Consider the following 113708-nt stretch of genomic DNA (forward strand, 5'->3'; position numbering starts at 1 on the left):
AATCCGTTGAGCGGCGCGGTGGGGGTGCCGGTGTCCGGGCGGACCGAGGCGGCGTTGCGGGAGCTGGCGGCGCGGTGGGCGGACGTGGTGGCGGGCGGTGGTGGGCGGTAGTGGGCGGCGGCGGTGGCGGTGGATGGCCGCGTTCGCACGCTGCGACCGGCACTCGTCATCGCTCGCCGCCGCTGCCCGCCACCGCCGACATCGCCGCCCACCGCTACCGCCGCCATCCGCTTCCCACCACCGCCCGAGCCGCTTCTGGTTTGGCGGCGGTGGCGGTGCCCTGGGTGCTTGTCGGACGATCCTTCGAGCGGCGCCGGCCGGGGTAACGCCACGGGTGGCGGTGGGTCTGGGAGACTGGGCGGGCTATGAGTCTTGATGCCGAGGTTCTTCTCGAGTGGTTCGGTGAGAACGCGCGTGATCTGCCGTGGCGGCGGGATGAGTGCACTGCCTGGGGAGTGCTCGTCTCCGAGATCATGTTGCAGCAGACGCCCGTGGCGCGGGTCGAGCCCGTGTGGCGGGAGTGGTTGGGGCGGTGGCCCGTGCCCTCGGCCATGGCCCGTGCCACGCAGGGGGAAGTGCTGCGGGCCTGGGGGAAGCTCGGCTACCCGCGACGAGCACTCCGGCTGCACGCCGCCGCGATCGCCATCGCCGAGGAGCACGACGACGTCGTGCCGGACGACGTCGACACGCTGCTGGCACTGCCCGGCATCGGGGCGTACACCGCGCGCGCCGTGGCCGCGTTCGCCTACGGGCAGCGGGTTCCCGTCGTGGACACCAACGTGCGGCGCGCCGTCGCCCGCGCGGTGCACGGCGCCGGTGACGCCGGGCCGCCGTCCACCACCAAGGACCTCAAGGACGTCGAGGCGCTGCTGCCCGAAACCGCCGAGGAGGCGCACGTCTACTCCGCCGCGCTGATGGAGCTGGGCGCCCTCGTCTGCACCGCCCGCGCGCCCCGCTGCGTCGACTGCCCCGTGCTCGCCACCTGCGCGTGGCAGCTCAACGGTCGCCCCGCCTACGACGGACCGGCCAAGGCCGTGCAGAAGTTCGCCGGCACCGACCGCCAGGTCCGCGGCCTCCTGCTCGACGTGCTGCGCGGCACCGAGGAACCCGTTCAGAAGACCCGGCTCGACCTGGTCTGGTCCGACGCGGGCCAACGGGACCGCTGCCTGCACTCGCTGCTCGTGGACGGCCTGGTCGAGCAAACACCCACCGGCCTGTTCGCCCTGCCCGGAGAGCACTGATGCACCTCCTGGCGGTCTTCTTCGACGCCGACGCCGACCGCCGGATCCGCGACCTGCGCCGCCGCACTGGCCTGACCGCGGAGTTCCCGCCGCACCTCGTCTACGCCGCCGCCGGCACGATCGGCCCGAAGGTGCGCACCGAGCTCAAGCAGGACCTGGCCCGCCTCTGGCTGCCCGACCTGTGGTTCAACGCCTTGTCCGCCACCGAGAACAGCCTGCACCTGTCCGCCGTGGTGGACGCCGAGCTGCTCGCCGTGCACTCCGCGATCCACGACGTGCTTGCCGGCCGGGTCAAGCACCCCGACGCCTACCACCTGCCGGGCAGCTGGACGCCGCGCACCGCGCTCGCCACCGAACGACTCGCCGGGGCGTTCGCCGAACTGCACCCGGTGGAGCCGATCCGGGCCCGGGTCCGCGAGATGTCCATTGTGGACACCCAGACCGCGGAGGTCGACGTGCTGCGCCGAACGTCGGCACACTGAGGGGCATGACGCACATCGCCACGGCCGCGGGCACATTCGACGCCCTCGTCGCCGGCCCCGAGGACGGACCGGAAGTCCTTCTCCTGCACGGGTTCCCCGAGTTCGCCCTCGAATGGGAGCACCAGCTCCACGCCCTCGCCGACGCGGGCCACCGCGCCGTCGCGTACGACCAGCGGGGCTACTCGCCGGGCGTCCGACCGGACGAGGAGTCCCAGTACCGGTTGGAGCACGCCGTCGGTGACGTGTTCGCCGTCGCGGACTCCCTGGGCTGGCAGCGGTTCCACCTCGTCGGGCACGACTGGGGCGCGGCCGTCGCGTGGATCGCCGCCGCCGAGCGGCCGGACCGGGTCCGCACGCTGAGCGCGGTGTCGGTGCCGCACCCCGCGGCGTTCGGCGCGGCCCTGCGCGACGACCCCGAGCAGCAGCAGGCCTCGCGCTACATGGCGATGTTCCGGCAGCCCGCGCCCGGTCCCGAGCAGGCCATCCTGGCCCGGGGCGCGCTCGACCTGCCCGGCGTGCCGGCCGACCACCTCGCCGAGTACCTCCGCCGGCTGGCCGAGCCGGGCGCGCTCACCGGCGCGCTGAACTGGTACCGCGCCAACGAGTTGAGCGGCGGCTACGACAAGCCGGTGACCGTGCCGACCCTGTACGTCGTCGGCGACCAGGACTCGGCGGTGGCCCGGTCGGGCATCGACGCGACGGCCGACTGGGTCACCGGCCCGTACCGGCTGGAACTGCTGGAGGGCGTCGGCCACTTCACCCCGGAGGAGGTTCCCGACACGGTGTCCGAGCTCATCCTGGCGCACCTCCGGGAGCACCCGGGAGACCGCTGAGGAACGCCTCCACCGCACCGCGGTAGACCTCCGGCGCCTCGTCGTGCACCACGTGCCCCGACTCCGGGACCAGCAGGTGCGAGGCGCCGGTCCGCCGTGCCACCTCGGCCATCTGGCCGGCGCGCATCCCGCCCCGACCGGCCTCGACCACCAGCATCGGGCACCGGACCGCGTCCACCAGGTCCCAGTACGACCGCTCGCCCCACTCGGCCGCGATCGCGTACATGTCCTCGATGTCCGCGACGAGGTGGTACCCGTCGTCGCGCTCCTCGAACAGCTCCTCGACCCGCGGCACGTCCACCACCGACCGGACGTGCGCGAGCGACCGGAACACCGGCCACGAGTCGAAGTACCACCGCCACGCGTCGACGGAACCGCCCGTGTTGTCCGGCACCACGTCCTCGGCCACGACCGCGCGCACCAGGTCCGGCCGGGCCGCCGCCAGCGCCCACGCGTGCAGCCCGCCCATCGAGTGCCCGATCACCACCGCGGGCCCGAGGTCGCGTTCCTCGACCAGCTCCACCAGGTCCGCCACGAAGTCCTCGGTGCGGAACGGCCCGCCGCGCGCGTGCCGACCGTGCCCGCGCGCGTCCGGCGCGACCACCCGCCCGTACGGGGTGAGCCACCGCGCGACCGTCCACCACGTCGACGCCCGGCTCATCAGCCCGTGGAGCAGCACGATCGCCGGACCGGTTCCGCCGTACTCGACCACGCCCATGCGTGCATCATGTCCGCATGGCACTGAGCCCGAAGGCCCGCCCCTACCTGCTGATCACCGCCCTGGTGCTGGTGGTCGCGGGTGTCGTCGTGGCCAGGCTGCCCACCGAGCCGCACGCGGGCACCGCGGTGCCGGCGCCCACGACGGAAACCCCGGCGGTGCGGGGTTCGATCGGCGGTGACGGCGCGGGCGACGCCTACTACCCGCAGGACGGCAACACCGGCTACGACGTGCTGTCCTACGACGTGTCGGTCGACTACGACCCGGCGTCGAAGCACCTCGACGGGGTGACCGCGGTCAAGGCCACCGCGACCGCCGACCTGACCCGGTTCAACCTGGACCTGTACCGGCTCAAGGTGGCGAAGGTGCTCGTCGACGGCGTCGAGCGGACGTTCGCCCAGGAGGGCGACCACGAGCTGGTGATCACCGCGGACCTCAAGCAGGGCAAGGAGTTCACCGCGGTGGTCACGTACGGCGGCGAGCCCGCGCTGTTCGAGGAACGGGCGCTGGGCCGCAGCGGTTGGCAGATCTCGAAGTCCGGCGGCGCGTTCGCGGCGGGCGAGCCGCACTCGGCCACGACCTGGTTCCCGGCCAACGACACCCCGCGCGACAAGGCGCTGTTCTCGCTGACCGCGCGGGTGCCGGACGGCTGGTCGGTGGTGTCCAACGGGGTGGAGAAGGGCAGCGAGAGCCGGGACGGCAAGACCACGTTCCGCTGGGCGGCGGCCGAGCCGATGGCGACGTACCTGACCACGGTGGCCGTCGACCGGTGGACCTTCGAACGGGGCGCGCTGGCCGACGGCACACCCGTCGTGACCGCGTACGCGCCCGGTGTCGCCAAGGGCGAGGACCGGCTGCCCGAGGTGCTGGAGTTCCTGTCCTCGAGGTTCGGCCCGTACCCGTTCACCTCGGCGGGCGGGATCTTCCTGGCCGACGACATCGGGTTCTCGCTGGAAACCCAGGGCCGGCCGATCTACGCCGGGTGGGCCGACCTGGACACGGTCGTGCACGAGAACGCGCACCAGTGGTTCGGCGACTCGGTGTCGTTGAGCAGCTGGGCGGACATCTGCCTGAACGAGTGCTTCGCCAGCTACGCCTCGTGGTTGTGGGACGAGAAGGAGGGCGCGGACCTGGACGACCGCTACCGGTCCGAGGTCGGCAAGCGCGGCGACCAGTCGACCTACTGGAACCGCAAGCTCTACGACATGGGGCGCGGCAACGAGTTCCGCGGCGTGTACGACAAGGGTCAGCTCGCGCTGCACGCGTTGCGCCGGCAGCTGGGCGACGACGTGTTCGACCGGGTGCTCAAGGGCTGGGTCGCGGACCACCGGTTCGGCAACGCGTCGTGGCCGGAGTTCGAGAACTACGTGGAGAAGACGTCCGGCCAGGACCTCGCCGGGTTCTTCGGGGCGTGGTTCCGGGGTGACGAACGACCCTCGGACGAGTACCTGTGGCCGGGCACCCTGCGCCGATAGGCTGGGACGCATGTCGGTAGTGAAGATCAACGCCATCCACGTCCCCGACGGCTCCGGCCCCGAGCTGGAGAAGCGCTTCGCCGCGCGGCTCGGCGCGGTCGACTCCGAGCCCGGTTTCCTCGGCTTCCAGCTGCTGCGGCCGGTGAAGGGCGACGAGCGCTACTTCGTCGTCACGCACTGGGAAACCGAGGAGGCGTTCCAGAACTGGCTCGGCGGCAGCGCGCGCGAGGCGCACTCCGGCGAGCGGGCCAAGCCCGTCGGCACCGGGTCCGACCTGCTGGAGTTCGAGGTCGTGCTGGCCTCGACGCCGAAGGCGTGATCGACCGCGCCGCCGAGCTGATCGCCGGCGCGGAAGCGGTTCTGGTGTGCGCGGGAGCCGGGATGGGCGTCGACTCGGGCCTTCCCGACTTCCGCGGCGACCGCGGGTTCTGGCAGGCCTACCCGCCCTACGAGCGGCTCGGCCTGCGGTTCGCCGAACTCGCCGACCCGGTGCACTTCGTGGAGGATCCCGCGCTGGCGTGGGGTTTCTACGGCCACCGGCTCGACCTCTACCGGTCCACGACGCCGCACGAGGGTTTCGCCGTGCTGCGGGAGTGGGGCGCGCGGGTGTTCACCTCCAACGTGGACGGGCAGTTCCAGCGCGCCGGGTTCGCCGACGTGGCCGAGGTGCACGGGTCGATCCACGCGGTGCAGTGCCTGGAGCCGTGCACGGACGACGTGTGGCCGGCCGACTTCGCGGTCGCGGTGGACCCGGAGTCGATGCGCGCGGTGGGCGAGCTGCCGTCGTGCCGCAACTGCGGTGGGCTCGCGCGGCCGAACATCCTGATGTTCGGCGACTGGTCGTGGGTCGGCGGGCCGTCGCAGGCCGGGTTGGACGCGTTCACCCGGTGGCGGCGGGAGCAGCGGTCGCTGGTGGTGATCGAGATCGGCGCGGGTTCGGCGGTGCCGACCGTGCGTCGGCAGGCCGAGCTGGCCAGCGCCTCCTCCGGCGCGTTGATCCGGATCAACCCGCGCGAGGCCGACGTGCGGCACGGGCGCGGGGTGTCGCTCGCGATGGGCGCGCGGGAGGCGCTCACGGAGCTGGCACGACGAATCGGCTGACGATCGCCCGGTGGTCCGAGCCCGGCACGTCCACCACCTCGAACGTGTCGACGGGGCAGCGGTTGTCGACCAGCACGTGGTCGATCGTCACGCCCGGCGGCCACCACGGCGAGTCGGCGGGCCACGTCGGGGCCAGGCCGTCGCCGACCTGGTCGGCCGCGTCGACGTAGCCGGTGTTCAGCAGTCGGCGCAGGGACGCGTGGTCGAGCGTGGCGTTGAAATCGCCCGCCAGCACCCGGATCGGGCCGGTGAGCGTGCGCGCGGGCAAACCGGCCAGGTCGCGCTGCCACTGCTCCGGGCCCTCCGGCACCACGGGCGGCAGCGGGTGCACGCTGACGATTTCCACGTCGCGACCCGGGAGGTCGACCAGCGCGCCCGCCTGCCGCAGCGTGCTGGGCGGCGTGAGGTCCCGCGCGGTCACCGGATAGCGGGAGGCGATGCCGGACCCGGAACCGCCCGGCTCGTCGCGGAACACCCGGTAGGGCAGTGCCTGCGCGAGCTTCGCCCGGTCCAGGTCGGCGACCATCGCCGGGGTGAGTTCCTGAAGCGCCAACACGTCCACGTCGTGCCGGCGGACCTGCTCGACCAGCGCCTCGGCGTCCGCCTTGCCCACCAACAGGTTCATCGACATGACCTTGAGCGGTCGGCCCACGCCGACGGGCCGCGAGTCGGGGAACGCGCGCGGCGCCACGGCGGCGGTCAGCACGGCCGACAGCAGCAACGTCACCAGCGCGACCGCCCAGCGCTTGACCAGCAGCGCCACCAGGCCGGTCAGCACGCCGAGCACCAGCACGTACGGGGTGAGCGCGGTGGTGGCGAGCATGTAGCGGGTGCCGTCGATCCCGAACAACCGGACCAGTGCCGCGAGGGTGACCGCGAGACCGGTCGTCACCAGCAGGAACGTGACGAAACCGCCACCCGGTCGACTGCGGGGAACATCGGTCACGCATCTAGTCTGCCTGACGTGGACGTGCTGCTGACCGGCTTCGAACCCTTCGGCGGCGAGACGGTGAACCCGTCCTGGGACGCCGTGTCGCTGCTCGCGACCACCGGGCCCGCGGGCTTCGACCTCGCGACGGTCCGCCTGCCCTGCGTGTTCGGCGCGTCGCTGGACGTGCTGCGGGACGCGATCGACCACTACCGCCCGTCGGTGGTGATCTGCGTCGGCCAGGCGGGCGGCCGGTCCGCGATCACCCCGGAGCGGGTGGCGGTGAACCTGGACGACGCGCGAATCCCGGACAACGCGGGCAACCAGCCCGTGGACACGCCGGTCGTACCGGGCGCCCCCACCGCCTACTTCGCCACCCTCCCGGTCAAGGCGTGCACCGCCGCGGTCCTGTCGGCCGACATCCCCGCCGCCGTCTCGCACACCGCGGGCACGTTCGTCTGCAACCACGTCTTCTACGGCCTGATGCACCACCTGGCCGACACCCCCACCACCCGAGCGGGCTTCGTCCACGTCCCGTACACCCCGGCCCAAGCCCTCCCCCACCAGGCACCGAGCCTCCCCCTGGACACGATCGCCCAAGCCCTGACCCTGATCACCACCACCGCCCTGGCCCCACCGGCACACACCACCCTGCTGACCGGCACCCTCCACTAACCCCCTCTATCCCCCTCTCCTGCCGGCCCACCCCCGCTCGTTCCCTCCCCACTCCCGCCACCATCATTCACTTGTCCAACAATGCAAAAGTAGGATCGTAGAACAATCCGACAATCCCCTCATTGAACAACGGCCCCCGCCACCGCCGATCGTCAAACTGTCGGATTGTCAGATTGTCGCTAAGTAGGATTGTTCAACAATCTCATGAGGCAGCGGTTGCACAGCCGACAGCCAGGCAGGCAGGCAGGCAGGCGACATCGGCCGGGCTCTAGATGTCAGCCAGTCGAGAACGCCGCCGCCCGCGCATAACAGGCCAGGCCGAAACGCCTTCGGGCTGCGGGAAGCCGACACTTGGTCGACGTCCTCGACACCTTGCGCGGCCGCGGCGGCCCGGTCGGCGGAGCGGCTCCGTGTCGCTGCCCCCTCGGGCACGGCGACGGCACCCCGGACGCGCGAACGCCCCCCGGCCGGGAGTGGCCGGGGGGCGTTGTGGCGCGGAGTGCGTCAGGCGGACTCGGCGGTGTCCGAGTCGTCGCCTCCGGCGGAGGCCGCCAGGTCGACGGGCGGGGCGTCGGGCACGCTCAGCGGCTTGCTCTCGCCGCGGAACACGAAGTGGGCCTTGTCGTCCACCTCGGACTCGCCGTCCCAACCCTCGACATCGGTGATGATGATCTGGCCCGGCTGGATCTCGCCGAACAGGATCTTCTCCGACAGCTGGTCCTCGATCTCGCGCTGGATCGTGCGACGCAGCGGCCGGGCGCCCAGCACGGGGTCGAACCCGCGCTTGGCCAGCAGCTTCTTCGCGCGATCGGTGAGCTCGATCGCCATGTCCTTGTTCTTCAACTGCGTCTCGACGCGGGCGATCATCAGGTCCACCATCTTGATGATCTCGTCCTGCGTGAGCTGGTGGAAGACGATGATGTCGTCGATGCGGTTGAGGAACTCGGGCCGGAAGTGCTTCTTCAGCTCGTCGTTGACCTTGTTCTTCATGCGCTCGTAGTTGGACGCGGTGTCCTGACCCGAGGTGAAGCCCAGGCCGACGGCCTTGGAGATGTCCGACGTGCCGAGGTTCGAGGTGAAGATGATCACGGTGTTCTTGAAGTCCACCGTGCGGCCCTGACCGTCGGTCAGCCGGCCGTCCTCCAACACCTGGAGCAGCGTGTTGTAGACCTCGTTGTGCGCCTTCTCGATCTCATCGAACAGCACGACCGAGAACGGCTTGCGGCGCACCTTCTCGGTGAGCTGGCCGCCCTCCTCGTAACCCACGTACCCGGGAGGGGCACCGAAGAGGCGCGACGCCGTGTAGCGGTCGTGGAACTCGCCCATGTCGATCTGGATCAGGGCGTCGTCCTCGCCGAACAGGAAGTTCGCCAGCGCCTTCGACAGCTCCGTCTTACCGACACCGGACGGGCCGGCGAAGATGAACGAACCCGACGGGCGCTTCGGGTCCTTCAACCCGGCACGCGTGCGGCGGATCGCCTGCGACACGGCCTTGACCGCGTCGACCTGGCCGATGATCCGCTTGTGCAGCTCGTCCTCCATGCGGAGCAGACGGGTCGTCTCCTCCTCGGTGAGCTTGAACACCGGGATGCCGGTCCAGTTCGCCAGCACCTCGGCGATCTGCTCGTCGTCCACCTCGGCGACGACGTCGAGGTCGCCGTCCTTCCACTGCTTCTCCCGCTCGGCCTTCTGGCCCAGCAGCTGCTTCTCCGCGTCCCGGAGCTTCGCGGCGCGCTCGAAGTCCTGCGCGTCGATCGCGGACTCCTTGTCGCGGCGGACGTCGGCGATCTTCTCATCGAACTCGCGCAGGTCCGGCGGCGCGGTCATCCGGCGGATGCGCATCCGGGCGCCGGCCTCGTCGATCAGGTCGATCGCCTTGTCGGGCAGGAACCGGTCGTTGATGTACCGGTCCGCCAGCGTCGCGGCGGCGACCAGCGCGGAGTCGGTGATCGAGACGCGGTGGTGCGCCTCGTACCGGTCGCGCAGACCCTTGAGGATCTCGATCGTGTGCTCCAGCGACGGCTCGCCGACCTGGATCGGCTGGAACCGGCGCTCGAGCGCGGGGTCCTTCTCGACGTACTTGCGGTACTCGTCCAGCGTCGTCGCGCCGATCGTCTGAAGCTCGCCACGCGCCAGCATGGGCTTGAGGATCGAGGCCGCGTCGATCGCGCCCTCCGCGGCGCCCGCGCCGACGAGGGTGTGGATCTCATCGATGAACAGGATGATGTCGCCGCGGGTGCGGATCTCCTTGAGCACCTTCTTCAGGCGCTCCTCGAAATCGCCGCGGTAGCGCGAACCCGCCACCAGCGAACCGAGGTCGAGGGTGTAGAGCTGCTTGTCCTTGAGCGTCTCGGGCACCTCGCCCTTGACGACCATCTGCGCGAGACCCTCGACCACGGCCGTCTTGCCGACGCCGGGCTCGCCGATGAGGACGGGGTTGTTCTTGGTGCGGCGGGACAGCACCTGCATGACCCGCTCGATCTCCTTGGTGCGCCCGATCACCGGGTCGAGCTTGCCCTCGCGCGCACTGGCGGTCAGGTTGCGCCCGAACTGGTCGAGCACCAGGGACGAGGAGGGGGTGCCCTCACCGCGGCCGCCGGACTCGGCCGGCTCCTTGCCGCCGGAGTAGCCGGACAGCAGCTGGAGGACCTGCTGGCGCACCCGGTTGAGGTCGGCGCCGAGCTTGACCAGCACCTGGGCGGCGACGCCCTCGCCCTCGCGGATCAAGCCGAGCAGGATGTGCTCGGTGCCGATGTAGTTGTGGCCGAGCTGGAGCGCCTCGCGCAACGACAGCTCAAGCACCTTTTTGGCGCGCGGGGTGAAGGGGATGTGACCCGACGGGGCCTGCTGGCCCTGGCCGATGATCTCCTCGACCTGCTGGCGGACGCCCTCCAGCGCGATCCCCAACGACTCCAGCGCCTTGGCGGCGACACCCTCACCCTCGTGGATCAACCCCAGGAGGATGTGCTCGGTGCCGATGTAGTTGTGGTTGAGCATCCTGGCCTCTTCCTGGGCCAGGACAACCACCCGCCTCGCGCGGTCGGTGAACCTCTCGAACATTCGCACTCCCTGACTGCTGCGCCGGCGGTCCTCGGGCTCACCACTGGCTGACCGTGGAGAGCGCGGCACCGTGGGACCACTGTAGTCGGCCGGCCCGACACTCTCAGTTCCCGTTCGCGGGCAGTCGACTTGGTTGATCCCTGACATTGACTCCAACGTGTGATCTGCCAGGCAGATTCCACGGATCCCACGCTGTCCGCTGAACGCGAACATTCAACCGTTCGGCGACGCCGGTGGTGACCGGGGTCACCGCTTCGGGCCGATGTGGGCGATCCTCGGTAAGGTTAGGCATACCTACTTCTCGACCGCGAGGACCTTCTGGAGATGACGGTACCGACGAGGGCGGCGCCGCGCGACGTGCCGCTCGCGGTCTCCACGGGGCGGGCCGCGGGCCTGGCCGGGGGGCTCGACCTGCGCTTCGGGTTGCCGGAGGACGCCACCGGGTGGACGCGGTGCTCGGTGCTGTTCGAGGAGCCCTCCCGGTTCGACGCCTGGCGCGCGGCGCTGGAGACCTGGATGACCGGCGTGTACGGGGTCGCGCCGGAACGGGCCACCGCCGGGTACGTGATGAGCTGGTACACGAGCGTCGTCGGCCTGGTCGGCGGGATGCAGTTCCACCTGGCCCGACGGGTGCCGTCGTTGCGGCCGGCGGACCTGGCGATCCGACTGGCCGACGGCGGGCGGCCGCACGTGGCCGGGGTCGCGGTGCTGTCGGAGGAGTTCGCGTGCCTGCCGGACGACCCGGCGGCCGGGCACCCCTCGGCGACGGCGGTCGCGGACGAGGGCGCGTTGGCGGCGTTGTTGAGGGCGCGGTTCGCGGCGCACGCGGCGGCCTTCGTGGCGGCGTACGGGCCGACGGTGCGGCTGGGCAGGCGGATGCTGTGGGCGGCGGTGACGGACGGGCTGGACAGCGCGGCGTGGACGGCGGGCCGGCTCTCGGGTGACGAGGCCTCGGGCGCGGCCGACGCGGCCCTGCTCCTGCCGGCGAAGATCGCCCCGTTCACCTCGGCCACCACGCTGCGCACCGAGAACGGCACGTGGACCCGCCGCCGCGAGAGCTGCTGCTTCCACTACGTCCTGCCGGGCGCCGAGGCCTGCGGAACCTGCCCCCGACTCTGCTGACCCCGCCCCATGGCCGACCCCGCACCTGCGCCCCCTTGTTGAACAATCCCACAACCCTACAATCCTCAGTGGCGCCTCTCGTAGGATTGTTCAACAATACGACAATACCGGCCGTCGTAGGATCGTTGAACAATCGAACAGTTCCACAATCCTCACGCGCCCTGAGCGGCTCCAGGAGCCGTCGGTGGCCCGGGGTGAGGTTTCGGGCGAGCGAACTGCCGTGAACGCGCCCTGGGGGCAGTGAGCCGTCGGAACGGGCCCGGCGCGAGCGCGCGGGGGACCAAACCGGGCTCGCGCCCCGGATCGCGGGCTTCGCGGTGCGGAACGGGGTGACTCCGTGCGGGAAGGCACGGCGCTTCGCGGTGCGCGGGCTTGGTGGGTCGCCATGTGCGGTGCGGTGGGACGAAGGCGGGCATCGCGTCGCGGCTCTCGGTGCTGCGGGCGCTTCTCGTGCGCCGGACACGGGCGGCTCGCGGTGCCTTGGCGACTTCGGGATGCGCGGCGGGTGCGGGCCGCTCGGTGGGGTGTCGCGGGGGGGGTGGGTGGGAGTCGGTCTCCGGTGGGCGGTCGGCGTCGATCACGAGCTGCGTGCTCGGGTGACCTCGGCGCGCCGAGTTCGAGTTCAGGGGCTCGGGTTCAGGGGGCCGGGTTCAGGGGTGCTGGTGGCTGATCGGGATCACCAGCGGGGTCGCGGTGACCGGGTCGGGGACCACCTTGGCCTTGAGGGCGAAGACGTCGAGGAGGGTTTGTTCGGTCAGCACCGCCTCCGGCTCGCCCTCCGCGACGATCCGGCCGTCGCGCATCGCGACCAGGCGGGTGGCGTAGCGGGCCGCCAGGTTCAGGTCGTGCAGGACCATCACGATCGTCCGGCCGCCGTCCCGGTGCAGGCGGCCGACGAGGTCCAGCACGTCGATCTGGTGGGCGAGGTCCAGGTAGGTGGTCGGCTCGTCCAGCAGCAGCAGGTCGGTGCCCTGGGCCAGCGCCATCGAGATCCACGCCCGCTGCCGCTGACCGCCCGACAGCTCGTTCACCGCCCGCTCGGCCAGGTCCGCCATCCCGGTCATCTCCAACGCGCCCGCGACCGCCGCCTCGTCCTCCTCCGACCACTGCCGGTACCACGACTGGTGCGGGTGCCGGCCGCGCGCGACCAGGTCGGCCACGGTCAGGCCCTCGGGCGCCTGGGGCGACTGCGGCAGCATCGCCAGCACCTTCGCGACCTCGCGGGTCGGGGTCGTGGTGATCGACTTGCCGTCCAGCAGCACGGTGCCCGACCGCGCGGGCAGCAGCCGGCCGAGGGCGCGCAGCAGCGTCGACTTGCCGCAGCCGTTGGGACCGATCACCGCCGTCACGGTGCCCGGCAGCACGGCCAGGTCCAGCCCGTCGACCACCGCCCGGTCGCCGTAACCGACGGTCAGCGACCGCGCCTCGAGCCTCATACCCGCGCCTCCCGACGACCGCGCACCAACAGGAACATCAGGTACGGCGCGCCGAGCACCGCCGTCACCACGCCCACCGGCAGCTCGACCCCGCCGAACAGGGTGCGCGCGAGCAGGTCCGACCCGACCACGAGCACGCCGCCCACCACCGCCGACCCGGCCACCGGCGGCGCCGAGGCGCCGGCCAACCGCACCGCGACCTGCGGCGACGCCAGCGCCACGAACGCGACCGGGCCGGCGGCGGCGGTCGCGACCGAGGCCAGCACCACGGCGATCAGCAGCAGCGCCGTCCGCGCGCCGGACACCCGGACGCCGAGCCCGCGCACCGTGTCCTCGTCCAGTTGCAACACGCCGAGCAGCCGGGTGCCGACCAGCGCCGCGGGCAGCAGCACGACCAGCGCCAGCCCGACCGGGACGACGTGCTCCCAGCCGCGGCCGTTGAGGCTCCCGGTGATCCACACCATCGCGCGCGCCGCGTCCGTCACGTCGCCGACGGTCAGCAGGTACTGGGTGAAGCTGCCCGCCACCGCCGACACGCCGACCCCGACCAGCACCAGCCGGAACCCGTCGATGCCGCGCCGCCACGCCAGCCCGTAGACCAGGACACCCGCCACCAGCCCGCCGACCAGCGCCGCGACCGGCACGCCCACCTTCGACGCCGACCCGCTCACCGCGCCGAACGACCCGGTGAGCGTGATCACCCCGACCGCGCCGGCGCCCGCGCCCCACGTCACGCCGAGCACGTCCGGCGAGGCCAGCGCGTTGCGCGCGATCGACTGGAACACCGCGCCCGCCACGCCCAGCGCCGCGCCGACGAGCGCGCCGGTCAGCGCGCGCGGCAACCGCAGCTCCAGCACCACGAACCGCTGCCCGCGCTGCCCGCCGCCCAGCAGCACGTCGAAGACCTGGCCGAGACGGATCGGGAAGTCGCCGCGCGCCACGCTCAGCGCGACCAGCAGCACCAGCACCGCGAACCCGACCAGCACGAGCACCACCGGCCGCCACCGCAGCGACCCGGACACCGGCCCGATCCGGAACCTCACAGCCGCACCAGCTTCCGCCGCCGGACCAGCACGACGAAGAACGGCGCCCCGATCACGGCCATCACGATCCCCACCGCGAGTTCACCCGGTCGGGCGACCACGCGCCCGATCACGTCCGCGCCCAGCAGCACCGCCGCGCCCAGCAGCCCGGCGCACGGCAGCAGCCAGCGGTAGTCCGGACCGGTCAGCGCGCGCGCCGCGTGCGGCACCACCAGCCCGAGGAACCCGATCGGGCCGCACACCGACACCGCGCCGCCGACCAGCAGCGTGATCGCCGCCACCCCGACGACCCTGGTCCGCGCCACGTCCTGGCCGAGTGACCGGGCCACGTCCTCGCCCAGCGACAGCGCGTTCACGCCGGCCGCGTTCGCCGCCGCCAGCACCAGCCCGACCAGCAGGAACGGCAGCACCTGCCCGAGCACCGCGAGGTCGCGCCCGGCGATCGAGCCGACCTGCCAGAACCGGAACGAGTCGAGCGACTGCCGGTCGAGCAGCACCAGCGCCGACACCAGCCCGTCCATCAGCGCCGAGACGGCCGCGCCGGCCAGCGCCAGCGTCACCGGGGTCGGACCGCCGCGACCGGCCGAGCCGAGCAGGAACACCACCACGCTCGCGACCAGCGCGCCCGCGAACGCGAACCACACGTACTGGTAGAGGCTCGACACGCCGAGCGTGAAGATGGCCAGCACCACCGCGAACGCGGCGCCCTGGGTGACGCCGAGGATGCCCGGGTCGGCCAGCGGGTTGCGGGTGTGGCCCTGCATCAGCGCGCCGCCGACGCCCAGCGCGACGCCCGCGGCGAGCCCGATCAGCGTCCGGGGCACCCGCAGCTCCCACACCACCAGGTCGTCCTCGACGCCGGAGTAGGCGAACAGCGCGTGCCACACGCCGGCGGGCGAGATGGGTTTGGCGCCGACGGCCACGCTCACCAGCACGGCCAGCACCACCGCGGCGGACAACACGAGGACCGCGCGCACCCGCCTGTTCGCCACGACCACCCCAGCTCCCGGATCAGTGAGGCTAGCCTAACCGAACCCACCGACAGTCCAGGGAGGCGTGATGAAGGTCCACTTACTGGTGGCCACCGCGGCACTGCTCGGCCTCGCCGCGTGCGGAACGGCGGAACAACCCCCCGAAAGTGGCACGAACCAGGGCGGGGCGTTCCCCCGAACCATCAGCCATGCGATGGGTTCCACCGAGGTCAGGAGCGCGCCGACGCGGATCGCCGCCCTCGACACCTCGTACGTCGACGCCGCCCTTGCGCTCGACCTCGACGTGGTCGCCTACACCGACTACCCGGCCACCGGCACGTCCTTCCCCGCCTACCTGGGCGACGGCGCGAAAGCGCACACGAAGGACGCCAAAGCCGTCGGGAAGCTCGCGGAGCCGAACCTGGAGACGTTGGCGACCACCGCCCCCGACCTGATCGTCTCGGCGAAGGTCAGGCACGAACCGCTCTACGACAAGCTTTCCGCGATCGCGCCGACGGTGTTCAGCGAGACCACCGGCGCTACGTGGAAGGAAAACATCCGGTTGTTGGCCAGGGCGACCGGTCGGGAGGAACTCGCCGAAGAGAAGATCTCGGCATACGAACAACGCGCGGCGAAGGTCGGCGACTCCATTCGGAGCAAGGTCGGGCACAACCCCACGTTCTCGCTCGTCCGGTTCGTGGCGGGCGAGCAGACCGTTCGGCTCTACACCCCGAACTCGTTCCCGGGGATCGTTCTCTCGGACGTCGGCTTGGCGCGTCCGGAGGGTCAGCCCACGTCCGAGAAGATCTCGGCGAACCTCAGTCTGGAACAGATCGCCTCGGTCGACGCGGAAAAGATCTTCGTGGCCACCTGGGACGACGGCACCGGCGGGTCGGCGAAGGTTCGCGACCAGTTCCGGGCGAACCCGCTGTGGAGCCTGTTGAAGGGTGCGCAGCAGGACGTGAACGATGTCGTGTGGCTCACGTCGGTGAGCCTGCAAGGTGCGCACGGCATGCTGGACGACCTCGCGAAATCATTCGGGGTCGACCCGGCGCGCTGAGACCGCGCCAGTGCGGAAACAACGCGGGGCGCCGGATTTGTTCCGGCGCCCCTTCGTCACTTGACGTAATTGCCGCGTGCCGGGCACGCGGAAAGGTCGTCAGCCCTGCTGGTGGTACGACTCCAGCACCTCGGCCGGGATGCGACCGCGGTCGGACACCTTCATGCCCTGCTTGCGCGCCCACTCCCGAATGGCCTGGTTCTGCTCCCGGTCGGCGGAGGCCGGACGCGCCGCCTTCACCCCGGCGGGACGACCCGGCCCGCGCTTGCGACCGCCTGCCTTGCGGGCGCCCGCCACGAAGTCGGCGAGCGCGTCGCGGAGCTTGGACGCATTGCCCGAAGAAAGGTCGATCTCGTAGGACACCCCGTCCAAACCGAACCCGACCGTCTCCTCTGCCTTCCCACCGTCCAGGTCGTCCACCAGGGTCACGGTGACCTTCTGCGCCATGCGTATCCTCCTGGGACTCGAATGCGCGGTGTTCCCCGACCGCGACCAAAGCATTGGCGAGTGCAGGTTAGCGCACAAGTGCGGGAATCTGCTCCCCGGACGCTGAGAAGTTACTCATTCCGGGCGCACGAGCGGGAAGAGGATCGTCTCCCGGATACCGAGACCGGTGATGGCCATCAGCAGCCGGTCGATGCCCATTCCCACACCACCGGTCGGTGGCATTCCGTACTCCAGCGATCGCAGAAAGTCTTCGTCCACGGGCATGGCCTCGACGTCGCCGGCCGCGCTCAACCGCGCCTGCGCTTCGAGCCGCTCCCGCTGCACCACCGGGTCCACCAGTTCCGAGTATCCCGTGGCCAACTCGAATCCGCGCACGTAGAGGTCCCACTTTTCGGCGACACCCGGTTCGGTGCGGTGCAGCCGGGTGAGCGGCGAGGTCTCGACCGGGAAATCACGGACAAACGTCGGCGCGTGCAGGGTGTGGCACACGCGGTGCTCCCACAGCTCCTCGACCAGCTTGCCGTGCCCGAGCTTCGGGTCCACCTCCAACCCCACCCGGTCCGCGAGCTTGCGGAGGAGTTCGACGGAAGTGGACGGAGTGACCTCTTCACCGACGGATTCGGAGAGCGAGTCGTACATCCGCAGAGTGGTCCACTCGCCGCCGAGGTCGTACTCCGAGCCGTCGGCGAGCGTGACGACGTGCGAACCGGCGACCGCGAGCGCGGCCTCCTGGATCACCTCGCGGGTCATCACCGCGTTCGTGTCGTACGTGGCGTACGCCTCGTAGTACTCGAGCATCGAGAACTCGGGCGAGTGCGACGAGTCCATGCCCTCGTTGCGGAAGTTGCGGTTGATCTCGAAGACCTTCTCGATACCGCCGACCACGCACCTCTTCAGGTACAGCTCCGGCGCGATGCGCAGGAACAGGTCGATGTCCAGCGCGTTCGAGTGCGTCACGAACGGCCTGGCCGACGCGCCGCCCTGCAACGACTGGAGCATCGGGGTCTCGACTTCCACGAAACCGCGCTCGTGGAAGGAGTCCCGCAGCGAGCGCACGACGGCCGCCCGGTTGCGCACCGTGTTGCGCGCCTGTTCGCGCAGGACGAGGTCCACGTACCGCTGCCGAATGCGGGTTTCCTCGGCGAGTTCCTTGTGCGCCACCGGGAGCGGGCGCAACGACTTCGCGGTGAGCCGCCACGAGTCGGCCATCACGGACAGTTCGCCGCGCCGGGAGGTGATGACCTCGCCGCGGACGAATACGTGGTCGCCGAGGTCGACGTCGGACTTCCATTCCGACAGCGACTGCTCGCCCACTCCGTTCAGGCTGAGCATGGCCTGGAGTTCGGTGCCGTCGCCTTCGCGCAGCGTGGCGAAGCACAACTTCCCGGTGTTGCGGATGAACATGACCCGACCGGTGACACCGACGACTTCACCCGTCGCGGTGTCGGGTTCCAGGTCCGGGTGCTCTTCCCGCACCTGGCGCAACGTCCTGGTGCGCGCCACTTCCACCGGATAGGGATCGACACCCCGTTCCAGCAGTCGCGCCCGCTTCTCGCGGCGCACCCGCAGCTGCTCGGGGAGATCGTCGTCGCTGGTCGCGGATGCGGTCGGGGTCTGCTCACTCACGAGGCAGAAGAGTACGGAAAGACCGCCCCTCCGATCGAACCGGATACCGCGTCCACCTCAGTAGGGTGTCGGTGGTGACGAGTGATGACTTGAGTGCTCGCCGGGCCAACTCCTTCGGTGCGCACGCGAAGGCTTACGCAGAACACCGTCCGGACTACCCCGGCTCGGCCGTTCGCTGGGCGCTGGAACCGCTCGGCGAGGGTCGGCACCGGGTGCTCGACCTGGGCGCGGGAACCGGCAAGCTGACCGGGGTGCTGGTGGCGCAGGGCCACCAGGTGACCGCCGTGGAACCGGACGAGGCGATGCTCTCGGAACTGGTCCGCCGGCACGGCGGGGTGCGCGCACTGCCCGGTTCCGCCGAACGCATACCGGTGCCCGACGGCACCGTGGACGCGGTCTTGGTCGGCCAGGCGTTCCACTGGTTCGACCCGGCCCGGGCCTTCCCCGAGATCGCCCGCGTGCTGCGGCCCGGCGGCGTGCTCGCCGCGCTGTGGAACATGAGCGACGAGACGGTGCCGTGGGTCGCCGAGTTCGACAAGGTCGCGGGCACGTCGGTCCGCGAGCAGCACGTGGCGCTGGAGCTGATGCCGGCGCACGAGCTGTTCGTGGAGGCGGCGGACGCGACGTTCTCGCACGTGCAGCGCCGCACGTCGGAAAGCCTGGTGGCAACCGTCGGCACGCACTCCCACACCCTCGTGGTGTCGGCGGAGGAGCGCGCCGAGGTACTCGAGCGCATGCTCACCTGGCTGCGCACCAACCCGGAAACCGCGACCGGCGAGTTCGACTTCCCCCTGCGCACCGCGGTCCACCGCTCCCGCAGGGTCTGACCCCCCGACCTAGCCCTTCCCCCCGCAATCACTCAACCCGCGAGGTCGCGTCGGTCGGCCGTCGCCCATTTCTGCCCGATCACGCGCTTCGATCGGGCAGAAATCGGCGGCGGACGGCCGACTTCCAGGCGACCGGGCCGCCGCGACGAAGTCGCGGCCGTCACACGCGATTGCGCTCGAACACCAGCCGCAGCCCCAGCAGCGTCAAATCAGGCACGTGGCTCTGGATCACCGCCGACTCGGTCACCACCAACGGCGCCAGCCCACCGGTGGCGATGACCGTCACCGGCCCCGGGTCGGTGGTCTGGAGTTCGTCCACGATCCGGCGGACCAGGCCGTCGACCTGGCCGACGAAGCCGTAGACGATGCCGGACTGGAGGCACTCCACGGTGTTCTTGCCGATCACCGAGCGCGGCCGGACCAGTTCGACCTTGCGCAGCTGGGCGGCGCGGGCGGCCAGCGCGTCCACCGAGATCTCGATGCCCGGCGCCAGCGCGCCGCCCAGGAACTCGCCCTTGGCCGAGATCACGTCCAGGTTGGTGGTCGTGCCGAAGTCCACGACCACGCACGCGGTCGAGTGCAGGTGGTGCGCGGCCAGGGTGTTGATCACCCGGTCCGAGCCCACCTCCTTCGGGTTGTCCACCAGCAGCGGCACGCCGGTGCGCACGCCCGGCTCCACCAGCACCTTCGGCACGGCGCCGTAGTAGCGGCCCAGCATCACGCGCAGTTCGCGCAGCACGGCGGGCACCGTGGACAGCGCCGAGATGCCGGTGATCTTGTCCGCGTACTCGCCGAGCAGGCCGCGCATGGTCAGCGCCAGCTCGTCGGCGGTCATCCGCGCGTCGGTGCGCATCCGCCAGTCGCGGACCAGCGCGGCCTGCTCGCCGGTGCCGTCGTACAGGCCGAGCACGATGTTGGTGTTGCCGACGTCGATCGCGAGCAGCACAGCGAACCCCTCTGGTTGTCGGCGCCTGGTTACCGGCGGCGGAGATCTGGGCGGCGAGTGCCGGGCGGCTAGTTCTCGGCGTGGATCAACGCGTCGAGCGCGGCGGCGTCCTCGGTCTCCGACGAGACCACCGCGCCGCTCACCAGGCCGGAGCCCTCGGGCGCGTGCGCCGGGTCCGCGCCCAGCTCGACCACCGCGTTGTCGGCGTCCACGAAGACGACCCGCGGCCGGTAGGTCCGCGCCTCCGCGTCGTCCATCTGCCCGTAGGCGATCAGGATGACCAGGTCGCCGGGCTTGACCAGGTGCGCGGCCGCGCCGTTGATGCCGATGACGCCGGTGCCCCTCGCGCCGGGGATGACGTAGGTCTCCAGCCGCGCGCCGTTGGTCACGTCCACGATCGCGACCTGCTCGCCCGCCAGCAGGTCGGCGGCCTCCATCAGGTCCTCGTCCACCGTCACCGAGCCCACGTAGTGCAGGTCGGCCTGGGTCACGGTGGCCCGGTGGATCTTCGACTTGAGCATGGTGCGGAACATCGCGGTCCCCTTACTCGTCGCCCGCGCCGAGCAGCACGGCGACGTTGTCGATCAGACGGGTGGCGCCCACGCGGGCGGCCACGAGCAGCCGGGCGTCGCCGTTCTCCGGCGCCGGGCCCAGGTCGGGCGCGCGCAGCTCCAGGTAGTCCAGGTCCACGCCCGGCACGGCGGCCAGCGTGTCGCGCGCGGTCCTCAGCACGGTCTCCGCGCCGAGCCCGCTCACGTGCGCTCCGGCGACCAGGGCGGCGGACAGCGCGGTGGCCGTCTGCCGCTCGTCCTCGGAGAGGTTGCGGTTGCGGGAGGACAGCGCGAGGCCGTCGTGCTCGCGAACGGTCGGCACGCCGACGACGTCCAGCGGGAAGTTCAGGTCGCGGGCCATCCGGTGGATCAGCGTGAGCTGCTGGTAGTCCTTCTCGCCGAACACCGCGTAGGTCGGCTGCACGATGTTGAACAGCTTGGCCACCACGGTGAGCACGCCCGCGAAGTGGCCGGGTCGGGACGCGCCCTCCAGCTCGTCGCCGAGCGGACCGGGGTGCACCGTCGCGGTCGCGCCGGGCAGGTACACGTCCTCCGCGGCGGGCGCGAACACCAGGCCCACCCGCTCCTCGCGGCAGACGTCCACATCGGACTCCAGCGTGCGCGGGTAGGTCGTGAAGTCCTCGTTCGGGCCGAACTGCGCGGGGTTCACGAAGATCGAGACCACCACGACGGTGTTCTGCATGACGTGCGCCTCGCGGATCAGCTTGCGGTGACCCTCGTGCAGCGCGCCCATCGTGGGCACCAGCGCGATGTTCCGCCCGGCCGCGCGCAGCGCGCGGACCACCCTGGTGAGCCGGACGGGGTCGCGGTGCACCGTGACGTCGCCCGGCCGGTAGTCGTCCTTGGTCAACGGCTTGGTCATGACTGGTCCTCGAGGGTGGTGCGGACGGCGGACGCCAGGTCGGGTTTGAGCAGCCCGGCGGCCGCCGCGCGGTCCGCCGTGCGCCGGGCCAGGACCCGGTACGCGGGAAGGACTTCCGAGTCGCGCAGCACGTCGAGGTGCTTCGCGACGGTGCCCGCGTCGCCGCGCGCGACGGGGCCGGTGAGCGCGCGGTCGCCGTGCCGCAGCACGTTGTCCAGCGCGGCGGACAGCAGCGGGCCGATCATCCGCTCGGCGTCGGCGACACCGGCGCGGCGGAGCAGATCGGCGCAGTCGGCGACCACGGTGATCAGGTGGTTCGCGCCGTGCGCGAGGGCCGCGTGGTAGAGCGGGCGGGCCGCCTCGGGCACCCGCACGGGCTCGGCGGCCATTTCCACCACCAGCGCCTCGCCGACGTGCCAGGCGACCTCGTCGCCGTCGGCGGCCGTGACACCGACCGTGCTCGCGGTCATCCGCTGCACGTCCTCGGGTCGGCCGGTGAACGTCATCACCGGGTGCAGCGCCACGCACAGCGCGCCCAGCGCGGCGGCCGGTGCGAGCACCCCGACGCCCTGCGCGCCGCTGGTGTGCACCACGATCTGGCCCTGGCGCAGGCTCCCGGTGGCGACGAGGCCGCGCACGAGACCGGCCAGCTCGTCGTCGGGAACGGCCAGCAGCACCAGGTCGGCGGAGGCGGCGACCTCGGGTGGCGAGAGGACCGGCACGTCCGGCAGGAGTTCCTCGGCGCGCCGCAGCGAGTCCCGGGAGACGGCGGCGACCGCGCCGACCACGTGGCCCGCCCTGGCGAGGGCGGCGCCCAGCACCGAGCCGACCCGACCGGCCGAGATCACTCCCACGGCCAGCCGCGCGGGGCGGGGGGTCGCGTCCATGCGACGTACTCCTTCAGGCGGCGTTCCAGTCCCGATGGCCGGGTACCGGACGACGGCCGCGAGCGTAATCCGGTGTGCTGTGCGGGGCTCTCAACTGCGACGAACGCCACCCGCGGCGTGCAGCGCGCCCGGTGCGTCGACCGCGGCCTGCCGGCGGGCGACGAGCGTTCTCAGCAGCACGGCGTGCCGGGTCTCGGCGTTCGCGCCGGCCGTGCCGAGCGCGATCCGGTGCCGCAGGAACGCGAGTTCGGTCGCGGCCACCTGGTAGCCCGCGACGGCCTTGGCGGCCCGGTCGCCGACCTTGCGCTTCACCACCCGCCGCCACGCCCGGCGGCCCTGGAGGCTCGCCAGCAGGGCGACCTCGCTGGCCGCGATCCACCGGTGCTCGGCCATCGCGGGCAGCTGACCCGCGACGATCCGCTGCTCGCGGCGGCGCTGCCAGATCACCATGCACACCATGCCCGCGAAGATCGGGACCATGATCAGGAAGTACAGGTTGATGAACGTCGAGCCGGTGCCGACGGTCGTGGAGAAGTTCCACAGCGAGTGCAGGCCGGCCGCGGCGACGTACCCCAGGATCGGGGCGACGATCCGCACCGTCCGGTTGCCGGTCATCGCCGCGAGCCCGATGCCGATGCCCGTCATGGACGTGAACAGCGGGTGCGCGAACGGGCTCAGCACGCCGCGCAGGATGAACAGCGCGACCACCCCGTTGCCCAGGCCGCCGAAACCGCTGTCCACGAACACCCGGGCGAAGTAGTAGATGTTCTCGGTGAACGCGAAGCCGGCCGCGGTGATGCCCGCGTACACGATGCCGTCGACCACGCCGTCGAACTCGTCGCGGCGCAGCAGGAACAGCACGACCACGAAGACGGCCTTCATGGCCTCCTCCACGATCGGCGCCCCGATCACCGCCGCGAACGTGCGACCGTCGCCGTTGTTGATCAGCTCGCCGAGCACGGTCGCGGTCTGGTTGAACACCAGCGAGGTGATCGTCGCGCCGCACGCGCCCCACACGAACGCCAGCAGCAGGATCCGCGCGGGTTCCGGTTCCCAGCGGTCCACCCAGAGGTAGGCGCTGATCACCAGGGCGACCGGCACGAGCGCGGCCACCGCGCCGACCAGGATCGGCACGAGGCCGATCTTCGTGGTGCCGAGGCCGAGCAGCACCAGGCCGCACACGCCGAGCACGATCAGGGCCGCCACCGGGAGCAGCACGGTCCAGCGGCGTTGTTCGATCCGCTTGCGGGCGGGTGCGTCGGTCACGGGGGAAACCTTAAAGGGACACTTCACGCATGCGGGACTCGGAAGCGGCCTGGCACGAGGCCCTGTACGGCCGGTCGGGGTTCTTCACCGGCGGCGCGCTGCCCGCAGACCACTTCCGCACCGCGCCGCACGTGGGCCCTGAGCTGGCCGAAGCGCTGCTGGAGCTGCTGTCCAGGGTGGACTCGGCGCTCGGTTGCCCCGCACGGGTGGATTTCGTCGACGTAGGGGCGGGCGGCGGCGAGTTGTCCGCCGCGGTGCGGTCCCTGGCGACGGGCTCGCTGGCCGACCGGCTCGTGGTGACCGCCGTCGACCTGGCTCCGCCCCGCCCGCTGCCGGGCGTCCGGTGGCGCACGACCCTGCCTCCGTCGGTGACGGGCCTGCTCGTGGGCCACGAGTGGCTCGACGCCGTGCCGTGCCCGGTCGTGGAGTGGCCGTGCGCCGACCCGTGGCTGACCCGCTGGTGGCCGTTGCGCCCGGGGTGGCGGGCGGAGGTGGGCGCGCCGCGCGACCGGGCGTGGGCCCGCGCGGTGGGCCGGGTGACGCGCGGGGCGGCGTTGGCGGTGGACTACGGGCACGTGCTGGCGGACCGGGCCGCCGGGCGTTATCGGGAGGGGACGTTCGCGGCGTACCGGGGCGGGCGCCGGGTGGAGCCGGTGTTCGACGGCAGCTGCGACCTGACGGCGCACGTGGCGCTGGACGCGTGCGCCGCGGCGGCGGGCGGGGATCGGGTGCTGGTGGCACAGCGCGACGCCCTGAAAGCCCTGGGCCTGACCGAATCCGGCCCTGGCGGCGGGGCGAACGCGGGGTGGGCGGCGAGCACGACGTCGGTAGCGGCGTCGGTGGCGGCGTCGGCGTCGATGGCGGCCTCGATGGCGGTGTCGCGGAGCCTGCGCCCGAGGCCGGTCGGAGGCCCGAACTCCGAACCGGGCACGGGTGCGCCGGCGCCGGGCGTCAGCGACTCCAGGCCGGGCACAGGTGCTCCAGAACCGGACCACCCGACGCCGGGCGTCAGCGGCTCCGGGTCGGGCGCGGGTGCTCCGTGGTCGAGGTCGGGTGCGCTGTCGGCCGGGACGGGTTCCGGGGCGGCGGCGTGGTTGGCGGCGGCGGAGCGGGCTTCGCGGGTGGCGGAGTTGCGCGCGGTGGGTGGGTTGGGCTCGTTCGGGTGGTTGTTGCACGGGGTGGGGATTCCGGTGTCGGCGTTGTTGCCTCCGTTGGCGCCGTGGACCGGGTCGTCGGTGAGTTGATTTCGCTTTTCCGGTGGCTTGTTCCGGCGTTCGCGGTCGGCAAGCCCGGAAAAGGCGATGGCGGAAGACCGCCGGCCGATGCCCTTCCGGGCGGCGAGGCTGGAACCCATGAAGATCCACGCACTGCCGTCCGACGTCCTGACCGCGGCACGCGACCGCGCCGGCACCGACGAGTTCACCGAACTGCGCCCCTCCGAGCCCGGCGCACCCCTGCGCTGCTGCCTGCGCAAGGCCGTCGCCGACGAACCCGTCGTCCTCTTCCGCTACGCCCCCACCGCCGGCCGGGGCCCGTACGCGGAGTCCGGACCGGTGTTCGCGCATTTCGAACCGTGCGCCGGCCCGGACCACACCGACCGGTTTCCCGAGGCGTTCGCCAAGGCACCGCGACTCCTTCGCGCGTACAACACGCTGGGCCGCATCGAGACGGGCACCCTGGCGGCGCCGGAAGCGGTGAACGATACCCTCGTTGAGTTGTTCAACAATCCTACGATCACCGAGGTGCAGATCCGCAGCGCGTCCCACGGCTGCTACCTGTTCTCGATCACGCCGGAGTGAATCGCCCTACAAAGGGATTGCCACACAAGAGGATTGTTCAACAATCCGATCGTTGAACAATTCAATGATTGACACGGGCGGCGGGCGACGACGGGGCGCGGCCTAGCATGGCGCCGTGGAGATGACGGTGGGAGTCGGGGCGGGGGCCCGGTTTCTCGGGGTGGACCGGGTTGTCGACCTCGGGCCGCTGCACCCGTCGGCGCACGGCGCCTACCGGTTGCGGCTGCGGGTGTCCGAGGACCTGGCGATCACCGGGGCCGAGCCGCTGGTGGGGCACCTGCACCGCGGGGCCGAGAAGCTGTTCGAGGTGCGGGACTACCGGCAGGTGCTGACGCTCGCCAACCGGCACGACTGGCTCGCCGCGTTCTGCAACGAACTCGCCGTCGCCCTCGCCGTCGAACTCATGACCGGCATGGACGTACCCGCCCGCGCCCAGGTCCTGCGCGCGATCCTGTGCGAGCTGAACCGGGTCCTCGCGCACGTCGTGTTCCTGCACCCGATCACCGGCGCCACCGGCCGCGAGGCCGTGCAGTCGGTGATGGAGGAGGCCTCCGGCGGCCGCATCCACTTCATGTTCAACCGCGTCGGAGGCCTCCGCGAGGACGTGCCCGCCGGCTGGACCGGCCGGGTGCTCGCCGCACTGTCCACAGTGGACGCAGGGGAACCGTTCCACACCAAGGAGATCGGCGTCCTCACCAGGGACGCCGCCCTCGCCCACGGCGTCACCGGCCCCATCGGCCGAGCGTCCGGAGTGGACTTCGACCTCCGCCGCGACGACCCGCTGCCCGCCTACCGCGACCTCGACTTCACCCCGGTCGTCCGCACCGAGGGCGACGCCCGGGCCCGCGTCGCCACCATGGTGGACGAGGTCGCGCAGTCCGTCCGCCTGGTGCACGCCCTGGTCGCGACCCTGCCGTCGGGCCCGGTGAACGTCCGCCTCCCGAAGGCGATCAAGGCACCGGAGGGCTCGGTCTACACCAGGGTCGAGGCACCGCTGGGCACCTCGGGCGTCCACCTGGCCTCGCGCGGCGAGAAAACCCCGTGGCGGCTGAAGCTGCGCACGCCGTCGTTCAACAACGTGCAGGCGCTCTCCGCCCTGCTGCCCGGCACGACGGTGGACGACCTCCCGGACGTCCTGGGCTCGTTCGCGGTCGTGGTCGGCGACATCGACAAGTAGCCCCGAGCCCGCACGACGACCGCCCGTTTCCCGGCCCCGCAAGCAACTCACGCGCCGACCGCACACGCCCTCGTCCTCAGCACCGAGGTGGTCGGCTGTCGCCGAAAGCAGCCGGCAACCAGCACACCGACCACCCTCCCGACCGGACCAGCCGACCCTCACGCCGGCACGCCCGGACCCGCCGCGCTCAGTCCTCGCGCCGACGCCGCCGACGTGGCGAGTCGCCACCGCCGAACGCGGCGAGCAACTCGCTCACCGACTTGCCGTCCGCGTGCGCGCCCGCCGGTTCCACGGGCTCGGGCGCACCCCGGCGACCCGTCTCCTCGGCACGACGCCGACCACCGGGGTCGACCGGCGCGCGGTAGCCGCTCTGCTCGGACGGGCGGCGGGAGATCTCGGCGGGCGACCGGAAACCGCTGTCCTCGGACGCGGTGCGCTTGGGCTTCTTGCGGTAGCCGCTCTGCTCCGACGCCGTCGGCTCGGCGGTCGGACGGCGGGAGATCTCCACCGGCGACCGGAAACCGCTGTCCTCGGACGCGGTGCGACGCGCGGGCGGCGGCGGCGAAGACGGCGGTTCCTCCGCGAACGCCTCGACCGCGGGCTGCGTCGGGTTCACGACGCCTCGACCCACCCCGACCCGGGGCTTCTCGCCGGGACGCACGGCCTTGCGGTAGCCGCTCTCCTCCGACGCCGACGGCCGACGGGCGGTGAAGCCGCTCTCCTCGGCCGCCGGCGCACGGCGCGCCGTGTACCCGCTCTCCTCGGCCGAGGGCGAACGCCGTGCCACGTAACCACTTTCCTCGGCCGCGACCCGGCGCTGGTCCGGCCCGGGACGGCCGGGTTGCCTCGTCATCCGGCGCGCGGCCTCGGCCGCCTCCGCCGCGCGACGACCGGTGTCCGCCGACACCGGCCGGTACCCGGGGTCGGCGACGGGCTCGGCCAACGCCTCCCGGCTGATCATCTCGGTCCGCTCGGCCGCCCGACCCCGCTTGGCGGAGACGGAGGCGGCGGAGGCCGAAGCGGCGACCGGCGCCGGAGCGGCGGGTGCCGCGGGACGGGCGGGCTCGGCACGGCGGGGCACCTCGGGCGCCAACCGCGCCGCCACGTCCGGCCGGCTCACCCGCTCGGTCGGATCCGGCTTGGCCACGGCGGGCGCGGGCGGGGCGGCGGGACGCGCGACCGGCGCGGACGCACGACCCGCGGCGCGCACCGGCTCCCGACGCACGGGCGCGGCCTGCCGCGTCGGCTCCGGCCGCGTGGGTTCGGGACGCCGAACCGCGTCCTTGCGCCCGGCGTCGTGCGGAACCCGCTCGATCATCTCGGTGCGGTCCGGCTTCTCCACGGGAGCGGCGGACACCGCGGCGCCGGCCGTGATCACCCGCTGGTCGCCCAACCCCACCAGCCGCGACGACTGGTCGGACAGCGACCGCATCCGGGTCGCCTCGGCCCGCAGCGCGACCCGCTCGACCAGGACCTCGCCGCCCAGCAACGCTTCCAGGTTCTCCTTCAACGCGCGCAGCTCACCGCGCAGCGCGTCCAGGTCGTCCTTGGCCTCCTCGCGCACCTTCTTGCGCGTCTCGGCCTCGACCTCCAACTCGTACTCGCGCCTGGCCGCGACCTCGCGCTCCAGTTCGAGCTCGTAGACGGACTGGAGGTCGGCGACCTCGTCCTGCCGGTCGGTCGCCTGCCGGCGGTACCGCGCGGCCAGGAACGCGCCCACCAGGGCGGCCCACAGCGCCGACACCACGGCCAACCGCAGCCAGCGGGCGTTGTCGCTGAGCACCAGCACGGCGGCGGCCACGAGCGCGAGCCCCAGTGCCGCGACGAGCAGCAGACGCCCTGAGCCGCGGCCGCGGTCTTGCTGCTCGCCGTCTTCCGACGCGCCTCGCCCGGTCATGGGCACTACGGTACCGGGCGGTTACCCGATTGAGACCTCCGAGGCCGCATTCACTCCTCTGATCGGGAATCTTCCGGCGTCCGGCAGCAGTGCTCCAGCCACAACCCGGCCCCGATCAGCGCCGCCGCGCACACCAGACCCACGACCGAACTCGTCAAGTCGTTGTCGGCGGCCTCGAAGTCACCCCGCACGGGCAGCACGTAGACGAGCACGCCCGCCCACGCGCCGGCCATGATCGACCCCAGCACGGACGACGCCTTCGCCAGCGCCACGGCCCGCGCGGCGGTCAGCGGCTGCACGGGCGCGCTGCCCGGCTTCCGGTTGATCCGCGCGCGCAGCGAGAACGCCAGCACCAGATCCACCGCCGCGATCACGAGCAGGGTGAACCCGGCGAACGTCGGCAGCGGCGGCAGCGTGTCGTAGGCCAGTCGGAGCAACAGGTGCGCCAACAGGGCGGCGACCAGGCCGACAGCCAGCAGATCACGCGACTTGGTGAACCTCACGAGCCCATCGTCCCCGATCACTCGTCCAACGGGGTGTCGCGCGTGCCGAACAGGTGCAGCACGGGCAGCCAGACGCCCGGGTCCGCCGACCAGTCCAGCGCCCGCGTCTGCTCATCCGACCGCCGCCCGGTGATCACCCGGAGCAGCTCGAACGACGACACCCGCAGCGTCGTGGTCGGCTCGCCCTCGCCCAGGATCCGCTCGCCGTGCTCCAGCACGACCCGCAGCGGCGGCAGACCACCGGCCCGCAGCCGCCGGTCCAACTCCTGCAACGGCCGGGTCAGCGCGGCACGCACGGCCACGTCGTCCCGGTCGCCCGGCCGGCCGAGCGCGGCGCGGATGTCGTGCTCGTGCGACACGACCTCGGCGACCAGCACCGGACCCATCGGGGAGTCGAAAACCCCTTCGGAGGACTGGAAGTTCCGCTCCCACTCCACGAACAGGTCGCGCAGCGCGACGTCCCGCCGGTCGGCCACCTGCCGCTCGCCCCAGGACCCGTCCCGCACGCCCTCGAACCGCCCGGCGGTGAAATCGCCCAACCCGGCCGCCAGGTGCGCCACCACGTCCTTCACGGTCCACCCGGGGCACGCCGCGACCGGCGCGTCCTGGTCGCCGTCCTCGGCCAACCCGGTGATCCGCCGGCGCGCGGCGTCGTACGTGATCGCGTTGCTCATCGCCCACTCCTCGGGCGCGTCACCGCAGCGACAGCGCCGGTTTCCGCTCCACCCCGGTCAGGTCCAGCCCGGCCACCAGGTCCGCCACCCGCCCGTGCCCGGGCAGCACGGCGTCCGGCTCCACGTCGAGCCACGGCACCAGCACCGTGGCCCGCTCGAACGCGCCGGGGTGCGGCAGCAGCAGCCGCGGGTCGGTCGACCGCACGTCGTCCACCGCCACCACGTCCACGTCCAGCGTGCGCGGACCCCAGTGCCGGTCGCGGACCCGACCCGACGCGTCCTCCAGCGCCTGGCCGCGGCGCAGCCAACCCCACTCGTCCACGTCCGGCGCGGACACCACCAGCACGGCGTTGAGGAAGTCGGCCTGGTCCGTCACGCCCCAGGGCGCGGTCTCGTACACCGGCGACACGGCCACCAGCACGTCCGCGAACCCCTCGACGGCCTGCCTCAGGTACCCGAGCCGGTCGCCCAGGTTCGACCCGACGGACAGCACCGCCCGGCTCACCCGCGCTCCCGCCGCAGCGTCACCGACACGTCGGCGAACGTCAGCGGGATCGGCGCGGACGGCTTGTGGATGGTCACCTCGACCGCCCGCACCCGCAGGTCGATCATCACCTCGTCGGCCACCTTCGCCGCCACGGTCTCGATCAGGTCGTACGGCTCGCCCGACACGATCGCCGCGGCCCGCTCGGCCAACTCCCCGTAGTGCAGCGTGTCCCGCAGGTCGTCGGTCGCCGCGGCGCGCGAGAGGTCGAGCCACGCGGTGATGTCGACCAGGAAGTCCTGCCCGTCGCGCTTCTCGTGCTCGAACACGCCGTGGTGCCCGCGCACCCGCAACCCGCGCAACGCGATCCGATCAGCCACGACCCGCCCTCCACGCACCGGCAACGGCAACCGCGTCCAGGGTCCGCTCCACGTCGTGCACCCGCACGCCCCACGCGCCGAGGTACGCCGCCAGGGTGGACACGGCGGCCGTGGCGTCCTCGCGGCCGTCCGGCGCGCGCCCGCCCAGCAGCGAGCCCAGGAACCGCTTGCGGGACGCGCCGACCAGCACCGGGAAGCCCAGCGCCAGCACCTCGTCCAGCCGGTGCAGCAGCTGCCAGTTGTGGTCGGCGTCCTTGGCGAACCCGAGACCCGGGTCCAGCACGACGTTCTCCGCCGCCACCCCGGCCGCCAGCGCGACCTCGACCCGGTCGGACAGCTCGGCGCACACGTCCTTCACCACGTCGTCGTACACCGCGAGCTTGTCCATCCCCCGGCTGTGCCCGCGCCAGTGCATCAGCACGTACGGCACGCCGGCGGCGGCGACCACGGACGCCATCTCCGGGTCGGCCAACCCGCCGGACACGTCGTTCACGATCGACGCGCCGGCCTTGAGCGCCGCGTCGGCCACCTCGGCGCGCATGGTGTCCACGCTGACCACCACACCCTGGGCGACCAGCGCGGAGATCACCGGCGCGACGCGGGCGGCCTCCACCGACGGCGACACCCGCTCGGCGCCGGGTCGGGTGGACTCGCCGCCGACGTCGATCACGTCCGCGCCCAGTCGCGCCATCGCCACGCCGTGCGCCACCGCGTCGAACACGTCGAGGTAGCGACCGCCGTCGGAGAACGAGTCGGGGGTGACGTTGAGGACGCCCACGACCACGCAGTGACCCGGCCTCGGCAGGCTCACCGCAAGCGCCCCCTGATCAGCTCGATGGCCTCGGCACGGGACGAGGCCGAGCTGCGCAACAACCCCCGAACCGCGGACGTCGTGGTGCGCGAACCGGGTTTGCGCACGCCGCGCATGCCCATGCAGAGGTGCTCGGCCTCGACCACGACGATCACGCCGCGCGGTTCGAGCCTGCGCACCAGCGCGTCGGCGATCTGCGAGGTGAGCCGCTCCTGCACCTGGGGCCGCTTGGCGTAGAGGTCGACCAACCGGGCCAGCTTGGACAACCCGGTCACCCGACCCTGCGAGTTCGGGATGTACCCGACGTGCGCGACGCCGTGGAACGGCAGCAGGTGGTGCTCGCAGAACGAGAACATCGGGATGTCGGTGACCAGCACCAACTCCTCGTGGCTCTCGTCGAAGGTTTTCGCGAGCACGTCGTCCGGGTCGGTGTAGAGCCCGGCGAACAGCTCGCGGTAGGCGCGGGCGACCCGCGCCGGGGTGTCCTTGAGGCCCTCGCGCTCGGGGTCCTCGCCGCACGCGATGAGCAGTTCGCGCACGGCCGCCTCGGCCCGCTTCTGGTCGAACGTCCTGCGCAGGCCGCCGGCCTCCCCGTTCGCGGAGAGGCCGGCGTGGGCTGTGTCGCTGGGAGCTGTGTCGGTCACTTGTCCGGATCCGTGTCGAAGTTGCGCTTGTCCGGCTCCACCGGCTCCGGCTGCCACCCGGTCGGCTGACCGCCGCCGGGCACCGTCGCCGGCTGCCACCCGGGAGGAGCGCCGTAGTTCGGCGGACCCGAGGTCGGGTGCTGGGGTTGGGGCTGGTAGCCGTTGCCGCCGTTCGGCGGGACCGCGGTGGGCGGCACGACCGGCGGGGTGGCGGACGGGTCCGGCACCGAGGGAGCCTCGTTGACCTGGTCCTCCACGGTGGGAGGCCACGGCTCGCCGCGCTCCTTGGCCAGTTCGCCCGGCGTCTTGACCGGCGGCTTGGTCGACGGCGTGCGGTTGCCGAAGTCGTTGAACTTCGTGATCCGCGGCCGCTTCTCCACCCGCGCGAAGATCCGCTCCAGGTCCTTCTGGTGGAGCGTCTCCTTGTCGATCAGCTCCAGCGTCAGGTCGTCCAGGACGTCGCGGTAGGTGTTGAGCACCTCGTACGCCTCGGTGTGCGCGGCCTCGATGAGCTCGCGCACCTCCTCGTCGATCTCGTGCGCGACTTCCAGCGAGTAGTCGGCCTGCCGGCCCGCGGTGCGGCCGAGGAACGGCTCGCCCTGCTCCTGGCCGTACTTGACCGCGCCGAGCCGGGCGGACATGCCGTACTCGGTGACCATCGCGCGGGCGATCTTGGTCGCCTGCTCGATGTCGTTGGACGCGCCCGTGGTCGGCTCGTGGAAGACCAGCTCCTCGGCGGAGCGGCCGCCCAGCGCGAACACCAGCCGGGCGATCATCTCGGACCTGGTCATCAGGTCCTTGTCCTCTTCGGGCACGGACAGCGTGTGACCGCCGGTGCGGCCGCGGGCCAGGATCGTCACCTTGTACACCGGGTCGATGTCCGGCATCGCCCACGCGGCCAGGGCGTGCCCGGCCTCGTGGTAGGCGGTGATCTTCTTCTCCTTCTCGGAGATGATCCGGCTCTTGCGCGCCGGGCCGCCGATGACGCGGTCGACCGACTCCTCCAGCGCGGCGCCGCCGATGACGGTGCCGTTCTGGCGCGCGGTGAGCAGCGCGGCCTCGTTGATCACGTTGGCCAGGTCGGCGCCGGAGAACCCGACGGTGCGCTTGGCCAGGCCGTCCAGGTCCGCGTCGGGCGCCAACGGCTTGCCCTTGGCGTGCACCCGGAGGATCTGCTTGCGCCCCTTGAGGTCGGGCGCGGACACCGGGATCTGCCGGTCGAAGCGGCCGGGGCGCAGCAGCGCGGGGTCGAGGATGTCCGGCCGGTTCGTCGCCGCGATCAGGATGATCCCGCCGCGCGAGTCGAAGCCGTCCATTTCCACGAGCAGCTGGTTGAGCGTCTGCTCGCGCTCGTCGTGCCCACCGCCGAGGCCCGCGCCGCGGTGGCGACCCACCGCGTCGATCTCGTCCACGAAGATGATGCACGGCGCGTTCTGCTTGGCCTGCTCGAACAGGTCGCGCACCCGGGAGGCGCCGACGCCGACGAACATCTCCACGAAGTCCGAACCGGAGATCGAGTAGAACGGCACGCCCGCCTCGCCGGCGACGGCGCGCGCGAGCAGCGTCTTGCCCGTTCCGGGCGGCCCGTAGAGGAGCACGCCCTTCGGGATCTTCGCGCCCAGCGCCTGGTAGCGGCCGGGGTTCTGGAGGAAGTCCTTGATCTCCTGGAGCTCCTCGACGGCCTCCTCGGCGCCCGCGACGTCCGCGAAGGTCGTCTTGGGCATGTCCTTGGACAACTGCTTGGCCTTGGACTTGCCGAAGTTCAGGACGCGGTTCCCGCCGCCCTGGGCGTTGTTCATCATCCACATCAGCAGCAGCAACAGCAGGCCGAGCGGGACCAGGTACAGCAGCATCTGCATCAGGAACGAGTCCTGGCTGACCTTGGTCTCGACGGTCGGCTTGTTGCCGGCCTGGTCGAGGATGGTGAAGACCTCGTCGGTGGAGCTCGCCGGGAACTGCGTGATCAACCGGTTGTGGCCTTCGAAGGTCACCCCGTCGTTGAGGGTCAGCTTGAGGCGCTGCTCCTTGTCCTCGATCGTGGCTTCCTTGACTTTGCCGTCCCGGACTTGCTGGAGTGCCTGGGACGTCTTGACCGGTGAGTAACCCCGGGCGTCGTCGAAGAGCACGGTGAAGGCGTAGTAGAGCAGCAACACCGCCACGATCCACAGCAGCGGGTTGCGAAGCAGGCGCTTGCGGTCCATGCACTTACGGCCGGCGGGCGGCCTCGACCCTCCCTGACTTGATGACGGGCGCAGACGGGCACACCCGTCCGGCCAGCCTACCGCCCGGGGCCACCACTGGGCGCCCCACGTCGACGGCCGACCGGCTGTCGCTCTCGAGAGACCAACGGGTGAACCTCGTCCGATGTTCCCGTGACGCCCGGGTGGGCGCGCGACCGGTGGTCCGGGTTCCGCTGTGGGCGTACACAGAGGTGGCGGAAAGGCGGTCGCGGGGGCGTAACCCGACGGCGCGTGTCGCGTTACTCGCAGGTGGCGACGACATGAGGGATGTTCACGTGACGCACGCCACACGGGTCCGGACCGACCGGAGTGACATGTCATCCTCGGCAGTCACTGAGTGTTCTCACCCACCCGAATGGTTGAACACCGATCGAAGGTATGACCGATGTCTGCTCGCCACCACGCCCCAGGCCGGCTCCGGCGCGTCGCGCTCCCGATCGGAGCCCTGGTCGGCGTCGTCGCGGCGGCCGGCGTCACCGTCGTCGCCCTGCGCTCGACCAGTGGCCCCGACTGCGCGGGCACGCTGCCGCTGAAGGTGGCCGTGGCACCGGCGGTCGAGGACGTGGTCAAGGGCGTCGCGGAGGACTACGAGGCGACCCAGCCGATCGTCGCCGGCCGCTGCGTGCAGGTGCAGGTCGAGGCGCGGAGCGCGGCGGACGTGGCCAAGGAGCTGCCGACCGCGCAGATCAACCCGCCGTCGCTGTGGGTGCCCGACTCCTCCATGTGGGCGGCCGAGTCCTCGCGCCAGGCGGGTGAACAGGGCGCGGACGCGCCGCGGCTGGACATCGGCGACTCGCTCGCGTCGTCACCGCTGGTGATCGCGGGCTCCCAGCAGGCACTCGGCGGGCTGGGCTGGCCGGTCACGCCGGTGCCGTGGGCGAAGGTGGTCGACCCGGCGGTGACCGTGTCGCTGACCGACCCGACCACGTCGACCGAGGGCCTGGCGACGCTCGCGGTGGTGCGGGCGCAGCTGGGCAACCCGGACGGCACGCCGAAACCCGAGCTGATCGCCACGCTGCTGCGGATCGGCCGGGACGCGTTGCCGTCCGTGCGCGACGCGTTCGGCAAGGTGACCCAGGGTCAGCAGGACGCACCCGTGTTCACCGCGTCGGAACAGGCCGTGCTGGCCGCGAACCGGCAGGCGGGCAGTCGGCGGGTGGTGGCGTCCTACCCGAAGGAGGGCACGGTCACCTTCGACTACCCCCTGGTGAGGGTCAGCCGGACAGGTGAACAAGCGGGCACCGCGCAGGCCGCCGAGGGCTTCGGCGCCGCGCTGCGGACCGACGGCGCCCACCAGCGCTTCGCCGACGCCGGGTTCCGCACCGCGCAGGGCCGCGCGCCGCAGGGGTGGTCGGTCGAGAAGGACGGCGTGCGCGCCGACGACGTCGCGACCATGAAGACGCCGTCACCCGACCAGGTGTCGGAACTGCTGCGCACGTGGGGCGCGATCTCGCTGGACACCCGGATCCTCACCGTGCTGGACGTGTCCGGCTCGATGGCCGAGAAGATGGGCACCGGGAGCGAAACCCGGATCGAGGCGGCGCGCAACGCGGCGTTGACCGCGCTCGCGATGCTGCCCGACACCTCCGAGATCGGGCTGTGGGCGTTCTCCACGGACAAGAACCCGCCGGACGACTGGGTCGAGCTGATCCCGACGGGCCCGCTGGGCGAGCCGATCGCGGGCGCGGCGCGGCGGGTGCAGCTTCAGAAGGGCGCGGCGACCCTGCCGTCCCTGGTCGGCGGCGGCACGGCGTTGAACGACACGGTGCTGGCCGCGTTCCGGCAGGCGCAGCGGACGTACAACCCGGACAAGATCAACTCGGTGACGCTGCTGACCGACGGCCGCAACGACGACGCGCGGTCGATCGACCTGACGAACCTGGTGGCCACCCTGAAGAAGGAGGCCGACCCGACCCGCCCGGTCCCGATGTTCATGGTGGGCCTCGGCCCGGACGCGGACATGGACGCCCTGAAGGAGATCGCGGCGGCCACCGGCGGCAAGGCCTACCAGGCCATGCAGTCCGACGACATCAAGGGCGTGCTGCTCGACGCGATCTCCCAGCGCCGCTGCCGCCCGAACTGCTGACACCGGCCCCCGGACGGGTGGGTCCGGGAGCCGGGCTTCGGCGTCAGCCCGAGTAGACCTTGGGGTCCAGGGCGCCGATGTAGGGCAGGTCGCGGTAGCGCTCGGCGTAGTCCAGGCCGTAGCCCACGACGAACTCGTTGGGGATCTCGAAGCCCACGTACTTGACCGGGACCTCCACCTTCACCGCGTCCGGCTTGCGCAGCAGCGTGCAGACCTCGAGCGAGCGCGGCCGGCGGGAGGCCAGGTTCTTGAGCAGCCAGGACAGCGTCAGCCCGGAGTCGATGATGTCCTCGACGATCAGCACGTCCCGGTCGGCGATGTCGCGGTCCAGGTCCTTGAGGATGCGCACCACGCCGGACGACGAGGTGGACGAGCCGTAGGAGCTGACCGCCATGAACTCCAGCTGCACGGGCACCGGCAGCGCTCGGGCCAGGTCGGTCATGAACATCACCGCGCCCTTCAGGACGGTGATCAACACGAGGTCGTTGCCGCCGTCGGCCGGGTAGTCGGCCGCGACCTTGTTGGCCAGTTCCGTGACCTTGTCGCCGATCTCCTGCTCGGAGATCAGCACGGAGGCGATGTCGCCGTCGTACACGGACGGTTCCCCTTTTGTCATGACTGCACTGGTTCCACCTTCAGCCTGCCATGCACGCGCCGCGCCACAAAGCCACCGGGCAACCAAACACCGCCCTGACCTCGCCACGAGCCGACGAGCGCGTCCACCCGGCGCAGGTGCGAATCGGACAACTCAGGCACACCTTCGGCCACCAGCCACCGCCGCAGCACCCTGCGCCGCAACGCGACCGGCAACCCCTCGACGTCCGCGACCGCGCACCGGTCGCCGTCGAACGCCTCGGCCAGCGCGTCCAACGCGTCGCAATCCTCGCGCAACTGGGCCGCCGTGCGGGCCAGCGCCGCGCCCACACCGCCCTGCAACACGTCCTCCAGCAGCGGCAACACCTCGTGCCGCAGCCGAACCCTGGTGAACGCGGGGTCGACGTTGTGCGGGTCCTCCCACGGCGTCACCCCGAGTTCGTCACACGCCCCTCGGGTCGCCGATCGGGAGACCTCCAACAGTGGCCTTCCCCACGGTGCGTCGAAAAACCGCATACCCGCCACACTGCGCGGACCGGACCCGCGACCGAGGCCCAGCAACACCGTCTCCGCCTGGTCGTCACGCGTGTGTCCGAGCAGGACGACCCCTTCGGACGGACGCAGAGCGGCATACCTGGCCCGCCGGGCCGCCGCCTCCGGCCCACCCGTTCCGGTGACCTCGATCCGGGTGACTTTCGTCATGAGGCCGAACGACTCGCACGTCCGCGCCGCGCGCGCCGCGACCTCCGCCGAGCCGTCCTGCAACCCGTGGTCCACCACGTGCGCGCACGAACCCGGCACGAGCCGGCCCACGACCGCCGCCAACGCGAGCGAGTCGGCGCCGCCGGACACCGCCACCGTCACCCGACCGGGTGGGTGTTCCGTCAGGAACCGCTTCACCGCACCCCGGACGACCGAGAGCGGACCGTTCACGGCGCGACGCGGCGGAGCCAGGCGTCGGGGTCGGCGATCTCGGCCCTGGTGGGCAGCGCCTCGGGCGCCGACCACACCGCGTTGAACCCGGACATGCCGACCGCGCCCACCACGTGCCCGGTGAACGCGGCGCCCTCGGCGTACTGCCGGACCTTCGCCTCGACGCCCAGCACGGTCCGCAGCACCCGGTCCAGCACGCCACCGCCCTTGCGCCGCACGGTGAACCGCTCGCGGATGGTCGTCACCGACGGCACCACCTCCGGGCCCACGCCGTCCATCACGTGGTCCGCGTGGCCCTCGAGCAGCGTCGACAACGCGATCAACCGGTCCAGGATCGACCGCTGCGCGGGCGACTGGAGCAGGTCCACGATGCCGTCCGCCTCGCGCAGCCGCCGGGGCAGGTCGCGCAGCTTGGGCGCGGTGCTCTCGTCCATCGTGCCGAGCAGGGCCGCCACCAGGCCGGAGAAGTGGTCGGCCAGCCACGGCACGGCGGTGAACTGCAACCGGTGCGTGCACTCGTGCAGGCACACCCACGTGCTGAAGTCGTCGCCCGGCACGTCCAGCGCCCGCTGCGCGCCCACGATGTTCGGCGCGACCAGCAGCAGCCGGCCGCCGTCGGTGAACGGGTCGTACTGGCCGAGCACCCGGGCGCTCAGGAACGCGATCACCACGCCCGCCTGCACGCCGGCCGTGCCCGCCATCACCCCGCCGAACGCGCCCGCCTGCCGCGGCAGCACGCCGTCGGTCAGCGACGCCAACCCCCGCGTCGCCGCGCGCACCCACCCCGGCCGGTCCACGACCTCGCCGGGGAGCAGCGGCAACCCGTGGCCGAGCCCGGTCAGCTCCCGGACGTGCACCTCGGCGTCGACGGCCAGTTCGCGCAACCGCCCGACGGCCGTGTCGGCCTCGGCTCGGGGCACCACCGGTCCCGGTCGGACCAACCTGGTCGCGGTGGCCGCCGCCAGGTCCCAGTCGACCGGGGCGCTGCGGTCCTGCGTGGAGGCGTTCACGGGGCCGACGCTACCGGCGCGGACCGCCTTCGGACAGATCAGCGGCAGCCGCAGCCCCGCAGTGCCGCGGCGAGCGTGTCCAGCGCGCCCCGCACGTCGGTGGCCGACTGGGCGCTCAACGACATGAACGCGAACACCAGCAGCCGCCCGTCGCCGTCGACCACCACGCCCGCCAACGAGTTCACCCCGGTGAGCGTGCCGGTTTTGGCCCGGACCCAGCCGCGGCCGTCGGAATCGGCGTACCGGCCGGCGAGCGTGCCGCTGCCGCCCGCGACCGGCAGCGCGGTCAGCAGCGGGCGCAGCTTCGCGGTCTTCGGGTCGTCCACGTTCGGGCTCGCGGCGGCCGACAGGATCTGCGCGAGCAGCTTCGCGGGCACCTTGTCCGTCGGCGACAACCCGCTGCCGTCCACGATGGCCACCCCGGTCAGGTCGAACCCGTTGGCGGTCAGCACCTTCTCCACCGCCTGCGCGCCGCCCGCGAACGAGACCTCCAGCCCCTGGCTCTTCGCGACCTCGCGCGCCATGGCCTCGGCGAGCACGTTGTCCGAGATCTGCATCAGGTTCTCGACCAGCCGGTCGACGGGCGCGGACTTGACCTCGCCCAGCACCTTCGCGCCCGCCGCGGCCTTGACCTCGCCGCCTGCCGTCGCGCCGAGCCGCTGCGCCACCGCCTTCGCGGTGTCGGCGGCGGGCGTCGCGGTGCGCGGGGTGTCGATCTCCTTCGGGGCGAGCCGCCCGCCGTCCATGATCAACGGCGTGATCGGCGTGACGTAGCCGCCCGCGACGTCGCCCGGGTCCCAGCCGGGCGCGAGCCCGTCACCGGCGTAGCGGGACGTGTCGTAGCCGACCTCGGTGACCGCGCCGGAGGCTTTGACCTGCGCGACCAGGTCGTCCACCGTCGCCGCGCCGGGGTAGACGGTGGTCTGCCCGGCGGGCAGCGACGACAGCGTCGGGTCACCGCCGCCGACGATCACCGCGGTGCCGGGCTTGTCGCCCGCGACGACCTTGGTCGAGAACTGGGCGGTGTGGTCGAGGCTGAGCAGCGCGGCGGCCGAGGTGAGGATCTTGATCGTGGACGCGGGCGTGAAGGGCGTGGTGTCGCCCTGCTGCCACAGCGCCGTGCCGGTGGTCGGGTCGAGCACGATCCCGCTGAGCGGGTTCAGCACCCCGGCCGCGGCCGGGCCCTGGAGCACCGCGGCGACACCGGCGGCGGTCGGCGCGGGCGCGTCGGGGCTCACGCCCTTGAGCGACATCGCGACCGGTGCGGGCGGCGCGGGCGCGGCCGTCGTGGCGGTCGGCGTCAGGTCGAACCAGCCGTAGCGGAAACCCCCGAACGCCGCCGCCCCGCCGAGCGCCAGCACGAGGACCACCACGACCACGAGCACCGTCTTCTTCTTGCGCCGCCGGGGCGCCGGCTCCTCGGGCACCTCGGCCGGCTCGATCCGCGCGGGCGCGGCCTTCGGCGGCAACTCGGCCCGGGTGGGCACCGTGGCGCTCTCCGCCACCCGCCGCTGCCCGGCCGCCTCGCGCGACACGGCGTCCCGCGACACGGCCACCGTCGGCCCGTCACCGACCGGCCCGCGCCGCTCACCGACCGCGGGCTGCGGCCCGGTACCCGGACCACCACGCGACTCGCCGGGCACGGACCGACGCTGCTCCTCCACCGCGGCCTGCGGCCCGGTCGGCGGCCCACCGCGCCACTCACCGGGCTGCCCCGGCCGCCGCTGATCGTCCACAGGCGACTGCACTCCGCCGGGACCACCACCGCGCCACTCACCAGGCCGACGCTCATCCCCGACCACGGGCTGCGGACCGGTGCCAGGACCACCGCGCCAGTCAGCAGGCCGGGCCTCACTCGACCGACGCTCATCCCCGACTACGGGCTGCGGCCCGGTCGCAGGACCACCACGCCAGTCGGCAGGCCGAGCCTCACCAGGCCGACGCTCATCCCCGACCACCGGCTGCGGCCCGGTACCAGGACCACCACGCCACTCACCGGGCCGAGCCTCACCAGGCCGGCGCTCGTCACCGACCACGGGCTGCGGCCCCGTCGCGGGACCACCAGGCCGGCGCTCGTCGCCCACGACGGGCTGCGGACCGGTGCCCGGACCCCCGCGTCGCCCGACCGGCGGCTGCGGACCCGTGGCGGGACCGCCCGGGCGGGGGTTCGCCGGACCGGCGGACACGCTCGGTGACTCCGCCGCGGTTCCGCGCCCGGCCCCACCGTTTCCCGAAAGTTCACCCGATCCGGTAGCCGGCGCGCTGCCCGCCGGTTCCGTCCGCGCGGTCGCCCGCCCACCCGCCGGCGAGCCGCCCGCGCGCGCGTCCCGACCAAGATCGCCCGGAGCGGCCGCGGCCGGGGTGTTCACCACCGTCGCCCGGTCGTCCCGCTTGCTCGATCCAGCATTCGATCCAGAAACGCCCTTCTTCGACGCGGGCAACGGCGCGGGAATCCGCATCGTGGGCGGGTCCGAGGGTTTGACCTGCACCTTTGGCGTTTCGCGGCCGTTGTCGTCGTCATCGACGGTCGGCCACGATGGCTCGTCGGGCACGCAGTCCTCCGCGGTCGAAGTACGGGCAACGTCACACCTGCTCACCCGTACTTCGATGAGGGTTGACGAGACGTCGTGGTCCACACTAGTGGCGTAACGGCTGACAAAGACGAGCGAGGACCGCGCAGTGGAGTTCGACGTCACCATCGAGATCCCCAAGGGTGTCCGCAACAAGTACGAGATGGACCACAAGACGGGCCGCATCCGCTTGGACCGCACCCTCTTCACGGCCACTCAATACCCGGCGGACTACGGGTTCGTCGACGACACACTGGGTGAGGACGGCGACCCGCTCGACGCGTTGGTCATCGTCCAGGAGCCGACCTTCCCCGGCTGCCTGATCCGCGCCCGCGCCATCGGCATGTTCCGCATGACCGACGAGAAGGGCGGCGACGACAAGCTGCTCTGCGTGCCGGCCGTGGACCCGCGCTCCGAGCACCTGCGCGACATCCACCACCTGAGCGAGTTCTACCGCCTGGAGATCCAGCACTTCTTCGAGGTCTACAAGGACCTCGAGCCGGGCAAGAGCGTCGAGGGCGCGACCTGGGTCGGCCGCAACGAGGCCGAGGCCGAGATCGTGCGGTCCTACCAGCGCCTCAAGGACGCCGTCGCCAACGGCGAGGACCACTGAGGACCGAACGCCGAAGAGGCCCACTCCCCCCGACGGGAGTGGGCCTCTTCTCGTTGTGGCGCCCAGGACCTCAGTGCATCGCGACGACCGGCTCGGCGTCGGCCTGGTCCTGCACCCGCTCCAGACCGGACCGGCTGGACAGCGGGATCTCCTTGAGGAACCACACGATCACGAAGCCGACCAGGGTGACCGCACCGCCGACGACGAACACCAGGTCGATCGAGCTGGAGAACCCGTCGAGGAACGGCCGCGCCAACACCGGGTCCAGCTTGTTCAGGAACTCGGTGTTGTTCAGGTCGGTCATGCCGCCGCCCTGCTGGAGCTGCTGCGCGAACTGCGGGTTGGCCGCCAGCGCCTGCTGGAACGCCTGGGTCGGGAACGCCGCCTTCAGCGCGTTGCCGATCTTGTCGCCCACCGTGCTGAACAGGATCGACAGGAAGACCGCGGCACCGATGGTCCCGCCGATCTGCCGGAAGAACGTGGCCGACGAGGTCGCCACACCCATGTCGCGCGGCTCGGCGTCGTTCTGGATGGCCACGAGCAGCGTCTGCATGCACAGACCCAGGCCCGCGCCCATCAGGAACATCAGCACGATCGGCTGCCACGTGGGCGTGTCCGTGCCGACGGTGCCGAACAGGAACAGCGCGGCCGTCATCAGGCCGAAGCCGATGACCGGGAAGACCTTGTAGCGACCGGTCTTCGCGGTGATCTGGCCGCTGGTGCCCGCGGCGGTCATGATGCCGAAGGTCAGCGGGAGCATCATCAGGCCGGCCTCGGTGGCCGTGAAGCCCTTGACGATCTGGAGGTACAGCGGCAGCGAGACCATGCCGCCGAACATGCCGATGCCCAGCACGAAGTTGATCGTGTTGCCCAGCGAGAACGTCTGCCTGCGGAACAACCGCATCGGCAGCAGCGCCTCGTCGCCCATCCGCCGCTCGGCGAACACGAAGCCGACCAGGCCGACCACGCCGATGACGTACATCAGGATCGAGCGGCCGGAGTCCCAGCCCCACTCGCGACCCTGCTCGGCCACGATCAGCAGCGGCACGAGGCCCACGGTGAGCAGCAGCGCGCCCACGTAGTCGATCCGGTGGTTGACCCGCTTGTGCGGGATGTTCAGCACCTTCGCCACCACGACCAGCGCGACGAGCGCGATCGGGACGTTGATCAGGAACACCCAGCGCCAGCCGTCGGTGCCGAGGAACGTGTGCAGACCCGCGAACAGACCGCCCACGACCGGGCCCGCGACGCTCGAGATGCCGAACACGGCCATGAAGTAGCCGGTGTACTTGGAGCGCTCACGCGGCGAGGTGATGTCCGCGAGGATCGCCATCGCGAGCGACATCAGACCACCGGCGCCGAGGCCCTGCACCGCGCGGAACGCGGCCAGTTCGTACATCGAGCCCGCGATGCCGGACAGCAGCGAGCCGGCCAGGAACAGCGAGATCGCGGTGAGGTACATCGGCTTGCGCCCGTAGATGTCGGACAGCTTGCCGTACAACGGGGTCGAGATGGTGGCCGTGATCAGGTACGCGGTGGTCGCCCACGCCTGGAGGGTCTGGCCGTTGAGCTGGTCCGCGATGGTCTTCATCGCGGTCGCCACGATCATCTGGTCCAGCGCGGCGAGGAACATGCCGAGCAGCAGGCCCGACAGGATCGTCAGGATCTGCCGGTGGCTGAGCAGTGCGGCGCCGGGTGGCGGCGCGTCCGCTCGGGTCGTCGTTTCCGACATCACTTCTCTCCTTCTGAGCGCGGCCCCAGTCCGCTCTCAGCGATGAAATTCGGCAGCGCCCGTTCGTAGCTCTCCACGAAGCGCTCGAAGTACTTCAGGAACTCCGACAGGTCCTCCTCGGACCAGTCGGACATCTGTCGCGCGATGGATCGGTTGCGCTGGAGCCGCCGCTCCTCCACCTGGCGATTGCCCGCGTCCGTCGTGGCCAGCACGCTGGCCCGGCCGTCGTCGGGATCCGCCCGGCGCTCGACCAACCCTTCCTTCACGAGGGTCGCGACCTGGCGGCTGACCGTGGAGGGGTCCGAGAAGACCGCCTCCGCCAACGCGCTCGACCGCGACGGTCCCAGGTGGCGCAGGGTGGCCAGCAGGATGAACGACGCCTTGTCGATGCCGGCCTTGCTGAGCTGCGCGGCGACGCAGGCGTGCATCTTGTTCAACCTCGCCAGCGCCGTGCCGACCCGGTCGGCCATCTCCAGGCTGAGCGCCTGCGTCTCGTCACCCACCGGGGTCACCATGGGACTCTCCGTTTGCTTGCATCAACCAACTAGTTGCTGGGTACAAGCATGAACCTGCTGAAGAGTCTTGGCAAACGAAATAAGTGGTGACTCCCGTCTCACGCTCCCAGGTATCTCCCGATTCCACTCCCGACACTCGCCCTGCGCGCCATTTCCGCAGCTCACAGCATGATCGACAACACGCCCGCACCCCGACCCCGCCATCGCCCCCCAAGATGTCACCCGTCGGACACCCCTGAGCGCCACTCAATTTCCCGGCTGCCGTCGTCGTTCACTCGCCCCCTCTTTCACTTGTTCAACAATCGGATCGTCGGCTTGTTGAACAATCCGACGAGTGAACAAGGGGGCAAGTGAACGATTGACCACGGATGTCGACCCGGCTCGCCTCGGGGGTTACCGATGGGTAGCATCGCCGGCATGAGCCAGGAGCACGCGTTCGTCGCCGACGCCATGAAGCAGGCCGTGCCGTGGGTGACCACGTCCGGGGTGGAGTTCGCCGAGGTGTCGGGCGAGCGGGTGGTGGCGACGCTGCCCGACCGCGAGGAGGCGCGCAACCACGTCGGCGGGCCGCACGCGGCGGTGATGTTCGGCGTGGCGGAGACCGCGTCCGGCGCCGTGGTGATGGCCGCGTTCGCGCCGCACCTGGGCAAGGCGACGCCGCTGGTCGCGCGCGCCGAGATCGCCTACCGCAAGCTCGCCCTCGGCCCGCTGACCGCGACGGCCGTGCTGGGCAGGCCGGCGGCGGACGTGGTGGCGGAACTGGAGTCGGGCGTGCGGCCGGAGTTCCCGGTGACCGTCGCGATCACCGACGCCGACGGGGTCACGACCGGCGAGATGACCGTGATCTGGACCCTGCGCCCGAACCGCTAGCGTTGGCCGCCGTGAAGGTCGACCGGTTGGAGATCGCCTACCTCCCCACCACCGTCCGCGCGGCGGCGGTCGAGGCGCGGGACGCGGGGTTGGACGGGTTCTGGCTCGCCGAGACCCGGCACGACCCGTTCGTCGCGCTGGGTCAGGCCACCGGGCTCGACCTGGACCTCGGCACCGCGATCGCGGTCGCGTTCGCCCGCAACCCGATGACCGTGGCGGTGCAGGCGAACGACCTGCAACTGCTGTCCGGCGGCCGGTTCCACCTCGGTCTCGGCTCGCAGGTGGAACCGCACATCACCAAGCGGTTCGGCATGCCGTGGTCGCGGCCGGCGGCGCGGATGCGCGAGTTCGTGCTGGCGCTGCACGCGATCTGGGACTGCTGGGAGACCGGCACCCGCCCGAGGTTCCGCGGCGAGTTCTACACGCACACCCTGATGACGGACTTCTTCGACCCCGGCCCGAACCCGCACGGCAGGCCGAAGGTGTGGCTGGCGGGCGTCGGCGAGCGGATGACCGAGGTCGCGGGCGAGGTCGCCGACGGCTTCCTGTGCCACAACTTCACCACCGCGCGCTACTTCCGCGAGGTGACGCTGCCGGCGTTGGAACGCGGCCGGGCCCGCGCGGGCAAACCGCCGGCGGGACTGGAGATCAGCGGCCCGTCACTGGTGGCGTGCGACGAGCGCGGCCTCGCGGAGGTGAAGCGGCAGATCGCGTTCTACGGCTCGACCCCGGCCTACCGCCCGGTCCTGGCCCTGCACGGCTGGGAGTCGCTCGCCGAGGACCTCCACCACCTCTCCCGCCGCGGCCGCTGGCAGGAGATGTCCGACCTGATCCCGGACGAGGTGCTGCACGCGTTCGCCGTGGTCGGCACCCCGACCGCCGCGGCCGCCGCACTGACCGCCCGCTACGCCGACCACGTCACGAGGATCGCCGCACCGGTCCTCAGGACGAGTTCCGCACCGAGTGGTGGAACAACCCCGGCTCCCGAACCCAGTGCCGCCGCCGCGCCCGCCCCACCCGCGTGACCCCCACGACCACGGGCAACGACAGCACCGTGGACACGACCATGCACACCACGACCGACACCTCCCCCGCTTGGCAACGACACGGTGACTGATCTTTGACGGCAACGGTGCAAACGTCACTCGAATGGCCCAGCGGGATCGCCTTCGTGACTCCGAACAGTCCTATTCGTCGCCTTCGACGGGGACGAGACCGCGGACTGCCACACGAACGGACTCACCACAGCAGACCGCGGGCGACGCTCGAGAGCGGGCAAAGAGAAAGGGCCGGGGTCACTGACCCCGGCCCTTCCATCCCGCTGAGCCGCCTATCGGAATCGAACCGATGACCTGTTCATTACGAGTGAACCGCTCTGGCCGACTGAGCTAAGGCGGCGAGACGCAACAACTATAGCGGACCGGGTGGGCGTCACCGATCAGGGGGGTGGTCGTTATGCCGTTCGTGACGCCGCTCACGTGGCGTGACCCACTGACGTCGTCGTCACCTGGGGGAACCGGATGCGCCTGTTGGCTCTGCCCGCCGTTGCCGTGCTGGTCGCCCTGCTCGGCACGCCCGCGTTCGCCCAGCCCGTGGTGACCACCCCCGTTCCCCGTCCGAGCGACCCGAATCAGCCGCCCGTGTCCACTGGCCCCGAACGGGTGACGCACGCGATCGGGGACGCCGGGACCGGGCTCGCCGTCGTGCGGCTCGCGCCGGGCGCCGCGCAGACCACCACGATCCTGCCCGGGTTCGGCGAGCAGCTGCCCCGGCAGTCGGCCGCCGAGCTGGGCATCGGGCTCGCGAGCGCGCAGGCCAACTCCGAGGCGTTCCTGACCTACGAACGGGCCGTCGCGCAGGCCTCGCCGTTCGGCTTCGCCGTCGAGGGGCGCGCGCCGCAGACGCCCGGCACGCTGCTCCAGACCGCGTCGCCGGACAACCCGCGGGCCACCACCGGCGGGCTCACCCCGCCGAGCACCCCGCTCGACGCGCTGGTCCGGATCGGGCTGCTCACCGGCAGCGCGCACGCCCGGTGGGACGACGAGCTCGGCCCGTGCGTGTCGCCGACCGCGGACGCCTCCACCGAGCTGGCGAGCCTGTCCGTGCTCAACGCGATCCCGACCCTGCCCGCCGCCACCGACCTGACCGGTCAGCTGACGGGCACCAAGCTCGACGCCACCGGCCAGAAGACACTGCTGGACGGGCTGAAGAACCTCAGCGGCCCGCTCAGCCGGCTCGGCGGGCTGCTCTCCGGCACCGCGGACACCGGCGCGACGGGCTCGCTGCTCAGCCTGCCGAACACGATGGCCGCCCACTCCACCGTCGAACTGGTGGACCTGCCCGGCACGCCCAACAAGGCGGTGAAGTCCACCTCCACGCTCCAGGCGTCGAGCATCCGCCTGCTCGCCGGCACGCCGGTGGAGATCCGCGTCGACGTGGTCGCCCAACCCACGCTGACCGTCCTGGCGACCGGTGACGCGGCGACGTCCACGACCAGCTACACCGCGCCCGTGCTGAAGGTCAGCCAGGGCGGGCGGGTGCTCGGGCAGCTCGACGCGGCCTCGCCGAAGCTCGACGTGCCGATCGGCCTGCCGACCGGCGACCTGAAGCTGCCCGTCGTCGGCGACCTGCGACAACGGCTCCTGGACATCGGGGTGCTGCGGTTGCAGATCGGGCAGCTGAACCAGAAGTCCCAACCGGTCGACGGCCCGCTGTCCCAGGACGGCCCCCGCGTCGACGGGTTCATGCTCGGCGCGACCGCGCGCCTGCTCGACCTCCAGCTGCTCCCGACCGACGCGCTCGGTCTGCCGAACCTGCCTTCGGCGTTGGCGCAGGTGTCCCTGGGCGAGCAGATCGTGCGCGCGGTCGCACCGTCCGGTGGCGTGGTGTGCGCGCCGGCCCACCAGGTCACGCCCAACCCGGCCAACCCGGGCGGCGGCGGCACGAAGACCACCCCGCTGGCGTACACGAGCGCCGCGTACAACACCGTGCCGATCTTCTGGACCGGCACCGCGCTGCTGCTGCTCGGCGCGATCGCGGTGGGGGCGGTGCCCGCGGAGCGGCGGCGCGAGGACGCCTAGCCGCGCTGCAACGTCGTCAGCATGGCCTCCACGGCGATGCGCGGCTTCACGTTGGTCTCCAACGCCTCGCGGCACGCCAGCACCGCCTCGAGCCGCTTGAGCGTGGACTCCGCCGTCCACACGCGGGACGCCTCGTGCGCGTCGACCGACCGGTCCGGGTGGTTCAGCACGGCGGTCGCGCCGGTTTTGGTCACCAGCACGTCCCGGTAGAACGCGGCCAGGTCCACCAACGCCTGGTCCAGCGAGTCGCGCTGGGTGCGGGTGGCCCGCGACTTCTGCCGCTTCTCCAGGTCCTTCAACGCGCCCTTCGCGCCTCGGGTCGCGGCGGCGGTGCCCTTGCCCGTGCCGCCCGCGCCCATCGCGGTCTCCAGCGCCGAGCGCTCGGCCTCGTCGCGGTCCTCGTTGGCGGTCAGCGCGTCGGCCTCGGCGGCCTGCACGAGCGAGTCCGCGCAGGTGAAGATGTCGGCGGCGCGCTTGAGCGCCAACGGGATCCGCAGCACGGCGTCCCGGCGCGCGCGCACCTGGTCGTCGGTCGCGAGCCGGCGCGCCCGGCCGACGTGGCCGCCGCACACCGAGGCGGCCCACTCGGCCTGCTCCGCCGGGATCCCCTCGTCCCGCAACGCCTCCGCGATCGCGGCCGTCCGGGGCGTGCCCAGCGACACGACCCGGCACCGCGACCGGATGGTCACCGACACGTCGTCCGGGTGGCTCGACGGCGCGCACAGCAGGAACACGGTCCGCTCCGGCGGTTCCTCCACGGCCTTGAGCAGCGCGTTCGCCGCGCCCTCGGTCAACCGGTCGGCGTCGGCGATGATCACCACCTGCCACTTGCCGGACGTGGGCCGCCGGGCCGAGACCTGCACCAGCGAGCGCATCTCGGCCACCGAGATCGACAGGCCCTCGGGCGCGACCACCCGCACGTCGGCGTGGGTGCCGGCCAGGGTCGTGTGGCACCCCGAGCACTCGCCGCACCCGGGCCGGTCGTCGGTCACCAGGCACTGCAACGCGGCGGCGAACGCCCGAGCGGTGGACGACCGCCCCGACCCGGGCGGGCCGGTGAACAACCACGCGTGCGTCATGGCCCCCGGCGCGGGCGTCCCCCCGCGCACGATCAACCCCGCCGCCTCGGCGGCCGCACCGAGCACCGAGACCGCCTCGGGCTGCCCGACCACCACATCCCACACCCCGCGCCGACTCACCCGACGAACCTACCGGGTCGACCACCGCGCCCCACCGACCGTTCCTCGGGCGGGTGGCGATGACCATGACGCCACGCCGGACGCCCCCGCGGCGGCAACGGCACCGAGGTCGGGCAGGCAGCACGCGCGTCAGCCAGGTGCCGGGAGCCCCGGAGCCCGGCGGGGGGATTGTCCCTGGCACCTCTTGTCCTCACGTAGCCAGGTTCAACCTTAGGATTGTTGAACAACTCTACAATGGGGCAATTCTACATTCGCCTGCCGGATGGCGCCCCACACCGCCGGGCAGTCGGGGCAGCCGGCACCGGGCGGACGTGGCCGATGGTCGGCACCGGGCAGACGCCGCCCGGCGGCAGACACCGGCGGCGCGTACCGATGGCGGCCGGCGCGCGGGCGTGGGTCAGGGGTGCCGGCGGGCGGCGTTCGGGGGAATGGCCGGGAGCTCGGCCGGCAGCGCATACCGACGAGGGACTCCGGCAGCGCGTAGCGGCAGTTCTTCAGTGCGGGACCGGCAGTGTGGGACCGGCCAGTGCGGGACCGGTAGTGCGCAACGGCAACACACACCGCCGACAGCTACCGGCAGCGCGCCTCGACAGCGGACACCGGCAGCGGACACCGGCAGCAGACACCCGGAGCGCGACAGCCGGTGGTGGAGGGTGGGCGGCGGTCAGGGGGTGCCGGAGACCGGTAGGGCGGCGGTCGGGAGGAGGGGGCGGACGGCGGTCAGGACTCGGGAGGCGACCTCGTCCGCCGTGCCGTCGGCGTCGACCACGACGTAGCGGTCGGGGTCGGCGGAGGCCATGTCGGTGAGGAGTTTCTGGACGCGCCAGTGGTGTTCCACGGTTTCCAGCGCGCTCGGGCCGGCCGCCACCGCCGACGGCGTGCGGTCGAGCAGCACCGTCACGTCGGGTCGCAGGCGGCCGGTCGCCCAGTCCACCAGGCCCTCGACCTCGCGCGGCTCGACGCTGCCCGCGGCGGTGAAGTGGGCCAGGGGGCTGTCGACGTAGCGCTCCATGACGACCACGTTGCCCTCGTCCAGCGCGGGTCGGACCTGGCGTTCCACCACGTCCGCCCGCACCGCGGCGGCCACCAGGGCGTGCGCCCGGACACCGGCCAGGTCCGCCGTGGACAGCACGTCGCGCAACCGCCGCTCGTCGAGGTCCGGGTCCGACGCCAGCAGCACCGGGTACCCGGAGTCGCGCAGCGCGTCGGCCAACCGCCTGGCCTGCGCCGACGTGTCCACCCGGGTGTCACCCTCGACCGCGATCAGCACCCCGCCGACCCGCCGCCGCCCGCGCAGCGCGGCCATCAGGTCGGACAGGATCGGCTCGGCGCGCCGGTCGTCCATCTGCCGGTACGCGACCAGCCCCAGCACCATCGCGAGCGCGCCCGCGCCCAGCAGCACCGGACGGCTGCCGTCGACCTGCATCGGGTGGTCGAACAGCACGATGGTCCGCCGCTGCACGAGCGTCACCAGCACCGGCGCCAACGTCGAGGACCCGAACAGCACGACCTTGAGCAGCAGCTGGAGCAGCGCGACCGTGCGACCGCGCATCGAGTCCTCGACCTGCGACCCGACGATGGTCAACCCGGTCAGGAACGCCATGCCCGCGCACGCGCCGACCAGCGCCACCGCGATCAGCGCGATCCACAGGTGCGGCGCCAGCGCGACGATCATCAGCGACACGCCGGCCAGCACGATCGTGGTGCCGAACAGCCGGTTGTAGGTCAGCCGCCTGGCCATCCGCGGCGCGGTGGCCATGCCCAGCGCCAAGCCGACGAACACCGCCACGAACAGCAGCCCGAACGTCGACTCGCCGCCCAGCAGCGACCGGGCGTAGGGGGTCGCCGAGCCGATCACCGCGCCCGCCGCCGCGAACGCGCCGACCATGCCGATCACCAGGCCGCGCACCAGCGGGGTGCGGCCCGCGAACCGGAGACCGTCGCGCAGCATCGCGAAGAAGCCGGTGTGGGCGCCCTCGTCCTCGGGCTTCGGCGCGGAGGCGGTGATGTGGCCGGACAGCTCGGGGATCCGGGTCGCCACCAGGATCGCGGACGTCACGTACAGCGCGCCGTTGATCATCACCGCGATGGTCGCGACGCGGAACTCGACGTCCGAGTTCTGCACGTGGAAGTAGCCGGGGATGCCCGAGATCAGCGAGTACAGGCCGGCCGCGGAGATCACCGAGATGCCGTAGGTCATCACCAGGCCGAGCTGGTTGGCCGTCTCGACCTGGTCCGGCCGGCGCAGCAGGTTCGGCACCGCCGAGTCCTTGGCCGGGATCCACAGCATCGCGCAGCAGCCGACCAGGAAGTTCGCGATGAACAGCCACCACGTCGTGCCGACGAGCGCGATCGAGATGAACAGCCCGCCGCGCAGCAGGTCGCACACCACCATGATCCGGCGGCGGTCGAACCGGTCCGCGAGCACGCCGCCGAGCGGGGCGAACAGGATGCCGGGCAGCAGCTGCGTCAGCACCACGAGGCTGAGCGCGAAGCTCTGCCACTCGTAGCTCTGGGTCAGCTTCGTGACCAGGCCGGTCAGAGCGAGCAGTGACAGCCAGTCACCAACACTGCACAGGTAGGTGACGCCCCAAAGCCTGCGGAAAGGCCGGATCGCCAACACGCTGCGAATCCGGTGATTCGTCGAGACTGCTGTGCCGCTGTCCTGGATGGTGCTCACCCCTGCCGTTCGTGCAGGCAATTAGGGTAGCCGGGGTCGTTCAGGCCGTTGACCACATCCGCCGTACGGGTGGTCTTCGAGCGTCATCTGAAGAGATCGGCAACCGTCGCGATGATCTCACGGATCACCGGGTAGAGCAGGGAGCCGAGCACACCCAGTGCGATCAGACAACCCACCAGCGCCCCGCCGCCGGACTTCTTCGCGGGCTGCCTGGCCGGTGGTGGCGGTCGGAACTGCGGCGGCCGGAACTGCTCCGGACGCGGCGGCTGCGGACGCGGCGGCTGCGGACGCGGCGGCTGCGGCACGCGACCGGGTGGCGGCGCCGCGGGCTGGAACTGGGCGGGCTGCCGGGCCGGCACGTGCGCCTGGGCCAGCGGGATCGGCTGGTAGCTGTGCGGCGCCTGCGGCCGGGCCCGGCGCGGCGGGTTCTGCCGGCGCGGCGCGGGCGGGTCGACGGCGAACGGCTCCGAGGCGACGAACACCGGCGGCGGCGCGACCGGCCGGGGCCGGTAGAGCACCTCGCCGGTCACCAGACCCGCGCACGGGTCGTCGAACAGGCGGGCAGGCGGCGGTGGCTGGGTTCCGTCGAAACCTGGGTCGGACACCGCCGCCTCCCGACTAGCTCTTCGTCTTCGCCGCCGTCTTGGCCGGGGCCTTCTTGCGGACCGGTGCCTTCTTCTTCGGCGCGGGGCCCTTGGCGCGCTTCTCGGCCAGCAACTCGGCCGCGCGCTCGTCGGTCAAGCCTTCCACGCTGTCGGACTTGCGCAAGGACGCATTCGTGTCGCCGTCGGTCACGTAGGGCCCGAACCGGCCCTCTTTGACCACCATGGGCTTGTCCGACACCGGGTCGTTGCCCAGTTCCTTGAGCGGCGGCGCGGCGGCGGCCCGGCCGCGCTTCTTGGGCTCGGCGTAGATCTTGAGCGCCTCGTCCAGGGTGACCGTGAACAGCTGGTCCTCACCGGTCAGCGACCGCGAGTCGGTGCCGCGCTTGAGGTACGGGCCGTAGCGGCCGTTCTGCGCGGTGATCTCGGCGCCCGTCTCCGGGTCCTTGCCCACCACGCGCGGCAGCGAGAGCAGCTTGAGGGCGTCGTCCAGCGTCACCGAGTCCAGCGCCATCGACTTGAACAGCGAGCCGGTGCGCGGCTTCGGCGCCTTCTTGCCCTCCGGCGGGTCGGGCAGCACCTCGGTCACGTACGGGCCGAACCGGCCCTCCTTGGCCACGATCTCGTGCCCGGTGACCGGGTCCGTGCCGAGCGAACGACCCTCCTGCGGGGTCGCGAACAGCTTCTCCGCGACGTCCTGGTTCAGCTCGTCGGGCGGCAGGTCGTCGGGCAGGTTGGCGCGCTGGGACGTGCCGTCGACGTCGCGCTCCAGGTACGGGCCGTAGCGGCCGACGCGGACCACGACCGTGCGGCCCTCGGGGTCGGCGAACAGCGGGATCGAGTTCACCTCGCGGGCGTCGATCTCCTCCACGCTCGACCCGACGAGCTTCTTCAGACCACCCGAACGGCCCACCGACGACTCCGGGCCCACGTTGCCGCCGAAGTAGAAGCCGGACAACCACGTGGTGCGCTCCTGGCGGCCGGCGGCGATGCCGTCCAGCTCGTCCTCCAGCGCGGCGGTGAAGTCGTAGTCCACGAGCCGGCCGAAGTGCTGCTCCAGCAGACCCACCACGGCGAACGCCACCCAGGACGGGACCAGCGCGGAACCCTTCTTCCACACGTAGCCGCGGTCCTGGACGGTGCTGATGATCGACGCGTAGGTGGACGGGCGGCCGATGCCCAACTCCTCCATCGTCTTGATCAGGCTGGCCTCGGTGAAGCGCGGCGGCGGCGAGGTCGAGTGGCCGTCGGCGGACAGCTCGGCCGCGTGCACCACGTGGTCCTTGACCAGCTGCGGCAGCCGCGACTCGGCGTCGTCGGACTCGCCGCCCGCCTCGGAGTCGACCGTCTCGACGTAGGCCTTCAGGAAGCCCGCGAAGGTGATCGTGCGACCGGACGAGGCGAACGTGACCTCTTCGCCGCCGGCCGTGGCGCCCACGATGCGCACGCTGGTCGTGTTGCCGCGCGCGTCGGCCATCTGGGAGGCGATCGTGCGCTGCCAGATCAGCTCGTAGAGCTTGAACTCGTCGGACTCCAGCTCCCTGGCCACCTGGCCGGGCGTGCGGAACACCTCGCCCGCGGGCCTGATCGCCTCGTGGGCCTCCTGGGCGTTCTTGACCTTGCGGGTGTACTGGCGGGGCTGGCTCGCGACGTACTGCGCGCCGTAGAGCTCGGTGGCCTGGGCGCGGGCGGCGTTGATGGCCGTCTCCGACAGCGTGGTGCTGTCGGTGCGCATGTAGGTGATGTAGCCGTTCTCGTAGAGCTTCTGCGCGGTGCGCATGGTGCGGTCGGCGGAGAACCGCAGCTTGCGGCCCGCCTCCTGCTGGAGCGTCGAGGTCATGAACGGCGCGTACGGCTTGCGGGTGTACGGCTTCTCCTCGACCGACGCGACCTTCAGCGAGGCGTCGACCAGGCCCTCGGCGATCGCGCGGGCGTGCTGCTCGTCCAGCACCCGCACGTCGGCGGAGTCCTTGAGGCGGCCGTCCGGGCCGAAGTCGCGACCGGTGGCCAGGCGCGTGCCGTCGACCGCGACCAGCCGTGAGCCGAACTGGCGCGGGGTGGCGTCGGCGCCGGCGTCCATGGTCGCCGAGACGTCCCAGTAGCTCGCCGTGACGAACCGCATGCGCTCGCGTTCCCGTTCGACCACGATCCGGGTCGCCACGGACTGCACGCGGCCCGCCGAGAGCTTCGGCATGACCTTCTTCCACAGCACCGGGCTGACCTCGTAGCCGTAGAGGCGGTCGAGGATGCGGCGGGTCTCCTGCGCGTCGACCAGGTCCTGGTCGAGGTCGCGCGGGTTGGCCGCGGCGGCGAGGATCGCGGGCTCGGTGATCTCGTGGAAGACCATCCGGCGCACCGGCACGGTGGGCTTGAGCGTGTCGAGGAGGTGCCAGGCGATGGCCTCGCCCTCCCGGTCGCCGTCCGTCGCCAGGTAGAGCTCGTCGACGCCCTTGAGCAGTTCCTTCAGCTCGGCGACGGTCGAGCGCTTGTCCGGGGTGACCACGTAGAGCGGCTCGAAGTCGTGGTCGACGTCCACGCCGAGCCGTGCCCAGGGCTGGCCCTTGTACTTGGCCGGCACGTCCGCGGCACCGCGCGGGAGGTCACGGATGTGTCCCTTGGAGGACTCCACGACGAAGCCGTTGCCGAGGTAGGACGCGATCTTGCGCGCCTTCGCGGGCGACTCGACGATCACCAATCGCCGGTTGCCCGTTCCCCCGCTGCTCTTCTTCGTCCGTGTCGTTCCAGCCACGCCGTCCCGCTCTCTTCGAACACTGTGTCCCGATCCGCCAGTGTGCACTGTCCTTTGTCGCCGCTGGGCAGCCCTGGTCGGGACAGGGTGACACAACTGTGCCTGATCGCCCGGCAGGAGTACCGGCTACGCGGCGGGCCACGCGTGCCCGGCGACCCCGCTCGGAGCACGTCCGACCAGCTCGGCGAGCCGTTCGAGGCGTCGGCGGCCGATCACCCGCAGTGCCGGGCCGCCGGCTTTCTCACCCAAGAGTGTCGCGGGCAGCCCCGAGGTCGCCAACGCTTTTCGCAGGGGTTCGTGGGTGTCGGGCGCGTCGGGGTCGAGCCCCAGCAGGTAGCCGCTCTCGACCCACCGGCCGGACGTCAGCGCCCACATCCGGAGCACCCCTCCGTCGAGGTCGAACCCGTCCGGCACGCGCTTGACCTCCCCGTCGAACCACTGCCCGGCCAACCCGGTCAGGTCGGTGCGGAACGCGGTGCTCACCTGCGCCCGCCCGTCCTCGTCGGCGGCGACCCGGGCCTCGACCCCGCGTTCGGCCATGGCGGAGACGAGCCCCCCGCCACGCGCGGCCACGTCCACCCCCACCACCACCCGTGCCGCCCGCCCCTTGGCGAACCCCACCGCCCGACCGGGCCCGCACAGCAGGCCGGCCAGGTCACCGACGCACGGCTGCCGCGCCTCGGCGGAGAAGAAGGACAGTTGCCCCACGGCCACGCAGCGTAGAACACACGTTCGAGGCAAACCAGTCTCCGACCGGGCGAACCCACCCCCGCCACCAAACGTTCAACAATCCCCCGCCAACATCGTTCAACAATCCACACATCCAACAACCGCACAATCCGACAATCCCACAATCCCTTCGGCCACCCCGGGCGCGCCTCCGAGGCAGTGGCGGCAGGACGAGAAGCGCAGTGAGCCAAGCAAGAACGCAAGAAGGAAGGAGAAGGCCACGAGAGGACGCCACCCCGAACGGCGCGGACGTGGCCCTCGACCGCACCGCTCGATGAGCGTTCGGCGGGCTGGTCGGCGGCGCTTGGCGGGCTGGTCGACGGGCGTTCGGCGGGGCCTGGTCGGCGGCGCTTGGCGGGCTGGTCGACGGCGTGCGGCGGGCTGCTCGGCGTACAGCTCGACGGGCGTTCGGCGTCCACCTCGACTCGGTTGCCCGACCGGCAGGGGCGAGGCCGCCGCCGGGCGCACACTCGGCAGTCGAGTCACCGGACCCGCGGCCCGGGCTCGACACTCGACCTCGCCGCCGGCCTCCGCGAGAGGACCTCGTGCCGGGAACCGGCAGCCGGGCTCGCGATCAGGCGGGTCGCGCACCGGATTCCGACAATGCCGAGAGCCGCCCACCCTCCCTGGACAGCCCGCAGCCCCACCCGGCCCGCACCGCGCAAGCCCGCTTCCCCTGCGACCACACCCGCCGACCCCGCCCGGCGACCACGCTCGACCGTCGGGCGGGGCAGCGACCATGACCTGCGGCGATGCCCTGCGGCCGCGCCCGGCAACCACACCCAGGGGTCGGGTGCGGCGATCGTGCTCGGCGGTCGGGCCTGGTGGTCATGCCCTGTGGGTAGGGCTCGGCGGTCATGCCCTGCCGTCATGTCGGACGGTCGGGCGCGGCAGTCAGCCAGGCGGACGGTCGGTCGGGACCCGGTGGTCCTGTCGGGTGGTCGGGCGCGGTGGTCAGCCAGGCGGTCGGAGCCCGGTGGTCATGCCAGGCGGTCAGGCTCGGCCGTCACGCCCAGCGGTCAGGCGCGACGGTCATGCCCGGCAGCCGATCTCTGCGGTCATGCCCGGCGGTCAGGCCCGGCCGTCCACGGCCGGCGGGTGGGCGTTCGGCGGGTGGGCAGGCACTCGGAGTCGAGGCGTCGATCTCCGGCTCGGCCCGCGGTCGGCGGCGCAGGTCGAGGCTGCCGGGGTTGAGCGGCTCGGTGGGTGGGGAATGTTTGATTGTGGGTGGTGGGGATTGTTGAACGATTCTACGTTAGATGCCCGCTGATTCGAGTGCCTTGACCAGGGAGAGGCACTGCGGGGCGGTCTGGAACGCCTGGGTCAGCTTCGGGTCGGCCTTCAGGCGGGTGATCTGGTCCTTCACCTCGGTCGTGTACGTCTGGCCGTCGCCCAGCGCGGACAGCTGGGACTCGAAGTCCGGCGACGTCGGGTCCAGCGCGGCGAGCTTGGTGCGGACCTCGCCCGCCTCCGCGCCGGTCTCCTTCAGCGCCTTCACGACGTCCGCGTGCAGCGACACGGCCTCGGCACTCGGCGGGCCGAGTTTCTCGAGCTTCGTCCCCGCCTCCACCATCGGCCCGGACACCTTGTCGACGTACGTCAGGAAGGCCTGCTTCTGCGCGGCCGGGTCGCCGGCACCCCCGGCGAGCAGCGCCTTCAGCATCTCCAACGCGCCCACGACCGCGGGCCCGGCACCCTCGCAGTACGTCCCGGCCCACACCACCGGGTCCGACGTCGGCACCGAGGCGGACCCGGTGGTGGACCCGGACCCGGAGGCGGCGGAGGTGGAAGTCGGGCCGGCGGACGCGGACGAGCCGCCCGCGGCCGAGCCACCACCGGTGCACGCACCGACCAACAAACCCGCGGCCACCAGCACAGCGGCCATCGCACGACGGTTCTCCACCGGAAATCCCCCTGGATCGACTGACGTCGACCCGGAAAGTACTACGCCGTGGGACGCGCGGACGAGGTGTCGGACGGACTCAGAGTGCGCAAAGCCTGGCAGCTCTTGGCCTTCTCGGCCGCCGTCCGCAACGCCGGCTGTTCCTGCAACTCCTTCAACGGCGTGGTGAACTCGTCCATCCGGGCGATCGCCTCGCCCGCCGCCTGGAGCCCGCCGGTCGGGTCGTTCGCGTCCGCCGCCTCGATCTTCGTCTTGGCGTCGGCGAACGACGCCGCGATGGAGGTGAACGTCGCGGCCATCTTGTCGACCTGCTCGTCACCACCGGCGACCGGCGACGGCCCGATGTCGTTCAACGCCGACGCGGTCTTGGTGAACGCGTCCGCCATCTGACCCATGTACGCGGCCATGTCGGCCTTCAGCTTCACGGGGTCGTTCTGGTCGAGCTTCGGCGGCGTCTTCGGCGCGGACACGAACGCGCCCGCCGCCGAGCACACCTTGTCCATGTACGTCACCGCCGCCGAGTCGTCCGGCTTGGCCGAGGTCGTGGCCGAGGGGGTGCTCCCGCCACCCCCGACGAGTCCGCACCCGGCGAGCACCACCGGGAGAGCGGCGAACAGCACGGCGAGGCGGGGTCTCATGACAACTCCTGGGTCCGGGTGCGACAACCCCTCCAGTGTGCACACAGCACGACGCGGGTGCCCTCCGGAGGGAGGACACCCGCGTCGCGACGACCTACGCCGCGCCGTTGGAGACGGTCGCCTCCGCGGGCTCGTCCGCGATCGCGGTGCCGCGCCGCTTGGACACGACGACCGCGGCCACGATGATCACGACCGCCACGACGGCGATCGCGTACCGGACGCCCGCCGAGGCGGACTCGCCGACGGTGAACGTCACGATGGCCGGCGCGATGAGCACCGACACCAGGTTCATCACCTTGATCAACGGGTTGATCGCCGGGCCGGCGGTGTCCTTGAACGGGTCGCCGACGGTGTCGCCGATGACCGTGGCCGCGTGGGCGTCGGAGCCCTTGCCGCCGTGGTTGCCGTCCTCGACCAGCTTCTTCGCGTTGTCCCAGGCGCCACCGGAGTTGGCCAGGAACACCGCCATCAGCGTGCCGGTCGCGATCGCGCCCGCCAGGTAGCCCGCCAGCGGACCGACGCCGAGGCCGAAGCCCACCGCGATCGGCGCCATCACCGCGAGCAGGCCGGGGGTGGCCAGTTCGCGCAGCGAGTCCTTGGTGCAGATGTCGACGACCTTGCCGTACTCGGGCTTGACCGTCCCGTCCATGATCCCCGGGTTCTCCCGGAACTGGCGGCGCACCTCGAACACGATGGCGCCCGCCGCCCGCGTCACCGCGTTGACCGCGAGACCGGAGAACATGAACACCACGGCAGCGCCGATGATCAGGCCGACGAGCACGTTCGGCACCGACACGGTGTTGGAGAACGACGTCAGGTTGATCGACTGGACGGTCTCGTTGACCGAGGCCAACGAGCGGGTGATCGCGTCCTGGTAGGAGCCGAACAGCGCGGTCGCCGCCAGCACGGCGGTGGCGATCGCGATGCCCTTGGTGATGGCCTTGGTGGTGTTGCCCACCGCGTCCAGCTCGGTGAGGATCTGCGCGCCCTCGCCGTCCACGTCGCCGGACATCTCCGCGATGCCCTGCGCGTTGTCCGACACGGGGCCGAAGGTGTCCATGGCCACGATCACGCCGACCGTGGTCAGCAGGCCGCAGCCGGCCAGTGCCACCGCGAACAGCGCCACGACGACCGAGCCGGACAGCAGGAACGCGCCGTAGACCGCCGCGCCGATGACCAGCGCGGTGTAGACCGCGGACTCGAAGCCCACCGAGATGCCGGACAGGATGACCGTCGCGGCGCCGGTCAGCGAGGTGCGGCCGACCTCCTTGACGGGCTTGTGCTCGGTGCCGGTGTAGTAGCCGGTCAGCTTCAGGATGACGGCGGCCAGCACGATGCCGATGATCACCGCGACGGCGCCGACGACCGCCGGGTTGCCCGAGGTGCCCTTGATGGCGTCCGGAACGCCGTCGAGGCTCGCGAACGAGGTGGGCAGGAAGACGAACGCCGCGACCGTGCACAGCACCGCCGAGATGACCGCCGAGATGTAGAACGACCGGTTGATGGCCGACAGGCCGTTCTCGCCGGAGCGCGCGCTGGTCGTGTAGACGCCGATCACCGCGGTCAGCACACCGATGGCCGGGACGATCAGCGGGAACAGCAGGCCCTTCGAGCCGAACGCGGCGGTGCCCAGGATCAGCGACGCCACCAGGGTGACCGCGTAGGACTCGAACAGGTCGGCCGCCATGCCCGCGCAGTCGCCGACGTTGTCGCCCACGTTGTCCGCGATGGTCGCCGCGTTGCGCGGGTCGTCCTCGGGGATGCCCTGCTCGACCTTGCCGACCAGGTCCGCGCCGACGTCGGCGGCCTTGGTGAAGATGCCGCCGCCGACCCGCATGAACATGGCCAGCAGCGCGGCGCCGAAACCGAAGCCCTCCAGCACCTTCGGTGCCTGGCCCGCGTACACCAGCACGACCAGCGCGGCGCCGAACAGGCCGAGGCCCACGGTCACCATGCCGACCACGCCACCGGTGCGGAACGCGACCCGCATGGCCTTCTCCCGACCACCGGACTCCTTCGCCGCCGCCGCCACGCGCACGTTGGCGCGGGTCGACAACCACATGCCCATGTAGCCGATCGCGGCCGAGAACAACGCGCCCACGATGAAGAACAGCGACCTGCCGATGCGCTCCCCCGTGTCGTCGGCGGGGAGCAGGAACAGCAGCACGAACACCACGACCACGAAGATGCCGAGGGTTCGGAACTGCCGGTTGAGGTAGGCCGCTGCGCCCTCTTGAACCGCCTTGGCGATGTCCTGCATCTTCGGGGTGCCCTGGCCGGCGGCCAGGACCTCCCGCAGCAGCACATACCCGACGGCAAGGGCAGCCAGGGCGACCACGGCGATCACGGCGACCACGCCGCGATCACCTCCGGAGAGCTCGAGGCCCTCCGCGAGGAATTGCCGGGACATCCGTCCTCCTGGTGAGTTTTCCTAGCCCAAGGGCGAGGTGCACCGCGCCATACCTCACCGGGACCGGCAAACTCACGCGACTGTCAGTCCCGACACAACGTGATGCACCCCTCATTGGGCGCGATAGCGGCGGAGTCTATTCATACTGCGCAACCCCACGACGATCAGTCCCACTCCGTGCACACTCCGTTATCAACGCAGGAAGCAACGAGGGTGTCGGTGGGGTGTGCGAAGCTGCGCCCCGTGGCGAACCAGGGACGACGATTGCTGGACCGGGTCCTCGCCGGGGTGCCGTCCGGCGAATCGCCGCTGACGCACACCGCCGACCTGCCTCAGCGCGTGGCCCGAACGGCGCACTGGCCGGAGTGGGCGGTGCCGGAACTGGTCTCCTCGCTGGTGGAACGCGGAGTGGACCACCCGTGGCGGCACCAGGTCGAGGCCGCGCGACTCGCCTGGGAGGGTTCGCACGTCGTCGTCGCGACGGGCACCGCGTCGGGCAAGTCGCTCGCGTACCAATTGCCGGTGCTGAGCACGCTCGCGGGTGATCGTCGGGCGACCGCGCTCTACCTGTCGCCGACGAAGGCGCTCGGTGCGGACCAGCTGCGGTCGGTGGACTCGTTGGCGGTGCCGGGAGTGCGCGCGGCGTCGTACGACGGTGACACCCCGATGGCCGAGCGGGACTGGGTCCGGGCGCACGCGAACTGGGTGTTCAGCAACCCGGACATGCTGCACCGCGGTGTGCTGCCGCAGCACGCCCGGTGGATCCGGTTCTTCCGCGGCCTGCGGTACGTGGTGGTCGACGAGTGCCACTCCTACCGGGGCGTTTTCGGGTCGCACGTGGCGTTGCTGCTGCGCCGGCTGCGCCGCGTGGCCCGCCGCTACGGCGCGGACCCGGTGTTCGTGCTGGCGTCGGCGACGGTGGCCGACCCGGCGGCTTCGGCTTCCCGCCTGGTCGGTGTGCCGTGCGCGGCGGTGGTGGACGACGGCTCGCCGCGCTCCGGTCGCACGGTCGCGCTGTGGGAGCCGCCGCTGCTGGAGGACTTGCAGGGCGAGAACGGCGCGCCGGTGCGGCGGTCGGCGGGCGCCGAGACGGCGCGGATCCTGGCCGACCTGGTGGTCGAGGGCGCGCGGTCGTTGGCGTTCGTGCGGTCGCGGGTGGGCGCGGAGCTGACCGCGCTGGGCGCGCGGCGGGTGCTGGCCGAGGTCGACCCGGAGCTGGGCGAGCGGGTCGCGGCGTACCGGGGCGGGTACCTGCCCGAGGAGCGGCGGGCGCTGGAGCGGTCGCTGTCGTCGGGCGAGCTGCTCGGGGTGGCGACGACGAACGCGCTCGAGCTGGGTGTCGACATCGCCGGGCTGGACGCGGTGGTGGTGGCCGGGTTCCCGGGCACGCTGGCGTCGTTCTGGCAGCAGGCGGGTCGTGCCGGGCGGACCGGCGACTCCAGCGCGCTGGTGGTGTTCGTGGCGCGGGACGACCCGTTGGACACCTACCTCGTGCACAACCCGGCGGCGGTGCTGGAGAAGCCCGTCGAGGCGACCGTGCTGGACCCGACGAACCCGTACGTGCTGGAGCCGCAGCTGGCCTGCGCGGCGGCAGAGTTACCGCTGACCGAGGACGACCTGGCCGAGTTCGGACCGTCGGCGCGGGCGGTGGTCGACGGGCTGGTGACGCACCGGGTGCTGCGCCGCCGGCCGAACGGCTGGTACTGGACCTCGCGCGAACGGCCGCACGGCGACGTGGACATCCGCGGGTCGGGTGGCGAGCAGGTGGTCGTGGTGGAGGCGGATTCGGGGCGGATGCTCGGGACCGTGGACCCGGGCGCGGCCTGCTGGACGGTGCACCAGGGCGCGGTGTACCTGCACCAGGGCGAGTCGTACGTGGTGGACCGGCTGGACCTGGAGGCGGGCATCGCGTTCGTCCAGGCGGCCCGGCCGGAGTGGTCGACCACGGCCAGGGACACCAAGGACATCACCGTCGTGCACACCCTGGAGCAGCGGGTGTTCGGCGGCGTGACGGTGTGCCTCGGCGAGGTCGAGGTGACCTCGCAGGTGGTGGGCTACCTGCGCAAGCTGCCGTCCGGCCAGGTGATCGACTCGGTGCCGCTCGACCTGCCCGCGCAAACCCTGCACACCCGCGCGGTCTGGTACACGGTGACCGCCGAGCTGCTGGGCAGTGCGCCGGGGGGCGCCGGTCTGGCTCCGACGCGCGTCCCCGGCGCACTGCACGCCGCCGAACACGCGGCAATCGGCCTGCTACCCCTGTTCGCGACCTGCGACCGCTGGGACATCGGCGGTGTGTCGACCGCGGTGCACGAGGACACCGGGGAGGCGACGGTGTTCGTGCACGACGGCCATCCGGGTGGTGCCGGATTCGCCGACCGCGGTTACGCCGCGGTGGTCCCCTGGTTGGCCGCCACGAGGGAGGCGATCGCTTCTTGCACGTGCCCGGCCGGGTGCCCGTCCTGCGTGCAGTCGCCGAAGTGTGGGAACGGCAACGACCCGTTGGACAAGGCGGGCGGGTTGGCCGTGCTGGACGTCGTGTTGGGGGCCGTCGGGGAAAACCCCCGCTGACGCCCAGCACGGCCAAGTTCTGTTGTGGCGCACCAGGTTCGACGCACCGGATTCAGTACGCCGCCCCGAGTGCTCCGGGTCGGGTGCCCGGGGCGGGCACTCGGCCTTTGGTGCTGCCGATTCGGTGCTCCGGCTCCGGCGCTCGGTTTCGGCGCCCTGGGTCGGGGCTCCGAAACCGGGTGCTCCGGTGCGGTGCTGTCGGCCGTGTTCAGTCGTCGTGTTCGGTCGTCGGACTGGGCGGTCGGACTACGCGGTCGGACCGGGCGGTCGTGGACCGCCGGCGTCGACCACCGGTTGGTTCGTACCCCCGTCACCGGCGAGTGGCTCGCAGGTCCGGACTCGCCGGTGACGGGGAAGCGTTGGCCGGCACTCCGGCGCGCCGAGGGGGACTCGGCACGCCAACCGGTCGTGCTCCGGGCTCCGGGACCGAAGTCCCGGCCGTGGCCCGGAAATTCGGCTCCAGGTCCCGGTCGTGCTCGGGCTTCTGGCACCAGATCGACGCCGTGCCCTGATCGGTATGGCTCCCCGTGGGCTGGCCGTGGCCCGGTTTCCCGGTCACGGTCGCGCCCGGGGTGGTGGAACTCGGGCGTGGCTCAGGTCGTGGCTCGGGTCAGCCGCGCTCGGCGGCGACCAGGGCCGTCTCCAGGGTGGCCGGCGTGGCGACGGCCTCCAAGAGCGCGTCCTGCACCACGGCCGCGGCCGGCAGCTGCCAGCCACAGATCTGCGGCTTGACCCGCCAGTGCGCGACGCCGTGCTGGAACGGGCTCGGCGGGAGCGGGACGTACTCGCCCTCGCCGTGGTGCGTCACGCCGTTCTCGGCGGCCCAGTCGGCGGCGATGCCGCCGGACCGGAGCCCCTCGCCCGACGCGACCAGGAACAGCCAGCGGCCCGCGGGGGTCGCCACGATCGGCACCGGGACACCGGTGGCGCGCAACGCCACCGCCGCCTTGCGCCCGAGGTCGGCGTCGACCTCGATCGCGTCCACGCCGTGGCCGGTGGCCAGGAGGATGCTGTACGACCCGCCCGTCCACCAGGTGGCCACCTGGTCCGCACTGGTGCCGATCCGCTCCTGCCAGTCGTGGTGCACCGGCGTCGGGCCGTCGTGCTCGACCTCGTCGCGCCCGGCCCAGCCGTCGCCGGCCGGATAGGTGCCCGGCAGCACAGGCCACCCGTGCCACGCGAGGTTGACCGCCTCTGCGCGCAGCTCGATGCGGAAGGCCCCGCGCCAGCTATCCGACCACTCCATCTTGTGTTCGCCTCCGGAAGTCCTCGCCACGACACCGTGTCGGGTGTTTCTCGACACCGTGTCGGTGCCACCACTTGAACTAACGGCATGACAGGGGCTTCTGGTAACCGGCAAGCGACAACTGGTAGGTACGGAACGGCGAACGTCGGGCAGTCGGGCGGGCGGCTGAACGCCGGCGGTCCTGTCGACCCACCGTTCACCCGCCGCGAACCCCGCTGTGAGTCCGCTCACCGTGGGCGAACGACCGTTCGTCGCGGCGAACCCGCCCGCCACTTAGGTCGGACCTGCCCTCGCCCGCGCGCTGGGCGCACCGAACACCGACGCCGCGCCCGACACCTCGACCACCACCTCCCACCCGCGCACCGAACAGTCGTCCAGCCGACCGCCCATTCGGACGACCACCCACTCCGCACGCGCGCAGGCGCGCTCCACCCCCCAGGCCAACCCGGACGCCGCCGCCAGCGCGCCGAGATCCGCCGCGGCCACGACCCGGTGCCGCGCCACCACCGCCGTCCCCAACTCCACGCCGAAGGCGACGAACGCCATCACCACCCCGATCACCGCGACGACGACCACCGACACCGACCCCCTCTCGTCCCGCCCCAACCCGCTACCCATCGCCCGCACCGGGCTCCACCATCGCGAACGCGCTCGCCCGCACCGGCACGAACAACCCGACCGCGCTCACCTCCACCACCGCGGCGTCCCCCTCGACCCGCACGACCAGCCGCGCGCCCTCGGGAGCGATGGCCGCCACCACCCCCGCGGCACGCGCCTGGTCACCACGCGCCACCAACCGCGCCGCCTCCCGGGCCGCGTCGACGCACCGGACCTGCCCCACCACGGCCATCACGACCTGGACGCACAGCACCAGCACGGCCACCACCGCCCCGATCCCGACGGCCGCCTCCACGGTCACCGACCCGCGATCACCCAGCGGCCACCGCGGCACGCGCCCGCCACCGGCCGCCGCACCGGGCTCGGCACCGGCCCGTGGCGACGCCCTCTCCGGCCCGGCCCGGTTCCGGACCGACGGGTCACCCTGCGGCACGCCCACCACGGCCGGTTCCGCTCCGCCCGACCCGGGCGGCGGGTCGGCGCGGATCGCCGGCCCGACCCGGTGCCGGGACCAGGACGGCGGGTGGCCCGGTGTCCGACTCGGCGCCAGGTGCGGGTGGTGCACCATCAGCAGCGGGTGGCGGTGGCGGAACGCCGGGTTGCGGGCCCGGACGGGCGAGGTCAGCGACCAGCCCGAGCCGGCGCAGTCGGCGCGGCCCATCAGCCGACCGCCGCGAAAGCCTTGCGCAGCAAGCCTTCCAGCATGCCGTTCATCCAGTCGCCGGTCACCAGCGCCAGCAGCAGCACGGCCAGCCCCGCGGCCGCCAACGTGCAGATGGCGTACTCGACGGTGCTCATTCCCCTGTCGTCCAACACGTGCGTTCTCCGTCCTTTGTGGATGATCACCAGCTCTCCCCGATGCGGACCGCCAACCCGATGACCACGGGGACGACCCCGAGGCAGAGGAAGGCGGGCAGGAAGCAGAGGGCCAACGGACCCGCCACGAGCACCGCCGCGCGCTGCGCCCGTGCCTCGGCCTCGTCGGCGGCGTTCGCGCGGGCCGCCACGGCCAGCGCGGAGGCGGCACCGGCGAGCGCCGCGCCCGAGCGGGCGGTCCGCCTGGCCGCCCTGGCCAGCGGCGCGGTCGCCGGGTTGGCGAGCGCGGGGTTCCACGCGGTCACCGGGTCGGCGCCGAGTCGCAGCAGGTCCGCGACCGTGTGGAGCGGTTTCGCCGGCGCGCGCGGCATGCCCGGGAGCACCGCGTCGAGCGCGGTCGGGACCGGCAGCCCGGCCTTGAGCGTGGCGGCCAGCAGGTCCCAGGTCGCGGGCAGCGCGAACGGATCCGGCGCCCGCGCCCGCTCCGGGGCCTGCCGGCGCGGCCGCGGCGCCAGCCTGGCCAACGCCGCCCGCGGCGGGTAGACCAGCAGCGCCAGCGCGATCAGCAGCAACGACACGTGATCACCTGCTCCAGTGGCCGCACCCGACCGCTCCGCAACACCGCCGCCCACTCCCGCGCGGCGGCCTCCCGCTCGCGACAGGCCGCACACCGGCCGGCCAGCGGGACGACGCGCGGACCGGGCCGCCTGGGCTGCTCGTTCACGCCTGCACCTCCGTGTCGGGTCGCCAACGGACGACCACCTCCTGTGTCGACAGACCACCCATCGGCCGGCCGCCGGCCCGACCTGAGACCCGCCGCGCTCCCCCGGTCACGGAACGACCTGCCTGGTCAGCCGGGCACTCCACCGCAAACCCGCGCACACCAGCAGCACGCCCAGGACCAGAAGGAACTGCCCCGGCACGGTCGTCACCAACACCGCGAGCGGACCGGCGCCCGTCAACTCGCCCAGCGCCACGCCGAGCACCGGCAGCACGGCCAGCACCCCGGCACTGGCCCGCGGACCGGCCATCCGGGCCGCCACCTGCCGGGTGAACGCGACCCGCCGCTCCAGGTCCTGGCGGACCTCGTCCAGCACGCTCGCCAGCGGGACGCCGTGCGCCGTCGACAGCCGCCACGCCCTGGTCAGGGCTCGGGCCTGGGGGAAATCGGCCAGCGCCGCCACCACGTCGCCACCCCGCGCCGAGGTGGTGGCGATCGCGGTCAGCACCTCGGTCGCCGGCGGTTCGGCGTCCTGCGCCGCGTTCCGGGCCGCCGTCGCCGGGTGGGCGCCCGACTTGAGCTCCGCGACGAAACCGGCCAGCGCGGTCGCGAGCGCGGCGGAGGCCGTGAGCTTCGCCCTACCGGCGACCGCGCTGCGGCGCTCGCGGCACAGGGTGGCGGCGAGCACCGCGCCGGCCACCGCGCCACCAAGCCCCGCGAAAAGGCCGACCGCCGCGGCCGCCACGACGATCACCGGGGTGGTGGGCGCGGGCAGCCGCGGTCGGCGACGACCGCGTGGTCGGAGAATTTTCAGCCGTTCGTGGGAAATCGACGGTGCCAGCAGCAGCGCGGCGGCGAACGAGAACCAGTTCACAGCAGGGCCTCCAAGGCCTCGGCCGCCGGGTGGGCTCCGTCGCCGTGCCGCCACGCGGGCACGACGCGCAGGACGTCCGAGTGGTGGTCGAACACGCCGATCTCGACCAGCCGGCGGGTGCCGTCGGGCTCGCGCCTCATGTGCAGGACGACCTTCACCGCCGCGCGGAGTTGGCTGTGCGACGCGGCGCGGTCGAGCCCACCGAGCGCGGCCAGCGCTTCCAGCCGGGCCGGCACCTCGGCCGGGGAATTGGCGTGCAGGGTGCCCGCGCCGCCGTCGTGACCGGTGTTGAGCGCGGTGAGGAGGTCGACCACCTCCGCGCCGCGCACCTCGCCGACCACGATGCGGTCCGGCCGCATCCGCAACGCCTGCCGGACCAGGTCCCGCACGGTGATCTCGCCCGCGCCCTCGACGTTCGCGTCGCGCGCCAGCAGCCGAACGAACTGGGGGTGGTCGGGGTGGAGTTCGCCGGCGTCCTCGACGCACACGATCCGCTGGTCGTGCGGCACGCAGCCGAGGAGCGCGGCGAGCAACGTCGTCTTGCCCGAACCCGTGCCGCCGACGACCAGGAACGCCACCCGGGCCCGCACGATCCGCTCCAGCAGCACGGCGGTCTCGGCGTCGTAGGAACCCATGGCGCGCAACGTGGACAGGTCGTGCGCGGCGGGCCGCAGGACGCGCAGCGACAGGCAGGTGGAGGGCGTGACGGGCGGCAGCACGGCGTGCAACCGCACCCCGCCGGGCAGCCGGCCGTCGACGTAGGGCGCCGCCTCGTCCAGCCTGCGGCCGGCGACCACGGCGAGGCGCTGGGCCAGCCGGCGGACCGCCGCCTCGTCGGGGAACGCGACCGCCGTGCGCCGCAGGCCGGAGGCGCCGTCGACCCAGACCTGGTCGGGCGCGGTCACCAGGACGTCGGTGGTGTCGGGGTCGCGGAGCAGCGGTTCGAGCCTGCCCGCGCCGTCGAACTCCTGGCGGAGGGTGGTGAGCGCGCTGAGCACGTCCTCGTCGCCCAGCACGCCGCCTGCCTCACCGCGGACGGCGGCGGCGACCGAGGCGGAGGTGAGGTCGGCACGACCGTCGGCCAGCCGCTGCCGGACGCGCTCGACCAGGTCGGTGGTCACCACGGGCCGCCGAACGGGCGCCGCTGGTGGGGGATGACCGGGTTCGCCGGCGGGACCGGCAGGTGGTCGGCGGGGTGGGTGACGGGTGTCGCGTGGTCGGCCTTGCGGTCGAAGGCACCGGTCGGCTCGCCCTCGACCTGGGCGACGGCGGGATCGACGGCGGGCGCCGTGCGGCACGACTCCTCTTCCGACTGACCGAACTCCTTGTCGGACAAGGGTTTTGCGGGATCCGGCTCGCACAGGCCCACGGGTGGCTCACCCTCGGTCTCGGCGAACGCGGTGTCCTCGGCGAAGGTGTCGTGGTGCGACTGGTGGACGGTGGCACGACGCGACTCCCGGCCGGACTGGGCCGAGCCGGTGGCGGGCGTCGGGCGGTCCGGCCGCGTGCCGGCGGCGCGCGAGGTGCGCGCGGAAGTGTTGGGGGGCTTGAAGGCTGTGCTTCCCGGGTCGGGTTCGGGGAGGCCGTCGGACGAGGAGCGGAGGGGCGGCTTCCCGGTCGGGCGGCGGTCGCGGGCGGCGTGGGGCGTGGTGAACGGGGTGCCGCGATCGGGGCAGGAAGTCCTCGTGGGGCACGGGGTTTCGGGGCTTGAGGTGTGGTTGTGGCGCATGGCGGGCTGCTTTCGGGTTGTGGTCAGCGGGATTCGAGGGCTTTCAGGACGGCTCTCGCGGTGGTCGCCAGTGGACCTTTGGCGTTCTCCGGGAAGCGGCCCCGGTCCAGGGCGGTGGGGAGGCCGGGTTCGGGGCGCATGGCGGCCAGGAGGGGTACGGCCAGGGCGCCGGTGACCTGCTTGTCGGTCAGGCCCGTCGGGGAGGGGAGCTTCACGACCGCGCGGACGTCGGCACCGCGGGCCACCAGGTCGTCGGCCAGCCGTTTCGCGGACGCGCACGCCCTGATCTCGGCCGGCACCACCAGGACCACCAGGTCGGAGAGGTTCAGCGCGGCGTGGGCCGGGTCGGGGAGGTGGCGGGGCAGGTCGCAGACCACCGTCTCGCCGGCCCGGACGCCGGCCTCCACCACCGCCGTCACCGCGTGCGGGGTCGGGCCCGGGCCTTCCCGGGCGCACGACAGCACGGTCAGCGTGCCGGTGCGCCCGACCCTCTTCGGCAGGGCCTCGCGCAGGGCGGACGCGCGCACCCGGCCGGTCAGCCGGACGTCCGGCCACCGCAGGCCCGGCTCGGACTCCGCGCCCAGCGTCAGGTCGAGGCCGGCGCCGAGCGGGTCGCAGTCGACCAGCAGGGCGCTGCCGCCCGCCGACACCGCGGCCTGACCGACGGCGGCGGCCAGTACCGACGCGCCGGCACCGCCGCGGCCACCCACGACGGAGACCACCCGGCCGGGTGACGCGGGTGGGCCCTCGGTCAGGTCCGCCAGCACGGCGCGCAGGTGGTCCGCGTCGCCGGGCAGCTCCACCGGGTCGACGCCCAGCCGCAACGCGGGCAGCACCGACCGGGGCGGGCCGTGCGACACCAGCACCACGTCGGGCCGCCGGGGCAGGCCCTGGCCGACGCACGCCGCCAGGCCCTCCTCGTCCAGCAGCACGGCGGGCGCGGCGCGCCAGCGCGAACGCAGCTCCACCGCGTCCACCACGCGCTCCAGCTCGCAGCCGGCCGCCGCGGCCAGCCGCAGCACCTCGTCCGCCAACTCCCCCGCCGCCAGCAGGGCCACCGGTCGTGCCATGTCGTCCTCCCGAGTCCGAATCGCTCGGGATCAACGGTCGACGGTCGTGAGCAACCGCACAACGACCCATGATCAACATGTGGACAACACGGCACCCTGTGGACAACTCGACCGACCGGGGACGGGCCGGGAGGACCGCCGAACAGCCGGCGGCACGCGCGTCGAAACCCGATGCAAGAAGGGGGAAAGAGCCGAAAAGGCGGCCGCGGCGAACCCGGCGAACCGACTCCGGACATGGGACGACCCCCGCCAGGGGGGAGGGACGGGGGTCGTCATTGGTTCAGTCCCGGGGGGTCGGACTGAACCTGTCCGGTCGAGCCGGACCCGTCTACTGTATCCCCACGGGGAAGGGTCTCGCGTGTCTTCCGTTAGAGGGACACGGAAATTTCGGTAGACCGCATCACTGTCAGTTCGTAAAGCGCCGAATCACTGCCCCGATCGGGGTCGCCGCCGACGCCCTTAAGCTGGAGCCGTGACCGAGCACGCCACCGAAGGCAGTCGAGTCGCCGCGTTCTTCGACCTGGACAAGACGGTCATCGCCAAGTCGAGCACGCTGGCGTTCAGCCGGCCCTTCTTCCAAGAAGGCCTGATCAACCGGCGTGCGGTGCTCAAGAGCGCCTACGCGCAGTTCGTGTTCATGCTGGCCGGCGCGGACGCCGACCAGATGGACCGGATGCGCTCGCACATCACCGCCCTGTGCGCGGGCTGGGACGTCGAGCAGGTCCGCTCGATCGTGGACGAGACGCTGCACGACATCGTGGACCCGCTGGTCTACAAGGAGGCCACCCAGCTGATCACCGACCACCGCGCCGAGGGCCACGACGTCGTCGTGGTGTCCGCCTCCGGGGAGGAACTGGTCGCGCCCATCGCCGACATGGTCGGCGCCACCCGCAGCGTCGGCACCCGGATGGTGGTCAACCAGGGCCGCTACTCGGGCGAGGTCGACTTCTACTGCGCGGGCGAGAACAAGGCGGTGGCGGCCAAGCAGCTGGCGGCCGAGCACCACTACGACCTCGCCCACTGCTACGCCTACTCCGACTCGGTCACCGACCTGCCGCTGCTGGAGGTGGTGGGCCACCCGACCGCGGTGAACCCGGACCGCGCGCTGCGCAAGGTCGCCGTCCAGCGCGGGTGGCCGGTGCTGACGTTCTCCGACCCGGTGTCGCTGCGCGCCCGGATCCCCCGCCCCTCGGGCACCGCGGTGGCCGTTACCGCGATCGGGATCGGGGCCGCGACGGCCGCAGGCGTGGCCTGGTACGGGCTGCGCAGGCGCCGCCGGGGCTGATTCACCCGGGGGTGCCCCGGACAGCGGTACCGGACCCGTCGAACCGGCCGGAAACGCTGTCACCGCAGTGGATCCGCTACCGACGGTGGCTTGACCGGTGCACCCCATCGAGCCCTTGCTGTGACCCCGGACACGCACTACAAATGGAGGTGCGGACCTCGGGTCGGCCAGGGACAGGGCGGAGGAGAAGCCCGGTCCACCCCGGCAGGGCTCCGTGCGCGGACTTCGAGCACCCACGCGCAGCACGCCGCGGGAGGCTTGTCGTCCAGGGCCTGCGTACCGGGACGCCGGACGCCGAGGCCAGATCAATACGACACGAGTTGCACGCTTGGTAACTCGAAAGCCCGCGCCGCCGGCGGGGTCCCACCCACGTGGGGCCTCGCCGTTTTCGTTGCCGTTTCTCGCTCGGAAGGGTGAACGCAGCCGCACGGAACTGTCGGTGCCCACCGGCACAATGCCCACACAGCGCAACGCGTTGACCCGTCTCTGTGACGTGGGTAACTTGCCGATCGCCACCGGGTGGCGGTGGAGGATTTCCGAAGGGGGAGGTCACCCGTGCTCCGCCAGTTCGTCGTCGCGGCCGCGGCCGCGGTGTTCGTGGTCGCGCCACGCCCGGCGGTGGGCGACGAGCAGCCGCCCCCGCCGCCGATCCGGGCCGTGACGGCGCTGCTCGGGCAGCTCACGCTGGAGCAGAAGGTGGGCCAGCTCTTCGTCACCTACGTCGACGGGCAGCTCCCCGACCAGGCGGACCCGGGCAACCGGCGCGACTTCGGCGTCGACACCCCGGCCGAGGTGGTCGCGAAGTACCAGCCGGGCGGCGTCGTGTACTTCGACAACTCCACTCACGACAACATCGACACGCCCGCCCAGATCGCGACCCTGTCCAACGGCCTCCAGAAGGCGAGCCGGGTGCCGCTCACCATCGCCACCGACCAGGAGATGGGCCTGGTGACGAGGATCGGACCGCCCGCGACCCAGTTCCCGGGCAACATGGCGCTCGGCGCGGGCCGCGGCGCGGAGGCCGCGGAGAAGGCCGCCGCGATCACCGCGCGCGAACTGCGGGCGATGGGCGTGAACCAGGACTACGCGCCGGTCGCGGACGTCAACTCGAACCCGGCGAACCCGGTCATCGGCGTGCGCTCCTACTCCGGCGACCCGGCGCTGACCTCCGTGCTGACCGCCGCGCAGGTCCGCGGCTACCAGCAGCGCCCGCTGTCCCGGTACGGCGTGTCGGCCACCGCCAAGCACTTCCCGGGTCACGGCGACACCGCCGAGGACAGCCACACGAGCCTGCCGACCGTCGACCGGACCGTCGAGGAGTGGCGGCGGCTGGACGCGGCGCCGTTCCGGGCGGCCGTCGAGGCCGGCGTCGACTCGATCATGACCGCGCACATCCGGATGCCGAAGATCGACCCTTCGGGTGAACCCGCGACGCTCTCGAAACCGGTGCTGGACCTGTTGCGGCGCGAACTGGGCTACGACGGCGTGATCGTCACTGACGCGCTGGGCATGGCGGGCGTCCGGCAGCTGCACCCCGACGCCGAGGTGCCGGTGCTGGCGCTCAAGGCGGGCGTCGACCAGCTGCTCATGCCGCCGAACCTGGGCCAGGCGATCGAGAGCGTGGTGGCCGCGGTGCGCGCGGGCGTGCTGACCGAGCAGCGGATCGACCAGAGCGTGGCACGGGTGCTGCGGATGAAGTTCCTGCGCGGCGTATTCCTCGGGCCGCCGTTCGTCGACCCGCAGCGGGCGGCGACCAGCCTGGGTCAGCCGGCCGACCTGGCCGTCGCGACGGGCGTCGCCGACCGCTCGATCACCGTGGTGCGCAACGACGCCAAGGTGCTCCCGGCCGCGAAGCCGACGGCCGCGCTGGTCACCGGCTGGGGCGAGACGGCCGGTCGGACGCTGGCCGGGCTGCTCGGCGGCACGGCGCTGCCCACGGGCTCCGCGCCGACCGACGGGCAGATCGCGGCGGCGGAGCAGGCCGCGGCGGGCGCCGACCTCGTCGTCGTGCTCACCAACGGGCTCGCCGACCGGCCGCGCCAACAGGCGTTGCTCACCCGGCTTCTCGCCACCGGGAAGCCGGTGGTGGCGGTCGCCGCGCAGAACCCGTACGACGTCGCGCACACCGACGCGCCCACGTGGGTGGCCACCTACGGCTCCGGCGCGGTGTCGCTGGCCGCGCTCGCCCGGGTGATCACCGGCGAGGTGAAGCCGACCGGGAAGCTGCCCGTGGCGGTGCCCGGTCCGACGCCGTACCCGTTCGGCCACGGCCTGGAGTGGTAGCCCGTGGACCGCAGGGGGTTCCTGGTGGGCGCGGTCGCCGCACCGGCGCTCGGCACGGCGCGGGCGGCCGCGGCGGACCCCGCTGAGCCGGTCGCCGCGGGCGCGGACGTGCTCGCCGCCGACGGCTGGCGGGCGCTCGAGGGCCGGAAGGTCGGCGTGCTCACCAACCCCACGGGCGTGCTGCGCGACCTGACGCACGTGGTCGACGCCCTGACGGCGGCCGGCCGAAGACCGGTGGCGGTGTTCGGCCCGGAGCACGGGTTCCGCGGCACGGCGCAGGCGGGCGGCTCGGAGGGCGACCACGCCGACCCGCGCACCGGCGTCCCGGTCTACGACGCGTACGGCGCGAGCGCCGCCGACCTCGCGCGGATGTTCGGCAAGGCGGGCGTGGACACCGTGCTGTTCGACATCGCGGACGTGGGCGCGCGCTTCTACACCTACATCTGGACCATGTACACGGCCATGAAGGCGGCGGCGACGACCCGCGCCCGGTTCGTGGTGCTGGACCGCCCGAACCCGACCGGCGGCACCGCGCGCGGCCCGGTGCTCGACCCCCGGTTCGCGAGCGGGGTGGGCTTGAAACCGATCGCGCAGCAGCACGGCATGACGGTCGGCGAGCTGGCCGGGTACTTCGACGCCGAGTTCCTGCCCGCCGACGGCGGCCGGGTGCGCCCGGAGGTGGTGTGGGCCCGGGGTTGGCGGCGCTCGGAGGTCGACACGGGCCTGCCGTGGGTGCCGCCGAGCCCCAACGTGCCGACCCGCGACACCGCGCTGGTCTACCCCGGCACGTGCCTGTTCGAGGGCACGGTGTTCTCCGAGGGCCGCGGCACCACCCGCCCGTTCGAGACGATCGGCGCGCCGGAGGTCGACTGGCGGTGGGCGGAGGACCTGAACGCGCTGGGCCTGGCCGGCGTCCGGTTCCGCGAGACGTACTTCTCCCCCGCGTTCGGCAAGTTCGCCGGGCAGGTGTGCGGCGGGGTGGCGCTGGAGGTCACCCGACCGACCGCGTTCGACCCGGTCCGCACCGCCGTGGCGATGCTCGTGACGGCCAGGCGCCGCTACCCGGACCTGTTCGCGTGGCGCCCGGACCACTACGTCGACCTGCTGTCGGGCTCGGACCGGCTGCGCCTCGCGATCGACGCGGGCGCGGGCGTGGACGAGGTCACCGGCGCGTGGCGGGCCGAGCTGGCCGCGTTCACCCGATCCCGTCGACCGCACCTGCACCACCGGTGAGGAGCCCGATGCGCGTCCGAGTCCTGCTGTCCGCTTTGGTGTTGCTGATGCCCACCGCACAGGCGCACGCACAGCCCGACCCCGACGCGGGCCACTTCGACCGACCTCGACAGGGTTGGGCCGACGACCGGCTCCGGGACGGTGACGCCCACCTGGCCCGCGAGCCGATCAAGGCCGCGCTGGAGCAGGTCCGCGGGTTCACCGAGCCGGACGCCTCGGGTCACCCGCTGTTCGCGGGCGCGGTCACCCTCCTGGCGCACGGCGGCGTGGTGGACGAGGTGCGCCCGACCGGCTGGGCGGTCCGGTACGCCGACGCGACGACGGAACTGCCGGTGTCACAACGGGTTCCGACGACCGAGGACACGATCTTCGACCTGGCGTCGATCTCGAAGCTGTTCACCTCGATCGTGGTGATGCGCCAGTACGAGCTGGGCCGGGTCGGGCTGGACGCGCCGGTCGCCCGCTACCTGCCCGAGTTCGGCGTGAACGGCAAGGCCTCGATCACCGTGCGCCAGCTGCTCACCCACACCTCGGGCCTGGAGCCGTGGCTGCCGCTGTGGTCGGCGTACCCGGACGTCCCGGCGCGGATCAGGGCGGTGATGGAGGTGGCGCCGAAGACGCCGCCGGGCACCGGCTACGAGTACTCGGACCTGAACCTGATCACGCTCGGCGTGCTGTGCCACCGCGTCACCGGCAAGCCGCTGGACGTGCTGGTGAAGGAGATCGTCACCGATCCGCTCGGATTGCGCGACACCGGCTACAACCCGCCGGAAAGCAAGCGGAATCGCGTCGCGGCCACCGAGTTCCAGTCCGGTCGCGGGATGATCCGAGGAGTGGTGCACGACGAGAACGCGTGGTCGCTCGGCGGCGTGGCCGGGCACGCGGGGGTTTTCTCCACCGCGCGGGAATTGGCGGTGCTCGGCCAGGCGATCCTCAACGGCGGCCGGTACGCCGGAAAACGCGTGTTGGCGGAGAAAACGGTCGGGTTGATGCTGACCGACTTCAACGAGGGATTCCCCGGCGACGCGCACGGACTGGGTTTCGAACTCGACCAGCGCTGGTACATGGGCGCGCTCACGTCGCCGCGCACCGCGGGCCACACCGGGTTCACCGGCACGTCGCTGGTGCTCGACCCGCGGTCGGACTCGATCGCGATCCTGCTGACCAACCGGGTGCACCCGAGCCGCGAGCGGGGTTCGGTCAACCCGGCGCGGCGCGCGGTCGCGAACGGGCTGGCACAGGCGCTTTCGGTGAGCCCGCGCCGCGGTCCGACCGAGTGGGCGGCCGAGGTCGGCGGCGGCACGCTGACCACCAGGGACCTGCCGCGGGGCGACCTGACGCTGTCGTTCGCCGCGTTCGTGGACCTCGACCCGGAGGACCGGGTGGTGGTGCAGGCGTTCGACGGAACGGCGTGGCGCGATCTGCGGGTGCTGACCGGTTACGGCGAACGGCGCTGGATCCGGGTCGAGGTGACGGCGACCGCGGAAAGGTTCCGCTGGGTGTTCACCAGGGGAACGGGGTTCGGCGGGCGTGGCGCGTACGTGGACGACGTCCGGGTGTCGGATCATCGGGCGGTGCTGCTGGACGGGGAACGGGAATCGCACGGGATCCACCCCGAAGGGTGGCGATCGGCGAACCGATAGTGAGCCTTCGCCCGAAAGGACCCGGCCGGTGGGTGGTATTGGGTCACGGTTGGGGTGACTTACACCCACCCTGCGTTGATATTCGGTTGTACGGTTAGTAAGTTTCCCACGTGTCCAGTGAAGGTTCTGACGCCAGTCCCCTTGTGAAGATCCGCTCGCTGCTACCCGGGCTGGCCCGTGCGGAGCAACGAGTGGCCAAGGTCGTGCTCGACAATCCGGCGACGGTGGCGCACCGCAGCATCACCGAGGTCGCCGAAGCGGCGGGCACCAGTGAAACGACCGTGACGCGGTTCTGCAAGGCCATCGGAGTCGGCGGTTATCCGGAACTGCGCATCGCGCTGGCCGCCGACACCGCGCGCACCGCCGCCCGCACCGACCGCGACCTCGGCGGCGACATCGGTCCGGGCGACGACCTGCGCCAGGTGGTCGGCAAGGTCGCGTTCGCCGACGCCCGCGCGGTCGAGGAAACGGCCGAGCAGCTCAACGTCGACACGCTCCAGGCCGTCGTGGAGGCGGTCGCGGGCGCGGGCCGGGTCGACGTCTACGGGTTCGGCGCGAGCGCGTTCGTCGCGTTCGACCTCCAGCAGAAGCTGCACCGCATCGGCCGGACCTGCTTCGCCTGGAACGACACCCACATCGCGCTCACCTCGGCCGCCGTGCTCACCGCGAAGGACGTCGCGGTCGGCATCTCGCACACCGGCTCGACGTCCGAGACCGTCGAGGCGCTGCGGGTCGCCAAGGACCACGGCGCGACCACGGTGGCGCTGACCAACTTCCCGCGCTCGCCGATCAGCGAGGTCGCCGACCACGTGCTGACCACGGCCGCCCGCGAGACGACGTTCCGGTCGGGCGCGATGGCCAGCCGCATCGCCCAGCTCACGGTGATCGACTGCCTGTTCATCGGGGTCGCCCAGAAGCACGTCGACAGCGCGAAGACGGCGCTGGAGGCCACTTACGACGCCGTGTCCGGCCACCGCCTCGGCGCCCGCCCGGACGGCAGGCGGCGGCGGGAGACCGCTAAATGACACCCCACCGGCCCGATGTCGCGATCCGCGTGGAGTCGCCCACCGAGGCGCGCAACCCGCGCACCGAGGACATCGACCGGTTGTCGACGCTCGACCTCCTCCGCCTGATCAACAGCGAGGACCGGCTGGTGCCGGACGCGGTGTCCGCCGTGCTGCCCGAACTCGCCCGCGCCGCCGACCTCGCCGTCGGCGCGCTGCGGGCGGGCGGCCGGGTGCACTACGTGGGCGCCGGCACGTCCGGCAGGCTCGCCACGCTGGACGCCGCGGAGCTGGTGCCGACGTTCGACGCACCGGCCGACTGGTTCGTCGCGCACCACGCCGGCGGCACCGAGGCGCTGGTCAACGCGGTGGAGAACGTCGAGGACCAGGGCGCGAGCGGCGCGGCGGAGATCCGCGACCACGCGACCGCGCGGGACCTGGTGGTGGGCGTGACGGCGTCCGGCCGCACCCCGTTCGTGCTGGCCGCGCTGGCCCAGGCGCGCCAACTCGGCGCCGGCACCGTGCTGGTGTCGAACAACCCGCTCGCCCCGGTGGTCGACGTCGACGTGCTGATCGCGGTCGACACCGGCCCCGAGGTGATCGCGGGTTCGACCAGGATGAAGGCCGGCTCGTCGCAGAAGCTGGTGCTGACGTCGTTCTCCACCGCCGTGATGGTCCGCCTGGGCCGCACCTACTCGAACCTCATGGTCAGCATGCGCGCCACGAACGCCAAGCTGCGCGGCCGCACGGTCCGCATCCTGCGCGAGGCGACGGGTCTGGCCGAGCAGGAGTGCACCACCGCGCTGACCGACGCGGGCGGCGACCTGAAGGTCGCGCTGGTCCACCTGCTGTCCGGCGCGCCGACGGCCAAGGCGGCCGAGGCGCTGGCCGTCGCGCAGGGTCACGTCCGGCAGGCGCTCAGCCTGTTGTCACCGGGCGCCACGGGATAGGCGTCGACAGCACCATCGCGCTGGAGGTCTCGCCGTACCCGCCGAGCCGCACCAGCAGCCGCTCCAACTCGGTGATCGACGTGGTCACGACCTTGACCACGGAGCAGATGTCACCGGTCAACCGCACCACCTCGACCACCTCCGGGCAGTCGTCGAGCAGCTCCGGGTGCACCGTGATGCACCTCGGCCCGTAGCACTTCATGCGCACCAGGGCGACCACGGACCGACCGACCGCGACCGGGTCCACCACCGCGCGGTACCCGGTGATCACCCCCGCGTGCTCCAGCCTCCGCACCCGCTGCGCCACCGTCGGCGGCGAGACGTGCACCCGTCGCGCCAGCTCGTTGTACGACAGCCGCGCGTCCTCCTGGAGCGCGTCGAGCAGCGCCCAGTCCACCGAGTCCAGTTCCACGACCGCAAAGCTATCCCCGGAAATGACTCGCGATCGGCAGAAGTTCGGGCGCTATCACCCGTCAGTGCCCATTCAGATCACTCGTTCGCGCGGGAATCATGGTGGACATGACTTGCCCGGTCACTCCCAAGCTCGACTTCGGCGGCACGACGCCCTACGAGGACTACGTGCACGCGTCCGTGCTGCACTCGTTGCAGCAGCAGTGGTCGAACGACCCGCGTGAGATGTCGTTCCTGGTGATCACCCAGGTCATGGAGCTGTACTTCGGCCTGCTGTGCTTCGAGTGGCGGCAGGCCCAGAAGGAGTTGCGCGACGGCGACGTGCGCGCGGCCGTGCGCACGATCAAGCGGTCCGAGCTGCACATGCAGGCGTTGAACGCGGCGTGGCGGCCGATCGCCCGGATGACGCCCGGCGAGTTCAACTCGTTCCGGGACGCGCTCGGCGAGGGGTCGGGCTTCCAGTCCGGCCGGTACCGCGAGGTGGAGTTCCTGCTCGGCGAGAAGTCGCGGTCCATGCTGGTGCCGCACCGCGCCGTGCCGGAGCAGCACGCCGCGCTCGAGGCGCTGCTGACCGAGCCGAGCCTGTACGACGACGTGCTCCGCGCGCTGGCCGCGCAGGGTGTGAAGATCCCGGCCGAGGTGCTGGACCGGGACGTGGCGGAGCCCTACCAGCCGAACCCGGACGTGGAGGCCGCGTGGGCCGAGATCTACCGCGACGGGCCTCGTGACCTGCTGGAACTCGGCGAGGCGCTGACCGACGTCGCCGAGGAGTTCACCCGGTGGCGGTATGACCACCTGCTCGCCACCCGGCGTTCGATGGGCTCGAAGACCGGCACCGGCGGCTCGGCCGGTGTGGCCTGGTTGGAGAAGCGCACGCAACGTGCGGTGTTCCCGGAACTGTGGACCGCGAGGAGCTTCGTGTGATCGACCCGCTGGCGCACGTGCGCGACCTGTTCGACCTGGACGACGACGTCGTCTACCTGGACGGCAACTCGCTGGGCGCACCGCCCAAGGCCGTCGCGGCACGCGTGCAGGAGGTGATCTCCCACCAGTGGGGCCGGCGGCTGATCCGCAGCTGGTCCGAGGGCTGGTGGGAGACCCCGGAACGGGTCGGCGACCGGGTCGGCCGGCTCGTCGGCGCGGCGCCGGGTCAGGTCGTGGTGGCCGACTCGACCAGCGTGAACCTGTTCAAGGCCCTGATGGCCGCCGCGCGCAACGCCACCGGCACCGAGATCGTGGTCGACGAGGGCACCTTCCCCACCGACGGCTACATCGCCCGGTCGGTGGCCGAGCTGACCGGGCTCGCACTGCGGCCCGCGCCGCCGGAGCACCTCGACCTGAGCGACACCACCGCCGTCGTGCTGCTCAACCACGTCGACTACAAGACCGGTCGGCTGCTCGACATGGCGGCGCTGACCCGGCAGGTCCACGACGCGGGCGCGACGGTCGTGTGGGACCTGTGCCACAGCGCGGGCGTGCTGCCGATCGAGCTCGACCGGCTGGGCGTGGACCTCGCGGTCGGCTGCACGTACAAGTTCCTCAACGGCGGACCGGGCGCGCCCGCGTTCCTCTACGTGCCGACGGCCGCGCAGCCGGCGTTCCACCAGCCGCTGACCGGGTGGACCGGCCACGAGGCGCCGTTCGCGATGCGCGGCGAGTACGCGCCGGACCCCGGCGTGTCGCGGGCGCGGGTGGGCACGCCGGACATCATCTCGATGCTCGCCCTCGACGCCGCGCTGGACGTGTGGGACGAGGTCGACCTGAAGGACGTGCGCGCCAAGGGACTCGCGCTCACCGCGCACTTCCGCGGGCTGGTCGAGGGCCTGCCGGGCGTCGAGGTGATCACGCCGGCCGACGAGTGGCGCGGCCACCAGGTGTCGCTGCGGCACGAACGGGCCGCCGACCTCATGGCGGCGCTGATCGCGCGGAACGTGATCGGCGACCACCGGCCGCCGGACGTGCTGCGGTTCGGCTTCGCGCCGCTCTACAACACCTTCGGCGACGCCGAGCGCGCCGCGGCCACGTTGAAGGAACTGCTCTAGGACGCGGCGTCCGCGATGCTGCGCGCCTCGCGGGCGCCGTCCTCCAGCGCCTGGCACTGGAACAGCACCCACCGCGCGACGCCCTCGGCCTCGCCGGTGGAGAACGCGTGCAGCGCCGCGTCGTACTCGCCCTGGCGGCGCAGCAGGTACACCTCGGGCACGCCGAGCGACTTGGGGTCGACGCCGGAGGCGATCGCGGTCAGCCGGGTCGCGGCGCGCGCGACCACCCCGTTGGCCGAGCCGAACGGGGCCAGCGCCATCAGCTCGCCGTGCACCACCGCGACCAGCAGCGGACCGGGCACGGACGTGCCGCCGGTGACGAGGCCCGCCAGCAGGTCGAGCCGGGCGGACACGGCGGGCGACACCCGCGGCCGACCGACGTCGGCGCCCAGGTCCGCGCCGGCCAGCACGTGCAGCCGCGCCAACGCCTGCAACGGCGCCCGCCGCCACGTCGGGAAGACCACGCCCAGCGCCTCGGCGACCCGCAGCGCGCCCGCGAGCACCGGGTCCTCGACCGACCCGGACTCCGGGATGTCGGTCGACCCGCCGTCCAGCGCGGCCGACGCGCGGGCCGCCCGCACCGAGGCCTCGGCGGCCGTCGTCGCCCACCCGCGCAGGTTCACCCGGTGGCGGTGGACCTGGAACACGGCGTCACGAGCGGACGCCACGGCGTCGGCCACCCCGGGCAGGGTCAGCAGCGGAGCAAGCGGGTCGGTCACGGACAGCACACTACCCATCGGTAAGTGGCTGTTGGAAACACCACAGAAATGCCCTCTTAATGATGGCCACTCGACCACGTAGGGTCACCGGCATGACCTGGTACGACCGTCCGGTGCTCGAAGGGCCGCACGTCCGCCTGGAACCGCTCCAGCCGCGGCACGCGGAGGGCTTGTTCGAGGCGTGCGGCGACCCGGCGATCTGGCAGTGGCTGAGCGTGGCCCGCCCGGCGACGGTCGAGGACATGCGGGTCATCGTCGAGGACTCGATCGGAACCCCGAACCGCCTCGCGTGGGCACAGGTCGACCCGGCGACCGGCGAGGTCGCGGGCACCACGAGCTACTACGAGATCGATCCCCGGCACCGGGGCCTGTACATCGGCTTCACGTGGATCGGCGCACGCTGGCAGCGCACCGCGTTGAACACCAACGCGAAGTACCTGCTGCTCGGACACGCCTTCGAGACGCTGGGCGCGCACCGCGTCGGCTGGCACACCGACCACCGCAACGATCGGTCCCAAAAGGCGATCGAGCGGTTGGGCGCGACGAAGGAAGGCGTCCTCCGGGTGCACCGCGTACGCCCGGACGGCACGTTGCGCGACACGGTCGTCTACTCGATGACCGCCGCCGAGTGGCCGGCGGTGAAGGAGCGCCTCGAACAGCGCCTCGCGAGGTGACCGGAGTCACCCGGGATGCCGCTCGTCTCAATAGAGGTGTCGTTCACCGGAATCACCGTGGTCAGCGGGCCCGACCCGGGTTACACAGTTACCCCGAAGTTTCGAACTGATGCCAAATTGGTCTGAACCTATTGGGTGCGTTATCGGCTCAATCGCACTACGTTCAGTGCGCACCCCACCGGATTTGAGGAGGTCTGCCCCCCATGACTCAGCCGCCAGCCGCACTGGACAACCTGCTGACCGAGAACCGGACGTTCCCCCCGAGCGACGAGTTCGCCGCGCAGGCGAACGCCACGTCCGCCCTGTACGAGGAGGCGAACGCGGATCGCGAGGCGTTCTGGGCGAAGCAGGCCGAGCGGCTGTCCTGGGACACCAGGTGGACGCAGGTCCTCGACTGGTCGGACGCCCCGTTCGCGAAGTGGTTCGTCGGCGGCAAGCTGAACGTCGCCTACAACTGCGTCGACCGGCACGTCGAGTCGGGCCACGGCGACCAGGTCGCCATCCACTGGGAGGGTGAGCCCGGCGACAGCCGCGCCATCACCTACGCCGAACTCCAGCGCGAGGTGTCGAAGACGGCGAACGCCCTGGTCGAACTGGGCGTGGGCGCCGAGGACCGGGTCGCCATCTACATGCCGATGGTGCCCGAGGCGATCTTCTCGATGCTCGCGTGCGCCCGCCTGGGCGCGCTGCACAGCGTCGTGTTCGGCGGCTTCTCCGCCGAGGCGCTGCGCACCCGCATCGAGGACTCGCAGGCCAAGCTCGTGATCACCACCGACGGCCAGTACCGCCGCGGCAACCCGGCGCCGCTCAAGCCCGCCGTGGATGAGGCCGTCGCCAAGGCCCCGAGCGTCGAGCACGTGCTGGTGGTCAACCGCACCGGCTCCGACGTGGCCTGGACCGAGGGTCGCGACCTGTGGTGGAACGACGTCGTGGACCGGCAGTCCGACCGGCACACCCCCGAGGCGTTCGACAGCGAGCACCCGCTGTTCATCCTCTACACCTCGGGCACCACGGGTAACCCCAAGGGCATCCTGCACACCTCCGGCGGCTACCTCACGCAGGCGTCGTACACGCACCACAACGTGTTCGACCTCAAGCCGGACACCGACGTCTACTGGTGCACCGCCGACATCGGCTGGGTCACCGGCCACAGCTACATCGTCTACGGCCCGCTGTCCAACCGCGTCACGCAGGTCGTCTACGAGGGCACGCCGAACACCCCGCACGAGGGCCGGCACTGGGAGATCGTGCAGAAGTACGGCGTCTCGATCTACTACACGGCGCCCACGCTGATCCGCACGTTCATGAAGTGGGGCGCGGACATCCCCGCCAAGTACGACCTGTCGACGCTGCGCGTGCTCGGCAGCGTGGGCGAGCCGATCAACCCCGAGGCCTGGATCTGGTACCGGGAGACGATCGGCGCGGGCAAGACCCCCGTCGTGGACACCTGGTGGCAGACCGAGACCGGCGCGATCATGATCTCGCCGCTGCCCGGCGCGACCGCCACCAAGCCCGGCTCGGCGCAGCGCCCGCTGCCCGGCATCGGCGCGAAGGTCGTGGACGACCAGGGCGTCGAGGTCGGCCCCGGCGGTGGCGGCTACCTCGTGCTGGACGAGCCGTGGCCGTCGATGCTGCGCGGCATCTGGGGCGACGAGGCCCGCTACCGCGACACCTACTGGTCGCGCTTCGGCGAGCAGGGCTTCTACTTCGCGGGCGACGGCGCGAAGTACGACGCCGACGGCGACATCTGGCTGCTCGGCCGGGTGGACGACGTGATGAACGTGTCCGGCCACCGCATCTCCACCACCGAGGTCGAGTCCGCGCTGGTCTCGCACCCGACGGTCGCCGAGGCGGCGGTCGTGGGCGCGTCCGACCCGACGACCGGCCAGGGCATCGTGGCGTTCGTGATCCTGCGCGGCGGTGTCGCCGAGGGTTCGGACGGCGCGGAGGCGATCAAGGCGCTGCGCGACCACGTGGCCAAGGAGATCGGCCCGATCGCGAAGCCGCGGCAGATCCTCGTCGTGCCGGAGCTGCCCAAGACGCGGTCCGGCAAGATCATGCGCCGGCTGCTGCGCGACGTGGCGGAGAACCGCCAGGTCGGCGACGTGACGACGCTCGCGGACTCGTCCGTCATGGACCTCATCTCCACCGGCCTGAAGTCGGGGTCGTCGGAGGACTGAGAAACACGTCGGTGGGGTGCCTGCCTGTCGGGGGAGGGCACCCCACCGCGGTACGTCGGTGAGCCGGGAAGTCTGGTCGGCGCGAGTATTGGCCGTGCCCGGACTTCCTTGGAGCCACCCGTGAACCGCAAGCTCGCCGAGTTCGCCCGCTACCTGCGCACCGAGACGGTCGGCGGCACCGTGCTGCTGGTCGCCACCGCCGTCGCGCTGGTGTGGGCGAACTCGCCGTTCGCGCCCGCGTACGTCGGGCTGCGCGACCTCCACGTCGGGTTCCTGACCGTCGGCGACTGGGCCAAGGACGGTCTGCTCGCGGTGTTCTTCTTCGTCGCCGGGCTGGAGCTCAAGCGCGAACTCGTCGTCGGCGAGCTGAGCCGGTGGAAGGCCGCGGTGCTGCCGGTGGTCGCGGCGGTCGGCGGGATGGTCGTGCCGGCGCTGATCGCGCTGGGCGTCGGCTGGGGTTCGCCCGGCATCGACCGCGCGTGGGCGATCCCGGTGGCGACCGACATCGCGTTCGCGCTCGGCGTGCTGGCGATCACCGCGTCCGGGTTGCCGAGCAGCCTGCGGGTGTTCCTGCTGAGCCTCGCCGTCGTGGACGACCTGGGCGCCATCGCGTTGATCGCGGTGCTGTTCACCGCGCACTTCAACGCGCTCGCGGCGCTGGCCGCGGTGCTGCTGCTGGCGTTGTACGCGTGGTTGCAGCACCGCCGGGTCACCTCGCCGTGGTGGTACGTGCCGATCGCGCTCGCCACGTGGTTCGCGGTGCACGAGGCCGGTGTGCACGCCACGATCGCCGGCGTCGCCCTGGCCCTGCTGACCCGCGTGCGTCGGGACCCCTACGAGACCGAGGCGCCGGCGGTGCGGCTGGAGCACCGGTTGCAGCCGTGGTCGGCGGGTGTCGCGGTGCCGGTGTTCGCGTTGTTCGCGGCCGGCGTCCCGGTGGGCGCGTCGGCGTTGACCGCGCTGTTCCACGACCCGGTGGCGCTCGGCGTGATGCTCGGACTGGTGGTGGGCAAGGTCGTCGGCATCGTCGGCGCGTCGGCGATCGCGGTGCTGCTGCGGGTCGCGGTGTGGCCGTCCGGCGCGGGACCGCGGGACATCGTAGCGGTGGCCGTGCTCGGCGGTGTCGGGTTCACGGTGAGCCTGCTGATCGCGGACCTGGCGTTGGACGGCGCGGCGGCCGAACAGGCCAAGGCGGCGGTGCTGCTGGCGTCCCTGGTGGCCTCGTTGCTGGCGGCGGTGTTGCTCTGGCGACGGGGTCGCGCGCACCGGGACGCGGAAGACGGCGCGGAAGACGGCGGGTGATCGGCCCGGCTGCCCGGTGCCGCGTACGCGTGCATGGCACGATGAGTCGGTGACCAGCGCTCGGGAGAACACCAACGGCAGCGGGCTGCCACCTGTCCCGTCGATCCCGTTGACGGCGGAGAACGCGGCGACGATCGCCGGTGAGACGTCGATCGGCGGATTGGTCCGGGACGCGACGGCGCACCTGTCCACGCTGGTGCGGGCCGAGGTCGAACTGGCCAAGTCCGAGGTGGCCGGTGAGATCAAGAAGGGCCTGAAGGGCAGCGTCTACTTCCTCCTTGCGTTGACGGTGCTGCTGTTCAGCTCGTTCTTCTTTTTCTTCTTCGCGGCCGAGCTGCTGGCGGAGTGGCTGCCGCGGTGGGCGGGCTTCGCGATCGTGTTCGGCGCGATGCTGCTGTCGGCGGCGGGGTTCGCGTTCCTGGGGTACCGCAAGGTGAAGAAGCTGCGCGCGCCGCAGCGGACGATCGACTCGGCCAAGGACACCGTCGCGGCGCTGCGGCACCGCGGCGAGGACCACTAGCCCGTGCGGCTGCCACCGGACCCGTCGACCGCGCGGGTGGTCGGTCCGTGGACGCACCGCGACGTGTCGGCCAACGGCATCCGGCTGCACGTGGCCGAACTCGGCGACGGGCCGCTCGTGTTGCTGCTGCACGGGTTCCCGGAGTTCTGGTGGACGTGGCGGCACCAGCTGACCGCGTTGGCGGACGCCGGTTTCCGGGCCGTGGCGGTGGACCTGCGCGGGTACGGCGACTCGGACAAGCCCCCGCGCGGCTACGACGGTTTCACGCTCGCCGGTGACGTCGCGGGGTTGGTGAAGGCACTGGGTTCGCCCCGCGCGCACCTGGTGGGTCACGCGTGGGGCGGCATGCTCGCGTGGACCGCCGCCGCCCTGCACCCCCGCCTGGTCTCGTCGGTGACGGCCGTGTCCGCACCGCACCCCCTGGCCCTGAGCCGCGCCATCCGCCGCCACCCCCGCACCCAGGGCCGCGCCAGCGCCCACGTGTTCCGCTTCCAGGTGCCGATCCAGCCGGAGCGCGCTCTCGTCCGGGACGGCGGCGCGGCGGTGCAACGCCTGCTGACCGCGTGGTCCGGTCCGAAGTGGACGGTGTCGGAGGAGTTCGACGAGGTGGTCCGCCGCAACCGCGAGGCCATGCTGATCCCGGGCGTGGCCCACAGCGCCCTGGAGTACTACCGCTGGGCCTTCCGCTCCCAACTGAGAACCGACGGCCGCCGCTTCCGCGAGGCGGTGGACCGCCCCTTGGACGCCCCGGTCCTCCAGATCCAGGGCACCCAGGACCCCACGACCCTCCCCGACACGGCCCGGGCCAGCGCCGAGTGGACCGCCACCACCTACCGCGCCCTCCCCGAAGTCGGCCACTTCCCCCACCAGGAAGCCCCGCACGCCACCAACACCCTCCTCACCACCTTCCTGGGCTCACTGTAGAACCGCTCAACACCAGGATCGTTCAACAAGCACATCGTTGAACAATCCCCCAATCCAACAACAGAACGATCGAACAACCCGCCTCCACGGCGCTCTCGACGACTCCAGCATCGAGCCCGACGCGGCTCCCAGGGCAGGCCGACTGGGCTCGGCGGACTGAACGGGCCGAACCGCATCGCGCCCGGAGCGTGGCGAGTCGGGGCGGCGGCGTGTCGGATCTGGCTCGCAGGCGTTGTGCTTGGGCCTGACGGAGCGCTCCGTTCGCGGCGGCACTCCGGGGCCTGCAAGGGAGCGTGAGACGAGCAGAGCCGCATGAGGCGAGTAGGAGCTTCGTTCAGGTGGGCAGGCCGCGGTGGGCCGGGCGGTGGGCCGGCGGATCGCGCGGGCCGGGGGCCATGCGAGTCAAGAACCATGCGGGTCGGGGATCGTGCGCGGGCCTGGCACGCAGGTCGAGCGGCGTTCGAGCGGTGCTTCGTGGGTGCCGAGGACGTTGAGGTCGTTGCCGTCGTTGCCGTCGTTGAACAAGAGGATCGTCGGACAAGAGGATTGTTGAACAAGAGGATTGTCGGGCGACGGGATCGTTGAACGATTCCCAGGTTGAGTCAGGAGGCGCAGGTCTGGGTCGACGTGCGGCGGACCAGGGTCGGGGCCTGGGCGACCTCCTGGGCCACTTCCTGCGCGGTCAGGACGAAGCCCGTTTCCTGGTCGTCCACCGCCGCACCGAACACCACGCCCATCACGCGCCCCTGGGTGTCGACCAACGGGCCGCCGGAGTTGCCGCTGCGCACCTTCGCCCGCACCGTGTACACGTCCCGCGTCACGGTCTGCGCGTCGTAGATGTCCGGCCCCCGCAGCATCGGGATCCGCTCCCGCACCCGCGCCTCGGACGGCGTGTAGGGCCCGTCCAGCGGATACCCCAGCACGATCCCGTCCTCGCCCTGCCCGATCTCGTCCGTCCGGAACACCAGCGGCGTCGCGTTCAGGTCCGGCACGGCGAGGATCGCGATGTCCGTCTGCGGGTCGTACAACACCACCGTGGCGTCGAACTGCCCCTTGCCCACCTCGATCGTCACCTCGGTCGTCCCCGCGACCACGTGCGCGTTCGTCATCACCCGCTCCGGCGACACGACGAACCCGGTCCCCTCCAACGCCCGCGAGCACGACGGCGCCCGCCCGCGCACCTTCACCACCGACGGCCGCAGCTTCTGCACGATCGGGTTACCCGACAACGCCGGGTCCGGCGGCCCCACGTCCTTCAACGGCGTCCGGTTGAACGGGTCCATCGCCGCCGGGAAGCCCGACACGTCGAACAGGTTTTGCAGGTCCTTCGACAACGTCCGCGCCGCCTGCGGCATCACACCGTCCACAGTGGACAGGATCACCGACTGGTTCAACGCCTTCGTCAGCGAGGGCAACCCGGCCACCGCCGTCAGCGGCAACGCGATCATCCACGCCACCACGAACACCACCGCGCCCTGCACGATGGCGCCCAACGCGCTGTCCACCCCGCGCAACGGCGACGAGTTCACCCGGGGCTTGATCATCCGCCCGGTGTACACGCCCAGCGTCTCGCCCAGGGCCACCAGCAGCACCACGATCCCGACCGCGAACACGACCTTGGTGACCACGTTGTCGAACTGGGCCACCACGAGCGGCGCGAGCTGGGTGCCCAGCACCAGCCCGATCAGCACCCCGACGAACGCGGGCAGCGCCACGACCATGCCCTGCCGGGCGCCGGAGACCGCGGCGAAGGCGGCCAGCGCCAGCACGAGCAGGTCAACCCAGTTCACGAAACCTCCGCTACGTCGCGCGCAAAGCCAGTTCGAGGTCGCGCACGTCGGTGGTGTCCCACGGTCGCTCCCACCCGCCAAGGGCCAGCAGGCCGTTGAGCAGCCCGGCCGTGAAACCCCACACCAGCATGCCCGGAGCGCTGAACGCGGGCCCGAGGTAGTCGCCGGCGCGGTGGCGCACCCGGAACCGGTTGGCCGGGTCGGCGAGGTGCGCGATCGGCACCCTGGCCACGGCCGCGGTCTCGGCGGCGTCGACCGCGACGACCGGCGACGGCGACTCCCAGTGCCCCAGCACGGGCGTCACCACGAAGCCGGACACCGGCACGTACAGCTCGGGCAGCGTCGCCACCACCCGCACGCCCTCGCGCAGCACGCCGGTCTCCTCGTACGCCTCGCGCAACGCGGTGTCGACCGGCCCGTCGTCGGTCGGGTCGACCCGACCGCCGGGGAACGCGACCTGCCCGGGGTGCGAGCCCAACGTGTCCGACCGCCGCAGCAGCAGCACGTCCGGCCCGTCGACGCCCTCGCCGAACAGCATCAGCACCGCGGCCTTGCGACCGGCGCCGTCCGGCGGTGGCGACAGCCGGGTGAACGCACGCGCGTCCACCTCCCGCGTCGCCTTGACCAGCGTCGACATCCAGTCGGGCACGTCCGACGGCTCGACCGGGGCGTTCACCCGACCACCCCGCGCACCTGCTCGACGGACTCGAACACGAGCGGTTTGAGCACCTGCGCCACCGATCCGTCCGCACCGACCAGGAAGCTCGCGGGCAGCGTGCGCGGCGCCTTGACCGCCTTGCGCACCCCGTCGGCCTCGTCGATCACCGCGGGCAGGTGGACACCGAGCTTCGCCAGCAGTTCCAGGCCGTCCGCCTCCTTGCTCTCCACCTGCACCGCGAGCACCGGCACGGCGCCCGGCTGCTGCGCGTACTCGTCCAGCACCCGAAGTTCCCCCTGACAGGGAACGCACCAGGTGGCCCAGAAGTTCACCAGCGCCTTGCCGCCGAGCGCGGACGCCACGTCCAGCTGCTGCCCGTCGCCGAGGCACGTCGCCTTCAGCCCGCGCAGCGCCGACGGCCCCTCGGCGCCCTGCGGGCACGGGCGCAGCGCGGCCTGGTTGCGGGCCATGAGCAGGTCGGCGGGCGCGCCGGCCTGGGTGTGCGGGCGCTCCGCGGGCGGCTCGGAGCCACCGCGCGGCCACAGCGCGACCACGCCCGCCACGACCAGCACCAGCGCCACCAGCGCCCAGCGCGCTCCTCGGCTCACGCCAGCTTCTCCCCGGCCCGGACCCGTTCGGCCAGCGCGATCAGGTGCGGTGCCTCGACGCCCTTGACCAGCTTCTCGGCCTTGGCCGGGTCGACCTGGCCGATGCCGTAGGACGGGCACTGGGGCGCCAGCAGGCACGCGCCGCACGCGGGTGTGCGGGCGTGGCAGACGCGCCGGCCGTGGAAGATCGTCCGGTGGGACAGCAGCGTCCAGTCCTTGCGCTCGATCAGCTTGCCGACCGCGTGCTCGACCTTGACCGGGTCCTCCTCGGTCGTCCAGCCCCACCGCCGGGTCAACCGTCCGAAGTGGGTGTCCACTGTGATCCCCGGCACGCCGAACGCGTCGCCGAGCACCACGTTCGCGGTCTTGCGCCCCACGCCGGGCAGCGTGACGAGTTCCGGCAGCGTGCCGGGCACCTCGCCGCCGAAGCGCTCCACCAGCGCGGCGCCCAGCCCCATCACGGACGTCGCCTTGTTGCGGTAGAAGCCGGTGGGTCGGATCAGCTCCTCCAGTTCGGTGCGGTCGGCGGAGGCGTAGTCGGCGGCCTTGCGGTAGCGCGCGAACAGCGCCGGTGTCACCTGGTTCACCCGCACGTCGGTGGTCTGGGCCGACAGCACGACCGCGACCAGCAGTTCCAGCGGTGTGGTGAAGTCGAGTTCGCAGTGCGCGTCCGGGTAGCCCTCGGCGAGGACGCGGACCATCCGGCGGGCCCTCCGGGTGAGGCCTAGTTGGGTCTCCGGCCTTTTCGCCATGCGCGCCAGGCTATCGCGTGACATGTTCGGCCCGGTTGAACGCACGCGAACCGGGTAACCGGCGACCGGCGCGCAACCAGGCCGGGCGGGTGCGCGTCTCTTGTCGCAGGAACCCGTACGAGGGACCCCGCAAGCGTGCGGACAAACCCGATGCGCAAGGATCGGAGCCATCATGACTGCCTGGTTCGTCATCGCCGTTCCGATCGTGATCATGTTCTTCGCGCTCTTCATGGAGCGCGTGGAAGCCCGTCTGCGCCACGTCGCCGTGCAGGAGGACGAGGTCGAGGAGTTCCTGGAGTCGGCGCGCCCCGACGAGGTCAGGGCGCTCTACGGGCACGGCATCGGCCGCGCGCTGGAGCTGTTCCGGCTGCGGCGGCTGGGTGGCCGTGCCAGGAACCTGCGGCAGCGGCGGCCGCGCCGCTAGGTCCGGCAAGTCCGAACACCAGGCCCGCGGGGTCACCACCCCGGTGGGCCTTTTCGGGCTGTCCGGGCAGGTCGACGGCGCGCCGGGAGGCGATCCACCGATCAGCCCTTAGACTGCACTCAGTGATCGACGGCAGGCGCTGATCCGCCAGAAGGCGGAACGCGCTCAACCCTTGCCGTCGCCTCTCGACAGGAGGGACGAGGTGGACGAGACCCTGGCCCGCGCGGGCATTTTCCAGGGGGTTGAACCGGCTGCAGCGGAGGCACTGGCGCAGACGCTGGAGTCCGTTGAATTCCCGCGTGGCCACGTGATCTTCGCGGAAGGCGAGCCGGGCGACCGGCTCTACATCATCCAGTCCGGCAAGGTGAAGATCGGCCGCAAGTCGCCGGACGGCCGGGAGAACCTGTTGGGGATCTTCGGCCCGTCCGACATGTTCGGCGAGCTGTCGATCTTCGACCCCGGTCCGCGCACGTCCACCGCCACGACGGTGACCGAGGTGCGTGCGGTCAGCATGGACCGCCCCGCACTGCGGCAGTGGATCACCAACCGGCCCGAGATCGCGGAGCAGCTGCTCCGGGCGCTGGCGCGCAGGCTGCGCCGGACGAACTCGATGCTGGCCGACCTGATCTTCACCGACGTGCCCGGCCGGGTGGCGAAGGCGTTGTTGCAGCTCGCACAGCGCTTCGGCAGCCAGGAGGCCGGCCTGCTCCGCGTCACGCACGACTTGACGCAGGAGGAGATCGCCCAGTTCGTGGGCGCGTCCCGCGAGACGGTGAACAAGGCCTTGGCCGACTTCGCCCACCGCGGCTGGCTCCGTCTCGAGGGCAAGAGCGTCCTCATCCTGGATCCGGAGCGCCTGGCGCGTCGCGCGCGTTAGACAGTGGGACCGGGCGCCGCCCCCGACGCGGCGCACCGGTCCCGCTGTGCGCGGTCCATCCCCCGACGGATACCGCGCCTTCTCCACATCCGGCGTCCGCAGGCCCCGACCCTCGTGACACCGGAAGGAAGTTCGATTACCCGCTGCGACGTGCGCCGAAACAGGTGAGTCGTCCCCTGTTCACAATCGCACGGCCCCTCCCCCGCGGCTCAAGCGACTTCACCCTCAAGGACGCCCTGTTCAGCGGTTTCCCGACAGGGTTTCACCCGGTCATCCCAATCTTGTGACCGAATCGGAACAGTTCTCCCGAGTGCTGGAAGACACGTGGCAAATGACTGGTACGTGCGTACCACTGCGTTCACACTGGTACGCATGTCCCAGTCCGCCCGCCTGTCCGACTACCGCGCCGCCCTGACCACGCCCGGCATGCGCGGCCCCGTCGTCGCGTCGCTGCTCGCCCGGCTCCCGATCGCCATGGTCGGGTTGTCGATGCTGCTCTACGTGCAGCGCGAGACGGGCTCCTTCGCGTCGGCCGGTTTCGTGTCGGCGGCGTCGTTGATCGGCGTGGCGGTGGGCTCGATCGTGCAGGGCAGGCTGATGGACCGGCTCGGCCCGACCCGGCCGCTGCTCACCGTCGTGGGTCTGTTCGCGCTGTTCGTGACGTCGGCCGTGCTGGCGGTGGAGGCCGGCGCGCACCTGGCCGTGCTGGTGCCGCTGTCGTTCGGCGTGGGGTTGACCGAGCCGCAGGTGGGCTCGGCGTCCCGGGCGCTGTGGTCCCAGGTGCTGCCGCCTGGGTCGACGCGGTTGGCCGGGTACGCCTACGAGGCCATCAGCATGGAGGTGTTCTTCATCCTCGGGCCGGGGCTCGCGGGCGTGCTCGTGGCGGCGCCGTGGGCGGGCACCGGCGTGCTGGTCGGCGCGGTGTCGATGGTGGTCGGCGCGACGTGGTTCGGACTGAACCCCACGGTCCGCGGCGTGCGGCCGGAACCGGTGGGTCGCGGCATGCTGGGCGCGCTGGCGTCGCCGGGCATGCGCACGGTCGCCCTGGCCGCGTTCGGCTTCGGCGTGACGATCGGCTTCATCGAGGTCGCCGTGCCGGCCGCGGCGGCCGACGCCGGCCACGTGAGCCTGGGCGGTCTGCTGCTGAGCCTGTTCTCGGTGAGCAGCGTCCTCTTCGGACTCCTGTACTCGATGAAACCCTTCCCGCGCCCGATGCACCTGCGCCTGCCGGCGCTGCTGGCCGGTTTCTCCCTGCTGACGCTGACCTTGGCCGTGCCGACGTCGCTCGCCGGGTTGGCGGTGGCGCTGCTGGTGGCGGGCACCCTGATCACCCCGCAGGCGACGTCGCACTCGGCGGCGATCGAGCTGGTCGCACCGCCGGGAACGGCCACCGAGGCCTTCGGCTGGGTGATCACCGCGGTCACCGTGGGCCTGGCCCTGGGCCAATCCGCAAGCGGCCGCCTGGTCGAGTCCTACGGCACCACCGCGGCATTCCTGACCGCAACCGCAGCCGGCCTGACCATCGCCGCCCTGGTCTGGCTCTTCCGAGGCACCGTGGCCACCACCCCCACCACCGAACCAGCCCTGGCCCACTGACCCAGGCCCGCTACACCCCACCAACCCGACCGTGCCCAACCCAGCCGACCCAGCCCAACCCCTGCCGACCCAGCCCGGCTCAGCTCGGTTTGACCTGGCTCGGCCCGACGTGACCCGACGTCGCGCGGTGCGGGGCGGGGCAAGGCGGCTCGATTTGGCCTGGCCCGGCACGACTCGGTTTGGCCAAACCCGACCCAGCCCGACCCGGCGCAGCCCGACCCGGCAGGGCTCGGCACCGGCGGGGCGGCACAAGCAGCTCGCCGCCCCAACCGAGCCATCCCAAGACCCGCCGCTCCGCAACCGCCCGTGAGCCCCTCAAGCCCCGCGTAGCGCCCCCCACGGCGTCCAACCCGTGCCTGCTGGATTGTTGAACAAGTGAGTGGAGTGGTTGTTCAACAATCCTCTTGCTCAACAGCTACGCCTGCGCGTGATCGTTGGTATGTAGGGTTGTTGAAGTGTTGGATTGTTGAACGATTCTACGTTGAACGGCGGGTGGCGAGGAGGTTGCTGATCATCACCTGAAGGGTCTGGGTGGCGGGCCGAAATTGTCGGTGGTCGGGTCTACCGTGCGCGCATGGATCTCACCGCCACCACCGCGGAGTTGGCCTCGGCCGCGGTGGACGTCGCACGGGTGTTGCCGACGCGGGTGCACGACGTCGTGTTGGCCGGGCTGGTGCTGCGTGCCGACGGTGCCGGGGTCGAGTTGGCCGGGAGCGACCGGGACCACGCGGTGCGGCTCGAGCGGCGGGCGCTCGTGCACGTCGACGGGGCGGTGCTGGTGCCCGCGCGGCCGTTCGCCGACACGCTCCGGTCGATCGAGGACGAGCGGGTGCGGCTCGTGGTGGAGGGGTCCAGGCTGGCTATCCGCACCGATACGGCGCGGTTCGCACTACCCCTGCTGGACCTTTCGGCCCATCCGGGAATACCCTCTCTGCCACCACTGGCCGGGCACGTCACCGCAGGCGTGCTGGCCTCCGCGCTCGTACCCGTGTCGAGCGCGGCGTCCAAGGAAGACGCTCTCCCGGTGTTCACCGGCGTCCGCATCCACGGCACGCCCGACCGCCTGGAGCTGATCGCCACCGACCGCTACCGGATGGCGTTCGCGACCGTCCCCTGGACGAGTGAGACCGGTGTGGACGTGCTGGCCCCGGCAACCCTGTTGGCCGAGGTCGCGAAACAACCGGCACGCGACGAACGCGTCGCCGTGCACGCCGACGACGACCGCGTCGCCCTGCGGTGGGCGGGCGGCAGCGTCAGCACGGCGCTCCTCGCGGCGCCCTTCCCCGACGATCGAGCACGGAAGTTGTTGGAGGCGGTCATCGACAGCACTGTCCTGGTCGAAGCCGACGCCCTGGCGGGCGCGGTGAAGCGCGCGGTGCCCTACAGCGGTCCGCACGGCTCGGTGACGCTCCAGGTCGACGACGGTCAGCTGCGCGTGCGCGGCAACGACCCCCAGGCGGGCGAGTCCGAGGAGTCCGTCAAGGCCACGGTCGACGGCAACCGCCTGACCAAGACCTTCCAGGCCCGGTACCTGTCCGACGCGCTGAAGGCGTTCAGCGGTCGGCGGGTCGAGTTGAAGATCCAGGACGGCCTGCGCTCGACCGTCCTCACCGCGCAGGCGGGCGAGGACGGCGTCGAGCTGACCTACCTGGTCGTCCCCCTCCGCACGTCCGTCTGAACACCGAGATAGTCCAGCTGGGCCCGCACCGACCACTCCGCCGCGGGCCACAGCGCCCGGTCGACGTCCGCGTACACGACCTCGACCACCTCCCGCGCCGTCGGCGCGCCGCCCAGCTCCGCCACCGCGGCCCTGACCTGCGTCAACCGCTGCTCGCGGTGCGCCAGGTACCCGGTGGCCGCCGCCGCGACGTCCGGCAGCACGGGCCCGTGCCCCGGCAGCGCCGCCACCCCCGCCGGCAACCCGGCCAGTAGTCGCAACGACGCCAGGTAGTCACCAAGCTTCCCGTCCGGGTGAGCCACGATCGTGGTGCCCCGACCGAGAATCGTGTCACCGGTCAGCACCGCGTCGTCCAGCGCGAAGCACACGGAGTCGGCGGTGTGCCCCGGCGTGCGGATTACCCGAATATCCACCCCACCGGCCACGATCACCTCATCGTGAGTCAACCCCTCGCCGCCCAGCCGGAAGACCGGGTCCACCGACCGCACGGGCGCGTCCACCTTCCGCCCGAACGCCGCCGCCCCTTCCGAGTGATCGGGGTGACCATGCGTCAACAGCACGACCTCGACCGGTCCGCACGCGGCGATCCGGTCCAGGTGCGCGTGGTCCAACGGCCCGGGGTCGACCACGACGCACCCGACCGAGCCGGCCGCGCGCAGCACCCAGGTGTTGGTGCCCTCCAACGTCATCACGCCGGGGTTCTCCGCCAACAGCACCGAGGCCGTCGCCGTCACCGGCCGCAGCACGCCGTACTCGTTCATGGAATGACCACCCGAATCCGCCCCCCGTCCCGAACCAGCTTCGGGATGATCCGCTCGACCTCGCGCGGCGCCGCCAGCACGTCCGCCACACCCACGAATTCCGCCAACTCCGACAACGTCACCCAGGTGGGCGGCATCAACGTCCGCCGCCCCGCCTCCCAGTCCGCCAACGCGTCGACCGGCCGCTGCCACACCCCGTCCGACGCCTCGGACGTCGCGTCGTCCGCCCGCTGACCAGCCGGCAGCACCGCCACGAAGAACCGCGTGTCGTACCGCCGGGGCTCCTCCTCGGGTGTCACCCAGTTGGTCCACGGCCGCAGCAGGTCGGCCCGCAGCACCAACCCCTCCGCGGCCAGGAACTCCGCGAACGACACCTCCCGGGCCACCAGCGCCGCCCGCGCGTCGGCGTACCCGGACGTGTCCGCCACGACCGTCGCCGCGGACGGCCCGGCCAGCAGCACCCCGGACTCCTCGAACGTCTCCCGCACCGCCGCGCACACCAGCGCCGTCGCCAGTTCGGGTGAACACGAGAACCTCGACGCCCACCACGACGGCGGCGGACCGGTCCACGCCACGGTCGCGTCGGCGTCCCGCCGGTCGACGCCACCACCGGGGAACACGGTCATCCCGCCGGCGAAGGCCATCCCGGACACCCGGCGCAGCAGGAACGCCTCGACGCCCTCGGCCCCGTCGCGGACCAGCACCACGGTGGCGGCGTCCCGCGGTCGCGCCGGCACCTCCGGGAACGTCGCGGTGGACGAGGGCAGCGTCAGGTCGTCGGGGAGTTCGCGCACGCCTCGAGCCTACGACGGGGATCATCGCCGTGTGGACACCTCCAAAAAGGGCTGCCTGGTGAACGTCCTGCTGTTCGGGTTGGGCGCGGTGCTCGGCACCGGGCTGACCGCGGTGGCGGCCGTGGTGCTGTTCCTGCCGACGACCAGGACGGTGGACGCGCGACCGCCGACGGCCGACCTGCCCGGCGCGTACGTGAAGCAGGACGGGTCGGACTACGAGGTGTGGCTGGGTCCGTCCGAGGACCACGGCCACGTCGTGCCGATCCCCGCGGGCTGGGGGCACGACCCCCGGCTGACCAGGGCGGACGGCGGCGTGGAGCTGGAGTTCGGCAACGGCGGCCGGATCTTCGTCCCCGAGTCGGCTTATGCCGGCGGCCGATGATGGGCAGGATGGGCCGGGTGGACGAACAGCTGCGGGTAGGACTGATCGGCGCCGGACCGTGGGCGGACCGGGTGCACGCGCCCGGCCTCGCCGACCACCCGGGAACGCGGCTGACCGCCGTGTGGGCCCGCCGCCCGGAGGCCGCGGCCGCGTTGGCCTCGTCGTACGACGCGGTGGTGGCGTCCGATGTGGACTCGCTGTTGACGCAAGTGGACGCGGTCGCGTTCGCCGTGCCGCCGGCGGTGCAGGCGGAGATCGCGGTCCGGGCGGCGAAGGCGGGCAAGCACCTCGTGCTGGAGAAGCCGATCGCCGGGTCGTTGGCGGAGGCGGAGCGGCTGGTCGACGCGGTCGGCGAGGCCGGTGTGGCCTCGCTGGTGGTGCTGACCAGGCGGTACGCGCCGGAGACGCGGGAGCAGCTCGAGCAGTTGCACGCGGTCGGCGGGTGGGTCGGCGGCGGGGCGCGGTGGTTGACCGGCGCGTTGCTGGGCGGGCCGTACTCGAAGTCGCCGTGGCGGCACGAGCGCGGACCGCTGGACGACGTGGGTCCGCACGCGTTCGACCTGCTGGACGCGGCGCTCGGGCCGATCGTGGAGGTGATCGCGGCCGACCGGTCGGCGCACGGGGTGTGGCAGGTCGTGTTCGCGCACGAGGGCGGTGCGACGTCGGTGGCGACGATGACCATGTCGGTGCCGTTGCAGCCGGGCATCGCCGAGGTCGTGGTGTACGGGGAGCACGGGCACCGGACGTTGGCCGACCGGGGAACGCCCGCGTTGCAGTGCTACACGAACCTGCTGGACGACTTCGTGGCCCTGGTCGACAGCGGCACCTCCACCCACCCCCTGGACGTGCGCCGCGGCCTGCACCTCCAGCGGATCATCGAACAGGCCCGCGCCAAAGCCGAGGCCTAGAGTTTCGCGGCCACCCCAGCTCCGCCACCGCCGACCGCCCCACGTTCAATCGTTGAACAATCCCCTCACTCAACAATCCGACAATCCAACGACCCGAGACCTGCTCATCTCGTAGGATTGTTCTACAATCCTACTTTTCGCATGTCCCGTTGTTGAACATGTGAAAAGTAGGTGGCGAGGATGATCGGACGAACCGGGAACGACAATTGCCCCGCTCGGCACCTGGTGGGCGACGAGCGGGGCAATCGGGGTCGGGCGGGGTGGGTCAGCCCGGGAACTGGCCGTTGGTCGGTTTGTGCACGCCGTTGACGTACTCCGGGCCGGCGGGCCAGGACTGCTGCTCGCGCTGGGCCAGTTCTTCGTGCAGTTGCTGGAGCAGCGCGCGTTCGCGGTCGCTCAACTTCGCGTCCACGGTCGGCGGCAGCGTCACCCCGGCGGGCGGGTGGCCGTCGGCCAACGCGGCCTGGAGGGCGGCGAGGTCGTCCGGCCCCAGCTCCGTCGTCACCTCGGCCCGCGACAGCGGGTGGAGGTCCAGCGGGGTGGGTTCGGTCGGCGGCTCGACCGGCGGGATCGGCTCGATCGGCTCCACCGACGACACGACGGGCGGTTCGACGGGCAGCTCGACCACGGCGGGCAGCTCAACGGGCTCGTCCACCGCGTCCCGCACCGGCAGCCGTTTGACGGGCTTGGGCGGGAACGGTTGGGCGCCCTCGTAGGACTCCACGCGCGCACGGCGCGACTTCGAGCCGAGATCGGGTTCGGCGGGCACCGGCTCCGGCTCGACCACCGGTGCCCCGTCCTGGACCTCACCGTCGAACCAGGTGCCGCCCGGCTCCTCGGCTACGCGTACCGGTGTCGGCGCGGGTGTCGCGGGAAAGAAGACCTCGCGGGCCGTGGTCACGGCCGCCGCGTGGTACTCACCCAACGGTGTGCCCACCGTCAACACCTCCACGGCCGCCCGGATCCCGGCTTTCCGCAGCACGGTCTCCACGCGGTAGGCGGTCGCCGGCCCGAAGCCGGACGGTCCGATGTCGACCAGCACGACCCGCTGGGGCAGCGGTCCGTGCGCCGCGCCGGCGGGCGTCGAACGCCACGTCGCCCGCACGCCCCGCACGTCCGGCAGCGCCGTCACGGTCCGGGCCAGCGCCTCGGCCAACCCGTCGGACGGGTCGGACTCGGCGGTGAACCGGTGCCGCACGGTGGGCACGTGCTCGACCGCGAACAGCCGGTCGGCGAGCGACGGGTCCGAGCGGACCTCGTCCAGCAGCCGGCCGAGTTCACGGCGTTCGTCGACGGACACGGGCACGCGACCCGCGAGCAGGCACCCCACGAGCAGCTCGACCGCGCGGTCGGGCTCGGCGACCGCGAGCAGTTCCCGAGCCTGGGTCAGGGCGTCGTCGTCAACGCGACCCGCCAGCGCCAACAGGACGTCGTGTAAACGGACGGGGAGCCCCACGCCGTCGTTCGTCACGCCTGCACTCCTCGGGTTAGACGGGCACCAGGTGTCCGTCGGCTTCGGCCCCGGTGCACACCAGCTCCGATGCCGCCAACGCCGCCCGGTGGTAGGGCGGCAGGTCTTCGTCGCCCGGCAGGACCTCGACGCACGGGTCGTGGTCGCCGAGCGCCCGCAGCACGCGCTGCAACTCACCCGTCAGCCGGGTGTGCCCGGACGACGCGGTGACCAGGATGACGCGCCTGGACTCCCCACCCCGCTGCCGCCACGCGGACCGGACTTCGCCGACTCCGGGACGACCACGCAGGGTGGCGCCGAGCACTACGGTCGCGGAATCCCCCATCGACACCCGATTGGGTGATTCCGGAGTGAAGGTGTAGTCGGGTTCGGGGAGTTCGTCCAGTCCCCTGACGGAACTGATCAAGCCCCGATCCGCCCCGTGGGGGATGAGCGCGTCGCCGAGCAGTTGCTGTTCGTAGTCGGTCAGGCCGATCCGGTCGTGCAGGAGGGTGCGCGGGAGCGCCCTGGCCAGCACGACGACCGCGTCGCTCGCCGCCCAGTCGCGGAAGCGCCACAGGACGTCGTCCGGGAGCCGGCCCGCCAGCCTCAGCAGCAGCTCGTGGATCGTGTCCGACATCTCACTCCCCGATCTCGACGACCAGCTCCACCTCGACGGGCGCGCCGAGGGGCAGTTCGCTCACGCCGACGGCCGACCTGGCGTGCTTGCCCGCGTCGCCGAAGATCTCGCCGATCAGCTCGGACGCGCCGTTGACGACGGCGGGCTGACCGGTGAACCCCTCGGCGGAGGCGACGAACCCGACCAGCTTGACGACTCGCACGACGGAGTCAAGCCCCACCAGGTCGTGGATCGCGGCGAGGCCGTTGAGGGCGCACGTGCGCGCGTGGGCCTTGGCCTCTTCGGGGCTGACGTCGGAGCCGACCTTGCCGGTGGCCGCGAGCGTGCCGGCGACGAAGGGCAGCTGGCCCGAGGTGAAGACGAGCGTGCCGGTGCGCGCGGCGGGCACGTAGGCCGCCAACGGCGCGGCGACCGGCGGGAGTTCGACCCCCAGCTCGGCCAACCTCCCGACCCAGCTCATGCCTTGGGCCGCTTCAGGTAGGCGACGTGCTGCTCACCACTGGGGTTCGGGATCACGGTCACCAGTTCCCACCCGTCGGCGCCCCACTGGTCCAGGATCGCTTTGGTCGCGTGGATCAACAACGGGACCGTCGCGTACTCCCAAGTCTGCATGGCGCGGAGCCTAGCCTGACGCCTCCCACCCCCACCCGTCCGAGGTCGCCCCCTCCCAGCCCCTGGCCGTCCCCTCATTCAAACGTAGAATCGTTCAACAATCCGACAAGCTACTACCAGTAGTATCGTTCTATTGTTGAACAATCCTCTCGCCCTACAAATCAACAATCCAACACGTCAGACGTACAGCCGGACGACCGCCGCGACGCTGCGGCAGAGGCGCCGCCTGCAAGATCATCGCCGGACCGCGGCCGATGGTGGGGGAACTGCTCGACCTCGGCCGCGGGGCAGGGCTGCGGGCAGGGCCGATGGTGTGGACCGTCGCCGAGAGGACGGAGCGGCCGACCGTCGAGGCGGCGCTGGTGAGGACGCCCCGGAGAGGCGGCACTCGTGGGGCGGCACGGGTGGGGCGGTATTGGTGAGCGGGCAGTACAGGGCGGCAGCGTCGGGGTGGCTCGCGGCGGGTCAGGCGATGCTGTCGGGCTCCGGCCCCACGACCGCTGAGCCCACGACCGCTGAACCACGGCCATTCAGCCACGGCCATTCAGCCACGGCCATTCAGCCACGGCCGCCGGCGGTGCGGCCCTTGGCCAGGGTGTCGGTAGTGGGGTGTCCGGGTGACTTCGGTGACCGGAGGCGCCCGTCCCGGCTACGTTGATCACGTGGAGACGTGGCGGATCGTTGCCACCGGATCGTTTCTGCTCGGTGGGCTGGTGTTGGTGCTCGTGGGGATGGCCCAGGCGCGGGATCGCAAGGGGGCGCGTCACGGGGACGTTGTGCGGGCCGCGGTCGTCGGGCTCGCGGTGGTGGCGGTGGTCGCGGTGTTGATCGCGTACGTGCTGCCCTCGGTCGTGGCCTGGGGGGTTGTGGCGGCCGCGGCGATCGCGGTGGTGTTCATCACGATGGTGGACTGACGGTGTCCAGCGGGTCTCGGGTCGGCGCGCTTAGGCTGGGCCGGTGACCGGCTGGACCGACGAACTGACCCGGGCGCGGCTGCACGTCGTCACGGGCAAGGGGGGCACCGGCAAGACCACGGTCGCCGCCGCGCTGGCGCTCGCCCTGGCCACCGGCGGGCGGCGGGTGCTGCTGGTCGAGGTCGAGAACCGGCAGGGGATCGCGCAGTTGTTCGACCGCCCGCCGCTGCCCTACTCGGAGGAGCGGATCGCGTCCGCGCCCGGCGGCGGCGAGGTGCGCGCGCTGGCCGTGGACCCCGAGGCCGCGCTGCTGGAGTACCTCGACATGTTCTACAACCTCGGCTTCGCCGGTCGGACGCTGAAGAAGATGGGCGCGGTCGAGTTCGCCACGACGCTGGCGCCCGGCCTGCGCGACGTCCTGCTGACCGGCAAGGTCAAGGAGTGCGTGCGGCGGGCGGGCAAGACCGGCCGGCACGAGTACGACGCCGTGGTGCTCGACGCGCCGCCCACGGGCCGCGTGGTCCGGTTCCTGGACGTCACCCGCGCGATGGCGGACCTGGCGAAGGTCGGCCCGATCAAGGGCCAGAGCGAGGGCGTGGTCAAGCTCCTGCACTCCGGTGACACGGCCGTGCACCTGGTCGCGCTGCTGGAGGAGATGCCGGTGCGCGAGACGCTGGACGCGGTGGCCGAGTTGGACGGCGCCGACCTGCGGCCCGGCGCGGTGTTCACCAACCGGGTCCGCCCGCACCACCTGCCGGCCCGGTCGGTCGCCTCCGCCGCCGCGGACCGGATCGACCGCGCCAGGGTCCGCGCCGGTCTCCAGGCCGCGGGCCTGGAGGTGGACGACGAGGAACTCGCGGGTCTGGTCGAGGAGACCGTCGAGCACGCCCAGCGGGTGCGGATGGAGCAGCGGGCCAGGGAGAACCTGGCGGAGTCCGACCTGCCGACGCTGGAACTGCCCGAGCTGACCGACGGCGTGGACCTCGCGGGCCTCTACGAGCTGGCCGAGCTGATGGTGCGGGAGGGCGTCCGATGAGCGGTCTCGACGTCGACGCGCTGCTGGACGACCCGGACACCCGGGTCCTGGTGTGCTGCGGCTCGGGCGGTGTCGGCAAGACGACGACGGCCGCCGCGCTCGCCGTGCGGGCCGCCCGCCGGGGCCGGCGCGCGGTGGTGCTGACCATCGACCCGGCCCGCCGGCTCGCCCAGTCGCTCGGTCTGCGGGAGCTGGACAACAACCCGCGCCGCGTGGAGGGCGTCGACGGCGAGCTGCACGCGATGATGCTGGACATGCGTCGGACGTTCGACGACATGGTGCTCCAGCACGCGGGCCGCGAGCGCGCCGAGCAGATCCTGCAAAACCCCTTCTACCAGACCATTTCCACGTCGTTCTCCGGCACGCAGGAGTACATGGCGATGGAGAAGCTGGGTCAACTGGCGTCCCGCGACGAGTGGGACCTGATCATCGTGGACACCCCGCCGAGCCGGTCCGCGCTGGACTTCCTGGACGCGCCGCAGCGGTTGTCCACGGTGCTCGACGGCCGGTTGATCAAGATGCTGTCGGCGCCCGCGCGGGCCGGCGGCCGGGGCATCCGCAAGATCGTCGGTGCGGGCTTCGGCCTGTTCACCAAGGCCGTGTCGACCATCGTGGGCGGTCAGCTGCTCCAGGACGCGTCGACGTTCGTGCAGGCGTTCGACAGCATGTTCGGCGGCTTCCGGCAGCGCGCGCAGGCGACCTACGAGCTGCTGCGGTCGCCGGGCACCGGGTTCCTGGTGATCGCGGCGGCCGAGCCGGACGCGTTGCGCGAGGCCGGGTACTTCGTGGAGCGGCTGGTCGCCGAGCGGATGCCGTTGACCGGGTTGATCGCGAACCGGACGCACCCGGTGCTGGCCTCCCTGCCGGCACCCGGTGCGCTGGCCGCGGCCGAGAAGCTGGAGCGCACTGGGGACGCCCCGCTGACGGCAGCGGTCCTGAGGGTGCACGCGGATCGCGTCGCGGTCGCCGATCGGGAGCGGCGGCTGCTCGCGCGGTTCACCCGCGCGCACCCCGGTGTTCCTCTGGTCGGTGTGCCCGCGCTGCCCGCCGACGTGCACGACCTGGAGGGCCTGCACGAGATCGGACGACGGCTCGCGGGCGAGTGACTACCCGACCCTGGACTCCTCGACGTGTTCCTGACGGGCGGTGTCGAGCAACTCGTGCCACGAGGTGACGTCGGGCCGCCGCCGGAGCAGTGCCCGCCTCTCACGCTCGGTCATGCCGCCCCAGACGCCGAACTCGATCCGGTTGTCCAGAGCCTCGGCAAGGCACTCGGTCCGAACCGGGCAACCCAGGCACACGACCTTGGCTTTGCGCTGTTCGGCGCCGCGAACGAAGAGCTGGTCCGGCTCCTCGTCCCGGCACGAGGCCTTGATCCGCCAATCCCCCTGCTGCATATCCCCCACCTCTGTTTCCCCTGTGCCCAGATCGGTAAATCCGCCACACCCCTGCCGCGGATGCCGTAGGCTTCACCATCGAGTGGCTGTGCCGGTGGCTGCTGTCCTGGACGTTGACGGACTGTAGAGCCTTTCGGTTCCACCTCCAACCCTGGGTTGCCCACCTGTTACCTGTCTTGAGTACGAGTACTCATCCTGGGTAATGGGTATCGCTCGAACCCCCTCACTCGTTCCAGTGAGCAGTACGCTCACCGCGTGCGAGTGCGGAACAGCGTGCTGAAACTGCTCGGCCTGTGCCTGCTGGCCGGCGTACTGCTGGCAGGCCTGATGTTCCCTGTCGTGGGCTCGCTCGGTCTGATGTCCAACAGAGCCAGCGACACCGTGGACAGCATCTCGGCGGACCTGGTCACCACGGACCCGCCGTTGATCACCACGATCACGGACAAGGACGGTGCGCCGATCGCGTACCTCTACGACCAGTACCGGGTGCTGGTCGCACCGGACAAGATCTCGCCGACCATGAAGGCGGCGCTGGTCTCGGTGGAGGACCGCCGGTTCTACGAGCACCAGGGCGTGGACTGGAAGGGGACGTTCCGGGCGCTGTTGACCAACCAGTTCAGCGGGTCGGTCACGCAGGGTGCCTCCACGCTCACGCAGCAATACGTCAAGAACTACCTGGTGCACGTGGTCGCGCGGAATAACCAGGTTGAACAGCAGAAGGCACAAGAGCAGACGATCGCGCGAAAAGCACGTGAAGCGCGCATCTCCCTGCAACTCGAACGCAAACTCGGCAAGGACGAAATCCTCGCCCGGTACCTGAACGTCGTCCCGTTCGGCTCGACGATCTACGGCATCGCCGCGGCGTCCCAGGCGTACTTCAACACCACGCCGGACAAGCTGACCGTGCCGCAGGCGGCGATGCTCGCGGGCATGGTCAACAGCCCGTCCTCGCTGGACCCGGAGGTGTTCCCGGAGAAGGCGCTGGAGCGGCGCAACCAGGTCATCGACAAGATGGTGGAGAACGACAAGCTGTCCCACGACGCCGCGGAGATCGCCAAGCGCGAGCCGCTGGGCGTCGTCACGCCGGTGCGCACGCCCGCGAACGGGTGCGTGGGAGCGGGGCCGGACAACGGGTTCTTCTGCTCGTACGTGGTGAACTACCTGGAGCGCAACGGGTACAGCGTCGAGCAGCTCAAGACCGGCGGGTACACCGTGGTCACGACGCTGGACCGGACCGCGACCACCTACGCCAAGCAGGCGGCCGAGGCGCAGGTCGCCAAGTCCACCGACGGCATCGCGAACACGATGGCGATCGTCAAGCCGGGCAAGGAGCGGCACGAGGTCGTGGCGCTGGTGGCCAACCGCGACTACGGGCTCAAGGCCGACCAGTTCCAGACCCAGTTCGACCTGCCCAGCGGCGTGGAGAACAAGTTCGGCGCGGGCTCGGTCTACAAGGTGTTCACCGCGGCGGCGGCGCTGGAGAAGGGCATGGGCATCGAGAACACGATGGCCACGCCGAACTACCACGTGTCGAAGGTGTTCAAGGGCGGCGGGACGAAGTGCCCGTCGACCGGCGAGCCGGACACCCGCTGGTACTGCCTGGGCAACGCGTCCACCGGCTACCCGGCGCAGATGTCGTTGCAGACGGCGTTGCAGACCTCGCCGAACACCGGGTTCGTGATCCTCGAGGAGCAGCTGGGCATGGACCCGGTGGTGGACATGGCGTCCCGGCTCGGGATGCGCGAGACGATGGCGACGAACATCGGCGGCGTGCGGCCGGACTCCAAGGCCAAGGACCGGAACCTGCGGATCTCGCAGACCGAGTTCTACAAGTCCGGCGGCGGCAACGCCTCGTTCACGCTCGGTCCGGCTCCGGTGTCCACTTTGGAGCTGGCGAACGTGGCGGCAACGCTGATCTCCGGCGGTGTGTGGTGCCCGCCGACGCCGATCAGGCAGGTGCTCGACCGCAACGGCAAGGCGGTGCCGGTCAACGAGTCGCCGTGCGAGCAGGTGGTGGCCGAGGCGCTGGCGAACGGGCTGGCGACCGGCATGAGCAAGGACGACCAGGGGTCCGGCACGGCGGCGGGCGCGGCGCGGCAGTTCAAGTGGACCCGGCCGATGCTGGCCAAGACGGGCACCACGGAGGACTACAAGTCGGCCGCGTTCCTCGGCGCGACGCCCGACTTCGCGGGTGCCGTGCAGACCTACAACGACGGCACGAACCCGCGCGGCATCTGCGTGAACTCGGGCCCGCCCCGGTTGTGCGGCAACGGCGACATCTACGGCGGCACGGTGCCCGCGAAGACGTGGTTCGACACCATGTCCAAGCTCCACAGTGGACTGCCCGAGCAGCCGCTGCCGCCGGTGGAGGACCGCTACCGCAAGGGCGGCAAGGAGATCCAGATCCCGGACGTGGTGGGCGAGGACGTCAACGAGGCCACCCGGATCCTGGAGGAGGCCGGGTACCAGGTCACCACGGCGAGCCGGAACTCCGAGCAGAGCAAGGGGACCGTGGTGTCGCAGACGCCGCGCGGCTCGGCGTTGCGCGGCACGGTGGTGACCCTGCTCGTGAGCACCGGCTACGTGCCGCCGCCGCAGCCCACCGAGACCACCAGGCCGGACGACCCGACGCCACCGCCGGGGCGCGGCGACCCGGATCCGCCGGACGTGACGATCCCGACGGACCCTCCGGGTCGGTGAGCTAGGCCAGCTTCGCCTTGACGACGGCGGCCACCGCGCCACCCTCGGCGCGACCGGCGACCTTGGCGTTGACGCCCTTCATGACCTGGCCCATCTGGCGCTGCGCGGGCTTCTCGCCCAGCTGCGCGGTGAGCTCGGCGACGACCTCGTCGACGATCGCCTCCAGCTCGGCGGCGGTCAGCTGCGCGGGCAGGTAGTCCTCCAGGATCGCGGACTCGGCGCGTTCCAGCTCGGCCTGCTCGGTGCGACCGGCGCCGCCGAACGCCTCGGCGGCCTCGCGGCGCTTCTTGACCTCGCGGGCGATGACCTTGAGGACCTCGTCGTCGGACAGCTCGCGGGCGGTCTTGCCGGCCACCTGCTCGGTGGTGATCGCGGCGAGCGTCATGCGCAGCGCGCCGGCGCGCACCGTCTCCCGGGCCTTGATCGCCGTGGTGAGGTCCGCTTGCAGTCGCGCCTTCAGCTCCGCCATGAGCCGGAACGGTAGCCGACACCGCGTCTCACCCCGAATCGGTCAACCCCCTACCCTCGGTGTCGTGAACAAGTTCGGCCGCACCCTGCTCGCCACCACCGCGCTCGGCACCGCGACGCTCGCCTACGCGGCGGGCTTCGAACGTCGGCACTGGACCCTGCGCGAGGCCACCGTGCCCGTGCTGGCGCCGGGCTCGTCGCCGTTGCGCGTGCTGCACCTGTCGGACCTGCACATGCTGCCGGACCAGAAGTCCAAGCAGCGCTGGGTCGCCGCGCTGGACGAACTCGAGCCGGACCTGGTGGTGAACACCGGCGACAACCTGGCGCACAAGCAGGCCGTGCCCGGCGTGGTGCGCGCCCTGGGCCCGCTGCTCGACCGCCCGGGCGTGTTCGTGTTCGGCAGCAACGACTACTACGCGCCGCGGCCGAAGAACCCGGTGCGCTACCTGCTGCCGTCGGCCAAGACCAAGCGGATCCACGGCATCCCGCTCCCGTGGCGGGACCTGCGCGCCGCGATGGTGGAGCGGGGTTGGCTGGACCTGACGCACACGCGCCGCGAGTTCACCGTGGCGGGGCAGTCGGTGTTCGCGGCGGGCCTCGACGACCCGCACCTCAAGCGCGACCGGTACTCCGACATCGCGGGCGCCGTGCCGCCGGCCGCGCTGCGCCTGGGCGTCACCCACTCCCCCGAACCCCGCGTGCTGGACCCGTTCGCGGCGGACGGGTACGACCTGGTGCTGGCGGGGCACACGCACGGCGGGCAGCTGCGCATCCCGGGTTACGGCGCCCTGGTGACGAACTGCGACCTCGACCGGTCGCGGGCGCGCGGGGTGTCGCGCTGGGGGGCCCACATGTGGCTGAACGTCTCCGCCGGCCTCGGCACGTCCCCGTACGCCCCGGTCCGCTTCGCGTGCCCGCCGGAGGCGAGCCTGCTCACCCTCGTGCCGCGGCCCGTCGACGCAGGTCAGACGGCCTCGGAAGCGGTTAGGGATACCCGGTTCGGAGTGGGTGGGAACGTGCGGTAGAGTTCTACTCGTTCGATCCAAGCCGGGGTGTGGCGCAGTTTGGTAGCGCGCTTCGTTCGGGACGAAGAGGTCGCAGGTTCAAATCCTGTCACCCCGACTCATGTCAGGCCCACAGCATCTTTGCTGTGGGCCTGACTTGGTTTTGCGGTCGGGCGCATCCCCGCGCGGGCGGGGGTTGGCCGGCAGGCCTGTTCGGCTTCTGGCGCGCGTTTTCGGGGCGGGCGGCCCGGAAGTACCCCCGGCGGGTTTTCGGGCGGCACGGGTGGATTCAGGCGGGACCCCTGGTGCCGGGCAGGTGGGGGCGCAGGGTGGCCAGGGCCTGGCGGAGTTGGTCGAGTTCGAACCAGTCCAGGGCGGCGACTTCGCCCGGTGGGGTGTGGACGGTGATGCCGGCCTGGGTGACCGCGACGGTCAGCGTGCGCTTTCGGCCGAACGCGTCCGTGCACGCGATGGTCATTTCGTCACGGCTCGGCACGAGGGCGCCTCCCTTGGCTGCGGCTGGGTCCCCGGCTCGGGGAGCCGGGGACCAGACTCGGGGCGTGGACGGGCCGGCGCTACTTGGCGCCCACCACGAACCTCGCCACCCTCGCCGCCGCTACCCACACCCACTTCGGCAGCGGAGCCGACCGCTTGGCCTCGTGACGGGTGGTTTCCTGGGGCATCGAGCGCTCCTCGGGACGGGGTTGGGACCTCGGTTGGTCGCCGTATGCCCCGTCGGCATTACACCTACTCCTCCGTATCGCACTTTCGGGTGAAGTCTTCACCACGCAATCGCTTCACGACGTAGCGTGGTGTCACGCGAGTTGTCGTCACGTTCTGTTAATCCATTCGAGTGGACGTTGACGTTTCAACTCACCGTGCGTAACGGGAAGCAAGATCGATGCGACGACGAGACAAGCGTGTCGCATCCAGATGCTTCCAGCTAGGGAGAGCACCAATGAGCATCGTCTCCGCCGCGAAGCCCACCTCACGGAGCTGGCTCCAGCTCCTCGCCTGGGCGCAGGTCACCCTCGGTTTAGCCGGCCTGGTCGCCGTCCTGACCTCGCCCGCCGTCGGCATCGCCGCTGGTCTCGCGGTGGCGCTGATCGGCCTGTCGGTCCGGTCCCTCAACCGGGCGTCGCGCAAGATGGACCAGATCTTCGCCGAGGAACTCCGCTAGTCCACTCCGCACCCTTCCAGCGCAACGTTCACTGGGTCGGACGAGTATTCGTCTGGCGCGGGGAATGTGACCCTGAGAGAGAACGAATACGCCGTCGGGCCGTTTTCCCTCAGATGAACCAACCGCTGTTGCGCTTCGGTCACTGTCGGTAGGTGTCCGGCCGGCACCCACCACAGCGCCGTCATGGCTTCGGCGGCCCGCGCGAAGTACTGCCGCCGCTCCCGGAGCACCGCCGCGTGCTCGGGCCCGTACACGTAGTCGACCAGTTCGCGGTGCGTCCGCCAGGTCGACATGTTCACCAGCAACCACTCGTCGTCGAAGATCCGCACGGCCGTCGCGTCGCCCTCGGCCGTCTGCAACCGCCACACGAAACCGGCCGCCCGGTCCGCCACCGCGTTCACCGGATCGAGGGCCGCCACGAAGCCCGCCAGCTGCGGGCTGTCCAAGGGCGCCAGGAGGCGCGCAATGTTCACCTGTGCGAGTTGGTATGTCCGCGACATGAGTCCACCGTAACGGGGCACGATCGGGTGATGGCCGATCAACGGGAACGCGCGGACCTGCGCAGGCGCATCTATGGCGAGTCGGACCTGGGCGCGCTGTCGGTGTTCGCCGGCGGGTACATCAACTTCGGCTACTGGCGGGACATCCCGCTCGACCGGCTCACCCGCGCGCACCGGATCGCGTCCGAGGAGGCGTTGTACGACGTCGTGTTCGACGCGGTCGGGCTGACCGCGGGCGATCGCCTGGTCGAGGTCGGCTGCGGGCAGGGGCTGGGTGCGCGTCGGGCGACTCTTCACCGTCCCGGGCGGGTGTGCGGCGTCGACCTCCTTTCCGAACAGGTGACGCGGGCCCGGGCAGGAGGGGGAGAATTCATGCAAGGCGCGGCCGATGATCTGCCGTTGCCCGACGATTCATTCGACCGGGTGATCTCGGTCGAGGCGGCGCAGCACTTCGAGGACCTGGCCGGGTTCGCCCGGGAGTCGATGCGGGTGCTGGCGCCGGGCGGCACGCTGGCGGTCACCACGTTCTTCGGCGAGCGGCCGGACGAACTCGCCGAGCTGCTGGAGACGTTCGCGTCCGGATTGGACCTGGCTCACCCGATCGAGGGGTTCCTGGCCGACCTGCGCGAGGCCGGGTTCACCGACGTGCTGTCGGTGTCCGTCGGCGAGCACGTGTGGAACGGGCTCGACCGGTGGCTGGTCGCGGCGGGGCGCGGCGAGTGCTGGGACCGGAACTGGAAGACCGCCGCCGACCTGGGCCTGGTGGACTACCACCTGATCACCGCGCGGAAGCCGGCAGGATCGGGTGGGTGACGACCCACCGCTTCGCCGACGTGCCCGACCCGCTGTTCGCCGACGCCGAGGCCGAGGCCCGCTGGCGCGACCGCTTCACCGCGCCGAGGGTGAGCCTGCCCGGTTGGGCGGACGACGCGCCCGACCGCAGCCTCTACCTGTCGAACTCGAGCGGTGTCTGGGAGATCTACGCCTGGGACCGCGCCGCCGACGCGCACCGCAAGGTGACCGACCGGCCGAACGGCACGTCGCACTCCGCGCTGAGCCCGGACGGGGAGACGATCTGGTGGTTCGCGGACACGGATGGCGATGAATTCGGCGTGTGGGTGACGGAATCGTTCGCTCCTTCAGGTGAAGATGCCGCGCCCGCGGTGGACGGGGTGTCCGCCGGTTACCCGGCCGGGTTGGAGATCGGGCACTCGGTGATCGCGGTCGGCACGTCCACCGACGACGGCACGACCGTGCACGTGTCCGTGGACGGCGCGCCCGCGCGGGTCGTGTACGAGCACGCGAACGACGGCGGGCTGGCCGCGATGTCCAAGGACGAGACGTTGCTGGCGGTCGCGCACTCCGAGCACGGGGACAACCGGCACACGGCGTTGCGGGTGATCCGGGTGGACGGGTCGACCGTGGCGGAGAAGTGGGACGGGCCGGGGCTGGGGTTGGACGCGATCGCGTTCAGCCCGGTGCGCGGGGACAACCGGGTGCTGGTGTCGCACGAGCGGCGCGGGCGCGAGGAGTTGCTGGTGTGGGACGTGGTGGCGGACACCGAGGTGGAGGTGCCCGTGGACCTGCCGGGTGAGATCACCGCCGACTGGTTCCCCGCCGCGGACTCGTTGTTGATCGCGCACACCTATCAGGCGCGGAACACGTTGCACCGGTTGGATCTTGCCAGCGGAACTTTGACCACTTTGGACACTCCACATGGGACGGTCGGGTCGGCCGGGGTGCGGCCGGACGGCGCGGTCGAGTACTCGTGGTCGTCGGCCGAGCGGCCCGGGGTGGTGCGGGTGTTGACGGCCGGCGGGGAGGACCGGGTGCTGCTGGAGGCCCCGGGGCACCGGGCGGCGCCGTCGGTGGCGTTGACGGACGTGTTCGTGGGTGAGGTTCACGCTTTGGTGGCGCGGCCCGCTGGATCGGGTGACGAGCCGTTGCCGACCGTGTTCCACCTGCACGGCGGGCCGCACTCGTCGGACGAGGACCGGTTCTCGGCGTACCGGGCGGTGTGGCTGGACGCCGGGTTCGCGGTGGTGCACGTGAACTACCGCGGGTCGACGGGGTACGGGTCGGCGTGGCGGGACGCGATCGAGGGGCGTCCGGGGTTGACCGAGTTGGAGGACGTGGCGGCGGTGCACGACTGGGCCGTGTCGTCGGGGTTCGCGGACGCGGCGCGGTGCGTGGTGAACGGGGCCTCGTGGGGTGGGTACCTGTCGCTGTTGGCGCTGGGCACGCAGCCGGAGCGGTGGGCGGTGGGTGTCGCGGGCGTGCCGGTGGCCGACTACCTCGCCGCCTACGAGGACGAGATGGAGCCGCTGCGGGCGTTCGACCGTGCCCTGTTCGGGGGATCACCCGATGAGGTGCCCGACCGCTACCGCACGTCGTCGCCGTTGACGTACGTGGACGCGGTCCGCGCTCCGGTGCTGGTGCTGGCGGGCGAGAACGACCCCCGCTGCCCGATCCGGCAGATCGACAACTACCTGGACCGGCTGGCCGAGCGGGGCGCGGACTACGAGGTCTACCGCTACGACGCCGGCCACGGCTCCCTGGTCGTCGCCGAAACCATCCGCCAAACCGCCGCCGAGGTGTCCTTTGTTCAACGATCCCTCAAGTGAATCGTTGAACAATCTCCTCTTCCTACAATCCTCCCACCCGCAC

General features: G+C 71.9%; 106 protein-coding genes and 2 tRNA genes. 47 read left to right on the forward strand and 61 right to left on the reverse strand.

What is annotated here, in order from left to right; translation table 11 throughout:
• Nucleotides 1–365: 365 nt before the first annotated feature.
• From AB0G50_RS16695 to AB0G50_RS16705, 3 genes are read left to right on the forward strand one after another with little or no spacing between them, the layout of a single operon-like run.
• A complete protein-coding gene (locus tag AB0G50_RS16695; protein ID WP_360108565.1) occupies nt 366–1241 on the forward strand; it encodes an A/G-specific adenine glycosylase in 876 nt (291 codons plus the stop codon).
• Nucleotides 1241–1723, forward strand: a complete 483-nt coding sequence (locus AB0G50_RS16700) for a 2'-5' RNA ligase family protein (protein WP_360108568.1) — start codon at nt 1241–1243, stop codon at nt 1721–1723. The genes AB0G50_RS16695 and AB0G50_RS16700 overlap by 1 nt, the downstream gene beginning before the upstream one ends.
• Nucleotides 1724–1728: 5 nt before the next feature.
• Entirely contained in the window at nt 1729–2556 is an 828-nt protein-coding gene (locus tag AB0G50_RS16705; protein WP_360108571.1) for an alpha/beta fold hydrolase, read from the forward strand.
• On the opposite strand, the gene AB0G50_RS16710 is transcribed toward AB0G50_RS16705, so the two are convergent.
• A complete protein-coding gene (locus tag AB0G50_RS16710; RefSeq protein ID WP_360108574.1) occupies nt 2516–3274 on the reverse strand; it encodes an alpha/beta hydrolase in 759 nt (252 codons plus the stop codon). The two genes, AB0G50_RS16705 and AB0G50_RS16710, sit on opposite strands and share 41 nt — an antisense overlap.
• A 17-nt stretch (nt 3275–3291) precedes the next feature.
• Here AB0G50_RS16710 and AB0G50_RS16715 point away from each other — a divergent pair, with 17 nt between their 5' ends.
• The 3 genes from AB0G50_RS16715 to AB0G50_RS16725 are packed head-to-tail and all read left to right on the forward strand — an operon-like array spanning nt 3292 to nt 5850.
• Complete coding sequence (locus tag AB0G50_RS16715) at nt 3292–4749, forward strand: M1 family metallopeptidase (RefSeq protein ID WP_360108577.1); 1458 nt, start codon at nt 3292–3294, stop codon at nt 4747–4749.
• 10 nt (nt 4750–4759) lie between these two features.
• The gene (locus AB0G50_RS16720; protein ID WP_360108580.1) at nt 4760–5068 is read left to right on the forward strand and encodes an antibiotic biosynthesis monooxygenase; all 309 of its coding nucleotides are present in this window, start codon (nt 4760–4762) and stop codon (nt 5066–5068) included.
• Nucleotides 5065–5850 carry a Sir2 family NAD-dependent protein deacetylase gene (locus AB0G50_RS16725; RefSeq protein WP_360108583.1) on the forward strand — a complete coding sequence of 262 codons (786 nt, stop codon included), beginning with the start codon at nt 5065–5067 and terminating at the stop codon, nt 5848–5850. Before AB0G50_RS16720 ends, AB0G50_RS16725 begins: the two co-directional genes overlap by 4 nt.
• On the opposite strand, the gene AB0G50_RS16730 is transcribed toward AB0G50_RS16725, so the two are convergent.
• The gene (locus AB0G50_RS16730; RefSeq protein ID WP_360108585.1) at nt 5822–6796 is read right to left on the reverse strand and encodes an endonuclease/exonuclease/phosphatase family protein; all 975 of its coding nucleotides are present in this window, start codon (nt 6794–6796) and stop codon (nt 5822–5824) included. The genes AB0G50_RS16725 and AB0G50_RS16730 overlap by 29 nt on opposite strands.
• Nucleotides 6797–6814: 18 nt before the next feature.
• Between AB0G50_RS16730 and pcp the strand changes: the two genes are divergently transcribed.
• Complete coding sequence (gene pcp / locus AB0G50_RS16735; RefSeq protein WP_360108588.1) at nt 6815–7453, forward strand: pyroglutamyl-peptidase I; 639 nt, start codon at nt 6815–6817, stop codon at nt 7451–7453.
• A gap of 504 nt (nt 7454–7957) precedes the next feature.
• Here pcp and AB0G50_RS16740 read toward each other — a convergent pair.
• Nucleotides 7958–10513 carry an ATP-dependent Clp protease ATP-binding subunit gene (locus AB0G50_RS16740; RefSeq protein WP_360108591.1) on the reverse strand — a complete coding sequence of 852 codons (2556 nt, stop codon included), beginning with the start codon at nt 10511–10513 and terminating at the stop codon, nt 7958–7960.
• Between the two features lie 324 nt (nt 10514–10837).
• Between AB0G50_RS16740 and AB0G50_RS16745 the strand changes: the two genes are divergently transcribed.
• Nucleotides 10838–11635, forward strand: coding sequence for a (2Fe-2S)-binding protein (locus AB0G50_RS16745; protein ID WP_360108593.1), 798 nt, complete (start codon nt 10838–10840; stop codon nt 11633–11635).
• A gap of 650 nt (nt 11636–12285) precedes the next feature.
• On the opposite strand, the gene AB0G50_RS16750 is transcribed toward AB0G50_RS16745, so the two are convergent.
• The 3 genes from AB0G50_RS16750 to AB0G50_RS16760 are packed head-to-tail and all read right to left on the reverse strand — an operon-like array spanning nt 12286 to nt 15106.
• Nucleotides 12286–13071 (reverse strand): ABC transporter ATP-binding protein, encoded by a 786-nt coding sequence (locus AB0G50_RS16750; RefSeq protein ID WP_360108596.1) that lies wholly within the window; start codon nt 13069–13071, stop codon nt 12286–12288.
• Nucleotides 13068–14114, reverse strand: a complete 1047-nt coding sequence (locus tag AB0G50_RS16755) for an iron chelate uptake ABC transporter family permease subunit (protein WP_360108599.1) — start codon at nt 14112–14114, stop codon at nt 13068–13070. The genes AB0G50_RS16750 and AB0G50_RS16755 overlap by 4 nt, the downstream gene beginning before the upstream one ends.
• Nucleotides 14111–15106, reverse strand: a complete 996-nt coding sequence (locus AB0G50_RS16760; protein ID WP_360108602.1) for an iron ABC transporter permease — start codon at nt 15104–15106, stop codon at nt 14111–14113. The genes AB0G50_RS16755 and AB0G50_RS16760 overlap by 4 nt, the downstream gene beginning before the upstream one ends.
• Nucleotides 15107–15173: 67 nt before the next feature.
• On the opposite strand from AB0G50_RS16760, the gene AB0G50_RS16765 reads away from it, so the two are divergent.
• Complete coding sequence (locus tag AB0G50_RS16765) at nt 15174–16145, forward strand: iron-siderophore ABC transporter substrate-binding protein (protein WP_360108605.1); 972 nt, start codon at nt 15174–15176, stop codon at nt 16143–16145.
• 99 nt (nt 16146–16244) lie between these two features.
• On the opposite strand, the gene AB0G50_RS16770 is transcribed toward AB0G50_RS16765, so the two are convergent.
• Nucleotides 16245–16592, reverse strand: coding sequence for an Lsr2 family protein (locus AB0G50_RS16770; RefSeq protein WP_360108608.1), 348 nt, complete (start codon nt 16590–16592; stop codon nt 16245–16247).
• Between the two features lie 114 nt (nt 16593–16706).
• The gene (lysS, locus tag AB0G50_RS16775; protein WP_360108611.1) at nt 16707–18218 is read right to left on the reverse strand and encodes a lysine--tRNA ligase; all 1512 of its coding nucleotides are present in this window, start codon (nt 18216–18218) and stop codon (nt 16707–16709) included.
• Nucleotides 18219–18292: 74 nt separating this feature from the next.
• On the opposite strand from lysS, the gene AB0G50_RS16780 reads away from it, so the two are divergent.
• On the forward strand, nt 18293–19045 hold the full coding sequence (locus tag AB0G50_RS16780; RefSeq protein ID WP_360108614.1) for a class I SAM-dependent methyltransferase: 753 nt from the start codon (nt 18293–18295) through the stop codon (nt 19043–19045).
• 160 nt (nt 19046–19205) lie between these two features.
• On the opposite strand, the gene AB0G50_RS16785 is transcribed toward AB0G50_RS16780, so the two are convergent.
• The 5 genes from AB0G50_RS16785 to AB0G50_RS16805 form a co-directional block, all read right to left on the reverse strand.
• Nucleotides 19206–19991, reverse strand: coding sequence for a type III pantothenate kinase (locus AB0G50_RS16785; protein ID WP_360108617.1), 786 nt, complete (start codon nt 19989–19991; stop codon nt 19206–19208).
• 68 nt (nt 19992–20059) lie between these two features.
• Nucleotides 20060–20524, reverse strand: coding sequence for an aspartate 1-decarboxylase (gene panD / locus AB0G50_RS16790; protein ID WP_360108620.1), 465 nt, complete (start codon nt 20522–20524; stop codon nt 20060–20062).
• Nucleotides 20525–20534: 10 nt separating this feature from the next.
• Nucleotides 20535–21425: a pantoate--beta-alanine ligase gene (gene panC / locus AB0G50_RS16795; protein WP_360108623.1), complete on the reverse strand. Its 891-nt coding sequence runs from the start codon at nt 21423–21425 to the stop codon at nt 20535–20537.
• A complete protein-coding gene (locus tag AB0G50_RS16800) occupies nt 21422–22312 on the reverse strand; it encodes a DUF2520 domain-containing protein (RefSeq protein ID WP_360108626.1) in 891 nt (296 codons plus the stop codon). Before AB0G50_RS16800 ends, panC begins: the two co-directional genes overlap by 4 nt.
• 90 nt (nt 22313–22402) lie before the next feature.
• A complete protein-coding gene (locus tag AB0G50_RS16805; RefSeq protein WP_360108629.1) occupies nt 22403–23578 on the reverse strand; it encodes a PrsW family intramembrane metalloprotease in 1176 nt (391 codons plus the stop codon).
• 29 nt (nt 23579–23607) lie between these two features.
• On the opposite strand from AB0G50_RS16805, the gene AB0G50_RS16810 reads away from it, so the two are divergent.
• From AB0G50_RS16810 to AB0G50_RS16820, 3 genes are all read left to right on the forward strand, one after another.
• Complete coding sequence (locus AB0G50_RS16810) at nt 23608–24822, forward strand: SAM-dependent methyltransferase (RefSeq protein WP_360108632.1); 1215 nt, start codon at nt 23608–23610, stop codon at nt 24820–24822.
• A 57-nt stretch (nt 24823–24879) separates the two neighbouring features.
• Entirely contained in the window at nt 24880–25377 is a 498-nt protein-coding gene (locus tag AB0G50_RS16815) for a DUF1203 domain-containing protein (RefSeq protein WP_360108635.1), read from the forward strand.
• A gap of 121 nt (nt 25378–25498) precedes the next feature.
• Nucleotides 25499–26554: an NADH-quinone oxidoreductase subunit D gene (locus tag AB0G50_RS16820; protein ID WP_360108901.1), complete on the forward strand. Its 1056-nt coding sequence runs from the start codon at nt 25499–25501 to the stop codon at nt 26552–26554.
• A gap of 187 nt (nt 26555–26741) precedes the next feature.
• Here AB0G50_RS16820 and AB0G50_RS16825 read toward each other — a convergent pair whose 3' ends face one another.
• The 8 genes from AB0G50_RS16825 to ftsH form a co-directional block, all read right to left on the reverse strand.
• On the reverse strand, nt 26742–28451 hold the full coding sequence (locus tag AB0G50_RS16825) for a DUF6779 domain-containing protein (RefSeq protein WP_360108638.1): 1710 nt from the start codon (nt 28449–28451) through the stop codon (nt 26742–26744).
• A gap of 50 nt (nt 28452–28501) precedes the next feature.
• A complete protein-coding gene (locus AB0G50_RS16830) occupies nt 28502–28954 on the reverse strand; it encodes a DUF3180 domain-containing protein (protein WP_360108641.1) in 453 nt (150 codons plus the stop codon).
• A gap of 17 nt (nt 28955–28971) precedes the next feature.
• Nucleotides 28972–29628, reverse strand: a complete 657-nt coding sequence (locus tag AB0G50_RS16835) for a maleylpyruvate isomerase family mycothiol-dependent enzyme (RefSeq protein WP_360108644.1) — start codon at nt 29626–29628, stop codon at nt 28972–28974.
• 19 nt (nt 29629–29647) lie between these two features.
• Nucleotides 29648–30133 (reverse strand): 2-amino-4-hydroxy-6-hydroxymethyldihydropteridine diphosphokinase, encoded by a 486-nt coding sequence (gene folK / locus AB0G50_RS16840; protein WP_360108647.1) that lies wholly within the window; start codon nt 30131–30133, stop codon nt 29648–29650.
• A complete protein-coding gene (gene folB, locus AB0G50_RS16845) occupies nt 30130–30492 on the reverse strand; it encodes a dihydroneopterin aldolase (protein ID WP_360108650.1) in 363 nt (120 codons plus the stop codon). Before folB ends, folK begins: the two co-directional genes overlap by 4 nt.
• The gene (folP, locus tag AB0G50_RS16850) at nt 30485–31270 is read right to left on the reverse strand and encodes a dihydropteroate synthase (RefSeq protein ID WP_360108904.1); all 786 of its coding nucleotides are present in this window, start codon (nt 31268–31270) and stop codon (nt 30485–30487) included. Before folP ends, folB begins: the two co-directional genes overlap by 8 nt.
• A 29-nt stretch (nt 31271–31299) precedes the next feature.
• Nucleotides 31300–31881 carry a GTP cyclohydrolase I FolE gene (folE, locus tag AB0G50_RS16855; RefSeq protein ID WP_360108907.1) on the reverse strand — a complete coding sequence of 194 codons (582 nt, stop codon included), beginning with the start codon at nt 31879–31881 and terminating at the stop codon, nt 31300–31302.
• A 62-nt stretch (nt 31882–31943) separates the two neighbouring features.
• Nucleotides 31944–34148, reverse strand: coding sequence for an ATP-dependent zinc metalloprotease FtsH (gene ftsH, locus AB0G50_RS16860; RefSeq protein ID WP_360108653.1), 2205 nt, complete (start codon nt 34146–34148; stop codon nt 31944–31946).
• A gap of 424 nt (nt 34149–34572) precedes the next feature.
• On the opposite strand from ftsH, the gene AB0G50_RS16865 reads away from it, so the two are divergent.
• On the forward strand, nt 34573–36273 hold the full coding sequence (locus AB0G50_RS16865) for a substrate-binding and VWA domain-containing protein (RefSeq protein ID WP_360108656.1): 1701 nt from the start codon (nt 34573–34575) through the stop codon (nt 36271–36273).
• 43 nt (nt 36274–36316) lie between these two features.
• Here AB0G50_RS16865 and hpt read toward each other — a convergent pair whose 3' ends face one another.
• From hpt to dacB, 4 genes are read right to left on the reverse strand one after another with little or no spacing between them, the layout of a single operon-like run.
• Entirely contained in the window at nt 36317–36868 is a 552-nt protein-coding gene (gene hpt / locus AB0G50_RS16870; protein WP_360108909.1) for a hypoxanthine phosphoribosyltransferase, read from the reverse strand.
• Between the two features lie 17 nt (nt 36869–36885).
• Nucleotides 36886–37800, reverse strand: a complete 915-nt coding sequence (tilS, locus tag AB0G50_RS16875) for a tRNA lysidine(34) synthetase TilS (protein ID WP_360108659.1) — start codon at nt 37798–37800, stop codon at nt 36886–36888.
• Nucleotides 37797–38810 carry a zinc-dependent metalloprotease gene (locus AB0G50_RS16880; protein ID WP_360108661.1) on the reverse strand — a complete coding sequence of 338 codons (1014 nt, stop codon included), beginning with the start codon at nt 38808–38810 and terminating at the stop codon, nt 37797–37799. Before AB0G50_RS16880 ends, tilS begins: the two co-directional genes overlap by 4 nt.
• Nucleotides 38811–38848: 38 nt before the next feature.
• On the reverse strand, nt 38849–40546 hold the full coding sequence (dacB, locus tag AB0G50_RS16885; RefSeq protein ID WP_360108664.1) for a D-alanyl-D-alanine carboxypeptidase/D-alanyl-D-alanine-endopeptidase: 1698 nt from the start codon (nt 40544–40546) through the stop codon (nt 38849–38851).
• A 943-nt stretch (nt 40547–41489) separates the two neighbouring features.
• Here dacB and AB0G50_RS16890 point away from each other — a divergent pair.
• On the forward strand, nt 41490–41993 hold the full coding sequence (locus AB0G50_RS16890; protein WP_360108667.1) for an inorganic diphosphatase: 504 nt from the start codon (nt 41490–41492) through the stop codon (nt 41991–41993).
• Between the two features lie 70 nt (nt 41994–42063).
• Here AB0G50_RS16890 and AB0G50_RS16895 read toward each other — a convergent pair whose 3' ends face one another.
• A complete protein-coding gene (locus AB0G50_RS16895) occupies nt 42064–43725 on the reverse strand; it encodes an MDR family MFS transporter (RefSeq protein ID WP_360108670.1) in 1662 nt (553 codons plus the stop codon).
• Nucleotides 43725–44228: a MarR family winged helix-turn-helix transcriptional regulator gene (locus AB0G50_RS16900; RefSeq protein ID WP_360108673.1), complete on the reverse strand. Its 504-nt coding sequence runs from the start codon at nt 44226–44228 to the stop codon at nt 43725–43727. Before AB0G50_RS16900 ends, AB0G50_RS16895 begins: the two co-directional genes overlap by 1 nt.
• Nucleotides 44229–44657: 429 nt before the next feature.
• On the opposite strand from AB0G50_RS16900, the gene AB0G50_RS16905 reads away from it, so the two are divergent.
• Nucleotides 44658–45110: a DUF4442 domain-containing protein gene (locus tag AB0G50_RS16905; RefSeq protein ID WP_360108676.1), complete on the forward strand. Its 453-nt coding sequence runs from the start codon at nt 44658–44660 to the stop codon at nt 45108–45110.
• Nucleotides 45111–45121: 11 nt separating this feature from the next.
• A complete protein-coding gene (locus AB0G50_RS16910; protein WP_360108679.1) occupies nt 45122–46135 on the forward strand; it encodes a TIGR03617 family F420-dependent LLM class oxidoreductase in 1014 nt (337 codons plus the stop codon).
• A 299-nt stretch (nt 46136–46434) separates the two neighbouring features.
• Here the strand turns inward: AB0G50_RS16910 and AB0G50_RS16915 are convergent.
• Nucleotides 46435–46508 (reverse strand) — tRNA-Thr (locus tag AB0G50_RS16915).
• Nucleotides 46509–46630: 122 nt separating this feature from the next.
• Here AB0G50_RS16915 and AB0G50_RS16920 point away from each other — a divergent pair.
• The gene (locus AB0G50_RS16920) at nt 46631–48190 is read left to right on the forward strand and encodes a hypothetical protein (protein WP_360108682.1); all 1560 of its coding nucleotides are present in this window, start codon (nt 46631–46633) and stop codon (nt 48188–48190) included.
• Here the strand turns inward: AB0G50_RS16920 and AB0G50_RS16925 are convergent.
• From AB0G50_RS16925 to AB0G50_RS16960, 8 genes are all read right to left on the reverse strand, one after another.
• Entirely contained in the window at nt 48187–49389 is a 1203-nt protein-coding gene (locus AB0G50_RS16925) for a DNA polymerase III subunit delta' (RefSeq protein WP_360108685.1), read from the reverse strand. The genes AB0G50_RS16920 and AB0G50_RS16925 overlap by 4 nt on opposite strands.
• Nucleotides 49390–50053: 664 nt before the next feature.
• Nucleotides 50054–52012, reverse strand: coding sequence for a dTMP kinase (locus AB0G50_RS16930; RefSeq protein ID WP_360108688.1), 1959 nt, complete (start codon nt 52010–52012; stop codon nt 50054–50056).
• A 140-nt stretch (nt 52013–52152) separates the two neighbouring features.
• Nucleotides 52153–52674, reverse strand: a complete 522-nt coding sequence (locus tag AB0G50_RS16935) for a hypothetical protein (RefSeq protein ID WP_360108691.1) — start codon at nt 52672–52674, stop codon at nt 52153–52155.
• A 13-nt stretch (nt 52675–52687) separates the two neighbouring features.
• On the reverse strand, nt 52688–55420 hold the full coding sequence (gene topA / locus AB0G50_RS16940; protein WP_360108694.1) for a type I DNA topoisomerase: 2733 nt from the start codon (nt 55418–55420) through the stop codon (nt 52688–52690).
• Between the two features lie 126 nt (nt 55421–55546).
• Entirely contained in the window at nt 55547–56128 is a 582-nt protein-coding gene (locus tag AB0G50_RS16945) for a hypothetical protein (protein ID WP_360108697.1), read from the reverse strand.
• A gap of 1276 nt (nt 56129–57404) precedes the next feature.
• Entirely contained in the window at nt 57405–58034 is a 630-nt protein-coding gene (locus AB0G50_RS16950) for a hypothetical protein (RefSeq protein ID WP_360108699.1), read from the reverse strand.
• A 59-nt stretch (nt 58035–58093) separates the two neighbouring features.
• Entirely contained in the window at nt 58094–58690 is a 597-nt protein-coding gene (locus AB0G50_RS16955; protein WP_360108702.1) for a hypothetical protein, read from the reverse strand.
• A 94-nt stretch (nt 58691–58784) separates the two neighbouring features.
• Nucleotides 58785–61100: a sodium-translocating pyrophosphatase gene (locus AB0G50_RS16960; RefSeq protein WP_360108705.1), complete on the reverse strand. Its 2316-nt coding sequence runs from the start codon at nt 61098–61100 to the stop codon at nt 58785–58787.
• A 243-nt stretch (nt 61101–61343) separates the two neighbouring features.
• Here AB0G50_RS16960 and AB0G50_RS16965 point away from each other — a divergent pair, with 243 nt between their 5' ends.
• Nucleotides 61344–63668: a DEAD/DEAH box helicase gene (locus AB0G50_RS16965; RefSeq protein ID WP_360108708.1), complete on the forward strand. Its 2325-nt coding sequence runs from the start codon at nt 61344–61346 to the stop codon at nt 63666–63668.
• A gap of 610 nt (nt 63669–64278) precedes the next feature.
• Here the strand turns inward: AB0G50_RS16965 and AB0G50_RS16970 are convergent.
• The 9 genes from AB0G50_RS16970 to ssd form a co-directional block, all read right to left on the reverse strand.
• Nucleotides 64279–64914, reverse strand: coding sequence for a bifunctional DNA primase/polymerase (locus AB0G50_RS16970; protein WP_360108711.1), 636 nt, complete (start codon nt 64912–64914; stop codon nt 64279–64281).
• Nucleotides 64915–65187: 273 nt separating this feature from the next.
• Entirely contained in the window at nt 65188–65532 is a 345-nt protein-coding gene (locus tag AB0G50_RS16975) for an Rv3654c family TadE-like protein (RefSeq protein ID WP_360108912.1), read from the reverse strand.
• Nucleotides 65525–66193 (reverse strand): TadE family type IV pilus minor pilin, encoded by a 669-nt coding sequence (locus AB0G50_RS16980; RefSeq protein WP_360108714.1) that lies wholly within the window; start codon nt 66191–66193, stop codon nt 65525–65527. The genes AB0G50_RS16975 and AB0G50_RS16980 overlap by 8 nt, the downstream gene beginning before the upstream one ends.
• A complete protein-coding gene (locus AB0G50_RS16985) occupies nt 66193–66378 on the reverse strand; it encodes a DUF4244 domain-containing protein (RefSeq protein WP_360108717.1) in 186 nt (61 codons plus the stop codon). The genes AB0G50_RS16980 and AB0G50_RS16985 overlap by 1 nt, the downstream gene beginning before the upstream one ends.
• Nucleotides 66375–66926: a type II secretion system F family protein gene (locus tag AB0G50_RS16990; protein ID WP_360108720.1), complete on the reverse strand. Its 552-nt coding sequence runs from the start codon at nt 66924–66926 to the stop codon at nt 66375–66377. The genes AB0G50_RS16985 and AB0G50_RS16990 overlap by 4 nt, the downstream gene beginning before the upstream one ends.
• A gap of 252 nt (nt 66927–67178) precedes the next feature.
• Complete coding sequence (locus tag AB0G50_RS16995; RefSeq protein WP_360108723.1) at nt 67179–67943, reverse strand: type II secretion system F family protein; 765 nt, start codon at nt 67941–67943, stop codon at nt 67179–67181.
• Nucleotides 67940–69064, reverse strand: a complete 1125-nt coding sequence (locus tag AB0G50_RS17000; RefSeq protein ID WP_360108726.1) for a TadA family conjugal transfer-associated ATPase — start codon at nt 69062–69064, stop codon at nt 67940–67942. The genes AB0G50_RS16995 and AB0G50_RS17000 overlap by 4 nt, the downstream gene beginning before the upstream one ends.
• Nucleotides 69061–69672, reverse strand: coding sequence for a hypothetical protein (locus tag AB0G50_RS17005; RefSeq protein ID WP_360108729.1), 612 nt, complete (start codon nt 69670–69672; stop codon nt 69061–69063). Before AB0G50_RS17005 ends, AB0G50_RS17000 begins: the two co-directional genes overlap by 4 nt.
• Nucleotides 69673–69695: 23 nt before the next feature.
• Nucleotides 69696–70742: a septum site-determining protein Ssd gene (gene ssd / locus AB0G50_RS17010; RefSeq protein ID WP_360108732.1), complete on the reverse strand. Its 1047-nt coding sequence runs from the start codon at nt 70740–70742 to the stop codon at nt 69696–69698.
• Nucleotides 70743–71214: 472 nt separating this feature from the next.
• Between ssd and AB0G50_RS17015 the strand changes: the two genes are divergently transcribed.
• The 6 genes from AB0G50_RS17015 to AB0G50_RS17040 all read left to right on the forward strand — a co-directional run bounded on the left by AB0G50_RS17015 (nt 71215) and on the right by AB0G50_RS17040 (nt 79140).
• Nucleotides 71215–72027 carry an HAD-IB family hydrolase gene (locus tag AB0G50_RS17015; RefSeq protein WP_360108734.1) on the forward strand — a complete coding sequence of 271 codons (813 nt, stop codon included), beginning with the start codon at nt 71215–71217 and terminating at the stop codon, nt 72025–72027.
• A gap of 555 nt (nt 72028–72582) precedes the next feature.
• Nucleotides 72583–74310, forward strand: a complete 1728-nt coding sequence (locus tag AB0G50_RS17020) for a glycoside hydrolase family 3 N-terminal domain-containing protein (protein ID WP_360108737.1) — start codon at nt 72583–72585, stop codon at nt 74308–74310.
• 3 nt (nt 74311–74313) lie between these two features.
• Nucleotides 74314–75543, forward strand: coding sequence for a DUF1343 domain-containing protein (locus tag AB0G50_RS17025; RefSeq protein ID WP_360108740.1), 1230 nt, complete (start codon nt 74314–74316; stop codon nt 75541–75543).
• A gap of 8 nt (nt 75544–75551) precedes the next feature.
• The gene (locus AB0G50_RS17030; protein ID WP_360108743.1) at nt 75552–77186 is read left to right on the forward strand and encodes a serine hydrolase domain-containing protein; all 1635 of its coding nucleotides are present in this window, start codon (nt 75552–75554) and stop codon (nt 77184–77186) included.
• A 110-nt stretch (nt 77187–77296) separates the two neighbouring features.
• On the forward strand, nt 77297–78211 hold the full coding sequence (locus tag AB0G50_RS17035; protein ID WP_360108746.1) for a MurR/RpiR family transcriptional regulator: 915 nt from the start codon (nt 77297–77299) through the stop codon (nt 78209–78211).
• Nucleotides 78208–79140 carry an N-acetylmuramic acid 6-phosphate etherase gene (locus AB0G50_RS17040; protein WP_360108749.1) on the forward strand — a complete coding sequence of 311 codons (933 nt, stop codon included), beginning with the start codon at nt 78208–78210 and terminating at the stop codon, nt 79138–79140. Before AB0G50_RS17035 ends, AB0G50_RS17040 begins: the two co-directional genes overlap by 4 nt.
• On the opposite strand, the gene AB0G50_RS17045 is transcribed toward AB0G50_RS17040, so the two are convergent.
• Nucleotides 79109–79552, reverse strand: a complete 444-nt coding sequence (locus AB0G50_RS17045; RefSeq protein WP_360108752.1) for an Lrp/AsnC family transcriptional regulator — start codon at nt 79550–79552, stop codon at nt 79109–79111. The genes AB0G50_RS17040 and AB0G50_RS17045 overlap by 32 nt on opposite strands.
• A gap of 107 nt (nt 79553–79659) precedes the next feature.
• Between AB0G50_RS17045 and AB0G50_RS17050 the strand changes: the two genes are divergently transcribed.
• Nucleotides 79660–80475 carry a tryptophan 2,3-dioxygenase family protein gene (locus AB0G50_RS17050; protein ID WP_360108755.1) on the forward strand — a complete coding sequence of 272 codons (816 nt, stop codon included), beginning with the start codon at nt 79660–79662 and terminating at the stop codon, nt 80473–80475.
• Nucleotides 80472–81593 carry a kynureninase gene (kynU, locus tag AB0G50_RS17055; protein ID WP_360108758.1) on the forward strand — a complete coding sequence of 374 codons (1122 nt, stop codon included), beginning with the start codon at nt 80472–80474 and terminating at the stop codon, nt 81591–81593. Before AB0G50_RS17050 ends, kynU begins: the two co-directional genes overlap by 4 nt.
• Here the strand turns inward: kynU and AB0G50_RS17060 are convergent.
• The gene (locus AB0G50_RS17060; RefSeq protein ID WP_360108761.1) at nt 81590–82312 is read right to left on the reverse strand and encodes an oxidoreductase; all 723 of its coding nucleotides are present in this window, start codon (nt 82310–82312) and stop codon (nt 81590–81592) included. The genes kynU and AB0G50_RS17060 overlap by 4 nt on opposite strands.
• Before the next feature lie 92 nt (nt 82313–82404).
• On the opposite strand from AB0G50_RS17060, the gene AB0G50_RS17065 reads away from it, so the two are divergent.
• From AB0G50_RS17065 to AB0G50_RS17085, 5 genes are all read left to right on the forward strand, one after another.
• Nucleotides 82405–82986 carry a GNAT family protein gene (locus tag AB0G50_RS17065; RefSeq protein ID WP_360108764.1) on the forward strand — a complete coding sequence of 194 codons (582 nt, stop codon included), beginning with the start codon at nt 82405–82407 and terminating at the stop codon, nt 82984–82986.
• A 203-nt stretch (nt 82987–83189) separates the two neighbouring features.
• Nucleotides 83190–85166: an acetate--CoA ligase gene (gene acs / locus AB0G50_RS17070; protein WP_360108767.1), complete on the forward strand. Its 1977-nt coding sequence runs from the start codon at nt 83190–83192 to the stop codon at nt 85164–85166.
• A 120-nt stretch (nt 85167–85286) separates the two neighbouring features.
• The gene (nhaA, locus tag AB0G50_RS17075) at nt 85287–86468 is read left to right on the forward strand and encodes a Na+/H+ antiporter NhaA (RefSeq protein ID WP_360108770.1); all 1182 of its coding nucleotides are present in this window, start codon (nt 85287–85289) and stop codon (nt 86466–86468) included.
• A 49-nt stretch (nt 86469–86517) separates the two neighbouring features.
• Nucleotides 86518–86988 (forward strand): phage holin family protein, encoded by a 471-nt coding sequence (locus AB0G50_RS17080; RefSeq protein WP_360108773.1) that lies wholly within the window; start codon nt 86518–86520, stop codon nt 86986–86988.
• 3 nt (nt 86989–86991) lie between these two features.
• Nucleotides 86992–87912 carry an alpha/beta hydrolase gene (locus AB0G50_RS17085; protein ID WP_360108776.1) on the forward strand — a complete coding sequence of 307 codons (921 nt, stop codon included), beginning with the start codon at nt 86992–86994 and terminating at the stop codon, nt 87910–87912.
• A gap of 602 nt (nt 87913–88514) precedes the next feature.
• On the opposite strand, the gene AB0G50_RS17090 is transcribed toward AB0G50_RS17085, so the two are convergent.
• The 4 genes from AB0G50_RS17090 to nth are packed head-to-tail and all read right to left on the reverse strand — an operon-like array spanning nt 88515 to nt 91720.
• On the reverse strand, nt 88515–89702 hold the full coding sequence (locus AB0G50_RS17090) for a MarP family serine protease (RefSeq protein ID WP_360108779.1): 1188 nt from the start codon (nt 89700–89702) through the stop codon (nt 88515–88517).
• Nucleotides 89703–89712: 10 nt separating this feature from the next.
• Nucleotides 89713–90378 carry a CoA pyrophosphatase gene (locus tag AB0G50_RS17095; RefSeq protein ID WP_360108782.1) on the reverse strand — a complete coding sequence of 222 codons (666 nt, stop codon included), beginning with the start codon at nt 90376–90378 and terminating at the stop codon, nt 89713–89715.
• Nucleotides 90375–90968, reverse strand: a complete 594-nt coding sequence (locus AB0G50_RS17100; RefSeq protein ID WP_360108785.1) for a TlpA disulfide reductase family protein — start codon at nt 90966–90968, stop codon at nt 90375–90377. Before AB0G50_RS17100 ends, AB0G50_RS17095 begins: the two co-directional genes overlap by 4 nt.
• The gene (gene nth / locus AB0G50_RS17105; protein ID WP_360108788.1) at nt 90965–91720 is read right to left on the reverse strand and encodes an endonuclease III; all 756 of its coding nucleotides are present in this window, start codon (nt 91718–91720) and stop codon (nt 90965–90967) included. The genes AB0G50_RS17100 and nth overlap by 4 nt, the downstream gene beginning before the upstream one ends.
• Nucleotides 91721–91892: 172 nt before the next feature.
• Between nth and AB0G50_RS17110 the strand changes: the two genes are divergently transcribed.
• The 4 genes from AB0G50_RS17110 (at nt 91893) to dnaN (ending at nt 96295) form a co-directional block, all read left to right on the forward strand.
• The gene (locus AB0G50_RS17110; protein ID WP_189221298.1) at nt 91893–92144 is read left to right on the forward strand and encodes a hypothetical protein; all 252 of its coding nucleotides are present in this window, start codon (nt 91893–91895) and stop codon (nt 92142–92144) included.
• Nucleotides 92145–92346: 202 nt separating this feature from the next.
• On the forward strand, nt 92347–93021 hold the full coding sequence (locus tag AB0G50_RS17115) for a Crp/Fnr family transcriptional regulator (RefSeq protein ID WP_015097742.1): 675 nt from the start codon (nt 92347–92349) through the stop codon (nt 93019–93021).
• 372 nt (nt 93022–93393) lie between these two features.
• On the forward strand, nt 93394–94617 hold the full coding sequence (locus tag AB0G50_RS17120) for an MFS transporter (RefSeq protein WP_360108792.1): 1224 nt from the start codon (nt 93394–93396) through the stop codon (nt 94615–94617).
• Nucleotides 94618–95191: 574 nt separating this feature from the next.
• Nucleotides 95192–96295, forward strand: a complete 1104-nt coding sequence (gene dnaN / locus AB0G50_RS17125) for a DNA polymerase III subunit beta (protein ID WP_360108795.1) — start codon at nt 95192–95194, stop codon at nt 96293–96295.
• Here dnaN and AB0G50_RS17130 read toward each other — a convergent pair.
• Entirely contained in the window at nt 96262–97056 is a 795-nt protein-coding gene (locus AB0G50_RS17130) for an MBL fold metallo-hydrolase (RefSeq protein WP_360108798.1), read from the reverse strand. The genes dnaN and AB0G50_RS17130 overlap by 34 nt on opposite strands.
• Complete coding sequence (locus AB0G50_RS17135; protein WP_360108801.1) at nt 97053–97850, reverse strand: NUDIX hydrolase; 798 nt, start codon at nt 97848–97850, stop codon at nt 97053–97055. Before AB0G50_RS17135 ends, AB0G50_RS17130 begins: the two co-directional genes overlap by 4 nt.
• 31 nt (nt 97851–97881) lie before the next feature.
• Between AB0G50_RS17135 and AB0G50_RS17140 the strand changes: the two genes are divergently transcribed.
• Complete coding sequence (locus AB0G50_RS17140) at nt 97882–98232, forward strand: hypothetical protein (RefSeq protein WP_360108804.1); 351 nt, start codon at nt 97882–97884, stop codon at nt 98230–98232.
• A gap of 8 nt (nt 98233–98240) precedes the next feature.
• Nucleotides 98241–99140, forward strand: a complete 900-nt coding sequence (locus AB0G50_RS17145; RefSeq protein WP_360108807.1) for a Gfo/Idh/MocA family oxidoreductase — start codon at nt 98241–98243, stop codon at nt 99138–99140.
• Nucleotides 99141–99405: 265 nt separating this feature from the next.
• Here AB0G50_RS17145 and AB0G50_RS17150 read toward each other — a convergent pair whose 3' ends face one another.
• Genes AB0G50_RS17150 through AB0G50_RS17165 form a run of 4 tightly spaced genes read right to left on the reverse strand, consistent with a single transcriptional unit; the run spans nt 99406 to nt 101842 of the window.
• Nucleotides 99406–100611, reverse strand: a complete 1206-nt coding sequence (locus AB0G50_RS17150; protein ID WP_360108810.1) for a hypothetical protein — start codon at nt 100609–100611, stop codon at nt 99406–99408.
• 16 nt (nt 100612–100627) lie between these two features.
• Entirely contained in the window at nt 100628–101230 is a 603-nt protein-coding gene (locus AB0G50_RS17155; RefSeq protein WP_360108813.1) for a hypothetical protein, read from the reverse strand.
• Between the two features lies 1 nt (nt 101231).
• Nucleotides 101232–101690 (reverse strand): RidA family protein, encoded by a 459-nt coding sequence (locus AB0G50_RS17160; protein ID WP_360108816.1) that lies wholly within the window; start codon nt 101688–101690, stop codon nt 101232–101234.
• The gene (locus AB0G50_RS17165) at nt 101687–101842 is read right to left on the reverse strand and encodes a hypothetical protein (protein WP_360108819.1); all 156 of its coding nucleotides are present in this window, start codon (nt 101840–101842) and stop codon (nt 101687–101689) included. Before AB0G50_RS17165 ends, AB0G50_RS17160 begins: the two co-directional genes overlap by 4 nt.
• Nucleotides 101843–102459: 617 nt before the next feature.
• On the opposite strand from AB0G50_RS17165, the gene AB0G50_RS17170 reads away from it, so the two are divergent.
• From AB0G50_RS17170 to AB0G50_RS17180, 3 genes are read left to right on the forward strand one after another with little or no spacing between them, the layout of a single operon-like run.
• A complete protein-coding gene (locus tag AB0G50_RS17170; RefSeq protein ID WP_360108822.1) occupies nt 102460–102756 on the forward strand; it encodes a hypothetical protein in 297 nt (98 codons plus the stop codon).
• Nucleotides 102757–102799: 43 nt separating this feature from the next.
• Nucleotides 102800–103792, forward strand: coding sequence for an ArsA-related P-loop ATPase (locus AB0G50_RS17175; RefSeq protein WP_360108825.1), 993 nt, complete (start codon nt 102800–102802; stop codon nt 103790–103792).
• Nucleotides 103789–104898: an ArsA-related P-loop ATPase gene (locus AB0G50_RS17180; protein ID WP_360108828.1), complete on the forward strand. Its 1110-nt coding sequence runs from the start codon at nt 103789–103791 to the stop codon at nt 104896–104898. Before AB0G50_RS17175 ends, AB0G50_RS17180 begins: the two co-directional genes overlap by 4 nt.
• On the opposite strand, the gene AB0G50_RS17185 is transcribed toward AB0G50_RS17180, so the two are convergent.
• Nucleotides 104899–105189 (reverse strand): WhiB family transcriptional regulator, encoded by a 291-nt coding sequence (locus tag AB0G50_RS17185; RefSeq protein WP_360108831.1) that lies wholly within the window; start codon nt 105187–105189, stop codon nt 104899–104901.
• 255 nt (nt 105190–105444) lie between these two features.
• On the opposite strand from AB0G50_RS17185, the gene AB0G50_RS17190 reads away from it, so the two are divergent.
• Nucleotides 105445–107889 carry a transglycosylase domain-containing protein gene (locus AB0G50_RS17190; protein WP_360108834.1) on the forward strand — a complete coding sequence of 815 codons (2445 nt, stop codon included), beginning with the start codon at nt 105445–105447 and terminating at the stop codon, nt 107887–107889.
• 1 nt (nt 107890) lies between these two features.
• On the opposite strand, the gene AB0G50_RS17195 is transcribed toward AB0G50_RS17190, so the two are convergent.
• A complete protein-coding gene (locus AB0G50_RS17195) occupies nt 107891–108358 on the reverse strand; it encodes a GatB/YqeY domain-containing protein (RefSeq protein ID WP_360108837.1) in 468 nt (155 codons plus the stop codon).
• 64 nt (nt 108359–108422) lie between these two features.
• Here AB0G50_RS17195 and AB0G50_RS17200 point away from each other — a divergent pair, with 64 nt between their 5' ends.
• Nucleotides 108423–109382: a metallophosphoesterase gene (locus AB0G50_RS17200; protein ID WP_360108840.1), complete on the forward strand. Its 960-nt coding sequence runs from the start codon at nt 108423–108425 to the stop codon at nt 109380–109382.
• Nucleotides 109383–109405: 23 nt separating this feature from the next.
• A tRNA-Pro gene (locus tag AB0G50_RS17205) sits at nt 109406–109479 on the forward strand.
• A 171-nt stretch (nt 109480–109650) separates the two neighbouring features.
• Here AB0G50_RS17205 and AB0G50_RS17210 read toward each other — a convergent pair.
• The gene (locus AB0G50_RS17210) at nt 109651–109839 is read right to left on the reverse strand and encodes a hypothetical protein (protein WP_360108843.1); all 189 of its coding nucleotides are present in this window, start codon (nt 109837–109839) and stop codon (nt 109651–109653) included.
• A 480-nt stretch (nt 109840–110319) separates the two neighbouring features.
• Here AB0G50_RS17210 and AB0G50_RS17215 point away from each other — a divergent pair, with 480 nt between their 5' ends.
• Nucleotides 110320–110541: a hypothetical protein gene (locus AB0G50_RS17215; protein ID WP_360108845.1), complete on the forward strand. Its 222-nt coding sequence runs from the start codon at nt 110320–110322 to the stop codon at nt 110539–110541.
• Here AB0G50_RS17215 and AB0G50_RS17220 read toward each other — a convergent pair.
• Nucleotides 110538–111041, reverse strand: a complete 504-nt coding sequence (locus AB0G50_RS17220; protein ID WP_360108848.1) for a DUF3291 domain-containing protein — start codon at nt 111039–111041, stop codon at nt 110538–110540. The two genes, AB0G50_RS17215 and AB0G50_RS17220, sit on opposite strands and share 4 nt — an antisense overlap.
• 30 nt (nt 111042–111071) lie before the next feature.
• On the opposite strand from AB0G50_RS17220, the gene AB0G50_RS17225 reads away from it, so the two are divergent.
• Nucleotides 111072–111854 carry a methyltransferase domain-containing protein gene (locus tag AB0G50_RS17225; RefSeq protein WP_360108851.1) on the forward strand — a complete coding sequence of 261 codons (783 nt, stop codon included), beginning with the start codon at nt 111072–111074 and terminating at the stop codon, nt 111852–111854.
• Nucleotides 111851–113665: a prolyl oligopeptidase family serine peptidase gene (locus tag AB0G50_RS17230; RefSeq protein ID WP_360108854.1), complete on the forward strand. Its 1815-nt coding sequence runs from the start codon at nt 111851–111853 to the stop codon at nt 113663–113665. Before AB0G50_RS17225 ends, AB0G50_RS17230 begins: the two co-directional genes overlap by 4 nt.
• The last annotated feature ends 43 nt before the right edge of the window (nt 113666–113708 follow it).

It is taken from the genome of Actinosynnema sp. NPDC020468, assembly GCF_040642015.1.
Taxonomy (GTDB): Bacteria; Actinomycetota; Actinomycetes; order Mycobacteriales; family Pseudonocardiaceae; genus Actinosynnema.

What these genes read in the sequence shown, in the direction of transcription:
- ftsH (WP_360108653.1), bottom strand. Translation starts at nt 34,148, where the DNA reads ATGGACCGCAAGCGCCTGCTTCGCAACCCGCTGCTGTGGATCGTGGCG.
- AB0G50_RS16895 (WP_360108670.1), bottom strand. Translation starts at nt 43,725, where the DNA reads ATGTCGGAAACGACGACCCGAGCGGACGCGCCGCCACCCGGCGCCGCA.
- AB0G50_RS16960 (WP_360108705.1), bottom strand. Translation starts at nt 61,100, where the DNA reads ATGTCCCGGCAATTCCTCGCGGAGGGCCTCGAGCTCTCCGGAGGTGAT.
- AB0G50_RS16745 (WP_360108593.1), top strand. Translation starts at nt 10,838, where the DNA reads ATGACGGTACCGACGAGGGCGGCGCCGCGCGACGTGCCGCTCGCGGTC.
- AB0G50_RS17220 (WP_360108848.1), bottom strand. Translation starts at nt 111,041, where the DNA reads ATGTCGCGGACATACCAACTCGCACAGGTGAACATTGCGCGCCTCCTG.
- AB0G50_RS17195 (WP_360108837.1), bottom strand. Translation starts at nt 108,358, where the DNA reads ATGGCGGAGCTGAAGGCGCGACTGCAAGCGGACCTCACCACGGCGATC.
- nth (WP_360108788.1), bottom strand. Translation starts at nt 91,720, where the DNA reads ATGGCGAAAAGGCCGGAGACCCAACTAGGCCTCACCCGGAGGGCCCGC.
- panC (WP_360108623.1), bottom strand. Translation starts at nt 21,425, where the DNA reads ATGACCAAGCCGTTGACCAAGGACGACTACCGGCCGGGCGACGTCACG.
- AB0G50_RS16905 (WP_360108676.1), top strand. Translation starts at nt 44,658, where the DNA reads ATGAGCCAGGAGCACGCGTTCGTCGCCGACGCCATGAAGCAGGCCGTG.
- AB0G50_RS16710 (WP_360108574.1), bottom strand. Translation starts at nt 3,274, where the DNA reads ATGGGCGTGGTCGAGTACGGCGGAACCGGTCCGGCGATCGTGCTGCTC.
- AB0G50_RS17110 (WP_189221298.1), top strand. Translation starts at nt 91,893, where the DNA reads ATGACTGCCTGGTTCGTCATCGCCGTTCCGATCGTGATCATGTTCTTC.
- AB0G50_RS16950 (WP_360108699.1), bottom strand. Translation starts at nt 58,034, where the DNA reads ATGGCCGCTGTGCTGGTGGCCGCGGGTTTGTTGGTCGGTGCGTGCACC.
- AB0G50_RS17210 (WP_360108843.1), bottom strand. Translation starts at nt 109,839, where the DNA reads ATGACCATCGCGTGCACGGACGCGTTCGGCCGAAAGCGCACGCTGACC.
- AB0G50_RS16765 (WP_360108605.1), top strand. Translation starts at nt 15,174, where the DNA reads ATGAAGGTCCACTTACTGGTGGCCACCGCGGCACTGCTCGGCCTCGCC.
- AB0G50_RS17155 (WP_360108813.1), bottom strand. Translation starts at nt 101,230, where the DNA reads ATGTCGGACACGATCCACGAGCTGCTGCTGAGGCTGGCGGGCCGGCTC.
- AB0G50_RS16810 (WP_360108632.1), top strand. Translation starts at nt 23,608, where the DNA reads ATGCGGGACTCGGAAGCGGCCTGGCACGAGGCCCTGTACGGCCGGTCG.
- ssd (WP_360108732.1), bottom strand. Translation starts at nt 70,742, where the DNA reads ATGGCACGACCGGTGGCCCTGCTGGCGGCGGGGGAGTTGGCGGACGAG.
- AB0G50_RS17215 (WP_360108845.1), top strand. Translation starts at nt 110,320, where the DNA reads ATGAGCATCGTCTCCGCCGCGAAGCCCACCTCACGGAGCTGGCTCCAG.
- AB0G50_RS16750 (WP_360108596.1), bottom strand. Translation starts at nt 13,071, where the DNA reads ATGAGGCTCGAGGCGCGGTCGCTGACCGTCGGTTACGGCGACCGGGCG.
- AB0G50_RS16770 (WP_360108608.1), bottom strand. Translation starts at nt 16,592, where the DNA reads ATGGCGCAGAAGGTCACCGTGACCCTGGTGGACGACCTGGACGGTGGG.
- AB0G50_RS16955 (WP_360108702.1), bottom strand. Translation starts at nt 58,690, where the DNA reads ATGAGACCCCGCCTCGCCGTGCTGTTCGCCGCTCTCCCGGTGGTGCTC.
- AB0G50_RS16705 (WP_360108571.1), top strand. Translation starts at nt 1,729, where the DNA reads ATGACGCACATCGCCACGGCCGCGGGCACATTCGACGCCCTCGTCGCC.
- AB0G50_RS16800 (WP_360108626.1), bottom strand. Translation starts at nt 22,312, where the DNA reads ATGGACGCGACCCCCCGCCCCGCGCGGCTGGCCGTGGGAGTGATCTCG.
- AB0G50_RS17005 (WP_360108729.1), bottom strand. Translation starts at nt 69,672, where the DNA reads ATGCGCCACAACCACACCTCAAGCCCCGAAACCCCGTGCCCCACGAGG.
- AB0G50_RS16975 (WP_360108912.1), bottom strand. Translation starts at nt 65,532, where the DNA reads ATGGGTAGCGGGTTGGGGCGGGACGAGAGGGGGTCGGTGTCGGTGGTC.
- AB0G50_RS17030 (WP_360108743.1), top strand. Translation starts at nt 75,552, where the DNA reads ATGCGCGTCCGAGTCCTGCTGTCCGCTTTGGTGTTGCTGATGCCCACC.
- AB0G50_RS16720 (WP_360108580.1), top strand. Translation starts at nt 4,760, where the DNA reads ATGTCGGTAGTGAAGATCAACGCCATCCACGTCCCCGACGGCTCCGGC.
- AB0G50_RS16740 (WP_360108591.1), bottom strand. Translation starts at nt 10,513, where the DNA reads ATGTTCGAGAGGTTCACCGACCGCGCGAGGCGGGTGGTTGTCCTGGCC.
- AB0G50_RS16980 (WP_360108714.1), bottom strand. Translation starts at nt 66,193, where the DNA reads ATGGGCCGCGCCGACTGCGCCGGCTCGGGCTGGTCGCTGACCTCGCCC.
- AB0G50_RS16715 (WP_360108577.1), top strand. Translation starts at nt 3,292, where the DNA reads ATGGCACTGAGCCCGAAGGCCCGCCCCTACCTGCTGATCACCGCCCTG.
- AB0G50_RS16700 (WP_360108568.1), top strand. Translation starts at nt 1,241, where the DNA reads ATGCACCTCCTGGCGGTCTTCTTCGACGCCGACGCCGACCGCCGGATC.
- AB0G50_RS16970 (WP_360108711.1), bottom strand. Translation starts at nt 64,914, where the DNA reads ATGGAGTGGTCGGATAGCTGGCGCGGGGCCTTCCGCATCGAGCTGCGC.
- panD (WP_360108620.1), bottom strand. Translation starts at nt 20,524, where the DNA reads ATGTTCCGCACCATGCTCAAGTCGAAGATCCACCGGGCCACCGTGACC.
- dnaN (WP_360108795.1), top strand. Translation starts at nt 95,192, where the DNA reads ATGGATCTCACCGCCACCACCGCGGAGTTGGCCTCGGCCGCGGTGGAC.
- AB0G50_RS17040 (WP_360108749.1), top strand. Translation starts at nt 78,208, where the DNA reads ATGACACCCCACCGGCCCGATGTCGCGATCCGCGTGGAGTCGCCCACC.
- AB0G50_RS17120 (WP_360108792.1), top strand. Translation starts at nt 93,394, where the DNA reads ATGTCCCAGTCCGCCCGCCTGTCCGACTACCGCGCCGCCCTGACCACG.
- AB0G50_RS17065 (WP_360108764.1), top strand. Translation starts at nt 82,405, where the DNA reads ATGACCTGGTACGACCGTCCGGTGCTCGAAGGGCCGCACGTCCGCCTG.
- AB0G50_RS16920 (WP_360108682.1), top strand. Translation starts at nt 46,631, where the DNA reads ATGCGCCTGTTGGCTCTGCCCGCCGTTGCCGTGCTGGTCGCCCTGCTC.
- AB0G50_RS16835 (WP_360108644.1), bottom strand. Translation starts at nt 29,628, where the DNA reads ATGAGCAACGCGATCACGTACGACGCCGCGCGCCGGCGGATCACCGGG.
- AB0G50_RS16865 (WP_360108656.1), top strand. Translation starts at nt 34,573, where the DNA reads ATGTCTGCTCGCCACCACGCCCCAGGCCGGCTCCGGCGCGTCGCGCTC.
- acs (WP_360108767.1), top strand. Translation starts at nt 83,190, where the DNA reads ATGACTCAGCCGCCAGCCGCACTGGACAACCTGCTGACCGAGAACCGG.
- AB0G50_RS17165 (WP_360108819.1), bottom strand. Translation starts at nt 101,842, where the DNA reads ATGCAGACTTGGGAGTACGCGACGGTCCCGTTGTTGATCCACGCGACC.
- AB0G50_RS17160 (WP_360108816.1), bottom strand. Translation starts at nt 101,690, where the DNA reads ATGAGCTGGGTCGGGAGGTTGGCCGAGCTGGGGGTCGAACTCCCGCCG.
- AB0G50_RS17145 (WP_360108807.1), top strand. Translation starts at nt 98,241, where the DNA reads ATGGGCCGGGTGGACGAACAGCTGCGGGTAGGACTGATCGGCGCCGGA.
- AB0G50_RS16825 (WP_360108638.1), bottom strand. Translation starts at nt 28,451, where the DNA reads ATGACCGGGCGAGGCGCGTCGGAAGACGGCGAGCAGCAAGACCGCGGC.
- AB0G50_RS17225 (WP_360108851.1), top strand. Translation starts at nt 111,072, where the DNA reads ATGGCCGATCAACGGGAACGCGCGGACCTGCGCAGGCGCATCTATGGC.
- AB0G50_RS17180 (WP_360108828.1), top strand. Translation starts at nt 103,789, where the DNA reads ATGAGCGGTCTCGACGTCGACGCGCTGCTGGACGACCCGGACACCCGG.
- AB0G50_RS17185 (WP_360108831.1), bottom strand. Translation starts at nt 105,189, where the DNA reads ATGCAGCAGGGGGATTGGCGGATCAAGGCCTCGTGCCGGGACGAGGAG.
- AB0G50_RS16820 (WP_360108901.1), top strand. Translation starts at nt 25,499, where the DNA reads ATGACGGTGGGAGTCGGGGCGGGGGCCCGGTTTCTCGGGGTGGACCGG.
- AB0G50_RS17130 (WP_360108798.1), bottom strand. Translation starts at nt 97,056, where the DNA reads ATGAACGAGTACGGCGTGCTGCGGCCGGTGACGGCGACGGCCTCGGTG.
- AB0G50_RS16815 (WP_360108635.1), top strand. Translation starts at nt 24,880, where the DNA reads ATGGCGGAAGACCGCCGGCCGATGCCCTTCCGGGCGGCGAGGCTGGAA.
- AB0G50_RS16695 (WP_360108565.1), top strand. Translation starts at nt 366, where the DNA reads ATGAGTCTTGATGCCGAGGTTCTTCTCGAGTGGTTCGGTGAGAACGCG.
- AB0G50_RS17050 (WP_360108755.1), top strand. Translation starts at nt 79,660, where the DNA reads ATGACTTGCCCGGTCACTCCCAAGCTCGACTTCGGCGGCACGACGCCC.